General features: G+C 67.2%; 97 protein-coding genes, 1 tRNA gene and 1 pseudogene (2 of these 99 running past the window's edge). 45 read left to right on the plus strand and 54 right to left on the minus strand.

Annotation, left to right across the window (positions count from 1 at the left end):
* Positions 1-6: the beginning of a glutamine--fructose-6-phosphate transaminase (isomerizing) gene (gene glmS, locus ACFQ2S_RS02680; RefSeq protein ID WP_386072505.1), read on the minus strand. 1,812 nt of this gene lie to the left of the window's left edge; the window shows 6 of its 1,818 coding nt (coding positions 1-6); its start codon is at positions 4-6; the stop codon falls past the left edge of the window.
* Entirely contained in the window at positions 6-1,361 is a 1,356-nt protein-coding gene (gene glmU, locus ACFQ2S_RS02685) for a bifunctional UDP-N-acetylglucosamine diphosphorylase/glucosamine-1-phosphate N-acetyltransferase GlmU (RefSeq protein ID WP_386072507.1), read from the minus strand. The genes glmS and glmU overlap by 1 nt, the downstream gene beginning before the upstream one ends.
* A 135-nt stretch (positions 1,362-1,496) precedes the next feature.
* On the opposite strand from glmU, the gene ACFQ2S_RS02690 reads away from it, so the two are divergent.
* Entirely contained in the window at positions 1,497-2,162 is a 666-nt protein-coding gene (locus ACFQ2S_RS02690) for an HAD-IA family hydrolase (protein WP_386072509.1), read from the plus strand.
* 36 nt (positions 2,163-2,198) lie between these two features.
* On the opposite strand, the gene ACFQ2S_RS02695 is transcribed toward ACFQ2S_RS02690, so the two are convergent.
* Both ACFQ2S_RS02695 and ACFQ2S_RS02700 read right to left on the minus strand, forming a co-directional pair.
* On the minus strand, positions 2,199-2,741 hold the full coding sequence (locus ACFQ2S_RS02695) for an RSP_2648 family PIN domain-containing protein (RefSeq protein ID WP_089232973.1): 543 nt from the start codon (positions 2,739-2,741) through the stop codon (positions 2,199-2,201).
* The gene (locus ACFQ2S_RS02700) at positions 2,741-3,943 is read right to left on the minus strand and encodes an RSP_2647 family RNA methyltransferase (protein ID WP_386072511.1); all 1,203 of its coding nucleotides are present in this window, start codon (positions 3,941-3,943) and stop codon (positions 2,741-2,743) included. Before ACFQ2S_RS02700 ends, ACFQ2S_RS02695 begins: the two co-directional genes overlap by 1 nt.
* Before the next feature lie 208 nt (positions 3,944-4,151).
* On the opposite strand from ACFQ2S_RS02700, the gene edd reads away from it, so the two are divergent.
* The gene (edd, locus tag ACFQ2S_RS02705) at positions 4,152-5,957 is read left to right on the plus strand and encodes a phosphogluconate dehydratase (RefSeq protein WP_386072512.1); all 1,806 of its coding nucleotides are present in this window, start codon (positions 4,152-4,154) and stop codon (positions 5,955-5,957) included.
* Between the two features lie 213 nt (positions 5,958-6,170).
* Positions 6,171-6,812, plus strand: a complete 642-nt coding sequence (gene eda / locus ACFQ2S_RS02710) for a bifunctional 4-hydroxy-2-oxoglutarate aldolase/2-dehydro-3-deoxy-phosphogluconate aldolase (RefSeq protein ID WP_089232971.1) — start codon at positions 6,171-6,173, stop codon at positions 6,810-6,812.
* A 19-nt stretch (positions 6,813-6,831) separates the two neighbouring features.
* Here the strand turns inward: eda and ACFQ2S_RS02715 are convergent, their stop codons facing one another.
* Both ACFQ2S_RS02715 and ACFQ2S_RS02720 read right to left on the minus strand, forming a co-directional pair.
* Entirely contained in the window at positions 6,832-7,110 is a 279-nt protein-coding gene (locus ACFQ2S_RS02715; RefSeq protein ID WP_386072514.1) for a hypothetical protein, read from the minus strand.
* Positions 7,107-9,980, minus strand: coding sequence for a [protein-PII] uridylyltransferase family protein (locus tag ACFQ2S_RS02720; protein WP_449369409.1), 2,874 nt, complete (start codon positions 9,978-9,980; stop codon positions 7,107-7,109). Before ACFQ2S_RS02720 ends, ACFQ2S_RS02715 begins: the two co-directional genes overlap by 4 nt.
* Positions 9,981-10,040: 60 nt before the next feature.
* Between ACFQ2S_RS02720 and ACFQ2S_RS02725 the strand changes: the two genes are divergently transcribed.
* Positions 10,041-10,520, plus strand: a complete 480-nt coding sequence (locus ACFQ2S_RS02725; protein WP_386072516.1) for a YbaK/EbsC family protein — start codon at positions 10,041-10,043, stop codon at positions 10,518-10,520.
* A 204-nt stretch (positions 10,521-10,724) separates the two neighbouring features.
* Here ACFQ2S_RS02725 and ACFQ2S_RS02730 read toward each other — a convergent pair whose 3' ends face one another.
* The 5 genes and pseudogenes from ACFQ2S_RS02730 to sciP all read right to left on the minus strand — a co-directional run bounded on the left by ACFQ2S_RS02730 (position 10,725) and on the right by sciP (position 16,861).
* Entirely contained in the window at positions 10,725-10,847 is a 123-nt protein-coding gene (locus ACFQ2S_RS02730) for a hypothetical protein (protein ID WP_089232967.1), read from the minus strand.
* Between the two features lie 192 nt (positions 10,848-11,039).
* A complete protein-coding gene (gene recG, locus ACFQ2S_RS02735) occupies positions 11,040-13,130 on the minus strand; it encodes an ATP-dependent DNA helicase RecG (protein WP_386072517.1) in 2,091 nt (696 codons plus the stop codon).
* Positions 13,127-15,304, minus strand: coding sequence for an NAD-dependent DNA ligase LigA (gene ligA, locus ACFQ2S_RS02740; protein ID WP_386072519.1), 2,178 nt, complete (start codon positions 15,302-15,304; stop codon positions 13,127-13,129). Before ligA ends, recG begins: the two co-directional genes overlap by 4 nt.
* A 432-nt stretch (positions 15,305-15,736) precedes the next feature.
* Positions 15,737-16,450: pseudogene (gene ctrA, locus ACFQ2S_RS02745) on the minus strand (response regulator transcription factor CtrA).
* 126 nt (positions 16,451-16,576) lie between these two features.
* Positions 16,577-16,861 carry a CtrA inhibitor SciP gene (sciP, locus tag ACFQ2S_RS02750; protein WP_386072521.1) on the minus strand — a complete coding sequence of 95 codons (285 nt, stop codon included), beginning with the start codon at positions 16,859-16,861 and terminating at the stop codon, positions 16,577-16,579.
* Positions 16,862-16,991: 130 nt separating this feature from the next.
* Here sciP and mnmA point away from each other — a divergent pair, with 130 nt between their 5' ends.
* Together mnmA and ACFQ2S_RS02760 are read left to right on the plus strand one after the other, a co-directional pair.
* Positions 16,992-18,134 (plus strand): tRNA 2-thiouridine(34) synthase MnmA, encoded by a 1,143-nt coding sequence (gene mnmA, locus ACFQ2S_RS02755; protein WP_386072523.1) that lies wholly within the window; start codon positions 16,992-16,994, stop codon positions 18,132-18,134.
* A gap of 103 nt (positions 18,135-18,237) precedes the next feature.
* Positions 18,238-19,320, plus strand: coding sequence for an NAD(P)/FAD-dependent oxidoreductase (locus ACFQ2S_RS02760; RefSeq protein WP_386072524.1), 1,083 nt, complete (start codon positions 18,238-18,240; stop codon positions 19,318-19,320).
* Positions 19,321-19,397: 77 nt separating this feature from the next.
* Here ACFQ2S_RS02760 and lpxB read toward each other — a convergent pair whose 3' ends face one another.
* From lpxB to frr, 12 genes are all read right to left on the minus strand, one after another.
* Positions 19,398-20,570, minus strand: coding sequence for a lipid-A-disaccharide synthase (lpxB, locus tag ACFQ2S_RS02765; protein ID WP_386072526.1), 1,173 nt, complete (start codon positions 20,568-20,570; stop codon positions 19,398-19,400).
* A complete protein-coding gene (locus ACFQ2S_RS02770; protein ID WP_386072527.1) occupies positions 20,570-21,400 on the minus strand; it encodes an LpxI family protein in 831 nt (276 codons plus the stop codon). The genes lpxB and ACFQ2S_RS02770 overlap by 1 nt, the downstream gene beginning before the upstream one ends.
* Entirely contained in the window at positions 21,397-22,194 is a 798-nt protein-coding gene (gene lpxA, locus ACFQ2S_RS02775) for an acyl-ACP--UDP-N-acetylglucosamine O-acyltransferase (RefSeq protein ID WP_386072529.1), read from the minus strand. Before lpxA ends, ACFQ2S_RS02770 begins: the two co-directional genes overlap by 4 nt.
* A 4-nt stretch (positions 22,195-22,198) precedes the next feature.
* The gene (gene fabZ, locus ACFQ2S_RS02780; RefSeq protein WP_089232958.1) at positions 22,199-22,678 is read right to left on the minus strand and encodes a 3-hydroxyacyl-ACP dehydratase FabZ; all 480 of its coding nucleotides are present in this window, start codon (positions 22,676-22,678) and stop codon (positions 22,199-22,201) included.
* A gap of 227 nt (positions 22,679-22,905) precedes the next feature.
* Positions 22,906-23,535: an OmpH family outer membrane protein gene (locus tag ACFQ2S_RS02785; RefSeq protein ID WP_386072531.1), complete on the minus strand. Its 630-nt coding sequence runs from the start codon at positions 23,533-23,535 to the stop codon at positions 22,906-22,908.
* A 2-nt stretch (positions 23,536-23,537) separates the two neighbouring features.
* Positions 23,538-25,943, minus strand: coding sequence for an outer membrane protein assembly factor BamA (gene bamA, locus ACFQ2S_RS02790; protein ID WP_386072532.1), 2,406 nt, complete (start codon positions 25,941-25,943; stop codon positions 23,538-23,540).
* A gap of 122 nt (positions 25,944-26,065) precedes the next feature.
* A complete protein-coding gene (locus ACFQ2S_RS02795; RefSeq protein WP_281251215.1) occupies positions 26,066-26,197 on the minus strand; it encodes a hypothetical protein in 132 nt (43 codons plus the stop codon).
* A gap of 97 nt (positions 26,198-26,294) precedes the next feature.
* On the minus strand, positions 26,295-27,632 hold the full coding sequence (gene rseP / locus ACFQ2S_RS02800) for an RIP metalloprotease RseP (protein ID WP_386072533.1): 1,338 nt from the start codon (positions 27,630-27,632) through the stop codon (positions 26,295-26,297).
* Between the two features lie 6 nt (positions 27,633-27,638).
* A complete protein-coding gene (gene dxr, locus ACFQ2S_RS02805; RefSeq protein ID WP_386072535.1) occupies positions 27,639-28,817 on the minus strand; it encodes a 1-deoxy-D-xylulose-5-phosphate reductoisomerase in 1,179 nt (392 codons plus the stop codon).
* Entirely contained in the window at positions 28,814-29,629 is an 816-nt protein-coding gene (locus ACFQ2S_RS02810) for a phosphatidate cytidylyltransferase (RefSeq protein WP_386072537.1), read from the minus strand. Before ACFQ2S_RS02810 ends, dxr begins: the two co-directional genes overlap by 4 nt.
* Positions 29,622-30,347 carry a polyprenyl diphosphate synthase gene (gene uppS / locus ACFQ2S_RS02815; RefSeq protein ID WP_089232952.1) on the minus strand — a complete coding sequence of 242 codons (726 nt, stop codon included), beginning with the start codon at positions 30,345-30,347 and terminating at the stop codon, positions 29,622-29,624. The genes ACFQ2S_RS02810 and uppS overlap by 8 nt, the downstream gene beginning before the upstream one ends.
* 54 nt (positions 30,348-30,401) lie before the next feature.
* Positions 30,402-30,968 carry a ribosome recycling factor gene (gene frr / locus ACFQ2S_RS02820; RefSeq protein ID WP_386072539.1) on the minus strand — a complete coding sequence of 189 codons (567 nt, stop codon included), beginning with the start codon at positions 30,966-30,968 and terminating at the stop codon, positions 30,402-30,404.
* A gap of 336 nt (positions 30,969-31,304) precedes the next feature.
* Here frr and ACFQ2S_RS02825 point away from each other — a divergent pair, with 336 nt between their 5' ends.
* Positions 31,305-31,883: a hypothetical protein gene (locus ACFQ2S_RS02825; protein ID WP_386072540.1), complete on the plus strand. Its 579-nt coding sequence runs from the start codon at positions 31,305-31,307 to the stop codon at positions 31,881-31,883.
* Between the two features lie 25 nt (positions 31,884-31,908).
* Here the strand turns inward: ACFQ2S_RS02825 and pyrH are convergent, their stop codons facing one another.
* Positions 31,909-32,646: a UMP kinase gene (gene pyrH, locus ACFQ2S_RS02830; RefSeq protein WP_089232949.1), complete on the minus strand. Its 738-nt coding sequence runs from the start codon at positions 32,644-32,646 to the stop codon at positions 31,909-31,911.
* Positions 32,647-32,725: 79 nt separating this feature from the next.
* On the opposite strand from pyrH, the gene miaA reads away from it, so the two are divergent.
* The 6 genes from miaA to ACFQ2S_RS02860 all read left to right on the plus strand — a co-directional run bounded on the left by miaA (position 32,726) and on the right by ACFQ2S_RS02860 (position 41,077).
* Positions 32,726-33,592, plus strand: a complete 867-nt coding sequence (miaA, locus tag ACFQ2S_RS02835) for a tRNA (adenosine(37)-N6)-dimethylallyltransferase MiaA (protein WP_386072542.1) — start codon at positions 32,726-32,728, stop codon at positions 33,590-33,592.
* 86 nt (positions 33,593-33,678) lie between these two features.
* Positions 33,679-34,485: a helix-turn-helix domain-containing protein gene (locus tag ACFQ2S_RS02840; RefSeq protein ID WP_386072544.1), complete on the plus strand. Its 807-nt coding sequence runs from the start codon at positions 33,679-33,681 to the stop codon at positions 34,483-34,485.
* Positions 34,486-34,762: 277 nt separating this feature from the next.
* A complete protein-coding gene (locus ACFQ2S_RS02845; RefSeq protein WP_386072545.1) occupies positions 34,763-36,427 on the plus strand; it encodes an ABC transporter substrate-binding protein in 1,665 nt (554 codons plus the stop codon).
* A gap of 131 nt (positions 36,428-36,558) precedes the next feature.
* Positions 36,559-37,605: an ABC transporter permease gene (locus ACFQ2S_RS02850; RefSeq protein ID WP_386072546.1), complete on the plus strand. Its 1,047-nt coding sequence runs from the start codon at positions 36,559-36,561 to the stop codon at positions 37,603-37,605.
* 12 nt (positions 37,606-37,617) lie between these two features.
* Positions 37,618-38,778, plus strand: a complete 1,161-nt coding sequence (locus tag ACFQ2S_RS02855) for an ABC transporter permease (protein ID WP_089232944.1) — start codon at positions 37,618-37,620, stop codon at positions 38,776-38,778.
* A gap of 217 nt (positions 38,779-38,995) precedes the next feature.
* Positions 38,996-41,077 carry a dipeptide ABC transporter ATP-binding protein gene (locus ACFQ2S_RS02860; RefSeq protein WP_386072548.1) on the plus strand — a complete coding sequence of 694 codons (2,082 nt, stop codon included), beginning with the start codon at positions 38,996-38,998 and terminating at the stop codon, positions 41,075-41,077.
* 27 nt (positions 41,078-41,104) lie between these two features.
* On the opposite strand, the gene ACFQ2S_RS02865 is transcribed toward ACFQ2S_RS02860, so the two are convergent.
* From ACFQ2S_RS02865 to ACFQ2S_RS02875, 3 genes are all read right to left on the minus strand, one after another.
* A complete protein-coding gene (locus tag ACFQ2S_RS02865; RefSeq protein WP_386072550.1) occupies positions 41,105-41,692 on the minus strand; it encodes a hypothetical protein in 588 nt (195 codons plus the stop codon).
* A 101-nt stretch (positions 41,693-41,793) separates the two neighbouring features.
* Positions 41,794-42,972, minus strand: coding sequence for a cytochrome-c peroxidase (locus ACFQ2S_RS02870; protein WP_386072551.1), 1,179 nt, complete (start codon positions 42,970-42,972; stop codon positions 41,794-41,796).
* Between the two features lie 112 nt (positions 42,973-43,084).
* A complete protein-coding gene (locus ACFQ2S_RS02875) occupies positions 43,085-43,696 on the minus strand; it encodes a lytic transglycosylase domain-containing protein (protein ID WP_386072553.1) in 612 nt (203 codons plus the stop codon).
* A gap of 195 nt (positions 43,697-43,891) precedes the next feature.
* Here ACFQ2S_RS02875 and ssb point away from each other — a divergent pair, with 195 nt between their 5' ends.
* Positions 43,892-44,401, plus strand: a complete 510-nt coding sequence (ssb, locus tag ACFQ2S_RS02880) for a single-stranded DNA-binding protein (RefSeq protein WP_386072555.1) — start codon at positions 43,892-43,894, stop codon at positions 44,399-44,401.
* A 303-nt stretch (positions 44,402-44,704) separates the two neighbouring features.
* Here ssb and aroB read toward each other — a convergent pair whose 3' ends face one another.
* Both aroB and ACFQ2S_RS02890 read right to left on the minus strand, forming a co-directional pair.
* Entirely contained in the window at positions 44,705-45,820 is a 1,116-nt protein-coding gene (gene aroB, locus ACFQ2S_RS02885) for a 3-dehydroquinate synthase (protein ID WP_386072557.1), read from the minus strand.
* A 1-nt stretch (position 45,821) separates the two neighbouring features.
* Entirely contained in the window at positions 45,822-46,367 is a 546-nt protein-coding gene (locus tag ACFQ2S_RS02890; protein ID WP_386072559.1) for a shikimate kinase, read from the minus strand.
* A 133-nt stretch (positions 46,368-46,500) separates the two neighbouring features.
* On the opposite strand from ACFQ2S_RS02890, the gene ACFQ2S_RS02895 reads away from it, so the two are divergent.
* Genes ACFQ2S_RS02895 through ACFQ2S_RS02905 form a run of 3 tightly spaced genes read left to right on the plus strand, consistent with a single transcriptional unit; the run spans position 46,501 to position 49,194 of the window.
* Positions 46,501-46,635, plus strand: coding sequence for a hypothetical protein (locus ACFQ2S_RS02895; protein WP_089232936.1), 135 nt, complete (start codon positions 46,501-46,503; stop codon positions 46,633-46,635).
* 4 nt (positions 46,636-46,639) lie between these two features.
* On the plus strand, positions 46,640-48,193 hold the full coding sequence (locus ACFQ2S_RS02900) for a hypothetical protein (RefSeq protein WP_386072560.1): 1,554 nt from the start codon (positions 46,640-46,642) through the stop codon (positions 48,191-48,193).
* A complete protein-coding gene (locus ACFQ2S_RS02905) occupies positions 48,190-49,194 on the plus strand; it encodes a site-specific tyrosine recombinase XerD (protein WP_386072562.1) in 1,005 nt (334 codons plus the stop codon). Before ACFQ2S_RS02900 ends, ACFQ2S_RS02905 begins: the two co-directional genes overlap by 4 nt.
* 135 nt (positions 49,195-49,329) lie before the next feature.
* Here the strand turns inward: ACFQ2S_RS02905 and ACFQ2S_RS02910 are convergent, their stop codons facing one another.
* Together ACFQ2S_RS02910 and dksA are read right to left on the minus strand one after the other, a co-directional pair.
* Complete coding sequence (locus ACFQ2S_RS02910; protein WP_386072564.1) at positions 49,330-50,499, minus strand: FAD-dependent monooxygenase; 1,170 nt, start codon at positions 50,497-50,499, stop codon at positions 49,330-49,332.
* Between the two features lie 93 nt (positions 50,500-50,592).
* Complete coding sequence (gene dksA / locus ACFQ2S_RS02915; protein ID WP_386072798.1) at positions 50,593-51,015, minus strand: RNA polymerase-binding protein DksA; 423 nt, start codon at positions 51,013-51,015, stop codon at positions 50,593-50,595.
* Between the two features lie 218 nt (positions 51,016-51,233).
* On the opposite strand from dksA, the gene ACFQ2S_RS02920 reads away from it, so the two are divergent.
* The 5 genes from ACFQ2S_RS02920 (at position 51,234) to ACFQ2S_RS02940 (ending at position 55,467) form a co-directional block, all read left to right on the plus strand.
* Positions 51,234-52,073 (plus strand): AAA family ATPase, encoded by an 840-nt coding sequence (locus ACFQ2S_RS02920; protein WP_386072565.1) that lies wholly within the window; start codon positions 51,234-51,236, stop codon positions 52,071-52,073.
* Between the two features lie 82 nt (positions 52,074-52,155).
* The gene (locus tag ACFQ2S_RS02925) at positions 52,156-52,569 is read left to right on the plus strand and encodes a Fur family transcriptional regulator (RefSeq protein WP_386072567.1); all 414 of its coding nucleotides are present in this window, start codon (positions 52,156-52,158) and stop codon (positions 52,567-52,569) included.
* Between the two features lie 187 nt (positions 52,570-52,756).
* The gene (locus ACFQ2S_RS02930) at positions 52,757-53,623 is read left to right on the plus strand and encodes a DMT family transporter (RefSeq protein ID WP_386072569.1); all 867 of its coding nucleotides are present in this window, start codon (positions 52,757-52,759) and stop codon (positions 53,621-53,623) included.
* A gap of 51 nt (positions 53,624-53,674) precedes the next feature.
* A complete protein-coding gene (gene eno / locus ACFQ2S_RS02935; protein WP_386072570.1) occupies positions 53,675-54,949 on the plus strand; it encodes a phosphopyruvate hydratase in 1,275 nt (424 codons plus the stop codon).
* A 98-nt stretch (positions 54,950-55,047) separates the two neighbouring features.
* Positions 55,048-55,467, plus strand: a complete 420-nt coding sequence (locus ACFQ2S_RS02940; RefSeq protein WP_386072571.1) for a cupin domain-containing protein — start codon at positions 55,048-55,050, stop codon at positions 55,465-55,467.
* An 82-nt stretch (positions 55,468-55,549) separates the two neighbouring features.
* On the opposite strand, the gene ACFQ2S_RS02945 is transcribed toward ACFQ2S_RS02940, so the two are convergent.
* A complete protein-coding gene (locus ACFQ2S_RS02945; protein ID WP_386072573.1) occupies positions 55,550-56,656 on the minus strand; it encodes an anhydro-N-acetylmuramic acid kinase in 1,107 nt (368 codons plus the stop codon).
* Between the two features lie 69 nt (positions 56,657-56,725).
* On the opposite strand from ACFQ2S_RS02945, the gene tyrS reads away from it, so the two are divergent.
* The 3 genes from tyrS to ACFQ2S_RS02960 all read left to right on the plus strand — a co-directional run bounded on the left by tyrS (position 56,726) and on the right by ACFQ2S_RS02960 (position 61,207).
* The gene (gene tyrS, locus ACFQ2S_RS02950; protein ID WP_386072575.1) at positions 56,726-57,979 is read left to right on the plus strand and encodes a tyrosine--tRNA ligase; all 1,254 of its coding nucleotides are present in this window, start codon (positions 56,726-56,728) and stop codon (positions 57,977-57,979) included.
* Positions 57,980-58,136: 157 nt separating this feature from the next.
* A complete protein-coding gene (gene typA / locus ACFQ2S_RS02955; protein ID WP_386072577.1) occupies positions 58,137-59,954 on the plus strand; it encodes a translational GTPase TypA in 1,818 nt (605 codons plus the stop codon).
* Between the two features lie 293 nt (positions 59,955-60,247).
* The gene (locus ACFQ2S_RS02960) at positions 60,248-61,207 is read left to right on the plus strand and encodes a hypothetical protein (RefSeq protein WP_386072578.1); all 960 of its coding nucleotides are present in this window, start codon (positions 60,248-60,250) and stop codon (positions 61,205-61,207) included.
* Between the two features lie 33 nt (positions 61,208-61,240).
* On the opposite strand, the gene ACFQ2S_RS02965 is transcribed toward ACFQ2S_RS02960, so the two are convergent.
* From ACFQ2S_RS02965 to recA, 4 genes are all read right to left on the minus strand, one after another.
* Positions 61,241-61,528 (minus strand): DUF1330 domain-containing protein, encoded by a 288-nt coding sequence (locus ACFQ2S_RS02965; RefSeq protein WP_386072580.1) that lies wholly within the window; start codon positions 61,526-61,528, stop codon positions 61,241-61,243.
* 4 nt (positions 61,529-61,532) lie between these two features.
* Positions 61,533-64,193, minus strand: coding sequence for an alanine--tRNA ligase (gene alaS, locus ACFQ2S_RS02970; RefSeq protein WP_386072582.1), 2,661 nt, complete (start codon positions 64,191-64,193; stop codon positions 61,533-61,535).
* A 105-nt stretch (positions 64,194-64,298) separates the two neighbouring features.
* The gene (locus ACFQ2S_RS02975) at positions 64,299-64,658 is read right to left on the minus strand and encodes a nuclear transport factor 2 family protein (protein ID WP_386072584.1); all 360 of its coding nucleotides are present in this window, start codon (positions 64,656-64,658) and stop codon (positions 64,299-64,301) included.
* A gap of 87 nt (positions 64,659-64,745) precedes the next feature.
* Complete coding sequence (gene recA / locus ACFQ2S_RS02980; RefSeq protein ID WP_386072585.1) at positions 64,746-65,822, minus strand: recombinase RecA; 1,077 nt, start codon at positions 65,820-65,822, stop codon at positions 64,746-64,748.
* Between the two features lie 207 nt (positions 65,823-66,029).
* On the opposite strand from recA, the gene ACFQ2S_RS02985 reads away from it, so the two are divergent.
* Positions 66,030-66,656, plus strand: a complete 627-nt coding sequence (locus ACFQ2S_RS02985; RefSeq protein WP_386072587.1) for a gamma-glutamyl kinase — start codon at positions 66,030-66,032, stop codon at positions 66,654-66,656.
* Positions 66,657-66,669: 13 nt separating this feature from the next.
* Here ACFQ2S_RS02985 and ACFQ2S_RS02990 read toward each other — a convergent pair whose 3' ends face one another.
* The 4 genes from ACFQ2S_RS02990 to ACFQ2S_RS03005 all read right to left on the minus strand — a co-directional run bounded on the left by ACFQ2S_RS02990 (position 66,670) and on the right by ACFQ2S_RS03005 (position 73,720).
* Positions 66,670-69,027, minus strand: a complete 2,358-nt coding sequence (locus tag ACFQ2S_RS02990; RefSeq protein WP_386072588.1) for a hybrid sensor histidine kinase/response regulator — start codon at positions 69,025-69,027, stop codon at positions 66,670-66,672.
* 81 nt (positions 69,028-69,108) lie between these two features.
* Positions 69,109-70,275, minus strand: coding sequence for an RsmB/NOP family class I SAM-dependent RNA methyltransferase (locus tag ACFQ2S_RS02995; protein WP_386072590.1), 1,167 nt, complete (start codon positions 70,273-70,275; stop codon positions 69,109-69,111).
* Between the two features lie 154 nt (positions 70,276-70,429).
* A complete protein-coding gene (locus tag ACFQ2S_RS03000) occupies positions 70,430-71,341 on the minus strand; it encodes a transglutaminase family protein (protein ID WP_386072592.1) in 912 nt (303 codons plus the stop codon).
* A gap of 9 nt (positions 71,342-71,350) precedes the next feature.
* The gene (locus tag ACFQ2S_RS03005) at positions 71,351-73,720 is read right to left on the minus strand and encodes a circularly permuted type 2 ATP-grasp protein (RefSeq protein ID WP_386072593.1); all 2,370 of its coding nucleotides are present in this window, start codon (positions 73,718-73,720) and stop codon (positions 71,351-71,353) included.
* A gap of 409 nt (positions 73,721-74,129) precedes the next feature.
* Here ACFQ2S_RS03005 and purU point away from each other — a divergent pair, with 409 nt between their 5' ends.
* Positions 74,130-75,014, plus strand: a complete 885-nt coding sequence (gene purU, locus ACFQ2S_RS03010; RefSeq protein WP_386072595.1) for a formyltetrahydrofolate deformylase — start codon at positions 74,130-74,132, stop codon at positions 75,012-75,014.
* 96 nt (positions 75,015-75,110) lie between these two features.
* Positions 75,111-76,232: an AI-2E family transporter gene (locus ACFQ2S_RS03015; RefSeq protein ID WP_386072597.1), complete on the plus strand. Its 1,122-nt coding sequence runs from the start codon at positions 75,111-75,113 to the stop codon at positions 76,230-76,232.
* Between the two features lie 93 nt (positions 76,233-76,325).
* On the opposite strand, the gene ACFQ2S_RS03020 is transcribed toward ACFQ2S_RS03015, so the two are convergent.
* Entirely contained in the window at positions 76,326-77,564 is a 1,239-nt protein-coding gene (locus ACFQ2S_RS03020) for a DegT/DnrJ/EryC1/StrS family aminotransferase (RefSeq protein ID WP_386072598.1), read from the minus strand.
* A gap of 138 nt (positions 77,565-77,702) precedes the next feature.
* Here ACFQ2S_RS03020 and xth point away from each other — a divergent pair, with 138 nt between their 5' ends.
* Both xth and ACFQ2S_RS03030 read left to right on the plus strand, forming a co-directional pair.
* Entirely contained in the window at positions 77,703-78,485 is a 783-nt protein-coding gene (gene xth, locus ACFQ2S_RS03025) for an exodeoxyribonuclease III (protein WP_386072600.1), read from the plus strand.
* Between the two features lie 72 nt (positions 78,486-78,557).
* Positions 78,558-78,848 (plus strand): Dabb family protein, encoded by a 291-nt coding sequence (locus tag ACFQ2S_RS03030; protein WP_386072602.1) that lies wholly within the window; start codon positions 78,558-78,560, stop codon positions 78,846-78,848.
* Between the two features lie 19 nt (positions 78,849-78,867).
* Here the strand turns inward: ACFQ2S_RS03030 and ACFQ2S_RS03035 are convergent, their stop codons facing one another.
* Complete coding sequence (locus tag ACFQ2S_RS03035) at positions 78,868-79,503, minus strand: J domain-containing protein (protein WP_386072603.1); 636 nt, start codon at positions 79,501-79,503, stop codon at positions 78,868-78,870.
* 539 nt (positions 79,504-80,042) lie between these two features.
* Here ACFQ2S_RS03035 and ACFQ2S_RS03040 point away from each other — a divergent pair.
* Positions 80,043-80,267, plus strand: a complete 225-nt coding sequence (locus ACFQ2S_RS03040; protein WP_386072605.1) for a hypothetical protein — start codon at positions 80,043-80,045, stop codon at positions 80,265-80,267.
* Between the two features lie 322 nt (positions 80,268-80,589).
* Here ACFQ2S_RS03040 and ACFQ2S_RS03045 read toward each other — a convergent pair whose 3' ends face one another.
* From ACFQ2S_RS03045 to ACFQ2S_RS03055, 3 genes are all read right to left on the minus strand, one after another.
* Positions 80,590-80,943: a hypothetical protein gene (locus ACFQ2S_RS03045; RefSeq protein WP_386072606.1), complete on the minus strand. Its 354-nt coding sequence runs from the start codon at positions 80,941-80,943 to the stop codon at positions 80,590-80,592.
* Positions 80,944-80,952: 9 nt separating this feature from the next.
* Complete coding sequence (locus ACFQ2S_RS03050; RefSeq protein WP_386072608.1) at positions 80,953-84,648, minus strand: vitamin B12-dependent ribonucleotide reductase; 3,696 nt, start codon at positions 84,646-84,648, stop codon at positions 80,953-80,955.
* Between the two features lie 654 nt (positions 84,649-85,302).
* A tRNA-Pro gene (locus ACFQ2S_RS03055) sits at positions 85,303-85,379 on the minus strand.
* Positions 85,380-85,659: 280 nt separating this feature from the next.
* On the opposite strand from ACFQ2S_RS03055, the gene ACFQ2S_RS03060 reads away from it, so the two are divergent.
* The 4 genes from ACFQ2S_RS03060 to ACFQ2S_RS03075 all read left to right on the plus strand — a co-directional run bounded on the left by ACFQ2S_RS03060 (position 85,660) and on the right by ACFQ2S_RS03075 (position 90,449).
* Positions 85,660-87,252 carry a GMC oxidoreductase gene (locus tag ACFQ2S_RS03060; protein WP_386072609.1) on the plus strand — a complete coding sequence of 531 codons (1,593 nt, stop codon included), beginning with the start codon at positions 85,660-85,662 and terminating at the stop codon, positions 87,250-87,252.
* Complete coding sequence (locus ACFQ2S_RS03065) at positions 87,249-87,638, plus strand: hypothetical protein (RefSeq protein WP_386072611.1); 390 nt, start codon at positions 87,249-87,251, stop codon at positions 87,636-87,638. The genes ACFQ2S_RS03060 and ACFQ2S_RS03065 overlap by 4 nt, the downstream gene beginning before the upstream one ends.
* Before the next feature lie 253 nt (positions 87,639-87,891).
* Positions 87,892-89,511, plus strand: coding sequence for a VPLPA-CTERM-specific exosortase XrtD (gene xrtD / locus ACFQ2S_RS03070; protein ID WP_386072613.1), 1,620 nt, complete (start codon positions 87,892-87,894; stop codon positions 89,509-89,511).
* Positions 89,508-90,449, plus strand: coding sequence for a sulfotransferase family protein (locus ACFQ2S_RS03075; RefSeq protein ID WP_386072615.1), 942 nt, complete (start codon positions 89,508-89,510; stop codon positions 90,447-90,449). Before xrtD ends, ACFQ2S_RS03075 begins: the two co-directional genes overlap by 4 nt.
* 19 nt (positions 90,450-90,468) lie before the next feature.
* Here ACFQ2S_RS03075 and ACFQ2S_RS03080 read toward each other — a convergent pair whose 3' ends face one another.
* The 3 genes from ACFQ2S_RS03080 to ACFQ2S_RS03090 are packed head-to-tail and all read right to left on the minus strand — an operon-like array spanning position 90,469 to position 95,289.
* Complete coding sequence (locus ACFQ2S_RS03080; protein ID WP_386072617.1) at positions 90,469-92,076, minus strand: hypothetical protein; 1,608 nt, start codon at positions 92,074-92,076, stop codon at positions 90,469-90,471.
* Positions 92,073-94,556: a tetratricopeptide repeat protein gene (locus ACFQ2S_RS03085; RefSeq protein WP_386072618.1), complete on the minus strand. Its 2,484-nt coding sequence runs from the start codon at positions 94,554-94,556 to the stop codon at positions 92,073-92,075. The genes ACFQ2S_RS03080 and ACFQ2S_RS03085 overlap by 4 nt, the downstream gene beginning before the upstream one ends.
* 43 nt (positions 94,557-94,599) lie before the next feature.
* A complete protein-coding gene (locus tag ACFQ2S_RS03090; RefSeq protein ID WP_386072620.1) occupies positions 94,600-95,289 on the minus strand; it encodes a sugar transferase in 690 nt (229 codons plus the stop codon).
* A 314-nt stretch (positions 95,290-95,603) separates the two neighbouring features.
* Between ACFQ2S_RS03090 and ACFQ2S_RS03095 the strand changes: the two genes are divergently transcribed.
* The 4 genes from ACFQ2S_RS03095 to ACFQ2S_RS03110 are packed head-to-tail and all read left to right on the plus strand — an operon-like array spanning position 95,604 to position 100,056.
* Positions 95,604-96,452, plus strand: coding sequence for an ExeA family protein (locus ACFQ2S_RS03095; protein ID WP_089232902.1), 849 nt, complete (start codon positions 95,604-95,606; stop codon positions 96,450-96,452).
* 1 nt (position 96,453) lies between these two features.
* Entirely contained in the window at positions 96,454-98,055 is a 1,602-nt protein-coding gene (locus ACFQ2S_RS03100; RefSeq protein WP_386072622.1) for a GumC family protein, read from the plus strand.
* Positions 98,056-98,087: 32 nt separating this feature from the next.
* Positions 98,088-99,008, plus strand: coding sequence for a CpsD/CapB family tyrosine-protein kinase (locus ACFQ2S_RS03105; protein WP_386072624.1), 921 nt, complete (start codon positions 98,088-98,090; stop codon positions 99,006-99,008).
* 31 nt (positions 99,009-99,039) lie between these two features.
* Complete coding sequence (locus ACFQ2S_RS03110) at positions 99,040-100,056, plus strand: hypothetical protein (protein ID WP_386072626.1); 1,017 nt, start codon at positions 99,040-99,042, stop codon at positions 100,054-100,056.
* 4 nt (positions 100,057-100,060) lie between these two features.
* Here the strand turns inward: ACFQ2S_RS03110 and ACFQ2S_RS03115 are convergent, their stop codons facing one another.
* Together ACFQ2S_RS03115 and ACFQ2S_RS03120 are read right to left on the minus strand one after the other, a co-directional pair.
* Positions 100,061-101,944, minus strand: coding sequence for a PKD domain-containing protein (locus tag ACFQ2S_RS03115; RefSeq protein WP_386072627.1), 1,884 nt, complete (start codon positions 101,942-101,944; stop codon positions 100,061-100,063).
* Between the two features lie 164 nt (positions 101,945-102,108).
* Entirely contained in the window at positions 102,109-105,078 is a 2,970-nt protein-coding gene (locus tag ACFQ2S_RS03120) for a sialate O-acetylesterase (protein WP_386072628.1), read from the minus strand.
* 167 nt (positions 105,079-105,245) lie between these two features.
* Here ACFQ2S_RS03120 and ACFQ2S_RS03125 point away from each other — a divergent pair, with 167 nt between their 5' ends.
* On the plus strand, positions 105,246-106,196 hold the full coding sequence (locus tag ACFQ2S_RS03125) for a glycosyltransferase (protein WP_386072629.1): 951 nt from the start codon (positions 105,246-105,248) through the stop codon (positions 106,194-106,196).
* Here the strand turns inward: ACFQ2S_RS03125 and ACFQ2S_RS03130 are convergent.
* Positions 106,193-106,690 (minus strand): glycosyltransferase, encoded by a 498-nt coding sequence (locus ACFQ2S_RS03130; RefSeq protein ID WP_386072630.1) that lies wholly within the window; start codon positions 106,688-106,690, stop codon positions 106,193-106,195. The genes ACFQ2S_RS03125 and ACFQ2S_RS03130 overlap by 4 nt on opposite strands.
* Complete coding sequence (locus ACFQ2S_RS03135; protein ID WP_386072631.1) at positions 106,687-107,202, minus strand: UDP-N-acetylglucosamine--LPS N-acetylglucosamine transferase; 516 nt, start codon at positions 107,200-107,202, stop codon at positions 106,687-106,689. Before ACFQ2S_RS03135 ends, ACFQ2S_RS03130 begins: the two co-directional genes overlap by 4 nt.
* A gap of 139 nt (positions 107,203-107,341) precedes the next feature.
* Between ACFQ2S_RS03135 and ACFQ2S_RS03140 the strand changes: the two genes are divergently transcribed.
* From ACFQ2S_RS03140 to ACFQ2S_RS03155, 4 genes are read left to right on the plus strand one after another with little or no spacing between them, the layout of a single operon-like run.
* Complete coding sequence (locus tag ACFQ2S_RS03140; protein ID WP_386072633.1) at positions 107,342-108,814, plus strand: hypothetical protein; 1,473 nt, start codon at positions 107,342-107,344, stop codon at positions 108,812-108,814.
* Complete coding sequence (locus tag ACFQ2S_RS03145) at positions 108,815-109,792, plus strand: glycosyltransferase family 2 protein (RefSeq protein ID WP_386072635.1); 978 nt, start codon at positions 108,815-108,817, stop codon at positions 109,790-109,792.
* A 4-nt stretch (positions 109,793-109,796) separates the two neighbouring features.
* Positions 109,797-110,630 carry a sulfotransferase family protein gene (locus ACFQ2S_RS03150; protein WP_386072636.1) on the plus strand — a complete coding sequence of 278 codons (834 nt, stop codon included), beginning with the start codon at positions 109,797-109,799 and terminating at the stop codon, positions 110,628-110,630.
* On the plus strand, positions 110,627-111,586 hold the full coding sequence (locus ACFQ2S_RS03155) for a glycosyltransferase family 2 protein (RefSeq protein WP_386072638.1): 960 nt from the start codon (positions 110,627-110,629) through the stop codon (positions 111,584-111,586). The genes ACFQ2S_RS03150 and ACFQ2S_RS03155 overlap by 4 nt, the downstream gene beginning before the upstream one ends.
* A 6-nt stretch (positions 111,587-111,592) precedes the next feature.
* On the opposite strand, the gene ACFQ2S_RS03160 is transcribed toward ACFQ2S_RS03155, so the two are convergent.
* The gene (locus ACFQ2S_RS03160) at positions 111,593-112,939 is read right to left on the minus strand and encodes an oligosaccharide flippase family protein (protein WP_386072639.1); all 1,347 of its coding nucleotides are present in this window, start codon (positions 112,937-112,939) and stop codon (positions 111,593-111,595) included.
* A gap of 31 nt (positions 112,940-112,970) precedes the next feature.
* The gene (locus tag ACFQ2S_RS03165; protein WP_386072641.1) at positions 112,971-113,795 is read right to left on the minus strand and encodes a sulfotransferase family 2 domain-containing protein; all 825 of its coding nucleotides are present in this window, start codon (positions 113,793-113,795) and stop codon (positions 112,971-112,973) included.
* 258 nt (positions 113,796-114,053) lie between these two features.
* Between ACFQ2S_RS03165 and ACFQ2S_RS03170 the strand changes: the two genes are divergently transcribed.
* Positions 114,054-114,548, plus strand: partial view of a mannose-1-phosphate guanylyltransferase/mannose-6-phosphate isomerase gene (locus ACFQ2S_RS03170; RefSeq protein ID WP_386072643.1) — the start only. The gene runs 927 nt beyond the window's last position; the window shows 495 of its 1,422 coding nt (coding positions 1-495); it begins with the start codon at positions 114,054-114,056; its stop codon lies beyond the right edge, outside the window.

The raw sequence follows: 114,548 nt of genomic DNA on the forward strand, positions 1-114,548 counted from the left end.
GCACATCAGCTCTTGCCCTCGCTCTGATTCCGTTTGGCGTCCCGCAACCGTTCCATCAGCTTGCGGGCAAGATCTGGCTTGTTCTCCTGCCGCGCCCGCCCAAGCGCGAGCGCGTCGGCCGGAACGTCGGAGGTGATTACCGATCCCGAGGCCGTCATCGCCCCGTCTCCGATCTTGACCGGTGCCACCAGCATGGTGTCCGAGCCGATGAAAGCCCCTGCCCCGATTTCGGTATAATGCTTGAAAACCCCGTCGTAATTGCAGGTCACGGTGCCGGCGCCGACATTCGTTCCCGCACCTATGGAGGCGTCGCCGATATAAGTGAGGTGGTTCACCTTGGCGCCGGCGTCGAGGATCCCGTTCTTGATCTCGACGAAATTGCCGACCTTGACGTCCTCCGCCAGTTCGGTCCCCGGGCGCAGCCGCGCATAGGGGCCCACCACGGCGCCACGCGACACATGGCATCCTTCAAGGTGGCTGAAGGCGCGGATGCGAGCGCCTGTCTCGATAGTGACACCGGGGCCGAAGACCACGTTGGGCTCGACCAGCGCATCGCGGCCAATCACGGTGTCAAAAGCGAACCAGACCGTGTCGGGCGCCTGCAGCGTCACGCCCTCCCCCATCGCCTGAGCCCGTGCGCGGCTCTGAAACACCGCCTCGGCTGCGGCGAGATCGGCCCGGGAGTTGACGCCGAGGGTCTCCTGCTCCTCGCAGGCCACCGCCGTCGCCGACAGCCCCCGGCTCCGTGCGATCTCGACGATATCGGTGAGGTAGTATTCGCCCGACGCGTTATCGTTGCCAACGGCCTCGATCAGGTCGAACAACGTTGCGGCATCTACGCAGATCACGCCGGAATTGCAGAGCGTTATGGCGCGTTCCTCGTCCGTCGCGTCCTTGAACTCGACAATCCGTTCCAGCGCGTCGCCATTCATCACCAGCCGCCCGTAGCGGCCGGGATCGGCGGCCTCGAAGCCGAGCACGACGACCGCGTGGTCGGCCCGCGCCTCGACCATCCGTTCCAGGGTCTCCGGCCGCACGAAGGGCGTATCGCCGTAGAGCACGATCACGTCGCCCTCCGCGCCCTCGAGCGCGGTGCGCGCCTGGGCGACAGCATGGGCGGTGCCGAGCCGCTCGGTCTGTTCGGCGAGCAGGACCTGGGGATCGAAATCCTGCGCGGCCGCGGCGACATCTTCGGCGCCATTGCCGGTGACTACGACCACCCGGTCGGGCTGCAGGGTCGCGCCAGCCTGCATCGCATGGTGCAGGAGCGGCGCGCCGGCGACCTCGTGCAGGACTTTCGGAAGGTCGGATTGCATCCGGGTGCCCTGGCCTGCCGCCAGGATGACGAGGTTTGTCGGCATCGCAAATCTCTTTTCTTCAACCGGCTTCCGTAATACGCGAGGCCGGGCGCGCCGCAAGGGGCTTCCCGGTCAAATGCGGTGACACTCTGAAACATGGCTCGGCGGCGGCCCGCCGAAGCGGCCTGGAGGGCACGGATGCGCACGGTGATCTTCGATCTGGACGGAACGCTCGCGGACACCAGCGGCGACCTCATCGCCGCGGCGAACCGGTGCTTCGAGAACCGCGGCCTCGGCGCGCCGCTCGATCCCCGGGCCGACGCCGCCACCGCCTTTCGCGGCGGGCGCGCCATGCTGCGGCTGGGGTTCGAACGGCTGCAGGCAGCGGACACCGAAACCCAGGTCGACCGGGAATATCCCGCCCTTCTCGCCCATTACGGCGCCGCAATCGACGTGCACACGCGCCTCTACCCGGGCGCGATGGAGGCTGTGGAAGCGCTGACCGGGCGTGGCGTGGCCGTGGGGATCTGCACCAACAAGCCCGAGGGCCTGGCCGAGATCCTGCTGCAGCGGCTCGGCGTGCGTGGGGCCTTTGCCTCGCTGATCGGCGCAGACACGCTGCCGGTGCGCAAGCCCGACCCCGCCCCCTATCGCGCGGCGGTGACGCAGGCCGGCGGCGCGGTCGAACGCTCGCTGCTGGTGGGCGACACGGTTACCGACCGGGAGACGGCACGCGCAACCGGCGTTCCTTGCGTGCTGGTGACCTTCGGCCCCGAAGGCCGCGCCGTCGCCGGCATGGAACCCGAGGCGCTGCTCGACCATTTCGACGAGTTGCCGGCACTGGTCGACCGACTGCTCGGCTGACACGGTCCGCGCCAGAGCCTTGGCGAGGTGGAACGCCTAACCTGCTAGCGCCTTTGCAAGACGCGGGAGGCGAGCCTTCTTGAGCAGCGGCCGCATCTCGTGCGGAACGTCGTCCATCTGCCGTGCCTGGCGCAGCACCTGTTCCGCCGCGCGGGCAACCTTTTCGGGGTGATCCTGCCAGAGCCGGTGAAGAAAGCCGTCCGGGTCGGCGCGGTCCAACCCTTCCTCGGAGAGGATATTCCGCGGAAAGTCGCGGATATTCAGGGTCAGGATCAGGTCGGCCGAGCCGGCCACGGCGGCGGCAAGGACATGGATATCGTTCTCGTCGGGCAGCCAGAGCCGCGCAAGATCACCGTCGCGCGGCTGCACGCTGGCTTTGGGCCAGGCCGCGCGGACGAGTGCGATCTCGCCCCGTGCCTGCGCCTCGTCGAGCGGGCCACGGCGGGCGGCGGCGCGGGCCCATTCCTCCAGCAGGCGGTCCGACCAGAGCGGTTCGAACAGCCCCTGCCCAGCGACGCCCAGCACCACCTCCCGCATCACGGTCGGATAGAGCACGCAGGCGTCGATCAGCACCCGCATCAGGGCACGAGCCGGAAGAACAGCGCCTTGAGATAGCCGCTCTCGCCGAGTTGCGGCAGCATCGGGTGGTCCGGGCCGGCGAAACCGGTGTGCAGCAGTTGCGCGCGCCGGCCGCCACGGCCGATGCCGCGAGCCGAAGCGTTGCGGAACTTCGAAAGATCGGCGGCGTGCGAGCAGGAACAGAGCCCCAGGTAGCCTCCCGGCGCCACCAGTGGTGCTGCGAGCCGCGCCACGCGCTCGTAGGCGCGCAGGCCCGCCTCGAGCGCCTGTCGGCTGGGCGCAAAGGCCGGCGGGTCGCAGACCACGAGATCGAAGGTCTGCCCCTCCTCGGCCAGCGCCTCCATCGCCGCGAAGGCATCGCCCTTGCGGGTCTCGAACCGGTCCGCGACGCCGGCCGCCGCAGCCCCGGCCTCGGCCAGCTCCAGCGCCGCGGCTGACCCGTCGACGCTGAGCGCCGATGCCGCGCCGGCCGCCAGAGCCGCGAGGCCGAAGCCTCCCACATGGGAAAACACGTCGAGCACGCGCCCGCCTCCCGCCAGTCGCGCGGCGAAGGCGTGGTTCGGGCGCTGGTCGTAGAACAGGCCGGTCTTCTGACCGCCCATCAGGTCGGCCATATAGGTCGCGCCGTTCATCGGCACCTGCACCGGGCCATCCAGCGCACCTTCGAGCAGCAGAGTCTCCTCCGGCAGCCCTTCCAGCCCGCGGGCACGGCCGGTGCCGTTTTTGACCAGCACCGAGACGCCGGTGACGGCCTTCAGCGCCGCCGCGATCTCGGCGAGCCGCAACTCCGCCCAGGCGGCGTTGGGTTGGATCACCGCCGCGTCGCCGAAGCGGTCGATGACCACGCCGGGAAGACCATCGGCCTCCGCATGGATCAGCCGGTAGAACGGCGCATCGAAGAGCCGTTCGCGCATCGCAAGCGCCCGCGCGATCCGCTCCTCGAACCAGGCGGCATCGATGGACGCCTCCGGATCGCGGTCGAGCATGCGGGCGATGATCTTGGACCGGCCGTTCAGCGCCACGAGGCCAAGCGGCCGCCGCTCGGCATCCTCCAGCAGGGCGATGGTGCCGGCGTCGAGCGCCCGCGTCCGCCGATCGACGACGAGTTCGTCGGCATAGACCCAGGGGAATCCGTGCCGCAGCGCGCGGGCATCGCCCTTGGGGCGCAGACGGACGGTGGGGAGAGGCAGATCTGTTGTCATGCGCGCGGTCTATCCGCTCGCGGCGGCTTGCGAAAGCCCGCCAGTGCGCGAGGGGCGCAGTTCGTCTACACTATGCGGGCCGCCTGTGCCTCGCGCCCTCGCGCGCGGCACAGGCGGCGCATTTGCCGCGATCTTCCCGGTTGGGGAAGGATTTGATCCGTTAGCGCTAACCTGCTAAGTCACCGGCATCAGCAAGGGAGAGAGTTCCATGGACCTCAACGCCACGGTCGCCCGCGTCACCGAACGCATCCGCGAGCGCAGCCATGACAGCCGCCACGCCTATCTGGAACAGATGCAGAAGGCGGCAGAGGCCGGTCCGGCCCGGGCGCATCTGACCTGTGGCAACCAGGCCCATGCCTATGCGGCGATGGGCGAGGACAAGGCGGCACTGGCAGAGGGACGCGCGCCGAATATCGGGATCGTCACCGCCTACAACGACATGCTCTCCGCGCACCAGCCATTCGAACGCTACCCCGACCTGATCCGCCGCGCGGCCCGCGAGGCCGGTGCCACGGCCCAGGTCGCAGGCGGCGTGCCGGCGATGTGCGACGGCGTCACCCAGGGCCAGACCGGGATGGAGCTGTCGCTGTTCTCGCGCGACGTGATCGCCATGGCCTCGGCTGTCGCGCTCAGCCACAACACCTTCGATTCCGCGCTCTTCCTCGGCGTCTGCGACAAGATCGTGCCGGGACTGGTGATGGCGGCGGCGAGTTTCTCGCACCTGCCGGCGGTGTTCCTGCCCGCAGGCCCCATGACGAGTGGCCTGCCGAACGACGAGAAGGCCCGCGTCCGCCAGCAATTCGCCACCGGCGAGGTCGGCCGCGACAAGCTGATGGAAGCCGAGATGGCCTCCTACCACGGCCCCGGCACCTGCACCTTCTACGGCACCGCGAACACCAACCAGATGCTGATGGAGTTCATGGGCCTGCACCTGCCCGGCGCCAGCTTCGTCACTCCGAACACGCCGCTGCGCGAGGCGCTGACCGTCGCAGGCGCCAAGCGCGCAGCCGAGATCACCGCGCTCGGCAACGAATATACGCCGGCCGGCGAAGTGCTCGACGAGCGCGCCTTCGTCAACGGCATGGTCGGGCTGATGGCCACCGGCGGGTCCACCAACCTGATCCTGCACCTGCCGGCGATGGCGCGGGCGGCAGGCATCCGGCTCGGGCTGGAAGACTTCGCGGATCTCTCCGACGTGGTCCCGCTGCTGGCCAAGGTCTATCCCAACGGCCTCGCGGACGTGAACCATTTCCACGCGGCGGGCGGGCTCGGTTTCATGATAGGCGAGCTGCTCAAGGCCGGGCTGCTGCACCCCGACACCCGCACCGTGGCCGGCGACGGGCTCGAACGTTACACCCGCGAGCCGAAGCTCCAGAACGGCGAACTGGTCTGGGTGGAAGGCGCCGGCGAGACCCTCAACGACAAGATCCTGCGCCCCGCCGCCAGCCCGTTCCAGCCCACGGGAGGCCTGAAACAGCTCAAGGGCTCGCTGGGCCACGGGGTGATGAAGGTCTCGGCTGTCGCGCCCGAGCGGCACGTGATCGAGGCCCGCGCTCGCGTTTTCCACGACCAGGAGGCGGTCAAGACCGCCTTCAAGGCCGGCGAGTTCACCGAGGACACCGTCGTCGTCGTCCGCTTCCAGGGCCCCGGCGCCAACGGGATGCCGGAACTGCACAGCCTGACCCCGACCCTTGCCGTCCTGCAGGATCGCGGCCTCAAGGTGGCGCTGGTCACCGACGGGCGGATGTCCGGCGCTTCGGGCAAGGTGCCGGCGGCGATCCACGTCACACCCGAGGCCGCCTCCGGCGGTCCGATCGCCCGACTGCGGGACGGCGACTTGGTCCGCGTCGATGCGGTCGCGGGCACGCTGGACGTTCTCGAAGACGGTTTTGCCGAGCGCGCGCCCGTCCAGGCAGACCTCTCGGCCAATACCCACGGCCTCGGACGCGACCTTTTCGAGACCTTCCGCCGCAATGCCGGCCCCGCCACGGAAGGCGCCTGCGCCGTGCTCTGACCCGTGGCGCGGCAATAGTGCACTTGACTGATATGCTAGCTCAGGGTCTTTCTGCGCGCGTCAGGGTATTTTTGCCAAAGAGACGGAACAGAGGTCCTGCGCGGACAATGATGGGGGGAGCAGACCGGCGGTGGCCGGCCTGTCTTCTTGGCTGAAATACCCAACCCGGCGCCGCGCTGACACGTGCCGTCCGGCCAATCAGAGGAACAGAGAATGACACCACAGGAAGCCAGCCTGAAGACCGCCGAGATCTGCCGCCTGGCGCCGGTCGTCCCCGTCCTGGTGATCGACGACGTCGCCAGCGCCCGGCCGCTCGCCGAGGCGCTCGTGGCCGGCGGCCTGCCGGCGCTCGAGGTGACGCTGCGCACGCCGGTGGCGCTCGACGCGATCCGCGAGATGTCGAAGGTCGAGGGCGGCGTCGTCGGTGCCGGCACCCTGCTCACCCCCGAGGACGTCGCGGCGGCCAAGGCGGCCGGGGCGCGTTTCGGCGTGTCTCCCGGCGCGACCGACCGGCTGCTCGATGCCTGCGAGGCGCAGGACCTGCCGCTGCTGCCCGGCGCGGCAACCGCGAGCGAAGCGATGGCGCTCCTGGAGCGCGGCTACACGACCCTCAAGTTCTTCCCGGCCGAAGCCGCCGGCGGCGCCGCGGCGCTCAAGGGCATCGGCGCGCCGATCCCGCAGATCAAGTTCTGCCCGACCGGCGGCGTCACGCCCCAGAACGCGCCGACCTATCTCGGCCTGTCCAACACGATCTGCGTTGGCGGAAGCTGGGTCGCACCGGCCAAGCTCGTCGCCGCAGGAGACTGGAAGGCAATCGAGGAACTGGCCCGCGAAGCCGCGGCGCTCAGCGCCTGATCTTCGGCAGGGTGCCGCGCTAATCTGCCGGCGGCACCCGCCCCCCACGCCGTCCGCCCCGGCGGCTGGCAGGACGGCCCTCCGCCAGCCCCTCGATCAGGACCCGGCTCATCGGATGCTCGGGCGCCCCGGCGCCATGGCGTGCCAGAAGCGCCTCAAGCGCGCCGCGCTGGTCGGTTTCCTCCGGCAGCGAAAGCGCCCAGTCCATGAAGATCGACCGGCATTCCGGCGCGCCGATCCCATCGATCCGATAGGCCTCGGCGATCAGCGCCTTGGGATCGGCCCAATCCCCCTTCACGCCGCACCCTCGGCCGTATCCGGCGGCAGGCGCTCTAACGCCGCATCGATGATGCTAGCGGCCGCCGAACGCTTCTCGGCGAGCGCAGCGGTCAGCGCCTCCACGCTCTCCAGCCCGGTCTCCCGCAGCAGCACCTCGCAACAGCCTTGGCCGAGCGTCTCTGGATCGAGCGGCCCCTCCACGATGAGCCGGCCCACGCTCTGCACCGAGCGCGCCAGCCTGTAGGCCGTGGCGAGGTGTTCGACCTCTTCGCGGGTCAGCCAGCCAAGCCGTGCCCCTGCCTGAAGCTGCGCCACGGTCCGTCGGGCCCGCGCGCCGGAGAGCAGAGCGCCCGCCTGGGCCACCAGTTCGATGTCCTGCATCCCGCCGGGGCCGGTCTTGACGCCGAGCGGTCCCTGCTGGCCCTTGGCCTCGGCAAGCCTGCGGCGCATGTCGCGCACATCCTCCAGCACCTTGCCCGCATCCCGCTTTGCACCCATTACCGACAGCCGGATGCGCTCCACCTCCTCGCCAACGGCCGCATTGCCCGCCATCGGGCGCGCGCGGGTCAGCGCCAGGTGCTCCCAGGTCCAGGCCTCCTTGTGCTGGTAACTGTCAAAGGCCGAAAGCGAGGTCGCTACCGGCCCCTGCTTGCCCGAGGGCCGGAGCCGCATGTCAACCTCGTAGAGCCGGCCCTCCGCCGTCGGTGCCGTCAGCGCGGTCAGGATCGCCTTGGTCAGCCGTGCGTAATAGGTCGTAGCCGGCAAAGGGCGCGGGCCGTCGGACGTATCGGCCTGCTCGGCGTCGTAGATCATGATTAGGTCGAGATCCGACCGGGCGTTGATCCAGTGCGCGCCGAGCGAACCCATCGCCACCGCCACCCCGCCGCGCCCGGGCGGCCGGCCGTGGCGTCGCGCGAAATTCTCGACGATCCGCGGCATCAGCCCGCAAAGCACGGCCTCGGCGACATCGGCGAACTGACGGCCCGCCTCGGAGGCATCGACGATCCCGCGCAGGTGGTGCACGCCGGCCCGGAAATGCCAGTCCTTCTGCCAGCGCCGGGCCGCATCGAGCTGTTGCTCGTAATCGCCCGCGGCCTCCAGCCGATCGGACAGGGAGCGGGCAAGCTTGGCGCTTCCGGGCCACGGCTCGAAGAAGCTGCCGCCGATGACCGCGTCGAGCACGCCGGAGTTTTTCGACAGGTAGCTCGCCAGCGCCGGCGCGGTCGAGGCAATGTCGACGATAAGCGCGCGCAGGTTGGGATTGGCCTCGAACAGCGAGAAAAGCTGCACGCCCGCCGGCAGCCCCGAGAGGAAGCCGTCAAAGGCGGTCAGCGCCTCGTCGGGCCGGGGCGCCTCGTTCAGGCGGGCCAGAAGATCGGGCTTCAGCCGCTCGAAAATCTCCTGCGCCCGCTCCGAGCGAAGCGCCGGGTAATGCCTCCAGCGCGACACGATCTCGGGCTCCTCGACAGCCGCGCCTTCGCCCTTTGCCCCCTTGAGCCCCGGCGCGAAAAAACTCTCCGCATCGGCACGCACCTCGGCGAGACAGTCCGAGATCTCGCGGCGGAACCGAGCCGTGTCGCCCTCGCCGCACATCCGCGCGATCCGGTCGAACCCCTCGTCGCTGCTCGGCAGGGCGTGTGTACGGGCGTCGGCCACCATCTGGACCCGGTGTTCCAGCTCCCGCAGCGCCCGATAATGGCCGGTGAACCGCTCAGCGAGGTCCGCCGGGATCCAGCCGGTCTCGGCCAGCCTGCGCAGCGCGGGCACAGTAGCCCGGATCCGCAGGCTGGGATCACGCCCGCCGGCGATGATCTGCCGGGTCTGGGTGAAGAACTCGATCTCGCGAATGCCGCCCGGCCCGAGCTTCAGGTTGCGGCCCTCGAGGCAGCCGGTCTCGTGCAGTCCCTTGTGCTCCTTGATCTTGAGCCGCATGTCGTGGGCGTCCTGGATCGCCGCGAAATCGAGGTGCCTGCGCCAGATGAACGGCCGCAACCGCTCGAGGTAAGCCTCGCCGGCCGCGATGTCGCCGCCACAGGGACGCGCCTTGATATGAGCCGCACGTTCCCAGGTGCGCCCGACCGATTCATAGTACCGCTCCGCCGCCTCCATCGACAGGCAGACCGGCGTGACCGACGGGTCCGGCCGCAGCCGCAGGTCGGTGCGCCAGACATAGCCGTCGCCGGTGATTTCGCTCAGCAGCGCCGTCATCCGCCGCGTGGCCTTGATGAATGCCGCGCGCGCCTCCTGGTAGTCGTCGTCCGAAAAGCGAGTGTCGTCGAACAGCATGATCAGGTCGATATCGGAGGAATAGTTCAGCTCCCCCGCACCCATCTTGCCCATCGCCAGCGCCACCATGCCCGCCGCAGTCCCGAGATCCTCCTCGCCCTGTCCGGGAAACTTGCCGCGCCTCAGCTCGCTCGCCATCGAGGCCTTCATGGCGAGGTCGACCGAGAGATCAGCGAAATCCGTGAGCCCGCCGGTGACCTGCTCCAGCGCCCAGACCCCTGCCAGGTCGGCCAGCCCAACATAGAGCGCCACCCGACGCTTTGCCTGCCGCAACGCGCCCTTGAGTGACGTCCACTCGGTCTGCCGGAGCGCCTCGAACTCGCCTTCCAGCACGCTTGCGGGATCGGCGGCGAGCGCGGCCTCCAGCCAGGCGGTTTCCTTCTCCATCAGGCCGCGCAGGAAGCTGCTGCAGCCCGCGGCCCCGGCCAGCACCTCGCGCGTCTCCGCCGGCAGCGCGGCAAACCGGGCCGCGGCATCAGCCCCGGCAGCGGCGTCGAACGGGATGGGCGAGCGGGTGATGGCGCGGGCGAAGCTCATGCAGGAGTGATGGCGCGGCGGCGCGCGCCGGTCAATCCGCTTGACCACCCCCCACCCGCGGCCCATGCACTCTCTGAAAGTGCGCCGCACCGGCCTCACCCACCGTCCGAACGGAGTCGCCGCGAGATGAGCAAGAGCCTGAAACGTGTCATCGCCGCCCTTGACGAGGCCGGCATCCCCTACGATCTGCGAGAGATGCCCGACAGCACCCGCACCGCGCGCGAGGCCGCCGACGCGGTGGGCTGCGCGCTCGACCAAATCGCCAAGTCGATCGTCGTGGAGGGCGAGATCAGCGGCAAGCTGACGCTCTTCGTCACCGCAGGCGGCAACCGGGTCTGCACGGAGACGGTGGCCGAGTTGCTGGGCGAAGGCACCCATCCGGCCAGTGGAACGCGGATCCGCGAGGTCACCGGCTTTGCCATCGGCGGCGTCTCCCCGGTCGGGCACCTCAATCCGATCCGCGCCTATTTCGATCCGCGGCTGACCGATTTCGAGGAGGTCTGGGCCGCCGCCGGCACCCCACGCCACGTCTTCGGCATCGCGCCGGACCGCCTGCGGCGGCTCTGCCGGGGCGAACTGGCCGATTTCGTCGAAACCGACGCCTGAGCCCCGGAGGCCGGCCCCTACAAGAAAAAACCGCCGCTCGTCCGGGCAGGACGGCGGCGGCGAAGTGGCGACTCTGGTGGACCGGGTGGCAGGGTGCAGAGGCAGAGCACCGAGGCCGTTGGGGACAGGCAGAAACCAGGCAGCACATCGGTTTGGGGACGAAGATGCGCGCCGCCGGGCAGCAGGTCGCAGGCAGAAAACGGGTCAGACGAGCCCGGGCAGGTGCAACCCTCCGACAAGGATCACCATGAGCGCCACGACGCCAATGGCATCTTCAAGCAGCGTGGCTTCGGAGCGGGCAAGCAGGGCTTTGATCTCGGCGAGCATGGCGGTGTCCTCGTGTCGATGTTTGCGCGTCTGTTGCCCCTTTGTTCTCACGCAGGAGAACAAAAGTAAAGAACTTTTTAAGAACAAACGTGAACAAGCGGGAACTTGGATGTTCCACCATTGGCGTCAACACCCTTGGTATGCCTTCAAATTCTCCCTGTAATCAGCGCGTTCCAAGGCGAAGGGCGCCCGCTAGCCGACCGAGATCAGCCGGATCGCCTTGTCCTGTTCCATCAGCCAGAGCAGAACACGCACCGCCTGCCCGCGCTCGCCCTGCAGGGTCGGATCGTCGGCCAGCAGCCGTCGTGCGTCCTGCTGCGCCATCTGCATCAGTCCCGTCTGCCGCTCCATGTCGGCGATTCGGAATTTCGGCAGGCCGGATTGCGCGGTGCCGATCAGATCGCCCGCGCCGCGCATCGCGAGGTCTTCCTCGGCGATGCGGAAGCCATCCTCGGTCTCGCGCAGGATCTCCAACCGCCGCCGCGCCGTCTCGCCCAGCGGCCCCTGGTAGAGCAGCAGGCAGGTCGACGCCGCCGCGCCGCGCCCGACGCGGCCGCGCAGCTGATGCAACTGCGCCAGGCCGAAACTCTCCGCCTGCTCAATCACCATGATCGAGGCGTTGGGCACGTTGACCCCGACCTCGATCACCGTGGTCGCGACCAACACCGAGGTCTCGCCCTCCACGAAACGCGCCATCGCGGCATCCTTCTCCGCCGGTGGCATCTGGCCGTGCACCAGCCCCACCCTGCCCTCGCCGAGCGTCGCGCGCAGGTGACGGAACCGGTCCTCGGCGGCCGTCATCTCGACCGTCTCGCTTTCCTCGACCAGTGGGCAGACCCAATAGGCCTGCTTGCCCCCTGCCACCGCACGCCGCAGGTGATCCACCACCTCGTCGATACGGTCGGTGGAGACCAGCGCCGTCTTGACCGGCGTCCGCCCCGGCGGTTTCTCGTCCAACACCGAGAGGTCCATGTCGCCATATTGCGCCAGGGCCAGGCTGCGCGGGATCGGCGTGGCAGTCATCACCAGAACGTCCACCGCATGGCCCTTGGCGCCCAGTTCCATCCGCTGCGCGACACCGAAGCGGTGCTGCTCGTCGATCACGGCGAGCCGGAGATCCTTGAACTCAACGTCCTTCTGGAACACAGCGTGGGTGCCCACGAGGATCTGGATGTCGCCCCGCGCCAACGCCGCCAGCTTGGCCTGCCGCTCCGCCCCCTTGTCGCGCCCGGTCAGGATCTCGAGCACCACGCCGGCGCTCTCGGCGAGCGGCCGGATCGAGTCGAGATGCTGGCGGGCGAGGATCTCAGTCGGGGCCATCATCACGCCCTGCCCGCCGGCCTCCACCGCCACCAGGAGCGCCATCACCGCAACCAGCGTCTTGCCCGCGCCGACATCGCCCTGCAGCAGCCGTGCCATCCGCTTGGGCCCGCCCATATCCTCCGAGATCTCGCGCACCGCGCGCTCCTGCGCTCCCGTCGGATGATAGGGAAGCGCCGCCAGCACCTTGCCCTGCAGCCGCCCCGTCGCCACCGAGGCCCGTCCCTTGCCGCGCCGCTCGACGCTCCGCGCGAGGGCCAGCGTCACCTGGTGCGCGAACAGCTCGTCATAGGCCAGCCGGCGCCGCGTCGGTGCGTCGGGCGACAGGTCGCGCACGACCTTCGGCGCATGGGCCCCGGTCACCGCTGCGTGCCAGTCCGGCCAGCCCTCGCGCGCCACCAGCGCCGGGTCGATCCATTCCGCCAGCTCCGGTGCCCGCGCCAGCGCCGAGCGTGCCGCCTTCGTCATCGTCTTCAGCGTGACCCCGGAGGTGAGCGGGTAGACCGGCTCGTAATCCGGGATCTCGCCGGCCTGTTCGGGGCGCAGGATGTGGTCGGGATGGACCATCTGGGCCACGCCGTCGAAGAGCTCGATCTTGCCCGACACGATCCGCCGTTGGCCGGTGGGAAGTTGCCGTTGCAGGTATTCGCCATTGGCATGGAAGAACACGAGCTGAAAACTCGTCTCGGCATCCTCCACATCCACTCGGTAGGGTCGTCCGCGGGACGCGGGCTGCCGGTGACGGCCGATCTCGACCTCGACCGTCCCGGTTCCCGGCAGGGTCAACGCCCGCAAAGACGGGACAAGCCGCCGGTCGACTCCCGTGTGCGGCAGCGTGAACAGCAGATCGCGCGGCCGCTCGATGTCGATCTGCGCGAGGTGCTTGGCCGTCTTCGGCCCGACGCCCTCCAGCGTCTCCAGCTCCGCGAAAAGCGGGAACAGGATCGACGGGCGGCCGCTCATGCCTGCCCGATCAGGGTCAGCCAGCCATCCTCGTCGAGTGTCTCGATCCCCAGCTCGGCGGCCTTCTTGGCCTTGGAACCGGCCCCTGGCCCGGCAACCAGCAGATCCGTCTTGGAAGAGACCGAACCGGAGACCTTCGCGCCAAGCGCTTCCGCCCGTGCCTTGGCCTCGGCCCGGGTCATCTTCTCCAGCGTGCCGGTAAAGACCACGGTCTTGCCCGCCACGGGGGAATCGGCCGTTGCCGGGGCCGCCACGTCCTCGATCTCGAGCTGCGCCACCAGACGGTCGATGACCGCCCGCTCCGCCGGCTGGCGCATGGCCGCGACCAGCGCCTGCACCAGCGCGTCGCCGATCCCGTCGACCGAGATCAGCTCCGACCATGCCGGGCTCTCGGCCAGCGAGGCGCGGCGCGCCTTGGTGTCCATCGCCTCCACCGCCTCGGCCGCTGGCTCCTCGCTGGCCCGGACCACGGTGTCGCGCAGCGTCTCCCAGCTTCCGAAATGGCGGGCCAGGGTCTTGGCGGCGACCTCGCCCAGGTGACGAATGCCGAGCGCGAACAGGAAGCGGTTCAGCGGGATGCGCCGGCGCTCCTCGATCGCGGCGAAAAGGTTGGTGGCGGATTTCTCGCCCCAGCCTTCGCGGTTCTTCAACTGCTGCATCCCGCTGCCATAGCGCTCCTGCAGCGTGAAGATGTCGGCAGGCTCGACGATCCAGCCGTCGGCGTGGAACTGCTCCACCTGCTTGGCGCCCAGACCTTCGATGTCGAAGGCGGCGCGCGAGACGAAATGCTTCAGCTTTTCGACGAGTTGCGCGGCACAGATCATGCCTCCGCTGCAACGGCGCACGGAATCGCCCTCCTCGCGGATCGCCTCCGAGCCGCAGATCGGGCAATGCGTCGGGAATTCGTAAGGCACAGACCCGTCGGGTCGCGCCGAGATATCCACATCTGCGATCTTGGGGATCACGTCCCCCGCGCGATAGACCTGCACCCTGTCGCCCACACGGATGTCGCGGCCCTCCCGGATCGGCGCGCCGGAGCTGTCGCGGCCGGCGATGTAGTCCTCGTTGTGCAGCGTCGCGTTGGAGACCACCACACCGCCCACCGTCACCGGCGTCAGCCGCGCCACCGGGCTCAGCGCGCCGGTGCGACCCACCTGGATATCGATCCCCTCGAGCCGGGTCCAGGCAAGCTCGGCCGGGAACTTGTGGGCGATGGCCCAGCGGGGCGTGGTCGAGCGAAATCCGAGGCGGCGCTGGAAGCCGAGATCGTCCACCTTGTAGACAACCCCGTCGATGTCATAGCCGAGCGCAGCCCGCCGGGCCTCGATGTCGTGGTAATGCGCCAGCATCTCCTCGGCGGAGGTGCAGAGCCGGGTCAGCGGGTTGGTGACGAAACCGAGCGTGGCCAGCCGCTCGATGGCGGCCATCTGACTCTCTGCCAGTGGCTCGGAGGTCTCGCCCCAGGCATAGGCGAAGAAGCGCAAAGGGCGCGCTCGGGTGATCTGGGCGTCGAGCTGGCGCAGCGAGCCGGCGGCGGCGTTGCGTGGGTTGGCGAAGGTCTTGCCACCCGCCTCCGCCTGGCGTTCGTTCAGAGCCGAGAAATCGGCGTGGGTCATGTAGACCTCGCCGCGCACTTCCAGCACCTCGGGCGCGCCGTCGATCTGCTGCGGAATATCATCCACGGTGCGGGCATTGGAGGTCACGTTCTCGCCGGTCGCCCCGTCGCCCCGGGTCGCCGCCTGCACCAGGCGTCCGTGCTCGTAGCGCAGCGACAGCGATAGCCCGTCGATCTTGGGCTCGGCCGTGTAGGCGAGCGGCGCATCGGGCGCGAGGCCGAGGAAACTGCGCACCGAACGGTCGAACTCCGCGACATCCTCGTCCTCGAAAGCGTTGCCGAGCGACAGCATGGGGACCGCGTGGGTCACCTTTGCGAATCCCTCCGCCGGGGCCGCGCCGACCTGAGCCGACGGGCTGTCGGAGCGAATCAGGTTCGGAAAGCGCGCTTCGATCTCCGCGTTGCGCCGGCGCAGGGCATCGAACTCCGCGTCGGTCATCACCGGCGCATCCTCGGCGTGATAGGCCCGGTTCGCCTCGCCCAGCACGTCTGCCAGGCGCGCCAGTTCCGCGCGGGCCTCCGCCTTGGTCAGCGTCTCGACGCTTTTCGTATCGCTCATGATCCCTCCGCCTGATGCGCGCCCCAGAGATAGGCGGAGCGGTCGAAGGCGTCCAGTTCGAGTAGCGCCGGTCGGCATGCGCCAGTGGGCGGCCGGCGCGTCGGCGTATCACGCTGCTTCGTCCTCAGCGTCGACTGGGTCCGGCGCGCTCGACGCCCCTCTGCGTTGCACCTGTTCGAAAGTGACAGCTGTTCGCGCACCGCCTCTGTCTCCAGAGCGCCCGGCTCACGCCGCCGCATGTCGCGCTGCACCGCCACATCCGAGGTCATTCCCCAATAAAAAAACGGGCATGCCATGTCGCCATGAGCATGCCCAGAGATACATTGGAGTGGAATTTCCTGTTCTTTTTCCCGCGGAGAGGCCGCGCGGTGTCGTCTCGTGAGTGGTGCTGTCGTGAGTGGTGGTTCTTGCGGGCTGCGAGCCCCGGCGCGCTCAGGCGCCGACGGCGTATTTCGCCCCCATTTCCATTGGCTCCGGGTCGCGCAGCACGTAGCCGCGGCCCCAGACTGTCTCGATATAGTTCTCGCCTCCGGTCGCCTGGCTGAGCTTCTTGCGCAACTTGCAGATGAACACGTCGATGATCTTGAGCTCGGGCTCGTCCATGCCGCCATAGAGATGGTTGAGGAACATCTCCTTGGTGAGAGTCGTGCCCTTCCGCAGGCTCAGAAGCTCCAGCATCTGCTATTCCTTGCCGGTCAGGTGCACGCCCTTTCCGTCGACATCCACCGTCTTCGCGTCGAGGTTGACCGTCACCTTGCCGGTGCGGATGACCGATTGCGCGTGGCCCTTGGAGCGCCGGATGATCGCGTGGATCCGGGCCACCAGCTCTTCACGGTGGAACGGCTTGGTCAAGTAGTCATCAGCCCCGAAACCGAAGCCTTTCACCTTGTTATCCGTATCGTCGGCGCCCGAAAGGATCAGCGTCGGCGTCTCGACCCGGGCGAGGCGCAACTGGCGCAGAACCTCGTGCCCCGTCATGTCCGGAAGCCCGAGATCGAGCAGGATCAGATCGTAGTCGTAGAGTTTCGCGAGATCGATCGCCTCTTCACCAAGATCGGTGCAATAGACGTTCAGGTTCGCATGGGTGAGCATCATTTCGATGCTCTTGGCGGTCGCCGGGTCATCTTCGACGAGCAGGATGCGCATAATTGTTACTCCGCTTCGGTCCCTCTACTCGCGACCATGGCCCGAATTGGTTAATCCCCGATTACCGCTTCCGCACCCGATCACTCTCAACTGAAAGTTGCATTTTTCGGCGCATGGTTAACCTCGCTATTTCTGGGGACCTCGGAACTGCTGAAGGCACGTCGTTTTCAGGGCCGCCTCGCCAAACCGCGCGACCGCGCTCTGCCAGCTCTCATATTCCTCGTCGGAAAGCCCGTAGCGCGACTTTGCCTCTTCGACCGAGATCAGCCCGCCGCATACCGCCTTGACGACCGCCGCCTTGCGGCTTGCGACCCATCTCCGGGTGTCGCTCGGCGGCAGGTCGGCGCGGGTCATGATCGTGCCGTCGGGCAAGGTGACGGCTCGCGGGCCGTCTATCTTCTTGATAAACATGAGTTGCACTCCCATCTCACCACTCGACAGCAGCCTGTCGCCATCGCGCTTAAGGACAGGTGAAACGCCGCCTTGAGAGTGTCTCGAATTTTCCTATAAGGTCGCGCACTCTGGTTAATGGAGCCCCGACATGCCGCTCGACAGCGACACGCCCTTGAATTCACTCGGCTTTGCCAAGCCCCCGTCGCAGACGCGGGTCGTCGTGGCGATGTCGGGCGGAGTCGATTCTTCCGTCGTCGCGGCAGAACTCGCCCGCGAGGGCTATGACGTTGTGGGGGTGACCCTCCAGCTCTACGACCACGGAGCGGCGCTCGCCAAGAAAGGCGCCTGCTGCGCCGGAATCGACATCCACGATGCCCGCCGGGTGGCCGAGGACATGGGCTTCCCGCATTACGTGCTGGATTACGAGAACATCTTCCGCGACGCCGTGATCGACGAATTCGCCGACAGCTACCTTGCCGGCGCCACCCCGGTGCCCTGCATCCGCTGCAACGAGCGGGTGAAGTTCAAGGACCTGCTGCAGACCGCGCGCGACCTAGATGCAGACTGCATGGCGACCGGCCACTACATCCAGCGCAAGATCGGCGACAACGGCCCGGAACTGCACATGGCGGGCGACCCACGGCGCGACCAGTCCTATTTCCTGTTCTCGACCACGCCGGAGCAACTGGCCTTTCTGCGTTTCCCGCTCGGCCACCTCACCAGCAAGGCCGAGACCCGTGCGCTCGCGGCCAAGCACGGCCTGCCGGTGGCCGACAAGCCCGACAGCCAGGACATCTGCTTCGTCCCCGACGGCAATTATGCCTCGGTGATCGAGAAGTTGCGCCCGGGCGCCGGCGAGCCGGGTGAGATCGTCGACATCGAAGGCCGCGTCCTTGGACAGCACGAGGGCGTCATCCACTATACGATCGGCCAGCGCCGCGGGCTCGGCATCGGCGGGCTGGCAGACCCGCTCTACGTCGTGAAGCTCGATCCGGATGCGCGGCAGGTCATAGTCGGCCCGAAATCCGAGCTTTCGACGCGGATCGTGCCGGTGCGCGAGATCAACTGGCTCGGCGACGAACCGATGGACTCGCGCGCCGAATGGCCGCTGTCGGTCAAAGTCCGCTCCACCCGCCCGCCGCGCGAGGCGATCCTGCGCCCCACCGGCCTCGACACCGCCGAGGTGGAACTGCTGACGCCCGAGGAAGGCGTCTCGCCCGGACAGGCCTGCGTCTTCTACGAAACCGAGGGCACCCGTATCTTCGGAGGCGGCTGGATCTGGCGCGGCTGATTGCCCGGCAGGGCGCGACCGGATCGGCGCGCCCCGGCCTTGACCTCGGCCCTCAAGCGAAACACGGCGGGCAGACCCCCATCAGCAGGCAAGGAGCATGCGCATGTCAGGACAGGTGATCATCGTCGGCGGAGGCTATGTCGGCTACGCGCTCGCCCGCGAACTCGACAACGCGGCCGATGTCACCCTGATCGAGCCTCGCAGCCATTTCGTCCACGCCGCGGCGATGATCCGCGGGGTGGTGCAGCCGGATATCGTCGAGCGCGCGCTGATGCCTTACGACGGCCTGCTGAAACGGGGCACGGTGTTGCAGGCCCGGGTCGAGTCGGTCTCCGGCACCGGGGTCACCCTGACGGACGGGAGCCACCTTGCCGCCGACGTGATCGTGGTGGCGACCGGCTCCGGCTATGCCGCGCCCTTCAAGCCAGCCGGCGACGACATCGAGGCTTTCCGCGCGGCCCAGTCCGAAACCCATTCATCGCTGCGACGGGCCGGGTCCGTCGCCATTATCGGCGCCGGGGCGGTGGGCATCGAACTCGCGGGCGAGATCAAGGCCGCGATGCCCGCCTGCGAGGTCACGCTCGTCTCCGATACGCCGGCGCTTCTGCCGACCTATCCGTCGCGCCTCGGCGCCGAGCTCCGGAAGAGACTGGATCTCCTCGGTGTTTCCCTGCGGCTCGGGCACAGTGCCGTCTCGCTGGCCAGCACCTCCGCGCCCTTCACCGGGCCGATCACCCTCGACACCGGCGAGGAGATCGCCGCCGACCTGGTCTTCCCCGTGATCGGCGCGCGGCCCCGGACGGAGCTGCTGACGCCTCTGCCCGGCGCGAAAACCGGCCCCGACGGCCGCGTCATCGCCGACCGCTGGATGCGCCCCTCCGACCTGCCCAATGTGCTTGCCGCCGGTGACGCGGTGGACCTGGGCGACGCCATGACAATTGTCGGCACGATGCGGCAGGTGCCCTGGCTCGCCCGCGCCGTCCGTACCCTGCTGCGCGGACAGGATCTCGGGCGCAGCTTCGCCTATGGCGCCTGGCCCAACCCGCCGATCCTTCTGCCGCTCGGGCCGAGGCTCGGCGCGAGCTACCTTCCGGTCGTGGGAGTGCGCGGCAACGGCACGACCCGCCTGATCAAGGGCAAGACGCTGTTCCTGCCCAAGCACCGCGGGCATTTCGGGCTGAGCTGAGGCTCACCCGCCGTCTTCTGTCCGAGAAACCATCCGGGAAAGCGACCCGCCGACACACGGAAGGCCGTCAGCCTTCCTCAGCGCCCGAGCGCGTCCAAGCCGTCGAGCACCGCCCGCGCGGCCCGCAGGCCCGGCGCTTCCTGCCCCAGGCCGAGCCGCTCCATCGTCAGCCGCATCGCCGCGTGCTGCGCCCCGCCGTTCTCCAGCACCTCCAGCAGAGCCGGGGCAATCGTCTCCGCCCGGCACGCCTTGCCGATGAACTCGGGAACGGCCCGCGTCTCCGACACCAGGTTGACCAACGTCACCGTATCCACCAGCAGCAGCCGCGTGACGTAGACCCGGCTCAGCCACGGCCCGTCATACCCGATCACCATCGGCGTATCGGCCGCCGCCAGTTCCAGCGACACCGTGCCCGAGGCCGCCAGCGCCGCATCCGCCGCGGTAAAGGCTGCGCGCTTCTCGGCCAGCGCCTCGCCCGCATCGCGCCCGCGCGGATCGAGCAGGATCGGCGCGCCGGGCCAGTCGGCAATCATTTCCGCGGCCAGTTCCGCCCGCGCCTCCACCGTCGGCACCACGACCCGGACCTCCGGGCGCCGCTTGATGACGCGAGCCAGCGCCTCGCCGAAGATCGGCGCAAGCTTGGTGATCTCGCCCCGGCGCGAACCCGGCAGCGCCAGCACCAGCGGCGCGTCCGGCGCAATCCCGTGCGCCGCCCGGAACTCCGCCGCCGCGTCGGCATCGGCCCGCGGCTCGGCAACGACCGGGTGCCCGACGAAATCGCAGCGCATGCCCGCAGCTTCCATGTGGGGCGGCTCGAAAGGCAGCAACGCCAGCACCTGGTCGATGTCCGGCGCCATCTTCTGCGCCCGCTTTGGCCGCCAGGCCCAGACCGTCGGCGCGACGTAGTGGACGGTATGCTGGGCGGGCGACAGCTTGCGCACCCCCCGTGCGACCCGCAGGCCAAATTCGGGCGAATCGATCGTGATCAGCGCATCAGGTGCCAGGTCCACCGCCGCCGCCACCGTCTCGTCGAGCCGCCGCTTCAGCTTGAAATACTTCGGCAGGATCTCCGCCAGCCCGACCACCGAAAGCTCGGCCATCGGGAACAGGCTCTGCATCCCCTCCGCCTCCATCAGCGGACCGCCGACGCCGTGGAACTCCACGCCCGGAGCCAACTGCTTCAGACCCGCCATCAGCGCGGCCCCAAGCTTGTCGCCAGAGGGCTCGCCGGCCACCAGGAAAATCCGCATCACCCCAACTCCCCGGTCGGCCGCACCCACAGAAAAAGCCCCGCCTCGTCCGCCGCCTGGATCGTTGCCGGACGGTCGAGGATCATCACCCCGCCCTCGGCCAGCGCCACGCCCGTCAGCCCCGCCGCCTGCGCCGCGCGGATCGTGTCCGGCCCGATGGTCGGAAGATCCACCCGACGATCCTGCACCGGCTTTGGCGCCTTGTAGAGCACGCCGCCCGCGGGCAGGCCTTCGGGTCGGTCCCGCAGCGTCGCCAGCATCCAGTCGGTGCCGGGCATCGCCTCGATGGCCAGCGCCTGACGCCGCGCCACGACGCACCCCTGCCCCACGTCCGCGCGCCCGAGCGCCGAGACGATCTCCGCCGCGCGCGCCGCGTCCGCCCTGGCGTCCTCGTCCGGCGTCACCCGTCCCAGAACGCCCGCTGGCGGCAGCAGGTCCGGCAGGATCTCGTGCGCCGCGCGCACGGTCATGCCGCGCTCCTCGAAGAGCCCCAGCACCACCCGCAAGGCGCCATCGTCGCCCTTGCCGAGCGCCGAGGCGAAACGGCCCAGCAAGGGAACGGTGGCAAGGTCCAGCGCCCGCGGGTCGAGTTTCGGCCGGCGGATACCGCCCGCGAAACAGGCCTCCGTCGCGCCGCGCTTGCCGAGTGCCCTGAGCAGCGAGCCCATGGTCTCGAGCCGAAAGGTCAGGTCGGGCGTCACGGCGCCCGGCGCCGCGTCGTGATAGGCGCAGTAGATCACCTCGCGCCCCTCGGCCCTGAGCCGCTCGGCCAGGACCTCGGGCAGCCGCCCCTGCCCCGCGATCAGCGCCAGCGGCGGCACGCGGCTCACTCCGGTGTCAGGAAGCTGCGGTCGGAATCGCCCTGGATGAAATCGACGATCGCCTTGACGTATTCGCTCTCGGTCCGGGCCCCGAGCGCTTTCGCCCGCTCCCGGAACGTCCCTTCCTCGGCGGCCAGCGCCCGGTAGGCGTCGCGCAGGGCGTTGATGTCCTCGCGCTCCAGCCCTCGCCGCTTCAGCCCCACGAGGTTGAGCCCGACAAGCTCGCCGGCCGCGCCCTGGACCATGCCATAGGGGATCACGTCCTTCTCGACCTTCGACATGCCGCCGATAATCGCGCCCTTGCCGATGCGAACCCACTGGTGAACGCCAGAGATGCCGCCGACGATCACGTCGTCGTCGACCTGGACATGGCCCGCAAGCCCGACGTTGTTAACCAGAATTACCCGGTTGCCGACCCGGCAGTCATGGGCGACGTGCACGCCCGCCATCAGCAGGCAATCGTCGCCGATGCTGGTGATCCCGCCACCGCCCTCGGTGCCCGGGTTGATGGTCACATGCTCCCGGATCCGGTTGCGGGCGCCAATGACGAGCTTGGTGTCCTCGCCATGGAATTTCAGGTCCTGCGGGATCTCGCCGATCACCGAGAACGGAAACAGCACGGTCTCCGCCCCGATCTCCGTGTGACCGGTGATCACGACATGGGATTTGATCTCCACGCCAGCGGCCAGCGACACCTTGGGGCCGATCACGCAGAACGGCCCGATCGAGACACCGGGACCGATCTCTGCGCCCTCGTCGATCACCGCGGTGGGATGAATGCGTGCCGTCGTATCGATGGTCATGGGCTCAGCCCTCCACTTCCGCCTCTTTCGGCAGTTGGACCATGGCAGAGAACTCAGCCTCCGCCGCCAACTCGCCGTTCACCATCGCGCGCCCCTCAAACCGGCCGATGCGCGAGCCGGCCCGCTTGACCGTCACATGCAGCTCCAGCACATCGCCGGGCACCACGGGACGGCGGAACTTCGCCTTGTCGACCGTGGTGAAGTAGATCATCAGCTCCTCGGTGATGCCGCGCGACGCGCCGATTAGCACCGCCGAGGTCTGCGCCATCGCCTCGATCACCAGCACGCCGGGCATCACCGGATGGCCCGGGAAATGGCCCTGGAAATGCGGCTCGTTGAAGGTGACGTTCTTGATCCCGACAGCGCTCTTTCCGGCGTCGATGTCGCGCACGTGGTCGATCATCAGGAACGGGTAGCGGTGCGGCAGGATCTTCAGGATGGTCGCGTGATCCGCCTCGAGCAGCGGGCTCTTTTCATCGGTCATGGGTCAGTGCCTTGTCTTTGTCGTCACGGGTCGCGGCCGCGCCCGCCGTTGCCTCGCTCCTACACGTCAACTCCCGCAACGGCAAGCGACGCGGCGGCGGCAACGGCTCCGAAACCGCCCAACCACAGGCACTTGCGCGAAACCTCGCCACCCGGCTCAAGCGCCCGAAGGGTGCCACGCCCAACACGTCCCGACCGCCGACAGGCGGTCCGGACGTGGCGGGAGCCCTAGTTCTCGGTCGCGGGCGCGCCCCCCTCCTCTGCGGGCACCGCGCCCGTTCCATCCGACACCGGGGCAAGGTCGCCGCCGTCGCCGACAAGGCTGTCGATCCGCGCGATCGCGCTTTCGGTCACGTCGATCTGATCGGCCGAGAGGATCACCGCACGCTCGTCGAGGATCGCCACGGCGCCAACCTCCCGCACCAGCTCGGACAGGACCGGGATGACCCGCTGCATGAAGACGCGCCGCTCCAGTTCGCGCCGGCGCTGCAGGTCCCGGATGCGGGCGTCCTGCTCGTCGCGCAGTTGCACGACCTTGGCATCGAAGGCATCCGCCAGCGGCCGGAACTGCTCCGGGCTCATCGTCTGGCGCTGTTCGGTCAGCCGCTGTTCCTCGGCGGTGAGCTGGGCGCTGATCTCGCGGTTCAACTCCGCGAGTTCGGACGACACCTGCTCCAGCTCCGCCAGGACCCGCTTGCCGTACAGAGTATCGGAAAAAAGCCGGTCCTGATCGAGCGTCAGGACCGGCGTTTCAAAGATATCCGCCGCCTGCTGTGCAATGGCCAGCTGCCCGCACAGGCTCAGCACCGTTGCAGCGACAAGCGCGCGGCCGGCCCGGAGAAATCCGCGCCGCCCCATGATCAGAAGCGCGTGGAGACTGTGAACTCGAAGTTCTGCTCCTCGTCGTAGTCTTCCTTGATCAGGGGACGCGAGAAGTTGAACCGGAGCGGACCGATCGCCGTATCCCAGAACAGGGACACGCCTGCTGCCGAACGAAGCGCGAAATCGTCGTCGACCTCATCGTCGCCGTCGGGTCCGCCGGCGGTGTCGTCGAGGCCCCAGACCGAACCGACATCCCAGAACACGCCGCCGTTAAGGCCGTATTCCTCGGGCAGGCCCAGCGGGAAATCCGCCTCGAAGCGCGCAACCGCATAGTAGTTGCCGCCCAGCACGTCCTCATTCTCCACGTTCAGGTCGCGCGGACCCACGCCGTTGGCCTCGAAGCCCCGGATCTTGTTCGAGAGCGAGTAGCGCTCGGTGATCCGGCTGTTGCCACCCGAGAACACCACGCCACCGGCCTCGAGTTCGGCCCGGAGCGTCACCTCCTCGTTCCAGATCGCCTTGCGCGCGCGCAGGGTCGCTTCGGTCCGGACGTAACTGGCCTCGTCCTCGCGGTAGCCGAAGTCCTGGCTGAAGAACAGCCCGACGCCAGCCGTCGGGTCGAGCCCGTCGTCGAGCGTGCTGTAGGAGATCGTGTAGCCGGCCGAGAGCGAACTCAGACCGCCCATCTCCTCTTCGCGCTGAAGCACGTAGGAGGAGCCGCTTTCGTATTCGTCCTCGTCGGTGTCCGGGTCGTCCGCGGTGCCGGTATCGACATTGTCGATGCGGCTGTAATCGTAGGCGAAGCGCACCCCGAAACGCGCGAGCTCGTTGAGCGGGAAGGTGAAGCTCGGCCGGAATAGTCCGGTGGCGGTATCGTAATCCGAGTTATCCTGCTCCGTCTCGCGATAGTATGAGGAGATTCCGAAGGCGACGTCACGTCCGAGGAAGGCCGGCTCGACGAAATTGAAGCCGAAGACCTGGCTGGAATCCGTGAAGCCCAGGCTTGCGCTCAGCGACTGGCCCCGTCCGAGGAAATTGCTCTCCGAGAAGCTGAAGTTCACGCCGACACCGGAGTCGGTCGAGTAGCCCAGACCGAAGCCGAGCGAACCGGTCGGTTGCTCCTCGACGTTGACGTCGATGATCACCTGGTCCGGACGGGTGCCTTCGCGCGGCACCACCTCGGAATCCGCGAAGAAGCCAAGCGCACGGATCCGCTCCGCCCCTTCCCGCACTTCGCGCGGGTTGAAGGGGTCGCCTTCGACAGTGTCGAACTGGCGACGGATCACCTTGTCGAGCGTCGCGGTGTTGCCCTCGATGTCGATACGTTCCACGAAGACCCGCGGCCCGCGGCTGATCACGTATTCCACGTCGATGGTAAGGTTGCGGTCGTTGCGGTTCAGCCGCGGCTCGATGCGGATGAAGTTCAGGCTCTGGTCCACCGCCAGACGCTCCAGGCGGGCAATGTCGGTATCGATCGGAACCGGCGAGTACACGCCGCCGGACCGCAGACGGGTCGCCTTCAGATAGGCATCCATGTCGATGCCGGGCACTTCGGAGCTGACGCTGACGTTGCCGATCCGGTACCGCTGGCCCTCGCGAACATTGAACGTCAGCAGGTAGCCCTTGCGGTTGCGGTCGAGCTCGGAGGTCACGCTGAGCACTTGGAAATCGATAAAGCCGCGCGAACGGTAGAAGTCGGTCAGCAGTTGCTTGTCGAACTCGATCCGGTCCGCGACGAAGGTGTCGCGGTTGATTACCTGGCGGATCAGGCCGGCCTGCTTGGTGGCCAGCACGCGGCGCAGGCGGCTGTCGGAATAGGTGCCGTTACCGACGAAGGAAAGACGCTCGATCTCGCTGACCCGTCCTTCCTGGATCTCGAAGACGAGGTCGACGCGGTTGTCGGAGCGGCGGATGATCTTGGGGGAAACGGCGGCGGCCAGACGGCCGCTTTCGCGGTAGGCATCGGCAATGGCAGCAGCATCGGCCTCGGCGGTCGAGGGGGAGTAGACCCGGCGCGATTGAGACTGGACGATCTGCGTCAGAACCTCGTCATTCAGACGCTTGTTGCCCTCGAAGGCCACCACGTTGATGGTCGGGAACTCTGTGACCTTGATCACCAGGGTGTTGCCAGAGGGCACCAGCTCGACCTTTTCGAACAGGCCGGAGGCTGCGATATTCTGGTAGGCGTCGTTCAGCTCGGCCGCGCTGACCGCATCGCCGGGTCCGATTCCGGCGTAGGTCACGATCGTGGCCGGGTCCACCCGCTGGTTGCCCTGAATGTCCACATTGCTGAAACGATAGCTCTGTGCCGATGTGGCAACCGGGAAAATCCCCGTCATTACAGGAAACAAACTGACGATGGCGAGTGTCCTGGCCGGCGTCAGGCCGCTTTTCCGGTTCCGCCGGGCGTGCCTGCTCGCGCCGCCCGTATCTTTCTTGTGCATGCCGACGTCCCCCGACGCATGATGTAGATTATTATGTCTTTGCTAGCGTCCCTTGCCCCGCTTGTCAAAACGACAAAGGGCGACGCGCGAGCGTCGCCCTCTTGAGTCCATTTCGGCAACACTCAGCCGATGGCCGAGCCAAGCGCGGCAGCGCCGAACAGCGCGCCGATGATGGCGGCAGCAAAGAACAGGCGGTCCCAGTTCAACTGCACCAGAAGGCTCAGGCTCTGATATCCGGCGTTCATCGTTTGCATTGGTCGGTCCTGTCGGTTCGCCCTTGTTTCACTGACCCCAATTTAAGCCCGGATTGTGACCACATTGGGGCGCGAAATCTGACGTTTTCGCCGCTTTTCAGGGACAGAACAGGTCGTTCGTGAGGGCGAAGGCCATCAGCGCGAGCATCAAGGAAAGGCCCACGCCCATCAGCAGCCGCAGCGCCTTGTCGCTGGGAGGGCGACCGGCCAGCGCCTCGTAGGCGTGGAACACCAGGTGGCCACCGTCGAGCACCGGGATCGGGAACAGGTTGAGCATCCCCACCGCAGTGCTGAGCACGGCGATGAACCAGATGAAGCTGTCCACACCCTGGCTTGCTGCCGCGCCGCTGGTCTCGGCAATGCCGATCGGGCCGCGCAGGTTGCAGGCCGAAATCGCTCCGGTCACCATGTGCCACAGCCCCGACAGCGAACTCTGGATGATGAAGCCGGTCTGGTCCACACCGTATTGCAGCGACTCCATCACGCCCGGCGTCTCGGTGGCCGGAGTGAACATCAACCCGCCCGTCATCCCGATCAGCCAGCGCGTCTCGAACCCGCCATCGGCCGTCGGAAGGTCCACCCGCCGCGGCGCCAGGACGAACTCTAGCGTTTCGCCATCGCGCCAGACGTCGAGCGCCAGCGGCTTGCCGTCGGATTCGCCGACCGCTTCCTGGAGCTGCTTGAAGGCGATCAGCGGCGTGCCGTCGATCGCGGTGATCACATCGCCGGTCTCGATGCCCACGTCCATCGCGGCCGAACCGGCCTGGAGCCCTTCGACCATCGGGGGGAACGGATAGGGCCCCTCGACCGCCACCTGCTCCCCTGCCCGATCGATATCGTAGCGAACGCTTTCGGTGACCGGCATCTCGCGCACGACGTCGAAGAAGCCTTGGTAATCAGGCGTTTCGGTGCCGCTGACGGCAAGGATCGTGTCGCCCGGCAACAGCCCCTGCGCCGCCTCCGGCATGGGTTTCAGCGTCCCGACCTGAACGGGCTCCCGCGGGGTGCCCTGCCACAACAGGATCGCGGCGAAGACCAGAATGGACAGGATAAAGTTGAAGACAGGCCCGGCCGCCACCGTCGCCGCCCGCGCCCAGAGCGGCGCGCCGTGCATGGTGTGGCGCTTGGTATCCTCGTCGAGCTGGTCGTAGGTGTCCGATGCCTTGTCGCTGGCCGCGCTGGCATCGCCCAGGAACTTGACGTAGCCGCCAAACGGCAGCGCCGCCACCTGCCATTGCGTGCCGCGCCTGTCCGTCCGCTTGAGCAGAACCGGACCGAAACCGATAGAGAACACCTCGGCCCGGATGCCCGACCAGCGCCCAACGATGTAATGGCCGTACTCGTGCACGAAAACGATCACGCTGAGCGCCACGACAAAGGCGGCAAAGGTCCAGAGGGCGCCCCCGAACTGGGGGATCAACGTGGCAATATCCATGGGACCTCAGGCTTCCGTTGCGATCAGTTCGGCGACTTCCGCCGCCCGCTTCCGAGCGAGATGATCCGTTTCCATGACATGATCAAGGCGCATCCGGTCACATTTCAGGGCGCCGTCGCGTTCCATCGTCTCCAGCACCTCCTCGACGACCGCCGCCATGTCGGTGAATCGGATCTGCCGCGCAAGGAAGGCATCGAGCGCCACTTCCTTGGCCGCGTTGAAGGCCGCGCCCGACACGCCGCCGCTCCGCATTACCTCGCGCGCCAGCCTCAGCGCCGGCCAGCGGCGCTCGCAGGGCTCGCGGAAATCGAGCCGGCCGATCTTTACCAGGTCGAGCCGTTCCACAGGCAGGTGACGCCGATCGGGGTAATGCAGCGCATAGCCGATGGCATGCCGCATGTCGGGCGGACCGACATGGGCCATCAGGGCGCCGTCGTTGAAGCCAACCAGTGCATGGATCAGCGATTGCGGGTGGACGACGACTTCGATCCGGCTCGGATCAAACCCGAAAAACTCTCGTGTCTCAATGAGTTCAAGAGACTTGTTGAACATCGACGCCGAGTCGACCGTGATCCGCAGGCCCATGTCCCAATTGGGATGCTTGGCCGCCTGTTCCGGCGTCGCCTTGGGCAGGTCCTCCAGCGGCCAGTCCCGGAAGGCACCGCCAGAGGCCGTGATGATCACCCGTTCGACGGCGGAAATATCTTCTCCAACAAGCGCTTGCGCGACGGCGCTGTGCTCGCTGTCAACCGGCAGAACCTGTGCTCCGTGGGCCCGCGCCGTCTCCATCAGCAGCGCGCCGGCGCAGACCAGCGACTCCTTGTTGGCCAGCGCCAGGGTCGCGCCCTGCTCCAACGCCGCCAGACCGGGTGCCAGCCCGGCCGCCCCGACGATCGCGGACATGACCCAGTCCGCGGGTCGCTCCGCCGCTTCGGCAATCGCGTCCGGCCCGGCACCGACGTCAATGCCGGTGCCTGAAAGGCGCGCCGCAAGCTCCTGTTTGCACTCGGAATAGCAGGTGACTGCAATCTCGGCATTGAGCGCGATCGCCTGCTCCGCCAGCCGGGCCACATTGCGCCCGCCTGACAGCGCGACGACCTGGTATTCCTCCGGCGCGCGGGAAATCAGGTCGACCGTGTTCTCGCCGATCGAGCCGGTGGCGCCGAAGATCGACACCCGCCTCATATCCGCACCTCGGGCACATCGACGATCAGCGCCAGCAATAGCATGAAGAGCGACGCGCCGAGCAACCCGTCGAACCGGTCGAACAGGCCGCCGTGGCCCGGGATCAGGGCCGAGCTGTCCTTGACCCCCACCCGACGCTTCAACGCGCTCTCGGCGATATCGCCCATCTGCGAGGCCATCGACAGGATCATAGAGATCCAGATCAGGTCGCGCCCGGAATCGGTGAACGTCAGGAACAGCGCGCCGACGAGCGCCGCGCCGATCCAGCCGGCAATCGTTCCGGACCATGTCTTCTTGGGGCTGATCCGCGGCCAGAACTTCGGCCCGCCGAACTTTCTTCCCGCGAAATAGCCGGCGACATCGGTCACGACCACAACAATGACCATCCAGAACAGCCAGGTGCCGCCATAGGTCTCCCGCGCGATAATCAGCCCCCAGCCCGCCACGGTGATGCCCAGCGCGAAAAGGAAAAACGTGCGCCGCTCACGCTGCATCGCGAGCGTGCCGACAGCCGCCGGAACAAGAAGAAGCACAAGGTGCCAGTCCGGTTTCTCAGACAACAGGCCGGAGATGACCGAGGCGGAGAAGGCGGCAAGGAGCATCGCGCCCACGTCGAGGCCCGGGCGGACCATGCGGGCCAGTTCCCAGATCATTACCGAGGTTACGAAGACCACGAGCATCTGGAACCAGACACCGCCAAGCCGGATTGCCACGACGCCTACCAGCACCATGGCCAGTCCCGTCCAGGTGCGGGCGTTCAGATCGTCCCAGCGGGTCGCCCCGCCGGGCGCGGATTTCTTCTCGTCAGCCAATGACCGCTCCGAAGCGCCGTTCCCGCTTGCCGAAACGCGCGAGGATCTCGGCGAACTTGTCCGCGGTGAAGTCCGGCCAGAGCGTGTCCACGAACTCGTATTCCGCATAGGCCGATTGCCAGAGCAGGAAATTGGAGATCCGTGCCTCGCCGCTGGTGCGGATCACAAGGTCGGGGTCGGGCAGAGTGTGTGTGTCGAGGAAGCGACCGAGAGTCTCGGCGGTGACGGAATCCGGATCGATCCGCCCTTCGGCCACTTCGCGGGCCAGACGCCGGGTTGCGCGCGTCACCTCGTCCCGGCCGCCGTAGTTCAGTGCAATCGTCAGGTGGACGTGATCGTTGGCCTCGGTGAGCGCCTCCAGATCGTCCATCAGCCGCACCAGCTTGGGATCGAGCCGGTCACGGTCGCCGATGAAGCGCACGCGCACCCGCTTGTTCAGCAGCCGCTGCGCCTCCTTCAGAATATAGCGCCGGAACAGGGTCATCAGCCCCGAAACCTCGGCTTGGGTGCGCTTCCAGTTCTCTGTCGAGAAGGCGAATATGGTCAGGTAGCGAACCCCGAGCTCGGGACAGGCCTCCACGATCTCGCTGACCCTGCGAGCGCCTGCCTGGTGACCGAAGAGCCGGGGGCGTCCCCGCGCGGTTGCCCAGCGACCATTGCCATCCATGATGATGGCCACGTGGTCCGGGGCCTTTGCGCGAGGGTCGTTGGCGGGCATGAATGGCCCCTTTCCTGGGCTGAAATAGGCATAAGCGGATCCGAGCCCGGAGGCTCAGACCTGCATGATCTCTTCCTGTTTGTGAGCCAGAGCGTCGTCGACCTGCTTGATGTGCTTGTCGGTCAGCTCCTGGATCTCGTCGTGCCAGATCCGCTCGTCGTCCTCGGGCATGCCGTCGGACTTGGCCTTCTTCAGCTGGTGCATGCCGTCCTGGCGCACGTTGCGGATAGCGATCCGGGCATTCTCGGCATAGGTCGCGGCGACCTTGGTCAGCTCGCGGCGGCGCTCCTCGTTGAGCTCCGGTATCGGCAGCCGGATGATCGTGCCGTCGACCACCGGGTTGATCCCCAGCCCGCTCTCGCGGAGGGCCTTCTCCGCCTTGGACACCATCGTCTTGTCCCAGATGTTGAGCGTGATCATCCGCGGCTCGGGCACGTTGACCGTCCCGATCTGGTTCAGCGGCGTCATCGAGCCGTAGGCCTCGACCTGGATCGGGTCCAGCATCGACGCGGACGCGCGCCCCGTACGCAACGACAGGAATTCAGTTTTCAACGCCCGCAGCGCACCGTCCATGCGGTGCTTGAGGTCGTCCATATCGGGATCTTCGTAGTCTGCTGACATGTGCCTGTTCCCTTGCAAGCATCTCGTTCGTTCGGAAAACTTCTAACGCCGGGGAGTCTGAATGTATAGGTTGCATAATCGACCGCAACAGCCTGAATGCGGCGGTCCCGAGGCAAGTTGCTGTCCTTTGCCCGTGCCATTTGCACCGCCCGGCCCTGCACATCGACACCGCCGCCGCGGTTCGCCAAAGGCGCTGTGATCGGCGGAGAACCGCCCCGGAGCGATCCGCCCTGCAAGATTCGCGTCGTCAATTGCCAGCGTTCGGCTACTGATGGGGCGTCCGGTTCTGCCGGCTCGCTCGACGCCCGCTGGGCATAGATGAAACCCGGAGGACATTTGCCCGTCAGAACACCTGCCCTGATGGCCTTCCTGGCCAGCACCTGCACCGCCGCCGCCACCTGGGGCGACCAGGCGGCCATCGCCGTATGCACCGATTACGTGATGCAGATCTGCGGCCCCGATACGCCGCCGGGCATGACCCTTCTCGGCGCCTTCGGACTTGGCGCGGCGACGCGGGTATCGCTGCGCGATGGCGCCGGCGAGATCTGGCAATGCAGCGGGCAGGCCAACGGGCTGGTCGACGATGTCGAGATGGCCGAGTTCCCGGAACCGCGCCCCGTGCGGCTTGCGGCCGGCGCTCCCTCGGCTGTCCTGCAAGACACGATCGCCGCGTCGGAGGCCACGCAATACGTCGTGCCGCTTGTCGCGGGTCAGCTACTGTTTGCCCGCGTGGTCGAGCTGTCCCCCGGCCTGATCCTCGAAGTCCGCGACCCGGACGGGCAGCCGCTGGCGCTCCGGACCGTGACCGATCGCGTCTTTCTGGATCGTGCCGAGCGGTCGGGCGACTACGCCGTCCGCCTGATCAATCACGGCACGGCAAGCGCCTCGCCGCTCTCGATCATCGCCGTCTATTGAGACGGCATGCCAGCGTCGGAGCGGGTCAGCCGTGGACGCGGGTATAGGTACCCTCGCCCGCCAGGATGCCGCGGAACCCGCCCGGTTCGTCCAGCGAGAAGACGATGATCGGCAGGTTGTTGTCGCGGGCAAGCGCGATGGCCGAGGCGTCCATGACCTTCAGGTGCTTGGCCAGGCAATCGTCATAAGTCACGGTGTCGTAGCGGACCGCGTCCGGAAACTTCACCGGGTCCTTGTCGTAGACACCGTCGACCTTGGTGCCCTTGAAGATCGCCTCGCAGGCCATCTCGTTGGCGCGCAGCGTCGCTGCGGTGTCGGTGGTGAAATATGGGTTGCCGGTGCCGGCGGCGAAGATGCAGACCCGTTTCTTCTCGAGGTGCCGCACGGCGCGACGGCGGATGTAGGGCTCGCAGACCTCGTCCATCCGGATCGCCGAGATCACCCGGGTGTAGACCCCGAGCCCCTCGAGCGCCGATTGCATCGCCAGCGCGTTCATTACCGTGGCGAGCATGCCCATGTAGTCGGCGGTGGTCCGCTCCATCCCCTGCGCCGAGCCCGAAAGCCCGCGGAAGATGTTGCCGCCGCCGATCACCATGCAGATCTCGACGCCGAGCTCCTGGACCGACTTAACCTCGCGGGCGATCCGCTCCACGGTGGGCGGGTGCAGGCCGAAGCCCTGGTCGCCCATCAGCGCCTCGCCGGATATCTTCAGAAGGACCCGCTTGTAGGCCGGTGCCGGTTGATCCTCGGTTGCGTCCAACATATCACGATCCCCCTGATCTGCTCCGGCGCCTTCCTGTCTGAAATCCGCGCCGGCATCAACAGCCAAGACGGATGTAACGGTGATTGACCTCTCCGAGATCGACGACGAGCGCCCGGTCCTGATTGCCGGCCCCACCGCGAGCGGCAAGTCGGCGCTGGCGCTGGAGATTGCTGGGGCCGGCGGCGGCATCATCGTGAATGCCGACGCTCTGCAGGTCTTCGGCAACTGGCGGGTGCTGACGGCCCGCCCCTCGGTGGCCGAGGAAACGCAGGCGCCGCACCGGCTCTATGGTCATGTCGGACGCTACGCGCCCTATTCGGTGGGGCACTGGCTGCGGGAGGTCTCCGCCCTTCTGGCGGGGCCGGAACGGCTTATCGTGGTCGGCGGCACCGGGCTTTATTTCACCGCCCTCACCGAGGGGCTGGTCGAGATACCGCCGATTCCGGCGGAGATCCGCCGGATGGCCGACGCGATGGATCACGCCGCCCGCCTGGCCGAGATCGACGCCGAGACGGCCTCCCGGATCGACACCGCCAACCCTGCCCGCGTGCAGCGCGCCTGGGAGGTGCTGAAGGCGACCGGCCGCCCGCTCGCCGCCTGGCAGGACGAAACGCCCGCGCCGCTTCTGCCGCTCGCGCAGGCCCAGGCACTGGTCGTGGATGCACCCAAAGAGTGGCTCACATCCCGGATCGAGCGCCGGTTCGACCAGATGCTGGCGCAGGGCGCGTTGGAGGAGGCGCGGGCAAACCTTGCCGACTGGGATCCTGCCCTGCCCTCCTCCCGCGCCATCGGCGCGCCGGAACTGATCGCGCATCTGCGTGGCGAACTTTCGCTCAACGAGGCCCGCGAGGCCGCGCAGGTCGCGACACGCCAATACGCCAAGCGCCAGAGGACGTGGTTCCGCGCCCGTATGAAGGACTGGCGGCCGGTTTCGCTGGCCGGCTGAGGACACCGCCGCCCACCCGCTTGATTAACCATTTGCGGCGGTGCAGTGTCGCCCTTGTCGGGCCGGCGCCCGACCGGGGGTTCGCGATGTCCATTCTGCCTGCCGTCTCCACCGGGCCGCTTCGGCTGGTGCCCGTCCAGCGCCTGGCGCAGGGCGGCCGGTGGCGCACCGAGGCGATGCGCAGCTACCGGATGCCGCTCCTGCTGTGGTTCACTCGCGGCCAGGGTCGGATTACCGTTGCGGGGCTGACACGCGGCTACGGCGCTCACAATGCCGTGTTCGTGCCAGGCGCGACGATGCATGGCTTCGATGTCTCCGGAAAGGTCTTCGGCACCGCGATCTTCTTCAACGAAAACGAGGGGCTCGACCTGCCCACCGAGCCCTGCCACCTGCGGGTACGCGACGCACGTCACCAGGCCGAGCTGACAAGCCTTCTTGAGGCGCTGCAACGAGAGACCGACACAAACCTCCCGCTTCGCGACCGTGCGATCGCCTTTCACGCCGGGCTGCTGTCGGTCTGGATCGCGAGACAGCGCGCGGAGTACGAAGACCGCCCCGGCGAGACAGCCGCGCGCGACCTCGTGCGGCGCTACACGCGGGCGATCGAGGAACAGCTCTATACCGGGCAATCGGTTGGCGACTATGCCGAATCCCTCGGCGTCACGCCTACCCACCTGAGCCGGGTCTGCAACCAGACCTGCGGCCGCCCGGCCTCGGAACTGCTCGCCGACCGGCTCACCTTCGAGGCGCGCCGATTGCTGCTCGACACCGCGCTGCCGGTGAAACGCGTGGCCGAAATCCTGGGATACGGCTCGGCGGCCTATTTCACCCGCACGTTCCACAACCGCACCGGCCAGACCCCGACGGATTTCCGCGAGAGACACACATCATGATCTGCCGTTAAATCCGGCTGCCGTTGGGGAAGTCGTCCCGGTTTTTGGTTGCCTCCAACAGACTTGTCGTTTTTGATCCCCCGCGATGTCGCTATCAGACCTCGATGATCGCAAGCGATTGTTGACGCACGGCAAGTTCTCGTGCCGAATGCCGGGGTCGACAGGAAGACGGCGTGGCGTTTGACGGAATCCGCTACGGAATTTCGGATCGTGGGAAACCGCGGCCTGCCGTCTCAGAAAAACAAAATGAACGCTCGTGTGTCACAGGGAGACAAGAATGACGCATCCCACCCTCAACGGCCGCGCGGTGCATCCGGCAGCCCGAATGTATGCGGAAGAATGCAAGGCCGGGAAACTGAGCCGGCGCGAGTTCATGGCCCGTGCAACCGCGCTCGGCGTCACCGCCGCCGGTGCCTATGGCCTGATCGGTGTTCGGCAGCCGGCCGTCGCACAGCCCGCCATCGCCGAGGGCGGTGACATGAAGATGCAGATGGACGTTCTGCCCATCAAGGACCCGCGGATTTCCGACTTCTCGCAGATCGCCAATGCGGCGCGCGGCACGCTGGAATACCTCGTCGAATACAACAACGACGGCTCGATCCGCGGTATGTTGCTGGAAAGCTGGGAGATCAGCGAGGACGCCAAGACCTACACCCTCAAGGTCCGCCCGAACGCCAAGTGGAACAACGGCGAGCCTTTCACCGCTGCCGACGTGGCCCGCAACATCGAGCGCTGGTGCGAAGCCGAGGTACCGGCCAACTCGATGGCCAGCCGCATGGCCAGCCTCGTGGATCCGGACACCAAGATGGCCGGCGCGGGCGTGATCGAGGTTGTCGACGACATGACCGTCAAGCTCAACCTGCCCAAGCCCGACATCACCATCATCCCCGGCATGGCCGACTACCCGGCCGCCATCGTGCACTCGACCTACGACGAGGCACTCGGCAAGGACAATGTAGGCACCGGCCCGTTCCTGATCGAGAGCCACGAGGTCGGCGTGCAATGCACCATCGTGCGCAACACCGAACATGAATGGTGGGGAACCGAGGTCTATGGCGGCCCCTATCTCGACAGCCTCCAGTTCGTCGACTACGGCACCGACCCCGCGGCCTGGCTGGCGGCGCTCGAGTCCGAGGAGGTCGACGCCAACTACGAATCCGTCGGCGAATACATCGACCTGCTGACCGACCTCGGCTTCGTGAAATCCGAAGCCGTCACCACCCACACCATCGTCATCCGGCCCAACCAGCTGGCCGAGGTGGACGGCAAGAAGCCCTACGAGGACGTGCGCGTCCGCAAGGCGCTGGCGATGGCCGTCGACAACGCGGTCTGCCTCGAGCTCGGCTATTCCGACCGCGGCACCACGGCCAACAACGACCACGTCTCGCCGCTGCACCCCGAATATGCCGATATCGGCCCGGTGGAGCGCGACGTCGAGGGCGCCCTGGCGCTGCTCGAAGAGGCCGGGATGCTCGATTTCGAGCACGAGCTCATGTCGATCGATGACGACTGGCGCCGCAACACCACCGACGCCGTCGCCGCCCAGCTGCGCGACGCCGGCATCAACGTGAAGCGGACGATTCTGCCCGGCTCGACCTTCTGGAACGACTGGACCAAGTATCCCTTCAGCTCGACCAACTGGAACGGCCGGCCGCTCGGCGTGCAGATCTACGCCCTAGCCTATCGCTCGGGCGAGGCCTGGAACGAGTTCGGCTGGGCCAATGCCGAGTTCGACGCGCTTCTCGACGAGGCGCTGGCAATCGCCGACGCGGACAAGCGCCGCGAGGTCTCGGCCAAGATGCAGCAGCTCGTGCGCGACGAGGGCGTGACGATCCAGCCCTACTGGCGCACCGTCTACCGTCATACCCGCGAAGGCGTCGTCGGGGCCGAACGGCACATCTCCGACGAGATCCACGCCTACAAGTACGGTTTCGCCGCCTGATCGCGCCGATCCCGTGACATCGGTCCCGGCCGTCTCGCGGCCGGGTGCCTGCCGGGGCCCGCCGCCAGCCACCCCGGCCTCGACCCACAGCCCGAGGCGCGCATCCAGCCCGTCCGCCAACAGGAATTAAGATGGGATTGTTCATACTCCGCCGGATCGGGATCATGATCCTTACGGCGCTCTGCCTCACCTTCATCGTCTTCGTCCTGACGAACCTCCAGCCGAACCTCGAGAAGCTGGCCAAGACGCAGGGCAACGTTCGGATGACCGACGAGCAGGTCGCCACCTGGCTGGAGATGAACGGGTACACGGACCCGATGCTCTCGCGCTATGGTCAATGGCTGGGCCTTCTGCCGGGCTGGACCCGTGAGGACGCCGAGGGCAATGTCACCGGCCGTTGCATCAGCCGCGACGTGCCCGCCGACGTGGCGCCGGAGCGCTGCGGCGTGCTGCAGGGCGACTGGGGCTGGTCGACCGTGCTGCGCGACGAGGTGAGCGCGATCATCGGCACGCGGCTGGGGCTGACCGGCATCCTGATGTTCTGGGTCATGCTGCTGATGGTGCCGATGGCGCTGATCATGGGCGTCCTGGCCGGAATGCGCGAAGGCTCGCGCCTCGACCGGTCGCTCTCCACCGTCTCGATCGCCTCCACCGCGACCCCCGAATATGTCTCCGGCGTCATCCTGATCGCCGTCTTTGCCTCCTCCGCCGTCGGGCTGAAATGGTTCAAGGGCACTGCGACCAGCGCCATGGATGGCATCACCTTCGAGAACTTCACCCTGCCGGTCGTGACCATCGCGCTCTACGGCATGGGCTATATCGCCCGGATGACTCGGGCCTCGATGACCGAGGTGATGACCGCGCAATATATCCGCACCGCCCGCCTCAAGGGCGTGAGCTTCCCGAACATCGTCCTGAAACACGCGCTGCGCAACGCGCTGATCGCGCCTTTCACCGTGATCATGTTGCAGATCCCCTGGCTGCTGAACGGCGTGGTGATCGTTGAGACGCTCTTCAACTACAAGGGGTTCGGCTGGACGCTGGTGCAGGCGGCCTCCAACAACGACATCGAGCTGCTGCTGGGCTGCTCGGTCGTCGCAGTGGTCGTGGTTCTCGTCACCCAGCTCATATCGGATGTGGGGTATATCTTCCTGAACCCGCGCATCCGGATTTCGTGAGGGGACGTAGCAATGGAACCGTTGTCCTGGGGCGCCATCCTCGTCGAGATCCTGATCCGCTTCACCCCGGTCTGGATCGGCATGGCCGCGATCTTCGCGCTCTCGCTCACCTTCAAGCGCCGGCTGGGGCTCTACGGCAAGCTCTTCGACTCCACCATCGGCATGATCGGCTTCGCGATCGTGCTGTTCTGGGTGCTGACCGCGCTCTTCTCCAACATGATCATCACCCACGACCCGCTGGTGCAGGTCTCGGGCATGAAGAACAAGCTGCCCGGCACGCCGGTGCCGGAGGGCACCGAGGGGCTGGGGTACTACCTGCTCGGCGGCGACAACCTCGCCCGCGACGTGTTCAGCCGGATGGTAGCCGGCTCGACCATCGTGATGCAGATCGCGCCCGTCGCGACGCTCTTCGCCTTCATGGTCGGCATCACCCTCGGCCTGCCGGCGGCTTATTACGGCGGCGCGCTGGACACCTTCCTGTCGTTCCTCGCCAACCTGATCCTCGCCTTCCCGGTGATCCTGCTGTTCTACCTGCTGGTGACGCCCGAGATCGTGGCGACCGGGCTGCCAACCTACATGGCCGCGGTCCTGTTCCTGTTCCCGATCCTGTTCCTGGTGGTGCTCTGGAACTCCCGGTTCTTCACCCAGGCCGGCAAGCGCGCGGCCTATATCTCGGTGACGCTGGTGCTTGGGCTATGGGTCTACCTAGGAGTGGCCTGGAACGCCGATCCGCTGGGCATCATCTCGGTCCCGCCCAACATCCTGATCGTCTTCGTCTCGGTGGTCTTCGTGAACGCGCCCACGGTCTTCCGTATCGTCCGCGGCATCGCGCTCGACATCAAGACGCGGGATTACGTCGCCGCCGCCCAGACCCGCGGCGAGGGTCCGTGGTATACGATGCTTTGGGAGATCCTGCCGAATGCCCGCGGTCCGCTGATCGTCGATTTCTGCCTGCGGATCGGATACACGACGATCCTGCTCGGAACACTCGGGTTCTTCGGCCTCGGCCTTGCTCCGGAAAGCCCGGACTGGGGCAGTACGATCAACGACGGCCGCAAGCTGCTGTCGATCTATCCGCACCCCGCGCTCGCGCCTGCCCTGGCGTTGATGAGCCTGGTGCTCGGCCTGAACCTGCTGGCCGACGGGCTGCGCGAAGAGAGCCTGAAAGATTGAGCGGCCGGTGCGGAACAGGCCGGCCCCTGCGCCGGCGGAGAGCGCGGACCGGGGGCCAGCCCCCGGACCCCCGGGATATCTTTGGACAGAAGACGTGGGGTCTGCGTCGCGTGCGAAGCACGCGCCCGGCCCAACGCTCTTTCCGAGCCCGCAAGGGCGAGGTGGAGCGGCGGGAGCCCTGCGCCCCGCGAGCGCTGCGGAATGAAGGGAGCGCGAGATGACCAAGTGGGATTATGACGGCCCGATTCTCGAGATCGACAAGCTCTCGATCTCCTTCTTCACCCGACTGCGGGAGATTCCGGCGGTGATGGATTTCTCCGTTACCGTGCAGCCCGGCGAGGCAATGGGGCTGGTGGGGGAATCCGGGTGCGGAAAATCCACCGTTGCGCTCGGCGTCATGCAGGATCTGGGTGTGAACGGGCGGATCGTCGGCGGATCGATCAAGTTCAAGGGGCGCGACCTGGGCGAGATGAGCGCCGAGGAGTTGCGGCACATCCGCGGTTCCGAGATCGCGATGATCTATCAGGAGCCGATGGCTTCGCTGAACCCGGCAATGAAGATCGGCAAGCAATTGATGGAAGTGCCGATGATCCACGAGGGGATCTCGCAGAAGGAGGCCCTGGACCGCGCGCTGGAGGTGGTTACCGATGTGCGTCTGCCGGATCCCAAACGGATCCTGAACTCCTATCCGCACCAGCTCTCCGGAGGGCAGCAGCAGCGGATCGTCATCGCCATGGCGCTGATGTCGAAGCCCAGCCTGCTGATCCTCGACGAGCCGACCACCGCGCTCGACGTGACGGTGGAGGCTGCCGTGGTCGAGCTGGTGAAGGAGCTGGGCAAGAAATACGGCACCTCGATGCTGTTCATCTCGCACAACCTCGGCCTCATCCTCGAGACCTGCGACAGGCTCTGCGTGATGTATTCCGGCGAGGCGGTGGAGCGCGGCTCGATCGAGGACGTTTTCGACGAGATGCAGCACCCCTACACGCAGGCGCTCTTCCGCTCGATCCCGCTGCCGGGGGCGGACAAGAACGCCCGCCCGCTGGTCGCCATTCCGGGCAACTTCCCCCTGCCCCACGAGCGCCCGCCGGGCTGCAATTTCGGCCCGCGCTGCGACTATTTCGAAGCCGGGCGCTGCGACGCCGGCGACATTCCGATGTACCCCGTGCCCGGCAACGACCGGCACGCCACCCGCTGCCTGAAGTTCCAGGAGATCGACTGGAACGCGCCACTGGCGAAAGCGGTCGAGAGCAAGGCTGCGGAGATCGGGCGCACCGTGCTGAAGGTCGACAAGCTCAAGAAATACTATGAGGTCGCCGCCAACGCGCTGTTCAGCGGACACCGCAAGGTGGTGAAGGCCAACGAGGAGCTGAGTTTCGAGGCCCGCGAGGGCGAGACGCTGGCCATCGTCGGCGAATCCGGCTGCGGCAAGTCGACCTTTGCCAAGGTCCTGATGGGGCTGGAGACAGCGACCGAGGGAACGATCACGCTCGACAACAGGTCCATCGAACAGATTCCGATCGACAAGCGGGATACCGCGACCGTGTCTTCTGTACAGATGGTCTTCCAGAACCCGTTCGACACGCTCAACCCCTCGATGACCGTCGGACGGCAGATCATCCGGGCGCTGGAGATCTTCCGGTTCGGCAATAGCGAGGCGGAGCGGCGCGCGCGGATGCTGGAACTGCTGGACCTCGTGAAACTGCCCCGCGCCTTTGCCGAGCGGATGCCCCGGCAGCTCTCGGGCGGGCAGAAGCAGCGCGTGGGCATTGCCCGGGCCTTTGCCGGCGGTGCTCGGATCGTGGTCGCCGACGAGCCGGTCTCGGCGCTCGACGTCTCGGTCCAGGCCGCGGTGACCGACCTGTTGATGGAGATCCAGCGGGAGGAGAAGACGACCTTGCTCTTCATCTCCCACGACCTGTCGATCGTGCGCTATCTCTCGGACCGGGTCCTGGTGATGTACCTCGGCCATGTGGTCGAGATGGGCACCACCGACCAGGTCTTCTCGCCGCCCTATCATCCCTACACCGAGGCGCTTCTGTCGGCGGTTCCGATTGCCGACACGAGCATCGCCAAGAAGCACATCGTTCTGGACGGCGACATCCCCTCGGCCATGAACCCGCCGCCGGGCTGTCCGTTCCAGACGCGCTGCCGCTGGAAGTCGGAGGTTCCGGGCAATCTCTGCGAGACGCAGGTGCCGCCGATCCGTGACCTCGGAGACGGCCACCAGGTCAAGTGCCACCTTGCCGACGACTTGCTCGCCCGGATGGAGCCGGTGATCACCCTCGCCGCGGAATAGACGCCGGCGCGGGCCGCGTCTGGCGGGTCAGTCGCAGTGATTGTGATGGCGCCACATCTGCGGGTCGTGCCCTTCCGGCACGGCATCGCAGGGATCTGCGGCGTAGCCGCGAAGCTCCCGGTAGCGCGCAATCTGCGCCTCCGTCAGGATTGTCGGCGTCTCGAGGTGCCGCGACAGGTGGACGTAGCGCAGAGCGCCGCGGGCCTCTGCCGCCTCCGACACGCGTTGCGCCAAGATCTCCGACGTCAGGCCGCCCGAGGCGAAGGCCGCATCGAGCGCTGCCTCGGCCGCGATGAATCGGGCACCGGCCGCGATGGCCTCCTGCTGCATCTCCTCGAACAGCGCCTCAATCTGCGCGACCTGCTCCGGGTCGAGCCCCAACTGCTCCTTCAATTCCAGCAGGTGCGCCGGCCCGGGGAGCCCGTTCAACTCGGCCGGGAGCGCCAGCCCCCAGCCCTGGCCCGCGCGGATCTGCGCGACGTCGTCCTCCGACAGGCTCTTGATCTCCCGCGCATCCAGCCCGGCGTAGGGCGCGGCTGCATGGTCCTGCGCCGCGACCGCCCACGCGGCCATCAGCAGGATCGGAAGGGCAAGGGCGTGAAGGGCATGGCGCATGGGCTTTGGTCCTGTCTCGATCGGGTTTCCCGAATCATGGCATCCCGTGACCCGGAGGCGAAGACGCGTTCCCGTGATCGGGCTGTTCTGGTACCCGCGCCCTACTCCTCGAGCAGATGCTCGTAACGCGCGTCGGTCAGAGTCTTGAGAAAGGCGACGATGGCGTCGACCCGCTGGTCGTCCAGCGCCGGGCCGGTCTCCAGATCCACCAGCGACAGCGTTCCGTCCACTTCCGGCGGCCCCCAGGGCTGGCCTGTCTCCGGGTTGATCTGCCGTTCGGGCGCTCTCGAATTATACTTGTCGTAGAACAGAACCACGGTGCGCAGATCCTCGAAGACCCCGTTGTGCATGTAGGGACCGGTGACGGCGACGTTGCGCAGGGTCGGCACCTTGAACTTCCCGGCCTGCGCCGGATCGTCGACGCCCGGATTCTGCAACAGGCCGGTGTCGACATGGTCCGCAGTCGACCCGTTGGCGCCGCGCAGCGCCACGTTCGCCGGCACGCCGATGTTGTGGAACTCGTAGTTGGTGAAGGTCTCCTGCGGGTCGATCTCGCTGCGGCCGAGCTGGTGGCAGATGTTGCAGTTGGTGAACTGCTGCGAGAAGAACAGCACCCGCCCCAGTTCCTCCTGATCGGTCAGGGTGTATTCGCCGCGCAGCGAGCGGTCGTACTTGCTGTCGAACGGGGCGAATTCCGGCGTCCGCTCGAAGGCGGCGATGGCGCGGGTCATCGCGCCGTAAGCCGCGTCCGGATCCTCGAACAGGCCCTCGCCGAAAAGCCAGGTCATCGCCTCGACGTAATCGGGATTCTCCTCCAGCCGGGCGGCGACGCTGGCCCTGTCCGGCATCCCCATCTCGATCGGGTCGAGCGGCGGCCCGCCCGCCTGCCCCTCCAGCCCGGCCTCGCGGCCATCGTGGAACTGCCCGCCCTTCCAGACACCGGCGACCTCGTCGAAATGGAACTCCGGCGAGAACATCGCGTAGGCGGCCGTGGGCGCGTTGCGGTCTCCCAGGGACATCCCGTCGTCACCGAGCGACGCGGCGCGACCGACCTTGCTCTCGCGCGGATCGGTAAAGGCGGCGGCCGGATCGTGGCAGGTTGCGCAGGCCTGGCTGCGGTTGAGCGACAGGTTCGGATCGAAGAACAGCGCCTCGCCCAGTTGCTCGAGATTGGTGAACAGGGGCTCGGTCGCGACCTGCGGGGCACTGGCGAGGTAGAGCCCGGCAACGACCGCGCCTGTCGCGGCAGGTAAGGCAATCGGTTTCAGGAGACCGGCCATGGATGCGTCCTTGGGTATCTGGCAACTTTGGCCACAGCAGATACACTGGTTCCGGATCGGTGCAAATTGATCCGGAACAAATTCCGAGTGAATTAATCGGGAAACCGGAGCCTCAGCTGCCCCAGATCTTGCGGACGTAGTTCGTCGTCTCGCGATAGGGCGGGACGCCGCCGTATTTGTCGACCGCGCCCGGGCCGGCATTGTAGGCCGCCAGCGCGAGGCGCCAGTTGCCATAGCGGTCGTACATCATCCGCAGGTAGCGCGCGCCGCCTTCGAGATTCTGGGTAGGATCATGCGGATTGACACCAAGCTTGGCCGCAGTGCCAGGCATCAGCTGCGCCAGCCCGATCGCGCCCTTGTGGGATTTCGCGCTGACCCGCCAGTTGCTCTCCTGCTGCACAAGACGCAGGAACAGGTCCTCCGGCACACCATGCTTGCGCGCAGCGCTCTTGGCGACCGAGAGGTACTCGCCCCGGTAGTTGCCGCGATAGTTCGGCACGGAGGCGATGGACACGGACGCCTTGGAGGACGGCGGCTGAAGCCGGACCGAATTCTCGTATTGTTTGGAGGCGCGGTTGTCGAGGAGACGGGTTTGTGAGGCGAACAGCCGGGCCCGCGATTTGGATGATACGGAAGTTTCCGCTGAAACGGGCTCTGGAGCCCATGTCACGACACTTGCGACCACCATGGCCGCGATGCCACCAGCACCTGCGAGCTTCACCATTCGGCTTTGCCTTGTCCCTCGTCCTACAGGTGCGGGAGTATATGGAAATGAGGTGGTTGCGCCAGTGCAAGCGGGTCACGCCGGCGGATTTATGCGGTTTTTAACCTCGATCATGTGGTGTAGCGTCTGGCTCCGAAGCGGAATCGATGCCTCGGAGCAACAGGCAAGAGACTCGAAAGCACAAAGGAGCAGCGCATGGCGGGGTCGGTGAACAAGGTGATCCTGGTGGGCAATCTGGGCCGGGACCCGGAAGTGCGCACCTTCCAGAACGGTGGCAAGGTCTGCAACCTGCGAATCGCCACGTCCGAGAACTGGAAGGACCGCAACACCGGCGAGCGCCGGGAGCGGACCGAATGGCATTCGGTGGCCATCTTCTCGGAACCGCTGGCGCGGATCGCCGAGCAATACCTGCGCAAGGGCTCCAAGGTCTATATCGAGGGCCAGCTCGAAACCCGCAAATGGCAGGACCAGTCCGGCCAGGACCGCTATACGACCGAAATCGTGCTGCGCCCTTATCGCGGCGAGCTGACACTGCTCGATAGCCGAGGCGGAGAAGGCAGTGGCGGCGGCGGGTATGACGACCGCGGCAGCTATGGTGGCGGCGGCGGCGGATACGATGACCGCGGAGGGTCGCAGGGCGGCGGCTATGGCGATGGCGCGCCGGGCGGCGGCGGCAGCGATCTGGACGACGAAATCCCGTTCTGAGGCGGCGACCGGCGGCCCGGCCCCGACCCGTTCCGGATCAAGGTCCGGGGCGTCGACTTCTATGCCTGATCCGTGGCATCGGGGCGACCACGCGCTGCTCCGGGTGTTTCCGCGGCCTGCCGCGACCTTTTCGGACGGGTGAGACCCGGGGCGCAGTTGGCCGCGATCGAGGGCTTCCGAATCGTGCAGGCAGGACGAGACAGCCAGCCGCGAACAGCGCCCGGACTCAGGCAGCGGCCATGAGCGGACCTCGTTGTCGCGGATCTCTTCGCTGCGCAGGCACGTCGGCATCGCCTGCCGGTGTCAGCCGGCGCGCCCGAGTTCGTCTTCCAGAAGGTCCAGCACCTTGTCCCGCGGCACCTCCGAGGTGACGAAGGCACGGCCGATGCCGCGGGTCAGGATGAAGCGCGGCACCCCGGCGACGACCTTCTTGTCCTGCGCCATCAGGTCCATCAGCGCTTCGGCAGAAGGCAGATCACCCGGAATGTCGCTCAGATCGACCCGCATCCCCATCTCGCGCAGATGCGCCCGGACCCGGCTCGGATCCTCCTGCGCGCAGAGCCCGAGCTGCGCCGACAACTCAACCGCCAGCGCGCAGCCGATGGCCACGCCCTCGCCGTGTAGCAACCGGTCGGAATAGCCAGTGGCCGCCTCCAGCGCATGGCCGAAGGTATGGCCCAGGTTCAGCAGTGCCCGGTCGCCTTGCTCGGTCTCATCACGGGTGACGATGTCGGATTTCATCTGGCAGGACCAGGTCACCGCCGCGATCCGCGCGCCGGTATCGCCCGCCTTGAGGGTGGGTCCGTTGGTTTCCAGCCATTCGAAGAACGAGTCGTCGCCCAGAAGGCCGTATTTGACGACCTCTCCATAGCCGGCGAGGAAATCCCGCTCCGACAGGGTTCCGAGCACCTCGACATCGGCCAGCACGAGGCTTGGCTGATGGAATGCGCCGATCAGGTTCTTGCCGGAGGGGGAGTTGATGCCCGTCTTGCCGCCGACGGAGCTGTCGACCTGCGCCAGCAGGGTCGTCGGCACCTGCACGAAGCGCACGCCCCGGCGCAGGATCGCCGCGGCAAAGCCCACGAGGTCGCCGATCACCCCGCCGCCAAGCGCGACCACCACGTCGCCGCGCTCGATCCGCTGCTCGAGCAGCCACTCGACGGTCTGCGTTAGGTAAGGCCAGGATTTCGTGGCCTCTCCGGGCGGAAGGATGTGCACGGCGCTGTCGATGCCCTCCGCCGTCAGCGAGGCCCGAAGCCCGTCCAGGTGCAGCCCCGCGACCGTCGTCTCGGTCACGATCGCCACCCGTGGCCGGTTCAGCAACGGCGCGATGCGATAGCCGGCGCGGGCGAGGATACCGGACCCGATCAGGATATCGTAGGCGCGGTCTCCCAGCGGGACGTGCACGCTTTCAATCACTTCAGCCTTCCTCCAGAACGTCGGGTCGGCTGCGCAGCACCTCGACCACCTTCTCGACCATCTCGGGGATGGAATAATCGCCACGTGCCTTCACCGAAAGGTCCGCCAAGCCATAGACCGGCGCACGAACGGCGTAAATTTCCTCAAGCGTCGCACGCGGGTCGGCGGTGCGCAACAAGGGCCGCGTGTTCTTGTGCTTCACCCGGCTCCACAGCAGATCGACGTCGGCGTCGAGCAGAACCGAGACCCCGCGATCATGGATCATCCGCCGGTTGCGCTCCGCCAGAAAGGCGCCACCGCCGGTCGACAGGATGCCCGGGGTGCCGTCGAGCAGCCGGCCGATCACCTCGGTTTCGCGGTCGCGGAAGAACGCCTCGCCGTCGCGTTCGAAGATCTCGGCGATGCTCATGGCGGCGGCAGATTCGATCTCGGCGTCGCTGTCGAGGAACGGCACAGCGAGGCGCTTGGCGAGCCCGGTGCCGATGGCGGTCTTGCCGGCACCCATCATGCCGACCAGCACCACCGTCTTCCTCAAAATCGCCGCCACCGCGGTCCCCTCCCCGGCATCAAGCCGCCGACAGAAAATTTCCTGTCTGAATGGCGTGAAATCGTCCGGGATGCCATGTATAAATCGAATGGACCGCACGTTCGAATGCGGCAGACAAGAAAGACGGGCAGCCATGCGTCGACTCCTCAAGTTTTTGCTCTTCCTCGTGGTTCTCGGGGCAGTGGCCCTCGTGGGCTTTGCATATCTGGGCGATCTGACCCCCACCCAAGTGCGGGTCAGCGACCCGGTGATGCTCGACGTGGATTAGGACAATGATCCGAACTGCGCTCACAGCGAGCCTGTGCCTTTTTACCGCCGTGGGCGGCGCCAACGCCCAGCAGACCGCCGCGGTCGCCGCGTCGGACGGGCCGATCTCGGCGATCGACTGGCTGTCACACAGCCTTGCCCAGCCCCGCGAACTGCCCTCGACCGAGGCGCCGATTACCAACGGGATCGTCACGGAGAACATCTCCGTGCAGCCGCTTGACGATCCGTCGCCGGACGGCGTCGGACTGCTGCCGGTCAGCGTCACCGGGTTGCCGCCCGATCTCTGGGGCGTCTCGGAGGTCGCGACGCTTGCCCCGATGATCGCCGCCTTCCCGGCCGAACCGTTGCCCGCGGTCCAGGACCAGTTCCGCCAGCTGATGCTCGCCGAGTTGAACCCGCCCAAGGGCTCGGCACCGGCCGGCCCGATGCTGCAGGCGCGCGTCGACGCCCTGCTCGCCCGCGGCGCCGTCGAGGAAGCCGAGGCGCTGCTGGAACGTGCCGGTTCCGATGATCCGCAACTCTTCCGCCGGACCTTCGACGTGGCGCTGCTCACCGGGAGGGAACAGGCAGCCTGCGCCCGGATGCGCGCAGTGCCCGGAATCACTCCGTCCTTCCCCGTCCGGATTTTCTGCCTTGCCCGGACCGGTGACTGGAACGCCGCGGCACTGACGCTGGAATCGGCCAAGGCGCTTGGCCAGCTCAGCCCGGAAGAGGACGCGCTGTTGGCGCAGTTTCTCGACCCGGAATTGTCGGAGTTTCTGCCCCCGATCGATCCCCCCGCCCGGCCGAGCCCACTGAGTTTCCGGATGCTGGAGGCCATCGGCACGCCACTGCCCACGGCGCCGCTGCCGCTGGCCTTCGCCCATTCGGACCTGCGCCATACCGCCGGCTGGAAGGCCCGGATCGAGGCCGCGGAGCGGCTGGCACGGGCCGGTGTGCTGAGCCCAGCGGTCCTCCTCGCCATCTACGGAGAACGGCAGCCGGCGGCTTCCGGCGGCGTCTGGGATCGCGCGGATCTGGTCCAGGAAGTGCAGAAAGACCTCGCGGCTCGCGATGTGAACGCCCTCGAAACCAGCCTGCCGCGCGCCTGGAAGGCCATGACGGCGGCCGGGCTGGGCGTGCCCTTCGCGCGAGCGATCGGCTCCTCCCTCGACGAGCTGGAACTGACCGGCGAGGCAGCGGCGATCGCCCCGCAAATCGGACTGCTGTCGGATGATTACGAAGCGGCCGCGCTCGAGATGGAGCCCTCCGATCCCAAGCTCGCCTTCGCCGCCTCCATCGCGCGCGGCCTGCCCGGCACCCCGCCGCCGGACCTTCTCTCGGAAGCAATTGCCACCGGTTTCTCCGGACAGCCCTCCGAGACCGGCGACATGGCCGCCCGCGCCGCCGAGAACCGGCTGGGCGAGGCGCTGTTGCTGGCGCTCGATACGCTGGCCGGCGGGGCGGAAGCCGACCCGGCGGACCTGAGCGCAGCGCTGGCCTTCCTGCGGTCGAACGGGCTGGAGGACACCGCCCGCCGCGCCGCCCTGCAGATCCTGCTCGAGGACCGGCAGGCATGAGCGGCGCCGGGCCGACCGCCGCGGACAGCTGGATTTCGACCTTCCTCGAAGCCCAGGCGGCGGAGCTGGCGGCAGCGCGCAACACCCTGCTCGCCTATGGCCGCGACCTGAAGGACTTCGCCCAGTGGCTGGAGCACCGCGGCGGCAGCTTCGCGCGCGCCGGGCGAGACGACGTGGAGCGCTACCTGATCCATTGCGACGCCGAGGGCCTCTCTCAGGCCACCCGGGCCCGCCGTCTCTCCTCGATCCGCCAGCTTTACCGGTTTGCCTTCGAGGAAGGCTGGCGCGACGACAATCCGGCGATCCAGATCAAGGGGCCGGGCCGCCACAAGGCGCTGCCGAAAACGCTGGAACTGAGCGAGGTCGACGGGCTGCTCGAGGCCTCCCGCACGATGGGCCGCACCGAAAGCGACCGTCTTCGCAATGCCTGCCTGATGCAGCTGCTCTATGCCACCGGGATGCGGGTGAGCGAACTGGTCTCGCTGCCGGTGGCCGCCGCGCGCGGCTCGCCCCAGATGCTGCTGGTCCGCGGCAAGGGCGGCAAGGAGCGCATGGTGCCGCTGTCGGCGCCGGCCCGGGAGGCGCTCGACGCCTGGCTGGCCGCACGGGACGAGGCGGAGGAAGCCGCCCGGGTCCGCGGCGTGCCGCCGTCGCGGTTCCTGTTCCCCTCCTCCGGCCAGGCCGGGCACCTGACGCGGCACCGCTTCTACGCGCTGATCAAGGATCTTGCCGTCGCGGCCGGGATCTCGCCGGCCAAGGTCACGCCGCACGTGCTGCGCCATGCCTTCGCGACACATCTCCTGGCCGGCGGCGCCGACCTGCGGGTGATCCAGACCCTGCTCGGCCACGCCGACATCTCGACCACCGAGATCTACACCCACGTCCTCGACGACCGCCTCCGCGACCTCGTGCTGGATCACCATCCACTCGCCGCCGCGGCCCCCTCTCCCCAACCGGAGCGCGAACCGAAAGCGAGCCCTCCCGCCCGCGCGCGACGCTGACGCGTCTTGCCCGGTTGGGCGTGGCACCTGCGGTGCGCCGCCCGGGCCCGCGGCCGCGCAAGCGGCCGCGCCACGCCCAAGGTTTCCGGCTGCCCGCAAGGGCGGCTGGAAAGCGCGGGAGCCCTTCCGGACGGGTCAGCCCCGTGTCACGTCGTGGGAATAGAGCCAGTCGAACCGGTCGGGCATGAACCCCGGCGCCAGTGCGCCCAGAATCCGCAGGCCGGTGTGGGCGATGCCACGCACCGGGCCGACGCGCAGGTGATAATTCCGCGCGTTGGCCGTGGCCGCATCCACGATCCGCCGGCAGCGTGGCTTGCGCACCGACTCGAAGTGATCGAGCGCCGCGTTGGCGCGGTCGTGCCGGACCAGCGATTCCGCCAGCACCCAGGCATCCTCAAGCGCCATGCAGGCGCCCTGCGCCAGGAAGGGCAGCGTCGGGTGGGCGGCATCTCCGATCATCACTGCATTCGATGCGCTCCACTGAGGCGCCACGCCGTGGCGGAACAGCCCCCAGACCATGACCTCCTCCAGCCGCTCGAGCCAGCCGCGCACCGGACCGCAGAACTCGCTGAAAAGCGAGCGGAACCGGGCCGGATCGCCCGGGTGATTCCACCCCTCTTCGGTCCATTCCGGCGTCTCCACGACGCCGACGATGTTCAGAAGCGTCCCCCCCCGGAGCGGATAGGCCACAAGGTGCCGTCCACGCCCCATGAAGACCTGCGCCTCCGCGGGAACCTCGCCCGGTTCGATCGGCAGCAGGGCGCGCCAGGCGACCTGCCCTGTGAATTGCGGCTGACCCTCGCCCAGAAGCGCGGCCCGCAGCCGTGAATGCAGCCCGTCGGCGGCGACCAGGAGCGCCTCGCGCTCCGCGTCGGCATTGTCGATGAACAGCACCGGACGCCGGCCGTTCAGGTGCACCGATGCGACATGGGTGTCGAGCTGGATCTCGACGCCAACCTCGCGGGCGCCGCGCTCCAGCAGCGCGATCAGGTCCGCCCGGTGCACCAGCCCGAATCGGCCGAAACGGGTCAGGTCGAGTCGCAGCACCTCTGCCCCGCGCGCGTAATCCCGCAGGACGGCGCCGCGGGATTCCAACGAGATCTCCTCGAATTCCCGGCCCAGGCCGAGCGCCTCGAGCACGACCGCGCCATTCGGCGAGATCTGCAGTCCGGCGCCGACCTCGGCGATCTCGGGGGCCTGCTCGAACACCTTCACCTGCGCGCCGCGCATGGCGAGGGCCCGGGCCGCTGCCAGCCCGGCTATGCCCGCCCCGAGGACGGTGACCTCCTGTCCGATCAGGTTCATGGATTCTCCAGAAAGACAAAACGCCGGAACCAATGGTCCGGCGTTTCTGGCAAAAGCCTCGGCTTTCGGCAAGCGGCGCGTGCGCCGATGCCCTCAGTCGTCGCGATGGACCTTCTCGCGGCGCTCGTGGCGCTCCTGCGCCTCCAGGCTGAGCGTCGCGATCGGCCGAGCGTCGAGCCGCTTGAGCGAGATCGGCTCGCCGGTGGCCTCGCAATAGCCGTACTCGCCGTGCTCGATCCGCCGCAGCGCCGCGTCGATCTTGCCGACCAGCTTGCGCTGGCGGTCCCGCGTGCGCAGTTCCAGCGCTCGGTCAGTCTCCTCGCTCGCGCGGTCGGCGACATCGGGGATGTTGCGGGTGCTGTCCTGCAGGCCCTCGATGGTATCGCGGCTGTCCGCCAGAAGATCTTCCTTCCATGCCAGAAGCTTGCGCCGGAAATACTCCAGGTGCCGCTCGTTCATGAAAGGTTCGTCTTCGGCTGGGCGATAGTCATCCGGCAGAAAGACTTCCTGTTTCATTCCTGCTCCCTCTCGCATTTCTTCCGGCGTCAGGTGGGTGTCGCCGTTGTCCGGCTTGGTGTGGCTCGCGCTATCGTCTGTCACAGGCATCCTGGCTCCCTTGGCGGGTCATTACTCCATGCTGCATGGGTTGTCACTGCCAAAAAGCACGTGCAGGGTGGCGTGGATACGGGATTGACCAGCCGTGAAGGACGCAACCCAAGGGGCCGAAAAGTCAGATGAAATTCAACGGGACAGATTCGTACGTGGCAACCGACGACCTGAAGGTCGCAGTGAATGCCGCAGTGACCCTGGAGCGCCCGCTTCTGGTCAAGGGCGAACCGGGCACCGGCAAGACGGAATTGGCCCGCCAGGTATCCGGCGCGCTCGGCCTTCCGATGATCGAATGGCACATCAAGTCGACCACCCGCGCCCAGCAGGGGCTCTATGAATACGACGCGGTGAGCCGCCTGCGCGACAGCCAACTCGGCGACGAGCGCGTCCACGACGTGGCGAACTACATCAAGCGTGGCAAACTCTGGGAGGCCTTCGCCGCGCCTGGCAAGGTGGTGCTGTTGATCGACGAGATCGACAAGGCCGATATCGAGTTTCCCAACGACCTTCTGCAGGAACTCGACCGGATGGAGTTCCACGTCTACGAGACCGGCGAGACGGTGCGGGCCGTGAACCGCCCCATTGTCATCATAACCTCGAACAACGAGAAGGAACTGCCCGACGCCTTCCTGCGACGCTGCTTCTTTCACTACATCCGCTTTCCGGACATGGACACGATGCAACAGATCGTCGAGGTCCATTTTCCAGGCATCAAGCAGTCGCTGCTGACCACGGCACTGACCCAGTTCTACGAGATCCGCGACCAGCAGGGGCTCAAGAAGCGGCCGTCGACGTCGGAGGTGCTGGACTGGCTCAAGCTGCTCCTGGCCGAGGATCTCGACGCCGACGATCTGCGCCGTGACAGCGCCGCCTCCCTGCCCCGCCTGCACGGCGCCCTGCTGAAGAACGAGCAGGATGTGCACCTGTTCGAGCGCCTCGCTTTCTTGGCGCGCCGCCAGCGATGAGGCCGTCCGAAGACGCGGTCCAACGGCTTTTCCTTCGGGAGACGATCCGGTAACCTGCGCGCCCGAGGCCAAGGACAGATCCATGAGCAACAGCATTCTCGAAAGACTGGAGGCCAAGGGCCTGCGGATGACCGGGCAGCGTCGTGTGATCGCCGAGGTCCTGAGTGGGGCCGACGACCATCCCGACGTGGAGGAACTCTACAACCGTGCCTCGGCCCAAGACCCCAAGATCTCCATTGCCACCGTCTACCGGACGGTCAAGCTGTTCGAGGAGGCGGGGATCATCGACCGGCTCGAGTTCGGCGACGGCCGCGCCCGCTACGAGGACGCCGACCGGGAACACCACGACCACCTGATCGACCTCAATTCCGGCGAGGTGATCGAGTTCTGCGACCCCGAGATCGAGGCCCTTCAGGAGCGCATCGCCCAGCGGCTCGGCTACCGGCTCAAGGGCCACAAGCTGGAGCTTTACGGCGTGCCGGCCAAGAAGGGCTGAACCCTGCCCCGACGGCCGCCCCGTGGGGCGGTCGGATCTGACATTTCCGCCGCACCGACGGGCCGAGCCTTGCAGTCAATGCAGCGCGGCTTTTCGGGAAATCGGCGCTATTATCCTTTGTTATCGCCCCAAACAGGGCTAGAGCGAGGCCGAAACCGGCCACGACGGCCCGGATCCCGGAAAGCTGATGCACAACCTTCGCGGCGCCATTCTGATGATTCTGTCGATGGGCTTCTTTGCTCTGGAGGACATGTTCATCAAGCGCACGACCGAGACGCTGCCGATCGGCCAGATCATGATGGTCTCCGGACTCTGCGGCTTCGCCCTGTTCAGCATCGTGGTAGCGCTGCTGCGCCAGAGCCTGTTTCCGGCCGAACTCCTCGCTCCGGCGGTGATGCTGCGCAATGGCAGCGAGCTCCTGGCCGCGCTCAGCTTCTTCACCGCCCTCTCGATCATCCCGCTCTCCTCGGCTGCGGCGATCCTGCAGGCCGCCCCGCTCGCAGTGACTTTGCTGGCCGCCGTCGCACTCGGCGAAACGGTCGGGCCGCGGCGCTGGATGGCGGTCGGGATCGGCTTCGTCGGCGTGCTGATGATCGTCCGGCCCGGCACCGGGGCGTTCGAGCCGGCCGCGCTTCTTGCCGTGTTCTCCGTCCTCGCGCTGGCCGTGCGCGATGTGGCCACACGCGTAGTCCCGGCGTCATTGAGTTCGATGCAGATCACGCAGTGGAGTTTCGGCATCTTTGTGCCCGCAGGCGCCATCCTCCTGCTCTTCGGTCCCGGCCTGCAGCCGATGGACGCAGCGACCAGCCTGACCTTCGTCTGGATCGTCGGCTGCGGCGCCGTCGGCTATTATGCGATGGTCATGGCATTGCGCATGGCAAGCCTCTCGGTCATCGCGCCTTTTCGCTATTCCCGGCTGCTTTTCGCCCTGGCCATCGGCATGGCCGTTCTGGGAGAGCGCCCCGACACCCTCACCCTGGCCGGCGCATGCCTGATCATCGCGTCCGGTCTCTACACCCTTGCGCGGGAACGCGCACTTTTCTCGGAGGCCTGACAAGGGTATGACGGCCCCGAGTTTCATGACCGCACGGAAAGGACCGTCGCAATGAGCACCATCATCGACATTCACGGACGCGAAATCCTGGACAGCCGGGGCAACCCGACCGTCGAGGTCGACGTCACCCTCGAAGACGGCACGATGGGCCGCGCCGCCGTTCCCTCCGGCGCCTCGACCGGCGTGCACGAGGCCGTCGAAAAGCGTGATGGCGACAAGGGCCGCTTCATGGGCAAGGGCGTCCAGCAGGCCGTGGCCGCGGTCAATGGCGAGCTGGCCGAGAACCTCGTCGGCTTCGACGCCACTGACCAGGTCGGCATCGACACCACGATGATCGAACTCGACGGCACCGAGAACAAGGGCCGCCTCGGCGCCAACGCCATCCTCGGCGTATCGCTTGCCGTCGCCAAGGCCGCGGCCGACTACACCGCCCAGCCGCTCTTCCGCTACGTCGGGGGCACCTCCGCCCGCGTCCTGCCGGTGCCGATGATGAACATCATCAACGGCGGCGAACATGCCGACAACCCGATCGACGTGCAGGAGTTCATGATCATGCCCGTCTCGGCGACCTCGATCGCCGACGCCGTGCGGATGGGCTCCGAAATCTTCCACACGCTCAAGAAAGAGCTCTCCGGCGCTGGTTACGCGACCGGCATCGGTGACGAGGGCGGCTTTGCCCCGGCCCTGAGCTCCACCCGCGACGCGCTTGATTTCGTTCTGAAATCCATCGAGACCGCCGGCTACAAGCCGGGCGACGACATCGTTCTCGCACTCGACGCCGCTTCCACCGAGTACTTCAAGGATGGCAAGTACGAGATGAAGGGCGAAGGCCTGTCGCTCTCGTCGGAAGAGAACGTCAAGTACCTCGAGGCGCTCTGCAACGATTACCCGATCTTCTCGATCGAAGACGGCTGCGCCGAGGACGACTGGGAAGGCTGGAAGCTGCTGACCGACACGCTGGGCGACCGCGTGCAGTTGGTGGGCGACGACCTCTTCGTGACCAACCCGGCCCGCCTGGCCATGGGCATCGAGAAGGGCGTGGCGAACTCCATGCTCGTGAAGGTGAACCAGATCGGCTCGCTGACCGAGACCCTGGCCGCCGTCGACATGGCCCACCGCGCCCGCTACACCAACGTGATGTCGCACCGCTCGGGCGAGACCGAGGACGCCACCATCGCCGACCTCGCCGTCGCCACCAACTGCGGCCAGATCAAGACCGGCTCGATGTCGCGCTCGGACCGTCTCGCCAAGTACAACCAACTGATCCGTATCGAGGAACTGCTGGGCGAGACCGCGCTCTTCGCAGGCAAGTCGATCCTCAAATGACGCGGGCCTGACCGCCGCCTTCCGGGGCCGTCCGCCATGCGCGGGCGGCCCCTCTTCTTTCCGCCCGACGCTTGCCGACCAGACAGGAGGGCCCGCCCATGACCCCGGACGAGATCATCGCCCACCTCCGCCTCGCTCCGCATCTCGAGGGCGGCTGGTATCGCCAGACCTGGATCGACAGCACGGCCAGCGGCCGCCCGTCCGGCACGGCGATCTACTTCCTGCTCGAAGACGGCCAGACCAGCCACTGGCACCGGGTCGACGCCACCGAGATCTGGCATTTCTACGCCGGCGCGTCCCTGACCCTGCGGCTGAGCGAGACCGAAACCGGCCCCACGACCCGGCATCGCCTCGGCCCCGACCTCGCCGCGGGCGAGTTGCCGCAACTGATCGTGCCGAACAACCATTGGCAAAACGCCTCCGCCACCGAAGGCTGGGCGCTGGTCGGCTGCACCGTGTCGCCCGGCTTCACCTTCGAAGGCTTCACCCTCGCGCCCCGGGATTTCGACATCCCCTGAACCGGACAGCAGCCTCCCATAATCTGTTCGCAAACATCCCCGCAGGAGACACGATCCTTCGTCCGATGGATCGCCGCCCGGCTCAGCCGGTCTCCCCGGGATAGGAGATCTCGCCGCCGCCGACCGCCGCCCCGACCCCGGTTGTCGAAGGAAAGCTCGTCGGCAATCCGCGCGCGACCCGGACGGCCAGATAGGCGAAGGCCTGCGCCTCCAGCATGTCGCCGTCGAGCCCCACCTCTTCCACAGCGTCCACCGGGCAGCTCATCCCTTCGGCGATCATCGCCATCATCACCGGGTTCTTCCGTCCGCCCCCGGTGACCAGCAGGCGCTCCACCGGCGCCGGGAAATGCTCTGCACCTCGCATCACCGCCACCGCCACGGCCGCCGTGAGGGTTGCCGCGGCATCAGCGTCCGACAGCTCGGCGACCGCCGCCTCCAGATCCGAAAAGTCATTCCTGTCCAGAGACTTCGGAGGCATCTTGAAAAAGTAGCGATGCTCGGCAAAGCGTTCGATCACCGCCTCCGACACCTCGCCCGTCGCCGCCAGCACGCCGCCCTCGTCGAAGCCGGCGCCGCGTCGCGCCTGCATCAGGTCGTCGAGGGGCGCATTCGCGGGGCCGGTGTCGAACGCCAGCAGCGCCCCCTCCGCCTCGGGCCCGGGCTTGCGCGGGTCGACCCACGTCAGGTTCCCCACGCCGCCGAGATTGAGAAAGGCCACCGGTGCCTCGACGCCGATCCACTTCGCCAGTGCGAAATGGTAGGCCGGCGCCAGCGGCGCCCCCTGCCCGCCAAGCGCCACGTCGGCGCTGCGGAAATCCCAGACCACGGGCAGCCCGAGCGCTTCGGCCAGAACCGCGCCGTTGCCCGCCTGGTGGGTGCCGCGACCCTGCGGGTCATGGGCCAGCGTCTGGCCGTGAAACCCTGCCAGCGCCACATCGGAAAACCCCGCCATCAGCTCGGCATGTGCTTCCTCGACCATCGCCGCGGCCTCGGCCACCCCCGGCTCGTCCGGCCAGCGCCCGAGCGCCGCGCGCAGAACCGCGCGTTCCTCCGCCGAGTATCGGCGGTAGCCGCTGTCGCCAAATGCCTTGATGGTCACGCCGTCGGTCTCGATGACCGCCGCGTCCACCCCGTCGAGCGATGTGCCGGACATGGTCCCCAGCACCCGCACCGCCCCCGATTTCAACATGCACTTTCCCTCGGCACGCCTCGCCGCTAGAAGAGCGGCACTCGCCGCCGACAATGGACCGAAAGACGCATGACCTACCACCCGAAATCCGACTTCATCCGCGTGATGATGGAACGTGGGTTCCTTGCCGACTGCACCGACATGCAGGGCCTCGACGACGCCATGAGCAAGGGAGTCGTGCCCACCTATATCGGGTATGACGCCACGGCGGCCTCTCTTCACGTCGGGCACCTGCTCAACATCATGATGCTGCGCTGGCTTCAGAAGACCGGGCACCAGCCGATCACCCTGATGGGCGGCGGCACGACCAAGGTTGGCGACCCGTCTTTCCGCTCGGAAGAACGTCCGCTGCTCGGCCCCGAGCAGATCGACGCGAACATTGGCGGCATGCAGAAGGTCTTCTCCCGGTACCTGCGCTATGACGACAGCCCCGACGGCGCGTTGATGCTCAACAACGCCGAATGGCTGGACGAGCTCAACTACCTGGATTTCCTGCGCGATATCGGCCGCCACTTCTCGGTCAACCGGATGCTGTCCTTCGAGAGCGTCAAGTCCCGGCTCGACCGGGAGCAGTCGCTGAGCTTCCTCGAATTCAACTACATGATCCTGCAGGCCTACGACTTCCTGGAGCTCAACCGCCGCTATGGCTGCCTGTTGCAGATGGGCGGCTCGGACCAGTGGGGCAACATCATCAACGGGATCGACCTGACCCGTCGCGTGCTGGACCACGAGATCTATGGGCTCACCTCGCCGCTGCTGACCACCTCGGACGGCAAGAAGATGGGCAAGTCCCAGGGCGGCGCCGTCTGGCTCAACGGCGACATGCTCAGCCCCTACGAGTTCTGGCAGTTCTGGCGCAATACGACCGACGCCGATGTCGGCCGTTTCCTGAAGCTCTACACCGAGCTGCCGGTCGAAGAATGCGAACGCCTCGGCGCGCTCGACGGCTCCGAGATCAACGACGCCAAGATCCGCCTCGCCAACGAGGTCACCACCCTGCTGCACGGCGCGGACGCTGCCGCCGCGGCGGAGGCGACCGCGCGCGAGGTCTTCGAGAAGGGCGGCATCGGCGACGACCTGCCCACGCTCGCGCTCTCGCCGGACGAGATCGGCGACGGCATCTCCATCGTCCAGCTGATCGTCCGTTCCGGCCTCGCCAAGTCGGGCAAGGAGGCCAAGCGCCTGATCGCCGACAACGGCGCCCGCATCGACGACGCGCCGCTGACCGATGCCGGCCTGATGCTCGACGCGGCCGCCTTCGCCTCGCCGGTCAAGCTTTCGGCCGGCAAGAAGCGGCACGCGCTGGTCACGCTCGCCTCCTGAGCCAGCGACAGCGGCGGTGCGCGCCCGAAGGCGCGAACCGCTTTGACGGAGCGCGCCGCAGGCGCACAATTGATCAAGCGGCACATCGGCCCGATTTCCCGCTGGCCTTTTCTGCGCCTGCACGCTACCTCGCGCCCAAACCACGAAGGACGCCCGAATGGATCTGCGCAACATCGCCATCATCGCCCACGTCGACCACGGCAAGACAACGCTTGTGGACGAGCTGCTCAAGCAGTCGGGCGCCTTCCGCGAGAACCAGGCCGTCGCCGAACGCGCGATGGACAGCAACGACCTGGAGCGGGAGCGTGGCATCACTATCCTCGCCAAGGCCACCTCCGTCGAATGGCATGGCACCCGGATCAATATCGTCGACACGCCAGGCCACGCCGATTTCGGCGGCGAGGTGGAGCGGATCCTCTCCATGGTCGATGGCGTCGTGCTGCTGGTCGACGCCGCGGAAGGTCCGATGCCGCAGACCAAGTTCGTCACCTCCAAGGCGCTCGCTCTTGGCCTGCGCCCGATCGTGGTGCTCAACAAGGTCGACAAGCCCGATGCCGAGCCCGACCGGGCGCTTGACGAGGTTTTCGACCTCTTCTCCTCGCTCGACGCCGACGAGGACCAGCTCGACTTCCCGCATCTCTACGCCTCCGGCCGCTCCGGCTGGGCCGATTCAGATCTGAAAGGACCGCGCAAGAACCTCGATGCACTGTTCCAGCTCGTCATCAACCACGTGCCCAAGCCCCGCCAGATCAAGCGCCAGGGCGAGGATTTCCGGATGCTGGCGACCACGCTTGGTGCCGATCCGTTTATCGGCCGCACACTGACCGGCCGCGTCGAGAGCGGCAAGCTCAAGGTCGGCGCGACGGTGCAGGCGCTTTCGCGCATCGGCCAGAAGATCGAGCAGTTCCGCGTCTCCAAGATCCAGGCCTTCCGCGGACTGGGAATGCAGGAGATCGACGAAGCCGTTGCCGGCGACATCGTCACCATCGCAGGGATGTCGAAGGCCACGGTTGCCGACACCATCTGTGCGCTGGCCGTCGCGGAATCGCTGCCCGCCCAGCCGATCGATCCCCCCACGATCTCCGTCACCTTCGGGATCAACGACAGCCCCCTGGCCGGCCGTGACGGCAAGAAGGTGCAGTCTCGCGTGATCCGCGACCGGCTGATGAAGGAGGCCGAGACCAACGTCGCCATCCGCGTCACTGACACACCCAGCGGCGAAGCCTTCGAGGTCGCCGGCCGCGGCGAACTGCAGATGGGCGTGCTGATCGAGAACATGCGCCGCGAGGGCTTCGAGCTCTCGATCTCCCGCCCGCAGGTCCTCCTGCGCGAGGAGAACGGCGTCAAGATGGAGCCGATCGAGGAAGTCACAATCGACGTCGATGATGAATACTCCGGTGCCGTCATCGAGAAGCTGACCGGCCCTCGCAAGGGCGAGATGGTCGACATGCGCCAGTCGAACGGCAAGACGCGGATCATCGCCCACGTCCCGTCGCGCGGACTCATCGGCTATCACGGCGAGTTCCTCACCGACACCCGCGGAACCGGCGTTCTGAACCGCGTGTTCTTTACCTGGGCGCCGCACAAGGGCGCGATTCCCGGCCGCCGCGCGGGCGTGCTGATCTCGATGGAACAGGGCGAGGCCGTGGCCTACGCGCTGTGGAACCTCGAAGAGCGCGGCAAGATGTTCGTCGGGCCGCAGGCAAAGGTCTACCAGGGCATGATCATCGGCGAGCACAGCCGCGACAACGACCTGGATGTGAACCCGCTCAAGGGCAAGAAGCTGACCAACGTGCGCGCCAGCGGCACCGACGACGCCGTGCGCCTGACCCCGCATGTCCAGTTCAGCCTCGAAGAGGCTATCGCCTATATCGACGACGACGAGCTGGTGGAAGTCACGCCCAACGCGATCCGGTTGCGCAAGAGTTTCCTCGACCCTCACGAGCGCAAGCGGCAGGCCAAGGCCGCCAACTAGCCCGATCTCCCGCAAGACATGCACACCGCTTGCCAGGTCGCCGCACCTGGCAGGCGGTTCCATGTCGTGACCTGCGGTGAAAGAACCGGCACTCCGCTTCATCGGGGTGCTCTCCTCACGCGCGCGATCGGCGGAAAAACGTCGCGAAACCGATAAATCCGACTTTTTGGGCACCGATAACGACGACTTTTCACCCGGCGGTCACTTGCCAGCCTGTAAATCGCCCTTTTATCCTGCTAGGCAGGAGCCTGTTCCGCGGGAGGGACAGCGGCATCCGGAGCCTTCTTTAAACCATGAGTGCGCTCGAAGAAGACCAGTTTCAACGTCTCGTGCAACTCGCGGGCTCTGCCGCGCTGGACCAGCGAAAGTGGCGCTGGTTCCTTGAGGAGTTGCACCGCCTGTCCGGTGGCGTCCGTGTGCAACTCTTCGGACACGACTCGCGCGTATCGACGCCGCTCGGCGTTCACGAATACGGCTATGATCCCGATTACTTCCGCAGCTACGAGGCCTATTACGGGGCGATGAACCCCTGGGCCCCGGTATTTGCGAAGGCCCAGGTCGGCAAGGTTCTGCAGAGCGAAACTATCCTGCCGTTGAACAGGCTCGAAGCCACGGAGTTCTACAACGACTGGGTCCGCCCGCAGGAAGATATCGTCGGGGGAGCCGGCACGGTGCTCGAGCGAACGGCGGATCGCGCCACCATGATCGGTGGCAACATCGCACGCCGCGACCGGGACAGGCTGGAAGTGCCCTTCGCCCAGTTGCTCCAACGGATCGTGCCGTTTCTCCAGCAATCCGTGGAGGTCTCGCGGATGCTCGGCGGTTTGACCCTGGATAACCGTTTGCTGCGCGAGGGAATGGAGCCCGGAATCACCGCGATCTTCGCGCTGGATCTGCATGGCCGCGTCCGTTTCACCAACAAGCAGGCGGATCAGATGGCTGGAACGGGAGACCTCGTCCGGATCGACGCAACCGGGCAGCTGCGTTTCACCGAGGCGCAGCCGATGGTGGCGCTGCGTCGGGCCCTGCACGATCACATCATGCCGGAAGCCTCCATCAGCCTGCCCTTCTTTACCGGCGCCAACGGCAAACGGCACTACATGTGCCGCACCACCGCGCTATCCGACCGCGAAGGGCCGCTTCCGTGGCTGTCCGCCTTCGGCGGCGCCTCGTCCAGCAGTTTCGTGCTGCTCCTGATGTGCCCGGTGGCTCCGCGGGCCAGTCTCAAGTCGCGCCAGCCCACCATCGGTTGAGATCGACCGGACGCAAATCGGGCGGGCCGTGGCCTATTCCGTCGTCTCGACGATCAGCAGATCCCGCTCCGACGCGTTACGTGCATGGCTCAGTGCTTCCTGGTAGCGCTCCGAGCGATAGCAGGTCTCCGCCGCCTCCACGCTCGGGAAGCGTGCGACAACGTTTCGGGGCCGGTCCCGGCCTTCGAGCTGCACATAGCGTCCGCCGCGGGCGATGAAGACACCGCCATGCTCGGCGATGGCCTCCGTCGCGATGGCAGCATATTTGCCGTAGGCTTCCTCGTCGGTCACCGTCACGTGGGCAATCCAGAGTGCGGGCATGGTCTTATCCTCCGATCACGGCTTCCGCCGCCTTGATGGCCGCATCGGCGTTCTCGGCATCCTTGCCGCCGCCCTGCGCCATGTCCGGCCGGCCGCCGCCGCCGACGCCGCCAAGCTCGGCCACTGCCGCCTTGACGAGATCGATGGCCGAGACCTTCTCCACGAGGTCCGAGGTCACGCCCGCCGCCACGGCCGCCTTGCCGTCTCCATCCGCGATCAGCAGGATCGCACCGGAGCCGAGGCGTGTCTTGTGCTCGTCGATCAGGCCGCGCAGGTCCTTGCCGTTCACGCCCTTCAGAACCTGAGCGAGGAAGGGCACCCCGGCAATCTCGCGGACCTCGGGGCCGCTGGACGCGCCGCCGCCCCCGGCCATGGCGAGGTCGCGGCGAAGCTGGGCGATCTCCGCCTGCATCGCCTTGCGTTCCTCGACCAGGCTGCGGACGCGCTCCACCACCTCGGCCTGCGGGGCCTTGACCGCGCCGGCCACCTCGGCAAGCCGCCGGTCCTGCCCGGCCAAGTATTGCCGCGCCGCTTCGCCGGTCAGCGCCTCGAACCGGCGTACGCCGGCGCTGGACGCGGTGTCGCCGAGCGCCACGAAGAGCCCGATATCCCCGGTCTGGCGCACATGGGTGCCGCCGCAGAGCTCGATCGACCAGGTCTGTCCGTCCGCGCCCTTGCCCGTGCTCTTGCGGCCCATCGAAACCACGCGGACCTCATCGCCGTATTTCTCGCCAAAGAGCGCCTGGGCGCCGATGGCCCGGGCGTCGTCGGGCGTCATGATCCGCGTCTCGACCGGCGAGTTCTGCCGGATGAAGGCATTGACCTCGGCAGAGATCGCCTCGAGATCCTCCGCGCTCAGCGCCGCGCCATGCGAGAAGTCGAAGCGCAGCCGGTCCGGCGCATTGAGAGACCCGCGCTGCGCGACATGATCGCCCAACCGCTCCCGCAGCGCCTCGTGCAGCAGGTGCGTCGCCGAGTGGTTGGCGCGGATCGCGCCGCGGCGGGCATGATCGACCTCGAGCTCGGCCCCGGCGCCCGGCAGGATCTCTCCCTCGGTCACCGTCGCGAAATGGATGAAGACGCCCGAGACCTTCCGGGTGTCCGTGATTTCGGCCTTGCCGGTCTCGGTCCGGAGCCAGCCGGTATCGCCGACCTGTCCGCCGGATTCCGCATAGAACGGCGTCTGGTTCAGGACGACCTGCACGCTCTCGCCCTTGGCCGCGCGCTCGATGGCGGCACCATCCTTGACGACGGCCAAAATCTGGCCCTCGGCGGTTTCGGTGTCGTAACCGAGGAAATCGGTCGCCCCGTGCTTGTCGGCCAGGTCGAACCAGATCGTGGCGTCCTGGGTTTCCCCCGAGCCCGCCCAGGCAGCGCGCGCCTTGGCCTTCTGTTCGGCCATCGCGGCGTCGAAGCCGGCGATGTCGACCGTCCGGTCCTTCTCCCGCAGCGCATCCTGCGTCAAGTCCAGCGGGAAGCCGTAGGTGTCATAGAGCTTGAAGGCCGCCGCTCCGGGCAGTTCCGCCCCGTCGGGCAGTTGGGCCAGTTCGTCGTCCAGCAGCCGCAAGCCGCGCTCGAGGGTCTGCAGGAACCGGGTTTCCTCGGTCCTGAGCGTCTCGGCGATCAGCGCCTGCGCGCGGCCAAGCTCCGGATACGCGCCGCCCATCTGGCGCACCAGTTCCGGCACTAGACGGTGCATCAGCGGGTCCTTGGCGCCCAGAAGGTGTGCATGCCGCATGGCCCGCCGCATGATGCGGCGCAGCACGTAGCCCCGGCCCTCGTTCGACGGCATCACCCCGTCGGCGATCAGGAAAGAGGTCGAGCGCAGGTGGTCGGCAATCACCCGGTGATGCGTCCGGCCAGGACCGTCGGGGTCGGTCGAGGTCTGGTTGGCGCTGGCCTCGATCAGGGCGCGCATGAGGTCGGTGGCGTAGTTGTCGTTGGTGCCCTGCAGCAGCGCCGCCACCCGCTCGATGCCCATGCCGGTATCGATCGACTGGTTCGGCAGCTCCTTGCGGGTGCCGTCCTCGAACTGCTCGTATTGCATGAACACGAGGTTCCAGATCTCGACGAACCGGTCGCCATCCTCTTCCGGACTGCCCGGAGGGCCACCCCAGATATGGTCGCCGTGATCGTAGAAGATCTCCGAACACGGGCCACATGGCCCGGTAGGGCCCATCATCCAGAAGTTGTCGTTGGTCGGGATGCGGATGATCTTCTCTTCCGGCAGGCCGGCCACCTTCTTCCACAGATCGGCCGCCTCATCGTCGGTGTGGTAGACCGTGACCAGCAGCCGGCTGGCGTCGATCCCCAGTTCCTTTGTCACCATTTCCCAGGCATAGGGGATCGCCTGCTCCTTGAAGTAGTCGCCAAAGGAGAAGTTGCCCATCATCTCGAAGAAGGTGTGGTGCCGGTTGGTATAGCCCACGTTGTCGAGATCGTTGTGCTTGCCGCCGGCCCGCACGCATTTCTGCGCCGTGGTCGCCCGCTTGTAGTCGCGATGTTCGATCCCGGTGAACAGGTTCTTGAACTGAACCATACCGGAGTTTGCGAACATCAGCGTCGGGTCGTTCCGCGGCACCAGCGGAGAGCTGTCCACCACCTCGTGGCCCTGACGGCGGAAGTAGTCGAGGAAGGTCGTGCGAATGTCGTTGAGGCTGGGCATCGGGCGATGGTCTCGGCGGGGAAAGGGAAGGTTCCAGCGTGTTATCGCCTGCCGTTCGCGATGTCCATATTCCAGACCGTCCACCAACCGCGATGGACATCTGAGTCAGGGGAGATGCAGGAACGCCTTGGCCACGATCTGCCAGCGACCGTCGTGCCGCAGCAAGGTGAGCGTGTCGCGGAAGTCAAGATTGGCCCAGACGTTTACGACCCGAACAATCGCCGTGTCGCCGGCCACGGAGATCGATTCAATCTCGTGAGGCGGCAACGGAGCGTCCGCCGGGATTGCCTCGGCCACGCAGGCCGCGACGAACTCGTCGACGCTCGCCCACTCGAGGTCGCCCTCGAAATGGCCTATGGACGACGCCCTTGGGTGGAAGGCGCGACCAAGCGCCTCCGCGTCGCCGCGCGCCATTCCGGCGACGTAAAGTCCCACAACCTGTCCGATCTCCTCGAGGACGTCCATGTCAGGTTTGCGCTCCCGAAAATGGAAAACGCGGCCTGCGCGGCCGCGTCTTGATATAGCATCGATTTTCTGATCCGCGAACCGGGATCAGGCCTCGACCACGTCGCCGCCACCGTCGTCGCTGTCGCTCATGTGGAAATCCAACCCGTGCGCGGCTCGGATCTTGTCCTCGATCTCAAGCGCGACCGGCTGATTCTCCTTGAGAAACGTCTTTGCGTTTTCCCGGCCCTGCCCGATCCGCTCGTCGCCATAGGAATACCAGGAGCCGGATTTCTCGACGACACCGGCCTTCACGCCTAGGTCGAGCAATTCGCCGGTCTTGGAGATTCCCTCGCCATACATGATGTCGAATTCAACCTGCTTGAACGGCGGCGCGACCTTGTTCTTCACCACTTTCACACGGGTCGCATTGCCGACAACCTCGTCGCGGTCCTTGATTGCACCGATACGGCGAATGTCGAGCCGCACGGAGGAGTAGAACTTCAGCGCATTGCCGCCCGTCGTCGTTTCCGGGCTGCCAAACATCACGCCGATCTTCATCCGGATCTGGTTGATGAAGATGACCATGCATTTCGAGCGGGCGATCGAGCCGGTCAGCTTGCGCATTGCCTGGCTCATCAGGCGCGCATGAACGCCGACCGAGCTGTCGCCCATGTCGCCCTCGAGTTCGGACTTGGGCGTCAGGGCAGCCACCGAATCGACGACGACCATGCTCACCGCGCCGGACCGCACCAGCGTGTCGGTGATTTCCAGCGCCTGCTCGCCGGTATCGGGCTGCGAGATCAGCAGTTCGTCGAGGTCCACCCCCAGCTTGCGGGCATATTGCGGATCCAGCGCGTGTTCAGCGTCGACGAATGCGCAGACCCCGCCCTTCTTCTGTTCTTCCGCGACGCAATGCAGCGTCAGTGTCGTCTTGCCCGAGCTTTCCGGGCCGTAGATCTCGATGATCCGCCCCTTGGGAAGCCCACCGATGCCAAGCGCGATGTCGAGACCGAGCGAACCCGTCGAGGTGGACTCGATCTCCGCAACCGGGTTGTCACCGCCCAGTTTCATAATCGAGCCCTTGCCGAACTGCCGTTCGATCTGAGCCAGGGCGCTGTCGAGCGCCTTCTGCTTATCCGAATTCCGCTTGTCTGCCATGTCGAGAAGGTTCGCCGTCGCCATCATTTTCGTCCTTATTTCATACGCCGCGCCCGGCGGCAATGACTGCCCATGTTCACCTCTTGTTCCGACTCTTATCAGATCAAAACGGGAACATTTCAAGTCAATTCTTCTGCTTTCCATCCTGCAACGACAGGGGTTAAGGAGTTCTGAAGGTCTCCTCGCTCAATGACGAGCGGAGGGGTTGCAGCACATGGAATCGTTCGCGCCATGATGATCTTTTGGGAAGCCAGACTTGTTCTTCTCGCCGTTCCCAAGACCGGCACACAGGCGCTTCAGGCTGCGCTCGGCGCCGAGGCGGACGTGATCATCCGCAACCCGCCCCTGCAGAAACACATGCCACTGCGTTGGTATCAACGGTCAGTCCTTCCGTTGTTCAGCGCCGAGGAAGGCATGCAGCTCGAAACCGTGGCTGTGATACGCGAACCTCTGGATTGGCTGGGGAGTTGGTACCGGTATCGTCGTCGGGAATCCCTGAGCGGGCGTCCGAACAGCACCGCGGACCTCTCATTCCAGGAATTCGTTGCAGCCTATCTGCAGCCCAGCCAACCTCCCTATGCAGAGGTCGGGCGCCAGTCCCGTTTCGTGAGCGCACCGGGCAAGGCGGTCGCCGTCGATCACCTGTTCGCCTACGAGCACTTTCCGACGCTTTTGCGCTTTCTCGAAGGCCGACTTGGTCACCGTATTCGGTTGGGGCGGACAAATGTCTCGCCGGCAGGAGAACTGGATCTTCCAGACAGCATGGCCCAGCTGGCCGCGCGCAAGCTGAAGGATGAGTTCTCACTTCACAAGATCGCCGTGGCGGCATCCGTGGGCCAACGCGACGCGCAAGTCTGAACGATGCAGCAGCCTACTGAATCTGCTCTCGAACTGTCGCGGTCAGTTCGTTGAGCGAGAAGGGTTTCGGCAGAAAGACAGAGTTCGGAATTCGCGATTGTTCGTCGGAAAGGCTTTCCTCAGCGTAACCGGATACGAAGACCACACGCACTCCCGGCCGCTGGACCAGCGCCTTTCGCACCCAACTCGGCCCGTCCATTCCCGGCATTACGACGTCTGTCACGAAGACATCCACCTTCAGATCCGGATCTTCCAAGGTCTCCAGCGCGTCCTCTGCGTTTTCCGCCTCGATTACGGTATAGCCCCGCATACGCAGCGCCCGGGAGGCGAAGGCGCGGACCGGGGCTTCGTCCTCGACGAGCAGCACCACTCCATCCGCTGGCTGCTGTGACGTCGATGGGCCAACGGCCCGTGCCGGCGTCGCGTCCACCGCCGGGCGGTCAAATGCGGGAAAGTACAGCGAGAAGGTCGTGCCGGAGGCAACAACGGAGTCGACAAAGATGTATCCGCCGGTCTGTTTCACGATGCCATAAGCGGTCGACAGACCGAGCCCCGTGCCCTCCCCTGTCCGCTTGGTCGTGAAGAAGGGCTCGAAGATCTTCTGAAGCTTGTCGGGCGGGATGCCAACACCCTCGTCGGTGACACGAACCACCACGTAATCCCCGGGAGCGACGACCGCCCGGTCGCGCGCCATGGGGGCGGCGATATGGCGGCTCTCGGTCTCGATGCGCACCTCTCCTCCCTCGGGCATCGCGTCGCGCGCGTTGACCACGAGGTTCATGATCACCTGCTCGAGTTGCCGCTTGTCTGCCCGGATCAGGCGGAGGCCGGGGTCATGCGACAGCGACAGCGTGACCTTTTCACCGACCAGCCGATTAAGCAGGTGGGTCAGGTCGGACAGCGTATCGCGAAGATCCATAACTTCGGGCTTTAGGTTCTGCTTGCGGGAGAAGGCCAGCAACTGCCCGACCAGGCTTGCCGCGCGGTTCGCGTTCTGGTTGATCTGGACCAGATCGCCGTAATCCGGATCGCCCTGGTCGTGCCGCAGGAGCAGGAGATCGCAATGCCCCGATATCGCAGTCAGCAGGTTGTTGAAATCATGGGCCACGCCACCGGCGAGCTGGCCGATCGCCTGCATCTTCTGACTCTGCACGAACTGCGCTTCGAGCGTCTTGAGTTCCGTCGCATCGTTCAGGACGGCTACCAGCAGCACTTCCTCGTGCTCCACGATCCGCCCGAGCGTGATCTGCAGGTATAGTTCCTTGTCCGGCATGCTTGCACGGACGAATTCCGGGCGCCCAAGGCCGCGCCCCTTGGACGCCTCCTCCAGCCAGTCCCGGACCGACCGGCCCAGCCCCTCGACCAGCTTCTGGAGTTCCGCGCCCGGAGAGGCAGCGTCGCCGAGCAGATGTCGGGCGCTGGCATTTGCAGCCCGGATCTCGCCCGAACTGTTGAGTTTGAGGACAGCGACCGGGAGCCCATCCATCCCGCTGACGTCATGGTCGGCGTGGTCATCGAGCGTTTCATGGCCCGCCAGCGGCACGAGGAATATTTCATGTCTCGCCCCGGTGCCCTCGATATCGATCACCCGCACTCGCACGGGACCGTCCGCACCGTTGATCTCCTGAATGCTGTTGGACACCAGAGGCAGCTGCGTGAAGACACGGTCCAGCGTCTTGACCCGCCCACCGAGAATACGCCGTAGCGCATCGTTCATGAACAGGATCGTGCCATTCCGGCTTGCGGTCATCATGGGCAGGCTAAGGGCCTCCGCGCCGCGTCCGGCGGCGCCACGCTCCACCAGATCCTCGAGTCGCCAGAGAAACCTGTCCTCACCGACCTGATGCACGGCGATCCGGACGTGGCCGCGTCGGGTCACGAGATCCTCTCGCGCGGAGCCGCGCGCCTCCGCCCTGTTCTGCAGCCGAAGCAGCACCGAAGCAGGGTTTGCGAACAGGTCGCGCAGGCAGCGGACCAGCGTCTCATCGATTTCCACGCCCTCCACAAACCGGTCGCGCGCGGATCGGTTGCGGTGAAGGACCACACCGTCGATATCGGTCATGAAGCTCGGAGAGCCGTCGTTCTCGATGAAACCTGCAAGCGCAATGCCCAGATCGTCACGCGCCGAACGATGGCGCGCCGAGAACAGACCGATCAAAAGCGCCATAGCCGCAAGTGTGCCGCCGGAAGCCAGCAGCGACAGGGCAACCGCCTGCCCGGGAACGAAAAACGCCGCCCCCAGAAACACGAGTGCAAACACCACCAGGAATGGAATACGGCCGGAGAGTGCCGCAGCGCTGCGCGTCAGAGGGCTGGGGGCGAGAGCCGGGTGGGTCAATGCCTCTCTCCGTTTCGAATCTGGCCCCTTCATTTCCGACATAATTCGTTAAGTCCGGCTTAAGGCCAACTCGGGCCCGCCGCGAAGCGTGCAATTCGCTCCGCCGACCATCGCTCAATCCCCATTGCGGAGGACGGCGATGAAGAAGCCATCGCCGCCGGATACGGGGGAAAGACGGTCCATGCGCTCGCAGGTCCAGTCATTGTTGCCTGTCAGAAACGCGGCAATCTGATCTTCATTCTCTGCCCGCAGGATCGAACAGGTCAAATAGGCGATCGCGCCGCCGGGCGCAGCCAGGTCGGCGACGTGCCGAAGAATACCAGCCTGTGTTTCGCACAGCTGTTCGAGGCCCGCGCGATCGAGGCGCCATTTTGCCTCGGGCTGGCGCCTCCAAGCGCCGCTTCCGGAGCAGGGAACATCCGCGACCACCAGATCAAATGGCGCGCGACCTTCGACATCGGCGCTTGCGACGGTTTGAATGCGAGCGCCCGCTCGCGCCGCGCGAGCGGGGATGTCGCGCATCCTTTCGGGCGACGCATCGTGGGCGAGGATCTGGCCCGAGAACCGCGCGGCAAGTGCCAGGGATTTGCCGCCGCCACCTGAGCAATAATCGAGGATCCTCCCGTCATCGGGGAGCGGGATGAGGTCGGACACGGCCTGCGATGCGGCGTCCTGCAACTCGACCAGGCCCTCCTGGTAGCTGCGGGAGAGATGGACGCGCCGGGCGCCGTCCGTCACACGAAGCGCGGTCGGCGAGAGGGGATGCGGTTCGCAGTCTATACCCTCCTCACGCAGTGCCGCGCGGGCGGATTCGCGGTCCGAACGTGCAGCATTGACCCGCAGGAACACGCCAGCCCTCGACCGCAAGGCGCTGAGAGCCTGTTCGAAATCCGCCCCGAGGCTGGCTCGCAGATCCTCTTCAAGCCATTCGGGGCAATCCAGCCGCTCGGTCTCGGTCAAGGTGGCCAAATGGCTCCGCTCGGCCTCGCTCATGGGCGCCAGGGCGTAGCCCTGTCCAGTCAGCACGCTATCGGGATCGGTGCCCGCAAGCCGCAGCAGACCGATCACGAGGCCGCGGCCGGTTTCCGCCCCGCCGAGGGCTGCCGCGGAACGGCGTTGGCGGATTGCGTCGAACACGTGATCCCTTACCGCCGCCCGGTCGCGCGAGCCAGCGAACCGGCTGCGCCGCGCCCAGTTCGTCAGGACGCGCTCGGCCGGGTCTCCGGCGAGGTAGCTGTCGAGAATGTCTGCCGCGGCGGCATATCTTGCGTCCGGGGTCACACGTCCCTGCCTTTCCGGAACGGCCCGCGTCCCTCGCCTGCCCGTTGCATTCCAGCCTCCGCGCCTGCTGTCTCCGCGATCCCGCCTCGGTGCGGTCGCAGCACCTGTCTACGCCCCCGGTTCCGGTTGTGAAAGGTCCCGCAGCGGCAGCCTGCTAGCCCGCTTCCGGGTGGTCGGCCGCGGCGACCTCGCCGAGCGGGATTACATCGACCGACTGGGTAGTGCTGTGTTCTCCGGCCAGCCGCATGACGCCCTTGACCGGCGCGACATCGCCGTAGTCGCGGCCATGGGCGATCACCACGTGGTCGCGGCTCACCGCAATCGCATTGGTCGGATCGTATTCGACCCAGCCCATCTGGTGCCCGCACCATGCCCGGACCCAGGCATGCATCGCATCCGCGCCCTCCAGCCGCTCCTGCCCCTTGGGCGGGACGGTCCGCAGGAAGCCGCTGACATATCCCGCCGGTACGCCGATCCCGCGCAAGCAGGTAATCATCACGTGGCTGAAGTCCTGGCAGACCCCGTGGCGCCGCTCGAAGGCGGTGAGCGCGGGGGTGTCGACCTCGGTGGCCTCCGGATCGAACTCGAACTCGGAGTGGATGCGATTGCCCAGCTTGCGGACAAGGTCGAGCACGGTGGCAGAGTTGTCCGCGACCTCCATCGCGTAGGAGGTCATCTCCGGGTGGGTCATGATCCACGGCGACGGCCCGGTGAAATGGTGCGGCGCGTCGGCGTCTAGCCCCCGGTGCGCGGCGATGTCCCTCGGCAGGTCGGCCAATCGCGGCGAGACGTCAAGCAGTCTCCCCGGTCCGACGCGTTCGACAAGGGCCGACATTTCGAACCGGCTTTCCGCGTGGGGCTGGTCGATCGCCACCTCCACGGTCCGGTTGCCAAAGAAATCGGCCCCCTCCAGCCACTCCACCGGTTCCGGCAGAACCCGAAGCATGGGCTCGCGCACCTCCTGCAACCCGGGGATCTCGGCGGGCAGCAGGCGCAGAAGGTGCCGGCCGGAACTGGCAGCCGCCGGATAGTCATACGTGATCGACATGCGGATTTCGTACTGCATCGCCGGCCCCTATTTCAGATAGGCCAGCGTGAGCTGGTCCGACATGTCGGCGATCTCTGTCCGCAGCCGCTCGAGCGCGGTCGTGTCGAGCGTCTCGGGCTCGTGCAGCGCCAGATCCGTGCGCGCCCTGAGGACCGAGCGCGCGAAGGGCGTCATCTGGCGGTGATCTCCTGCCCCCGGAAGATGCGCCAGGTGCCCCTCGACGTCGTTGAGCTGGCACAGGATCGAGCGAGGGTTCAGCGCGTCCAGCCCCAGCAGGTCGATCACTGTCGCGCGGTTCATCGCGACCGTGTAGCGGCGGTGATGGGTCATCACGCTGTCGGCGATCTCGATCGCGATGTCCAGGCTGCCCGGCGGCGACACGGGATCGGCAAAGGCCATGAGGCAGCCCGCGGTGTTGGAGGCGCGCTCGAATGCGCGGCCGAGCGACAGGAAGCGCCAGCCGGTAAAGCGGTACATGTTGTCATGGACCAGCCCAGAGAAGCCGTTGAGCTTGCGTAGCAGCACGCTCATCGCCCGGGCCGCGTCATCGCCCGCCATCACCTTGCGCGCGAAACCCGACGCCGTACGTTCGAGATCGGCCAGCGCCAGCGTGCCGTCGACGGAGAAGCGGTCCCCCACATGCCCCGCGCTGAGGTAGGCCGAATGGATCGCGCTCTCGAGCGCCTTCGGCACCGGTTCCGAGGCATCGCAATCGTAGCCTTCCAGATGCGCCGCCGCGAGCCGCAGAAGCTGGCTGTCCGGGGTATCGGTTTCGGCAAGGCGCGAATGGTAGGCGCGCAGCAGGCGGACGAGGTATTCCGAGCGCTCGACATAGCGGCCGAGCCAGAACAGGTTGTCCGCCGACCGGCTGGGCAGCGCGCCCGGCGGGGTCCGGGCCACACGTTCTCCGGCGGGCTGGGCGATCGAGACGACCTCGGCCTCCTCCTTGCCCACCACCCAGACATCCGCGACCCGGCCGCCGCGCTGCATCGCCAGCACGTTGGACGCGGCCGACCGCCCGATCCGGGCAAACCCGCCCGGCATCACCTGCCAGCCGTCGGTGGTGCGCGCGAGGAAGACCCGCAGGCTCATCGGCCGTGGCTGCAATGTGCCGTCGACCAGTGCCGGCGCCGTCGAAAGCCGCACCCGTTCCTGCCCGACCAGCGCGCCGCCCCGGCGCTCGATCCAGTCGCTGAACCCAGTGGCAGGCGGCGTCACGTCGCCGGTTTCATAGGCCAGCCCGGTCGAGAAGGCGTCGCCCAGCGTCATTCGCTCGGCATTCTCGCGCACGTAGGCGCGCTCGCTCTCCTGCCCGCACCACCAGGTGGCGATATTGGGCATCCGCAGCGGGCGGCCGTTCAGCACCTGGCTCAGGCGCGGCAGGAAGGCCATCAGCGCCCGGGTTTCCAGCACGCCGGCGCCGAGCGCGTTGAGCATCGTGAGGTTGCCCTCCCGCACCGCCCGGAGCAGGCCCGGCGTTCCGAGCTGGGAGCCGCCGTTGAGTTCCAGCGGATCGGCCCAGGCCGCATCAAGCCGCCGCCACAGCACCGAGATCGGCTGCAGCCCGTCGACGGTCCGGATCATCAGCCGGCCCTTGCGCACGGCAAGGTCCTCGCCCTCCAGCAGCGTCAGGCCGAGGTAGCGCGCGATGAAGGCGTGCTCGAAATAGGTCTCGTTCATCGGGCCCGGCGTGAGAATGCCGACCCGGCTGTCGCCGTTCTCGCGCATCGAGCTCAACTGGTCGCGGAAGGCGCGGAAGAAGCCGGCCAGCCGGGTCACGTTGGCGCTGGCGAAGATGTCGGAGTAGACGCGCGTGGTCGCCATCCGGTTTTCGAGCGCGAAGCCGGCGCCGGAAGGGGCCTGCGTCCGGTCGCCCAGCACCCACCACTCGCCCCCCGGCCCACGTCCGATGTCGAAGGCGACGAAATGCAGGAAATGCCCCGAGCGCGGGCGCACGCCGACGAGCGGGCGCAGCCATTCGGCATTCTGCGCCACCAGCGCCGCCGGCAGGTGGCCCTGCTGCACCAGCCGGTTCTCGCCGTAGAGATCGGCGACGATCTTTTCCAAGAGGTCGGCGCGTTCGATCAGTCCGGCGCAGATCCCGCTCCAGTCTGTCTCGGAGATCAGCAGCGGGATGTGGCTGAGCGGCCAGTCCCGCCGACCGGTGTCCTGGGGACCGTAACGACGGAAATAAACGCCCGCATCGCGCAGGTAGCGGTCGCCATGCGCAATCCGCCCGGCCAGCTTTTCGGGCGTCATGGATGCAAGGCGGGCGATGAACGCCTCCCAGACCGGCCGAACGGCCCCGTCCGGGCCGATCAGCTCGTCGGGCACGCCCTCGAGGGCCGCATAGCCCGAGAGAAACCGCTGCACCGCATCGGCCGAATTGCCGTCCATTGGCCCTCCATCGACCGTAAGAAACCCTGCGCCCGTCGCAGATCGGGCGTCAATAGAAACTCCCTATGGGGCAATGCCGCAGGGGGCAAGTGGCACTGGCCCAATGCACATACGCCCTGAGCCGTGAAAGACGCAGGGTTTCGACCGCGTTTTCCGTGGGCCGGGATAAGGCACGCGGACTGCCCGATGCAGCGCGCTTCCCCAGCAGACAATCGCGTCTGCCCCGGCCAATGCATCACAGGGAGACAAACGCGCAGGAAGCGGGCATCGCTTCGCCAATCGGAAACACGCGCCCGGAATCGCCGTGGCCCATGTCGCATTTCGCCGATAAACGCGCGTTTTTCTGGTTTCAGGCGGCGGCATCGCGCTGCAGGGTCTGCCGAAGCACGAACACCGGATGGAAAGACCCATGAGCCGATTTGCCCTGACCGTGAAATGCCCCACCCGACGCGGCATCGTCGCGGCCGTCTCGACCTATCTCGCCGACGCCGATTGCAATATCACAGACAGCCAGCAGTTCGACGACCTCGAGACGGCGAACTTCTTCATGCGCATCTCCTTTACCAGCGAGGGCGGCAAGGACATGGCCGAGCTCGCCGCGGCCTTCCTGCCCATCGCCGAGCAGTTCGAGATGGAGCACGCCTTCCACGACGCCGATGCCAAGATGAAGGTAATCATCATGGTGTCGCGCTTCGGCCATTGCCTGAACGACCTCCTGTATCGCTCGAAGATCGGCGCTCTTCCAATTGATATCGTTGGAGTTATTTCCAATCACATGGACTACCAGAAGGTGGTGGTGAACCATGACATCCCGTTCCATTGCATCAAGGTCACCAAGGCCAACAAGCCGCAGGCCGAGGCGCGTCAGATGGAGATCGTGGAGGAAACCGGCGCGGAACTGATCGTGCTGGCCCGCTACATGCAGGTGCTCTCGGATGACATGTGCCAGAAGATGTCGGGCCGGATCATCAACATCCACCACTCCTTCCTGCCCAGCTTCAAGGGGGCCAACCCCTACAAGCAGGCCTTCGAGCGGGGCGTGAAGCTGATCGGGGCCACGTCGCACTACGTAACCGCCGATCTCGACGAGGGCCCGATCATCGAGCAGGACATCGTGCGCGTGACCCATGCCCAATCGGCGGCGGATTACGTCTCGCTCGGACGGGACGTGGAGAGCCTGGTGCTGAGCCGTGCGATCCACGCCCATATCCACCACCGCGTGTTCCTGAACGGCAACAAGACCGTGGTGTTCCCCGCGAGCCCGGGTGGCTACGCCTCCGAACGGATGGGCTGAACCCGGCCCTGCCCCGACACCGTCGGGACGGCGTGCTTTTTCCCTTCTGCCGCCGGGTGTTGGCCGATAGACTTCGGCCGACCGCCCGGAGCCCCCATGCCAGACAGCCCGACCAAGCCGCCGCTCATCAGCCCGGACGTGATCCGGATCTCGGCGCTCGTGCTCGCGACGGCGCTGATCACGCTGATCTTCTTCGGGATGATCCGGGGTTTCCTGATCTCGCTGCTGATGGCGGCGATCGTGGCAGAGATGTCGCGCCCACTCTACCGGCGGATCCAGAGGATGGTCGGCGGGCGGCGCAATCCCGCGGCGGCGATCACCCTGACGCTGATTATCGTGCTCGGGATCGTGCCGATCTTCTTCATCGCAACGGTCGCCGCAGAACAGGCGCTCGGCCTGCCGCGGACGGTGGTGCGCGTGCTTGACGGCCTCGCCGAGCGGAGCGCCACCTGGGAATGGCCGGACTGGCTGCCCTACGAGGAGGACATGGACCAGATCGGCCCGGAGGTGATCGCCAAGATCGGCGATCTTGTCAGCGCCACCGCCCGCTACATGGTGGGCACGATGTCGGCGGTCACCCGGGGCACGGCGCTGCTCTTTCTCGACACCTTCATCTTTCTCTACGCCCTGTTCTTCTTCCTGAAGATGGAGACACCGGTGATGAAGCAGATCCTGCGCTTCACCGGGCTGGCGCCGGAAACCCAGCACAAGCTTGCCGACCGCGCGGTCTCGGTCAGCCGGGCCACCATCAAGGGCGTGCTGGTGATCGGCGTGGTGCAGGGCCTGCTGGGGGGGCTGGGGTTCTGGGCGGCCGGGATCGAGGGCGCGACCTTCTGGGGCGTCGTCATGGCGATCGTGTCGATCATCCCCGGCGTCGGGCCGAGCCTCGTGCTGGCGGTCGGCGTGCTGTTCCTGTTCGCGGCGGGCGACACGACGGCGGCGATCGGGCTGGCACTCTGGGCCGGGCTGGTGGTGACCACGATCGACAACATCCTGCGCCCGATCCTGGTGGGACGGGACACGCAGATGCACGACATCCTGATCCTGGTCTCCACCTTCGGCGGCCTGGGGATGTTCGGCGCGGTGGGACTGATCCTCGGGCCAGTGGTCGCCGGTGTCTTCGTCACGATCTGGGCGACGCTGGCCGAGGCGGTGATGGAGCAGTCGGAACACCCCGAGGAAGCGCCCTCCGACGGGTCAGCCGCACAGTCGGGATAGGCCGCGCCCTGCCCCGGCGGCTCGTTGCGGGCAGTGCGGAACCGGGGCGCTGCCCCGGCCCCCGGGATATTTCCGGACAGGTGAAAGGGCCGGTCAGCCCGGCTGCGGGGCCGGATCGGTGGCGGGTAGCGCGGCGCTCTCCTGAAGGGACAGGACCTCGCTGCGGATGATCCGCGAGATCAGCGCGCAATCCTCGAGCGAGAAGGTCAGCGGCAGGCGCATGTCGATCAGCCCGGCCAGCACTCGGTCGGTCTGCGGCAGGGGCGCGGGCGCGGCGTAGCGCCAGTGATCGTAGCGCGAGGTGAAGGCGACAGGACGGTCGGCGCCGAACCATTTGAGATCCACCCCGCGGGCGGCACAGTTTTGGATGAGCGCGCCGATCGCCTGCGCGTTCCAGCCCGGCAGCAGGAACTGGAAGGAGGAGCCGACGTAGGCCTCCGCCTCCGGACGCGCGATGAGGCTCAGACCGGGCAGATCGCGCAGCCCTGCCTCGACGCAGCGGTAGCGCGCGTTCCACGCGTCGCAGCGCGCCCCGAGCCCGGCGAGCTGCGGACGCAGGATCGCGGCGCGCAGATTGTCCATCCGCGCCGACATGTTCGGCACGTCGAGCCGGAGCGGCTCGAAGGCCTCAGCCGGCGGCGCGGCACGGTGGCGCTCGTAAAGCATGTAGCTGCCGGACATCAGCACGGCCCGGGCCATCGCCTCGGCATCGTCGGAGACCAGCAGGCCGCCCTCGCCGGAATTCATGTGCTTGTACGTCTGGGTCGAATAGCAGCCCATCAGCCCGTGCCGGCCGGAGGGCGTGCCGTTCCACGCCGCTCCCATGGTGTGGGCGCAATCCTCGATCACGGTGAGCCCGGCGTCGCGGCAAAGTTCCATCAGCCGATCCATGTCGCAGATGTGGCCACGCATGTGCGACAGAAGCAGAACCCGTGCCTCCGGCGTCGCGCGGGCGCATTCTGCGAGGTGGTCGAGATCGATGGTGAGCGCCGGGGTGGTCTCGATCAGCACCGGCCGTCCGCCGACCGCGGCGATGGCGCCGGGCACCGGCGCCAGGGTGAAGGCATTGGTCAGCACCGGATCCCCGGGCTTCACGCCGGCCGCGCGCAGGGCGATGGTGATCGCCTGCCCGCCCGAGGCCACCGCGAGGCAGTAGCGCGCGCCCGTGGCGGCGGCGAATTCCTCCTCCAGCAGGGCCGTCTCGCCGGCCTCGCCCGGCACGGTGTTGTAGCGGTGCAGGCGGCCGTGGCGCAGCACGTCGAGCGCTGCGGCGATGCCCTCTTCGGGGATCGGCTCCTGCTGGGTGAAGCTGCCATCGAAACGTTCGGTCATGGCGCAAAGCTATGGGGGGAGGCGCGGGCGTCGTCAATCGCCGGGATACCCTCGCGCCGCGGTTTTGCTCTCCGCTTGCCCCTGCCCGGCGAGTCGAAGAAACTGCGCCGAACGGACCCCATTCGGAAAGAGCGCAGCATGAAGATCGCCAGTTTCAACATCAACGGGATCAAGGCACGCCACCCCGCGCTCTGCGACTGGCTGGACGAGGCGCAGCCCGACGTGGCGCTTCTGCAGGAGATCAAGTCCGTCGACGAAGGCTTCCCGCGCGAGATGTTCGAGGAGCGCGGCTACAACGTCGAGACCCATGGTCAGAAAGGGTTCAACGGGGTCGCGATCCTGTCGAAGCTGCCGCTGGAGGACGTGACCCGCGGCCTGCCGGGCGACGATTCGGACGAGCAGGCGCGCTGGATCGAGGCGACCGTCGTGGGAGACCGGACGGCGGTGCGTCTCTGCGGGCTCTACCTGCCCAACGGAAACCCGGCGCCGGGGCCGAAGTTCGACTACAAGCTTGGCTGGATGGAGCGCCTAAAGGCGCGCGCAAGGGACCTGCTGGCGCAGGAGGAACCGGCCTTGATGGCGGGCGACTACAACGTGATACCGCAGGACGAGGACGCTGCCCGGCCGGAGGCCTGGCGCGAGGACGCGCTGGCCCGTCCGGAAAGCCGCCGCGCCTTTCGCGAGATCCTGAACCTCGGCTTCACTGAGGCCTTCCGCGCCCGCACACCGGGCCCCGGGCACTACACCTTCTGGGATTACCAGGCCGGCGCCTGGGACAGGAACGACGGCATCCGGATCGACCACCTGCTGCTGACCCCGCAGGCGGCGGACCTGCTGACGAACTGCCGGATCGACAAGGACATCCGCAATCGCCCGAAACCATCCGACCACGTGCCGATCTGGGTGGAACTCGACGCCTGAGCCTCCGCCCGGCTTGACCGGGCGGCGTGGCACCGCATGCTGGCCTCAGAAGCCAGCGGAACGGAGGCACCGATGCTCAGACATATCGTCCTGGTGACGTTCAAACCCGAGGCGACGGCAGAGGAACGCGCCGCGCTGCGCGCCGCCGTCGAGGGGTTTCGAGACAACGTGCCTGAAGTCCGGGCGCTGGAATGCGGCGAGAATGTCGGCAAGGGGCCGAACCATCACGACTTTGCGGTGGTGGCGGATTTCGACGACATGGCTGCCTTCCGTCGCTACATCGACAGCGATTTGCATAGGGCCTATGTGGCGGGGCCCGCCAAGGCCGTGGCGCGGCTCGCCGCGATCCAGCACGAAATCTGAGGTCGGTTCCCGGCGCGGGTCAGGCGGCCTCGAAGCTGATCCGGATGCTGCGCGCGCCGGGGAACCGCTGCCGAAGGATTGCCTCGGGAACCTCGATCTCCCCTGCCCCGGCCTGCTGCGAAGCGAATTGCAGGATCGCCGGAGCCGCCCGACCGTGCCCTGTGAGAAGCGACGTGGGCAACGCCACCCGGTTGACGCCGGCAACGAGCGGCGTCGCGATCCGGTAGGTGATCTCTCGCCCCTTGCGGGAGACCGAATGCGGCACATGGTTGCCGGCACGCCTGCCCTCGGAAGAAACCTCCGCCGCGCCGTGCAGCTTCAGTTTCGCTTCGCATTCCTCCTGGATCTCTCGGGCGAGCGGGCTGACGCGGGCGGACATTTGCGGCCTGCGGACCGCAGCATTGCGCGCGGGCGCGGCACGGGATGCGCGGGCGAAGGCCGCGAGATCGGGATCTGCGGTCTCGTTGTTGCTGAGCAGGTCGTAGGCCGCCTTGGCCTGAGCAAACCGCCGTGTATCTCCGCCGTCCTGATCGGGGTGGAGAACCTTCGCAGCGCGGCGCCACGCGGAGCGCAGTTCCTCCAAGCTCGCATGACTGCTCACACCGAGGATCTCCGACGCCGCCGCCTTTGCCCGCACCCGTTCGATAGGACTCATGATACCGTCACCCGCTCACTCATAAACCAATGGTAGGATTGTGACGGACCTGCCCCATTTTAGTCAAATTTCCCGAAGCAATGAACGCAGAGGCGGGACAGTCTCATCGGATTCCCCGGATTGAGCGCGAAATGCTGACATGCAGAGCGAAATCGCCGCGAAAGATCGCCCCCGAAGCCCCAGTTTCGCCACAAAGCCTGGAGGGTTCGGGCGCGACGGCAAGGTCGGAAGGAATCGTTCCTGGCGGCCGTGAGGCCGCAGAGGCTCCCGCCAGCGCGGGCGGATTCCATGGGCGGATTCTGGAACGGTCACATGCCGCCTTTGCAGAACAGGCGGACAGCGCCGACGCGGAGGCCTCACCCGAAGGTGATCGCTTCCTGCGCGCGAGCCCCGGGGCAATCTGGCCTTTGCTGCCGTCGGGGCGCACAGCAGGCGGATTCTGCTCTCCGGTCGACACTCTGGTTTTGGTGACCGTCGGGGTCTGGTATGGAACGGCATTCGCGGGAATGCGCGCGAGATCAGTGGATAGGAGAGCGTCAATGATCCGGAAATCGTTCGGTGTGGCCGGGTTGATGGCAGTGCTGGCCGGCTGCGGCCCCCAGTACACGCCCCCGTCGTCCGAAAGGGACGTTGCCGCGTCGCCCGTCTCCGTCTCCGGCACGGCTGTCATGGGGGTAGCGGGCGGTTCCGGGCAACCCACCCGTCCGGTCTCCGGGTTCAAGGACCTGGAGGTCTCTGTCGGGACCGTGGTGAACGGCTACTGATCGGACCACGCGGCGCTCGGCGACCCCAATGTCGCCCTGCCTGTTCTCGCTGCCGCATTGCGACCCGCTGGCGTTCCACAAGGCGATCGGGCGAGGCGTTGGAGCGTCGGTGCACGCGGACCGCTTCTTGCGCATCCCCGAGATGCCCCCTCCCCACCAAAAGAAATCGGGGCGCCGCAAGGGCGCCCCAGTCTGGCTTATCAGGCTCACTTGTTTATACCGCCCGGTTTTCTGCCTGCGGCCTGATCCGCCCGGGGCACGAGCACACGCCCCCGAGATGCGCCTGCCTTCCTGGGGACGACCGGCGCGAACACGTCACCATTTACTGTCGGAACCCAGGTTGGGGGTGGGCCCCAGGGTCCCTTGCACCAGCCCCGCAATCGGGGCGTCCGAATACCAGCTCCCATGGCACCAGGAACCGCAGTCCCAGCACCGGGGTCAGACCACAGGCCCGCGCTTCGATCGTTCCGTCCTCCGACGTGAACAGGAAACGCTCCTGCCAGGTCTCCGGGTAGCGCAGGTCCGGGACGGGAGCCCCGGGGCGCAACTCCGGCCAGCCATGAGCCATGGCATGGGCGCCGGCAGGCCGAAAATCGAGTGACATGGGCATCCGGCGGATCCGCACGAGGCGGTCGATCACGGTGCCGGTCACACGCTTCTCGGCCAGGTCCCTCATTGCTCCTCCTCAGCTGCACCCGCTCGTGGCGCCGCAGGTGTTGCATTTCATGCAGGTGCCGTTGCGCACCAGCGTGTAGTTGCCGCAATCGCCGCAGGCCTCTCCCTCGTAACCCTGCATCCGGGCCTTGGCGCGGTCGTCCATCGAGGTGATGGCGCCCACCGAGGTGGTCGAGGCAGCAGCGCTGCCGGTCTCGGGCACCAGCGTTTGGAGCGTGGCGAGCGGGTCGAGCGCGCTGTCGAGCGCCATGCCACCGGCCATGCCCTCTGCCCCGCCGCGCAGGACAACCAGTTCCTGCGGCAGCCGCTTGCGCAGGTAGCCCGTCGAGGAGATCTGCTTGAGCACCTGAAGCGACTTGCTGGCCGCGGTGTCGCTCAGCTCGGCGATGTTGTTCACGCCTTCGTTCTGATCTCCCCTGCCGAGATCGTCGAAGGTATGCCCCGCCGGCTTCACATGGGCCAGATCGGTCCGGTCGAGATAGCTCACCGCCAGTTCGCGGAAGATGTAATCGAGGATCGAGGTGGCGTTCTTGATCGTCTCGTTGCCCTGAACGATGCCCGCAGGCTCGAACTTGGTGAAGGTGAAGGCGTCGACGAATTCCTCAAGCGGAACACCGTATTGCAGGCCGACGCTCACAGCGATCGCGAAGTTGTTCATCATCGCCCGGAAGCCCGCGCCTTCCTTGTGCATGTCGATGAAGATCTCGCCGAGCGAGCCGTCGGCATATTCGCCGGTGCGCAGGTAGACCTTGTGTCCGCCGACCATCGCCTTCTGGGTGTAGCCCTTCCGGCGCTCCGGCATCTTCTCGCGGTGCGAGCGGACGATCTCCTTGACGATCACCTTCTCGATGATCTTCTCGGCGAGCACTTCCGCCTTCTGCTGCGGGGTGCCGCTTTCCAGGATGTCCTGGGCGTCCTCGTCGTCCTCGACCAGCGCCGAAGCCAGCGGCTGGCTCAGCTTGGAGCCGTCGCGGTAGAGCGCGTTGGCCTTGGTGCCGAGCGACCAGCTGAGTTCGTAGGCCTTCTGGCAGTCCTCGATCGTGGCATCGTTGGGCATGTTGATCGTTTTGGAGATCGCGCCCGAGATGAAGCTCTGCGCCGCGGCCATCATGCGGATGTGGCTGTCGACGTTGAGGAAACGCTTTCCCTTCTTGCCGCAGGGGTTGGCGCAGTCGAAGATGCTGTAGTGCTCTTCCTTGAGGTGCGGCGCACCTTCGAGGGTCATCGTCCCGCAGACGTGGTCGTTGGCCGCTTCGACCTGCTTTCTCGTGAAACCAAGGTCGCTCAGCAGGTCGTAGGTCGGGTCGTTCAACTTTTCGGCCGGGATGCCGAGCACGTCGGTGCAGAATTCCTGCCCCAGCGTCCACTGGTTGAAAACGAAGCGGATGTCGAAGGCCGAGGGCAGCGCCGCTTCGATCTTGTCGATCTCCTTCTGCGAGAAGCCGTTGCCGGCCAGCGTGGTGTGGTTGATGCCGGGCGCGTTGCCGAGCGTGCCGTGGCCGACCGCATAGGCGACGATCTCGTCGATCTGGGACGAGGTGTAACCCTGCTTTTCCAGCGCGGCGGGAACCGAGCGGTTGATGATCTTGAAGTAGCCGCCGCCGGCCAGCTTCTTGAACTTCACCAGCGCGAAGTCGGGCTCGATGCCGGTGGTGTCGCAATCCATCACAAGGCCGATCGTGCCGGTGGGGGCGATCACTGTGGCCTGCGCGTTGCGGTAGCCGTTCAGCTCACCGAGACGCAGCGCCTCGTCCCAGGCGTTCTTGGCCAGCTCGTTCAGCCGCTTGTCCGGGTTCGACGCGAGGTCGAGCGCGACCGGCTTCACTTCGAGCCCTTCGTAGCCCGTGGTGTTGCCGTAGGCGGCGTTGCGGTGGTTGCGGATCACGCGCAGCATATGCTTGGCGTTGCGCTCATAGCCAGCGAACGGGCCCAACTCGCCCGCGATCTCGGCCGAGGTGGCATAGGCCACGCCAGTCATGATCGCCGTCAGAGCCCCGCAGAGCGCACGGCCCTCGTGGCTGTCATAGCTATAGCCCATGTTCATCAGCAGGCCGCCGATATTGGCGTAGCCGAGGCCGAGGGTGCGGAAGTCGTAGGAGAGCTGCGCGATTTCCTTGGACGGGAACTGCGCCATGGTCACCGAGATCTCCAGCGTCAGCGTCCAGAGCCGGGTGGCATGCATGTAGTCCTCGGCCTGGAACTCGCCGTCCTTGAGGAAGGTCAGCAGGTTCATCGAGGCCAGGTTACAGGCCGTATCGTCTAGGAACATGTATTCCGAGCACGGGTTGGAGCCCCGGATCTCGCCGTCTTCCGGGCAGGTATGCCAGGCGTTGACGGTGTCGTGGAACTGGATGCCCGGATCGGCGCAGGCCCAGGCGGCGTGGCCGATCTGCTCCCAGAGGTCGCGCGCCTTGATGGTCTTGGCGACCTTGCCGTCGGTGCGGCGCAGCAACTCCCAGTCCGCATCTTCCCGCACCGCCTTCAGGAAGGCGTCGGTGACGCGGACGGAGTTGTTGGAATTCTGCCCCGAGACCGTGTTGTAGGCTTCGCTGTCCCAATCGGTGTCATAGGTGGCGAACTCGATGGAGGCGTAGCCCTGACGCGCGTACTGGAGAACGCGGTTGATATAGGTCTCGGGGATGGCGACTTTCTTGGCCGCTCTGATTGCGCCCTTGAGAGCGTCGTTCTTCTTCGGGTCCGTCGCATCCTCGATCGCGCCGTCCCACTGCCCGATAGCCGCGAAGATCTCGTTGAGTTTCGACTCGTGCATCTTGGAGCCCGCGACGATACTGGCGACCTTCTGCTCTTCCTTCACCTTCCAGTTGATAAATTCCTCGATATCCGGGTGATCGGCGTCGCAGATCACCATCTTGGCGGCGCGGCGGGTTGTGCCGCCGGACTTGATCGCGCCCGCGGCGCGGTCGCCGATGCGCAGGAAGCCCATCAGGCCGGACGATTTGCCGCCGCCCGACAGGGCTTCACCCTCAGCCCGCAAGGAGGAGAAGTTGGTCCCGGTGCCGGAGCCGTACTTGAAGAGCCGCGCCTCGCGGACCCAGAGGTCCATGATGCCGCCGTCACCCACCAGATCGTCGGCAACCGACTGGATGAAGCAGGCGTGCGGCTGCGGATGCTCGTAGGCACTGGTCGAGCGGGTCAACTTGCCGGTCTTGTGGTCGATGTAATAGTGGCCCTGGGAGGGGCCGTCGATGCCGTAGGCCCAGTGCAGGCCGGTGTTGAACCATTGCGGCGAGTTCGGCGCGGCGCGCTGGCTGGCCAGCATGTGGCGCATCTCGTCGTAATAGGCGCGGGCGTCCTCCTCGGTGGTGAAGTAGCCGCCCTTCCACCCCCAGTAGGCCCAGGCGCCGGCCAGGCGGTCGAAGACCTGGCGTGCCGAGGTCTCGCCGCCGAATCGCTCGTCTTCGGGCAGCTCGGCCAGTACCGCCTCGTCAGGCACAGAACGCCACAAGAATTCCGGAACACCCTTTTCCTTCACCGGGCGCAGGCGCGCGGCGACGCCGGCCTTGCGGAAGTACTTCTGCGCGATGACGTCGCTGGCGACCTGGCTCCAGCCGGCCGGCACATCGATGCCTTCAAGGCTGAACACGACCGTCCCGTCGGGATTGCGAATCTCGGAGGTCGTGGTGGTGAAGGCCAGCCCCGCGTAGGCGTCGTCTCCGGCGGTGGTGAATTTTCTGTCGATCTTCATCTTTTGGTGCCCCGTGCGCCTTGTCCGCCCCTGCCGGCGGTGGTTTCGTCTTTGTTGGTTCGCCCCGGACCGGCCATCCCAGCCAACCCCACGGGCGATCGCTTGCCTTGAGACACAAGAGGGATCCCGGCACGCCGGCTGCCCGACGCACGCGACCGAGCGGCCCGCGCTCCGTCATGATCCTGAGATTCTGGTCCCTCTCGCGTCCCGTCGACACTATATGTTGTGTCGTTATCGGTTCGCTCATACAAACTGACGTAGGATGGCACGACTGGTCAACGGAAAAATGTGACCCCGAGGGGAAAACTTTCACTTGACCGGGCGAGCCGAACAAGGGCCGGGATGCCCGTTGCGATTCACATGCCGCATACCATTCATCGTGGCTCCGCCCTAAGCACAAACAAAATATAGGCTTGCGCCACGGCGTTCAGAGTCCGGCTGAGAATTAACGAAAGCAAACCCGCGCATCGGGTGCGACCGCACACCGCGACTGCTTGGCCACAATCAAGAGCCACTACATGTAGCCCATGCATGCCTAGATTGCACCAAACGCAGCCCGTGCAGGTGCAGCAAGACGGGCGACCGCGCGATAGGGCCCATCTCCGCCCTGAACCGCCAGGCACAAGACCCGGGCCCTGCTCTGACCTTGAAAAATGGTCGGGACGGCAAGATTCGAACTTGCGACCTACGGTACCCAAAACCGTCGCGCTACCAGACTGCGCTACGCCCCGATCCACATTCAGGGCTGCGACACCAACGGGAGGGCCGCACGCCCTGCGCGCCGAATAGGGAGCATCCTGCCCTTCGTTCGGCGCGACCCCCGCCCTCTAAGCGGATTTGCTCGGGAATGCAAAAAAAACTTCAGCCCGCCCCGACAGATTCTCGAGACCCGATCTGCAGCCCGGCGATCGCGTCCGGTGGACCGCCCGAGCTGGCTGCGATAAGGGGAGGAAACGGGCGTTTCGAGAGCGATCCGGCAACCATTCTGCAGCAGCGAGGTCGGCACCGCCCATGATACGGGATGGCCGCAACGGAACCTTCCCGGAGGCGTTCGATTACGATCTGGTCATCGTGGGCGCCGGCCCTGCCGGAATCACGATGGCGCTCGAACTGGAAGGTACCGGCCTGCGCATCGCCCTTCTGGAGAGCGGCGGCGAGGAGTACGACGACGCCACACAGGACCTGTACGACGGTCGCATCACCGGGCTCGACCGCACCGACCTGCTGACCAGCCGCCTGCGCTTTCTCGGCGGCACTTCGAACCACTGGGGCGGCCATTGCCTGCCGCTCGATCCTATCGATTTCGAACGCGGCCCGCTCAACGGCATGTCCGGCTGGCCCTTCCCCCGAACCGCGCTGGAAGACGCCTACCGCCGCGCCCACACCTACTGCGACCTCGGCGATTTCGACTACGATCCGGCGAGTTCCATCTCTACAGGACCCGACGATTTCCTGCTGACCGAAAGCGAAACAGTCCACACAGCCGTCGTGCAGCAGAGCGCCCCCACCCGCTTCGGCTCGAAATACGCGGCGGCCCTGCGACGCTCCGACACCATCGACCTCTGGCTCTGGACCAACGTGGTGGACATCGAGATCACCGCCGACGGCGAGGCGCGGAGCGTCGACACCCGCACCCTGACGGGCATGCCGCGCCGCTTCGCCGCCCGCCAGCTCGTACTGGCCTGCGGCGGCATCGAGACCACCCGGCTGATGATGGTCAACAACCGCCGCAACGGCCAGTCCTTCGGCGAGGCGGGCGGCCTGCTCGGCCGCTGCTTCATGGACCACGTCGAAGGTGGCGCCGCCTTTCTCTGGCTCGACCGTCCGACGCCGCAGAAAGCCTATTGGCGCGATGACATCGCCGGTCCGGACGGGGTGACCCGGAGTTTCGTCTGGCGGATCTCGGAAGACGTGCTGCGCCGCGACGGGCTGGCCAACGCGCAGTTCTACCTCATCCCCTTCGCGGACCCAGCAGCGCGCGCCCGCGAACGGGAGGCCAATCGCGGCTGGCGCGGCCTCAAGGACATGGCGAAATGGGTGCTGGGCCGGTCCGACTACGATTTCTCCTTCTCCGACTCCTACTGCCAGGCCGTCACCCATGCCGATGCCGTGGCGCTCGACGCGCTCGGCCTGATCGACCGCTCCGAGACCGCGACCCGCCTGCTGCTGCGCTACGAGGCCGAGCAGCAACCGGAGCGCGGCAGCTATGTCGGGTTGACCGACGATCTCGATGCGCTCGGCATGCCGCGCAGCCACCTGCACTGGTCCCCCGGCGCGGCGGACCGCGACAGCATCATCGCCGCCGCGCGGCTGATCGGCATCGAGGCGGGAGCGGCCGACCTCGGCCGGCTCGAACTGGAAGATCATTTCGACCAGCCCTACTGGGACGCCAACACCGCCTGGCATCACCTCGGCTCCACCCGCATGGCGGCCTCGCCCACCAGCGGCGTCGTCGATCCGGACTGCCTGGTGCATGGCACCCAAAACCTCTTCATCGCCAGCGGCAGCGTCATGCCCTCGATCGGCCGCGCCAACCCGACCCTGACCATCGTCGCGCTGAGCATCCGCCTGGCCGACCATCTCAAGGCCCTGAACGCGATATGAGCCCCCGCCGCGCTTTCCTCGTTTACCTCGCCGGGCTTTGCGGCCTCGGTGTCGCTGGCGCGCTCGGCAGCCTGCGCTACTGCGCCCGCCGCAGCACCGCGACCGCCGCGCGCCTCGAAAGGCTCGACGTCGCGCTCGCGCGAATCCATGCGCCCCGGACCATCGGGCGCGCCTATCGGTCAGGCATGGACGAGCCGTCGCTGCTCGCCCAACTCGCGGAAAAGCCCGGCCTTGCCTCCGCCATGGAGATCGACTGCCCCGCAACGCGCGCCGTCGCGATCGCCGAGCAGATCCGAAACGACTTCCGGGACGGAGACGTGAGGATCGAAGGACGGTGGGTCGTCTCGCGCAGTGAATGCATCATCGCGGCCCTGCGCAGCGCCTGACCTCCGACGGGGACGCGGGATCGCCGCGTCGGATCGGGTATTTTCGCCAAGAAGAAACAGGGACGCGCGCGCCCATCTTCTTGGCACAAATACCCAAAATCCCACCTTCCGACCCCACGCATGCGCCGGGACGGCCAGGCGCCGGTCACAGCTGCGACAGATCCCGCCGAAACGGGCGCCGGATTGTGGCCAACCCGCCGGTGCGATGGTATCGAGATGGAAACCTGCAGCATTTCGAGACCGGGCAGACTTCATGAGCTTCGACAGTGTTTCGATTTCCCGGCCCACGGGCCTCGGGGGCTGGCTGACCGGCGGCACCGTGGTCTTTGCGTTGGCGGTGATGGCGGCGGGCTGGTTCTTTGCGCCCGGCCTCGAGACCCTTTTCGAGGCATGGCAGACGCCGGAATACAGCCACGGGCCGCTGATCCCGGTGATCTCGGCCCTGCTCTTCCTTCGCCACCTGCGGGTAGTGCCCGTCCGCCCCGGCGCGATCCCGGGCCGCTGGCCAGGCGCTGTCGTGGTGGCCTTCGCGGTCCTGTTCGCCGCGGCGGGCCGGCTGGCCGGGATCGGAGAGATCGTCGCCTATTCGCTGATCCTCTGGGTCGCCGGGATCCTGCTGATCAGCTTCGGCTGGCGGCGCGGGGTGGAGTTCTGGCCCTCGGTCCTGCACCTCGTCTACATGCTGCCGCTGCCTGGCGTGCTCTATTACAAGCTCTCGGCCTTCCTGCAGCTGATCTCCTCCGAGATCGGCGTCGACATCCTGCGGTTCCTGGGCGTCAGCGTCTTTCTGGAAGGCAACATCATCGATCTCGGCACGCTGCAGCTCCATGTCGCCGAGGCTTGCTCCGGGCTGCGCTACCTGTTCCCGATCCTGTCCTTCTCCTACGTCTTCGCGATCCTCTACACCGGGCCGAAATGGCACAAGGCGGTGCTGCTGCTGGCCGCCGCGCCGATCACCATGCTGATGAACTCGGTGCGGATCGCGGTGGCCGGGCTGATCGTGCAGCACTGGGGGCCGAGCCACCTCGAGGGTTTCTCTCATTTCTTCGAAGGCTGGGTGATCTTCGTCATTTCGGTCGCGCTGCTGTTCCTTCTGGCGCGGATGCTGATGCTGCTGTCGTTCCAAGGCGCGGGCGCGCGTCGCGAGGCGCTCGACCTGGACCTCGCCAACATCTGGCCGCAGGTCAACCGGCTGAAGCTGATCATGCCCTCGCCCTCCATGATCGCGGCCTTCCTGCTGCCGCTCGCCGGCGCGCTGACCTTTAAGTCCCTGCCCGAGCGCGGCGTGGGCGAGATCGAGCGGACGCCCTTCGCCCTGTTCCCGACCGAGCTCGGCGCCTGGCAATCCGGGCCGTCGATCGCGCTCGACGCACCGGTGGCGCGCAGGCTGGCGGCCGACGATTACCACTCGGTGAACCTTTACGGCGCGGACAGCCCGGCGGCGGTAAACTTCTTCTCCGCCTGGTATGCTGACCAGTCCAAGGGCGGCGTGCATTCGCCCGAGATCTGCCTGCCTGGATCGGGCTGGGAGATCGCCAGCCTGGAGCGGGTCGACATCGCACCTGAACTCGGCTGGGACGGCAGGTTCAACATCAACCGCGCGGTGATCCAGAAGGGCATGGTGCGGCAGGTCGTCTATTACTGGTTCGAGCAGCGCGGCCGGAAGGTCGCCTGGGATTTCGCGGCCAAGGCCTGGCTCGTGGTCGATGGCGTGCAGACGGGCCGCACCGACGGCGCGCTGGTGCGGCTGACGACGCCGGTGGTGCCGGGAGAGAGCGAAGCGACGGCCGAGGCGCGGCTGCGCTCGGTCACGCAAGAGCTGCTGCCCCTGTTGCCGATCTACCTGCCGGGGGATGCAGGCGCGCCGCGATGACCCAGCTCTGCCTGCTCTACGGGGCGCTGCGGTCGGGCACCACGATGCTGCGGCTGATGCTCGACGGCCATCCCCGCCTGATCTGCCCGGGCGAAACGGATTTCCTGACCGATCACCTGCGCCCTGCCCCCGGCACGCCGAGCGGCTGGCGCTATGACCTCGAGGCGCTCGCCGCCGACCGGATCTTTCGCGCCTCTCCCGCAAACCTGCCCGATACCGACGAGGCCGAGGCCGCCTTTGCCGACATGTTCGCCGATCTGGCCGAAAGCGCCGGCGAGGACAGCACGCTGGTGCTCGTCGCCCATCGCGGGCTGGACCGGCTGCTCGACCTGCGGCCGCGGATGCCGGTGCTGCACCTGCTGCGCGATCCCCGCGACGTGGCGCGCTCCGCCGTTGGCATGGGCTGGGCCGGCAACAGCTATTACGGCGCCGAGACCTGGCTGAAGACCGAGGCCGCCTGGGAGGCGAGCCGGCAGCGACTTGCCTTGGGGCAGGTCCACACGCTGCGCTACGAGTCGCTGGTACACCAGCCGGAGGCGGAGCTTAGCCGGGTGATGGACTTCCTCGGACTGGACTATGACACCGGCCTTTTGACCTATGCCGAACATTCCACCTATAACCCGCCCGCCCCGGACCTGGCGGAGCAATGGCGGCAGCACCAGGACCAACGCGAACTCGGCCTGCTCGAGCCGCGTCTGGGGCGGCTGATGGAGGCGCGGGGCTATGCCGCCAGCGGCGCCCCCGCGATCACGCCAGGGCCGGGCCGACGGCTCGGGCTCTGGCTGCAGAACAAGCGCGGGGTCTGGGGCCACCGGATCGGCCGCTACGGCGTGATCGACCCGCTGCTGTTGGCCGCCGGTACGCGGCTGCACCTGGCTCCGTTGGCGCGAGGCGCGCAGGCCCGTATCGACCGCAAGAAGATCGCGCGGCTGAAATAGGCGCTGAGCTGTCGGCCTGTTACGGCAGGCGCGGCTCCCTGCGGCGCATCACCGAGAGGTTCGCCTCCCGGTCCCGCAGCACCAGCTCGAAGGCCTCGGCAAAGCCGCCCGCGGCTTCAGGCCGGTCCACCCAGCCGCCGACGCCCTGCCAGTCGACGATAAAGTCGATCTCGCTCTCCACGACGTAGTTCAGCACATGGCCCTCGCGCTTGCGGGCCTCCAGCGCGGCGGGGTTCACCTTGCCGTCGAGGTTGATCGTGCGGTCGTGCCAATAGCCCAGCGTGCCGGTCTGCACCGCGCCGACCCAGGCCTGCTCCGGCACGTTCTCCGCGACCCAGTCAACCACCTGCTGGTGCCCCTCGCCGGGCGGGCGCGGCAAGAACGCGAGCCCCAGAAGCATGACGCAGAGCCCCAGCCCGCCCCCGGCGAGCAGCTGTCCCGGACGCGCCGGGCGGCGCAGAACGCGGCCAAGCTCGAGAGCGGCGGCCAGCGATGCGGCGATGAGCAGCGGGGCAAGCGGCGCGAGGTAGCGGCTCAGGAAATGCGGCGCACCGAACCAGAGCCCGTAATAGACGCAGAGCGCCGCGCCATAGGCGAGGCAGACCAGCGCGGCGATACGGGCGGGCGGGGTCATGTGGCGCAACATCCGCCAGAGGAAGGCAGCCAGAACCGCGGCCATCGCGATTGCGAAGAGCGGCAGGGTCAGCGCGGTGGCTTCCAACGACAAGGGCACCGGGAGCATCGGGAAGGCGTGCTCGAAAAGCTTTGCGGGCAGCAGACCGGCGTTCTGGCCGAACTCGGCAGAGAGACGCTGCGCGGTGCCGCTGATCGGCACCAGCGCCCCGAAGCGGACAAGGTTGTTGAGGAGCCAGGGCGCGGCGACGGCCAGCGTCATCAGGCCGGCGGGCAGGATGCGGCGCGCGGTGACCTTCAGGCCGGTGGGCTGGCGGAACAGGCCGTCGGCAGCCCATGCGAGGTAGAGCGGGACGATCAGGAAGGCCGTGTCGTTCCGGGCTAGGAAGGTGAGGCCGCAGAGCGCCCCGAGCCCCAGCCGCGCCGCCGCGCCAGCCGAGGCGCCGCGCTCCAGCACCCGGAGGAACAGGAGCAGAGTGAGCAGCACCATCAGGGTGACGAGCCCGGTCTCCAGCCCGTTCATCGAATGCCGCACCAGCAGCGGACCGAGGAACCACAGCAGCGCCACGGCCCAGGGCCAGACCGGCGCCGCATCGCGCGGGGCCAGAAGGCGGGCGGCGAACGCGCGGCTGGCGAAGGCCCCTGCGAAAGCGATTGCAGCATGCAGCAGGTGGATGCCTGTCAGCGCGGCGACCTTGTCGCCCCCTGTCAGCCGGAACGGGATCGCCGACAGGAAGGTCTGAAGCGGCTGCACCCCGTTGGTCGGGATCGTGCCCTCGGCCACGCTCATCCCCAGCCCGAGCGCGATGTTCCGCGCCACGGTCAGCATCAGGTAGCCGTCCTCGGTCATGAAGAACGCGGTGAGCGCCGGGGGGCCGGCGAGCACGGGGCAGAGCCGATAGAGCGTGCCGAGCGCCAGCAAAAGCCCGACCGCAAGGATCAGGCCGTCGCCCGGCCGGGTCGCGGCGGTGCCTCCCGCCCCGGGCTGGCTCATTGCGGGCTGGGCGCGAGCGGCTCCCCGGCCTCGATCCGCGCGATCTCGGAGGCGAGCGTCTCGCGGTCGGCCTCGGACAGCATGCTAATGTCCAGCGCCTCGACGGCCCGGAAGCGCTCCAGCGCCTCGGAATCGCGGCCGATCCGGGCCAGCACGTAGGCGTAATGGAACTGGACCACCGGGTGCCGGGGCATTCCCTCGGCGGCATAGGCAAGGTGGCGTTCGGCCTCCTCGTAGCGGCCGAGTCGGGCCGCGATCCACCCGTAGGTGTCGCGCAGCGGCGGCGCCTCGGCGTCCTGAAGGCGGCGGCTGATGCGATAGGCGCGTTCCAAAGTCGCCTGGTCGTCGCGATAGATCGACAGCAGGCTGGCAAGGTTGTTGGCGACGAAGGCGGCGTTGCTGTTGCGGGCATAGAGCGTCTCGTAGATCGCGATTGCGCCGTCGATATCGCCCTCGGCCTCGAGCCGTCCGGCCTTGGTGAACAGCAGGTTCGCCCCCTCCGGCACCGCTTCGAGCCCGCGGTCGAGCACCTCGGCAGCGGCTTCCCGGTCGCCCTGCAGCAGTTCCAGCCGCATCCGGGCGAGCCAGAGCGTCTCCGATTGCGGGGCCTCGGCGAGCATCGCGTCGAGCGCCGCGGCGGCGGCGGCGTGATCGCCCTCGGCGGAGGTAACGGCCACGTCGAGCAGCCGCAGAATGGGAAGATCCGGGGCCTTCTCTTGCGCTTCCGTCAACCGCGCCCGCGCGCCTTCGAGGTCGCCCTGATCGACCAGCCCGCGGATGATCGCGATGTCGGCTGCGATGCCGGCATCCTCGGCGCGGGACAGACCGTCGAGGAAGGCAAAGAGATCCTCCTCGCGATCCTGCGCCGAGAGGATCTGCGCGCGGAGCGTGTTCATCGCCGGTGCGGCGGTCGGGTCCTGCCCAACGGCGGCGAGTTCCTCCAGCTTGGTCGCGACCTGCTCGGCCCGGCCCCAATCGTCGCGCAGCACCATCAGCCGGCCCAGCTCGGAATAGAGCGCCACGTTCTCCCGGTGCAGCCGCAGCGCATCCATCAGCACTTCCTCGGCCGGGTTGTAGCGCCCGTCGGCGATCAGCATCCCGGCATAGCGCAGGGTCTCGGCCGGGGCGCTGCCGGAGAGCTCCACCGCCTTGGCAAGCATCTCGCGCTTGAGGTCGGTCTCGCCGGCCCGTTCGTGGGCGGCGGCCATCAGGGTCATGATCGCCGGGTCCTGCGGGCTTTCGCGCAGCGCGGTCCGCAGGTCGACGATCGCGTCCTCGACGCGGTCCTCGTCGATGAACCAGGTCGCCCGCATCTTGAGCGCCTCGGTCCGGGTGGGGTCGTCGCGCAGCGCCGCCTCGACGAGCTCCCGGGCGGCATCCGACTCGCCCTGCTCCAGCAGCATCCGCGCCAGATCCACCCGGATGCTGGCGACTTCCTGCGGCTTCTGCTCTTCCTTCGGCAGGGCGGCGGCCTCGTCGAGCAGCGCCCGCATGTCGGCAATCGCGTCGGCCTGACGCTCGGTCTGGTACTTCAGCGTGGCCAGCATCGCCCGGTAAGACAGGTTGTTCGCGTCCCCCTGCCCGGCCAGCCGCTCCAGCTCCGCCTCGGCGGCGGCGGCGCCCTGGTGTTCGCGCAGGAACGCCACGAGGGTTCGCTGGGTTTCCAGGTCCTCGGGCGCCTCCGCGGCCTCGACACGCAGCAGCGCCTCGGCCGAGGCGATATCGCCCTCCAGAACGTACCATTGTGCCAGCATCTGGGGCAGCGCCTCCTCCTCGGGGAAGCGCGCAACCATGTCCTCCAGAAGCGCCGTGACCTCCGGGTTGCGTCCGACCTGTTCGAGCGCGCGCAGGCGGATGTCGTAGAACTCGTACTTCTCGGGCGCATTGGCGATGCCGGCATCGGCAAGCGCGATCACCTCGTTCCAGGCCTCGCGCTGCACGGCGTCGAACACCGCGATGCGGCGGGCATGGACCAGCCCGGGGTTCTCCTCCACCAGCCGGCGCGCCTTGCCAGCGGCGGCGTCGCGACCGACCCGGTCGGAGGATTGGAGGGCATCCCGATAGGCCAGCGAGGCCGAAACGGCCTCGGTCCTGGGCGAGGCGGCTCCCAGTTCGATCGCCTTGTCCACGCTGCGCCGCGCGGTCGCGATGTCGCCCGAGTCGAGCGCCAGTTCCGCCAGCCGGATCCGCCCCTCGGCGAAGTCGGGATCGTATTCCACCATGCGCAGGTAATAGCTCGCCGCGCGGTCGAACCGGTCCTGGTCGGCCAGCAATTCGGCAAAGGCGATTCCGGCGCCGCGGTGATCGGGCACGAGTTGCAGCGCATTGCGGAATTCCAGCGAGGCACGCTGGTCGTCCCCCTCTTCGAGAAAGGCAATCCCGGCCTCGTAATGCGCCTCTGCCCGTTCCTCGGCGCTGTCACAGGCGGATAGAAGCAGGGTGGCCGCGAGAATGGCTGCGGTCGTCAAGCGATGTTTCACGAAATCCCCCGGTGTTTTCGAGCCCTGCGCATCGCGCGGCAGGTTATACACCCGTGCCGCGCAACACCACACCAACGGTCCGCATCAGCAACCGCAGATCGTTCTTCAGGCCGAGCGAAAGTTCGTAGCTGGCGTCGTAGCCGGCACGGTCGGCAAAGGTGCTGCCGTGGCGGTCGGCGACCTGCCAAGGCCCGGTGATGCCGGGCCGCATGCGGAAATAGGCGGTGCCGGGATAGATCGGCGCCTGCTCCACCATCATCGGGCGCGGGCCGACCAGCGCCATGTCCCCGCGCAGCACGTTCCAGAGCTGCGGCAGCTCGTCGAGCGAGCAGCGGCGCAGGATACGGCCGATACGGGTCACCCGAGGGTCGTCGATCAGCTTCTGGGACCGGTCCCACTGCAGCCGGGCCGCAGGGTTGGCCGCGAGATGGGCCTCGAGAATCGCATCGGCATCCACGACCATCGTGCGCAGCTTGAGCATGCGGAAGGCCGAACCGTCGCGCGCCACCCGCTCCTGCCAGTAGAAAGCAGGTCCGTGGGAGAATACGCGGACGAGGATTGCCAGAAGCCCGACAAGGGACAGGACAAGGGGGGCGCTCAGAAGGACCAGAGCCAGATCGACAGACCGCTTTCCGTAGCGCCTGTAGAATCTGTGGTGCCACCGCGATGAGGTCAGAACGGACAGGCTGTCTGCGGGAACCTGATCGATAAACCTGCGCGAAACAAATGACATCACAAAATACCTGCTCTCATGGAGAGTATCCCTCTTCTTGTTGGGACCATAGACAGTTGAAACGCGATGAACCAGTCAATTTCGCAAGAGTATTAAGCTTCTGCCGGGCAGGGTACCGCCACGATACCGAGATAGGCGTTAACACTGGTGCCAGCGCAGGGATTGTGCGAGGTTCCGGCGCCGGGACCATGGATCATCCGTTTTGTGTCGGCGGTCGAATCGAAGTACGCAGATATTACCGCCCTGTGTGATCTCAGCGCCGGGCAGCACCAGGTCGCGCAAGCAAGACGCGACGCGATGGAGGCACGTCGACAATGTCGCAGGACATGTATGCAGGCTTCTTCGGGCTCGCGCGGCGCCCCTTCACGCTGGTGCCCGATCCGGAGTTCCTGTTCTGGTCAGCGCAACATCGCCGCGCCTTTGCCGTGCTGGAATTCGGCGTCCTCTCGCGAGCCCCCATCACACTGATCACGGGCGACGTGGGCGCCGGCAAGACAACGCTCCTGCATGCGCTGATGGGACGGCTGACCGGCGAGCTGCGGGTCGGCATGGTCTCGAACGCCCAGGGCGACCGGGGCGAGCTGCTGCAATGGTCGATGAATGCCCTCGGCATGGAGATCGACCGGAACGAGACCTATGTGCAGATGTTCCGCCGCCTGCAGGACATGCTGGTGGCCGATTACGCCGCCGGCCGGCGCGTGGTGCTGATCTTCGACGAGGCGCAGAACCTCAGCAAGAAGGGGCTCGAGGAACTCCGGATGCTGACCAACATCAATTCCAACAAGGACGAGCTGCTCCAGCTCATCCTGGTCGGCCAGCCGGAACTGCGCGAGGTCGTGCTATCGCCCGACATGCAGCAGATGGCGCAGCGCGTCGCGGCGAGCTTCCACCTGGAGAGGCTGGACGCCGAGGCCACCACCCAGTTCATCGGCCACCGCCTGCGCACCGCGGGCGGCACCGGCGCGGAGATTTCCGAGGCCGCGACCGGCCTTGTCCACGAGGCGACGGACGGCATTCCGCGGCTGATCAACCAGCTTTGCGACCTCTGCATGCTTTATGCCTGGAGCGACGGGTTGAAGGTGGTGGACGAAGACGTCGTGTTGCGGGTGATCGAGGACGGCGTCTTCTTTGGCGGCGGCACCCTGGAGCGCAAGAGGGCCTGAGATGTCGGACGTCCGGTTCTATTTTTCCCGTTTCATCCGACGCTTGCACTGGTTTCTTCTGGTCGCTGTCACGATCTCTGCAGCCTCGGTCATTGTCGCGCTGACCCTGCCACCCTCTTACGAAAGCGACCTGCGGCTGATCGTCGAGTCGAAACAGATCCCTGACAACCTCGCCGAATCGACTGTCTCCACGCCGGCGCTGGAGCAGCTCCAGATCGTGCAGCAGCGGCTGCTGACCCGCGAGAACCTGCTCGACATCGCCAACGACATCACCGCCGTCCACAACCAGTCCCTGCTCAATCCCGACGAGATCGTGCGCGCCATGAGGGCGCAGACCCGGGTGCGCAGCACCTCGGGCCGGGATGCGGCAACGCTGATGGACATCTCCTTCGAGGCCCCCTCGCCCCAGGCCGCCGCCGGGGTGCTCAACGCCTACCTGACGCTGATTCTCGAGGAAGACGCCGAGTTCCGCACCGCGCGGGCCGTCACCACGATGGAGTTCTTCGAACAGCAGGTGGAGCGCCTTGGGGAGGATCTCGATGCCAAGAGCCGCGAGATCCTGGAGTTCAAGAACGGCAATGCCGATGCCTTGCCGGAGACGCTGAACTACCGGATGGCCGAGCTGTCGCGACTTGAGGAACGGCTCACAACCATCGATGCCGACATCGAGAACTTCCAGGGACAGGCGGAGCAGCTGCTGCGCCTCGCGGAAACCCAGAACCAGCTTTCCGGGCTCAACGCCACCGCCGCCGGCGGCACGCTCACCCCGCGCCAGCAGCGGCTTCTGCAACTGGAGCGCGAGTTGGAGGAGATGCGCGGCGTCTATTCCGAGACCAACCCCCGGGTCGTCCAGCAACTCGCCCGGATCGAGCAGCTCCGCGAGGCGATCGCGGCGGAACTCGGCATCGGCACCGCGCCCGAGGGGGAGGCCACCGCCGACGACGGCACTGCCGAGAACGGAATTGCGAACCTCGCCCAGACCGACAATCCCATGCTGAACCTGCAGCTCGAAGGGATCGGGATGCGCGTCGCCACGCTTGCCAGCCAGCGCGACGAGACGCTGCGGCGGGTCGAGGAACTGCGCGGCTCCATCGCGCGCACGCCGGCCAACGCTCTGCAGCTCGAGGCGCTGGAACGCGACTACATGAACACCCAGAAACAATACAACGCCGCCTCGGACCGGCTGAGCAGCGCCTCTACCGGGGAGCGGATCGAGCTGCTGTCTCGCGGCCAGCGGATCACCGTGATCGAGCCGCCCGCCGTGCCGAGCGCACCGACCCGCCCGAACCGCATCAAGCTCGCAGGGGCCGGCATCGCGACCGGCATCCTCGCGGGGCTCGGCCTCGTCTTCCTGCTGGAATTCCTGAACCGCTCGGTGCGGCGCGCCGACGACATAGTGGCCCATTTCGAGGTCATGCCGATCGCTACCATCCCCTACGTGCGCTCCAGCCGGCAGCAGATGATCGACCGGGGCTTGAAGCTGGCGCTGATCCTCGCGATTCTGGTCGGGGGACCGGCGTTGATCTATGCCGTGCATGAATTCTACATGCCGCTGGATCTGGTCGCCGAAGACACGATGAACCGCCTGGGCGTACGCTGGTAGGCCCGGACGGCGACGGAGAGAAGAGGCGACCCATGGACAGATTGCACGCTGCCATCGAGAAGGCCCGCGCCGAACGCGAGAAGGCGCTGGCGGGCCAGCCCTCCCGCCCGCTGTCGCCGCCGCCCCTGCCCGCAGGCGCGGCCCAGGACCCGCTTCTGGGCCCGGCAGCCGCACCGCAGGTGCCGTTCCCTGTCTCGCCGCCGACCGATCCCGCCCCGACCGTCGGGCGGGGCCGTCCGCAGGTCTGGCAGTCGCTGCGCCCGTTCGACCGAGAGGCCAAGGAACTCAAGCGCAACCGCCTGCTGGCGTTGCGTGGTGGCAAGGAAGCGGTGCCCTTCGACCTGCTCCGCACCCGGATGCTGCATCAGCTCAAGCAGAACGGCTGGCGCCGGGTCGGGATCGTCTCGCCCACTCCCGAATGCGGCAAGACCACGGTCGCGGCCAACCTCGCCTTCGCCTTCAGCCGCCAGCCGGATGTGACCGCGCTGCTGCTCGATTTCGACCTGCGCCGGCCGCGGCTTGCCAAGATGCTCGGGCAAAACGTCGAACACGGTATGGCCGACGTGCTGCGCGGCTCCGTCAGCTTCGCCGAGCACGCGCTGAAGTTGAGCGAAAACGTCGCCATCGGGATGAATGTGGAACCCGCCACAGCCCCGTCGGAACTGCTCCAGAGCGAGCGCACGGTGTCCGCGCTGGCCCGGATCGAGGCGGAATTCGCCCCCGATGTCGTGCTTTTCGACCTGCCGCCGATGCTCTCGACCGACGACAATTATGGCTTCCTGCAACGGGTCGATTGCGTGCTGCTTCTGGCCGCCGCCGAGCAAACCACGATCGACCAGATCGACGTCAGCCTGCGCCAGTTGAACGACCTGACGACGGTGCTCGGCGTGGTGCTGAACAAAAACCGTTTCTCTTCGTCCACTTACGGGTACAATTCAGACTACTACTACTGAACGCCCCTCTGCGGACAAGGAAGCGGACGCGATGGCCATCCAGCTGATCGCCAACATGACGCCGGTCGTCGGCTGGTCTCCGGTGCTGCACATGATCGGGCTGATGGCGCGATGCATGGGCGCGCGGCTTCACCAGCCGAGTGTGGCCCGGTATTCCGTGGCCGGCCGCAACCTGTTGCCGTTGTTGATGCCGCCCCGGCACGGTGACGGCGACATCGCGATCTTCATCGCGCGAACCCCGGCCGAGACCCTCTCGCTGCTGACCCCGCGCCACCGGCTCGCCTCCTATCGCCTGCGCGTGCTCTGGCTGATCGACAGTTTCTGGGTCGACCGCCTGCCCCCCACCGACAAGCTCGACGCATATGACGTGATCTGCTTCACCCGCGGAGGCGACCGGGACTTCTACGAAAGGGAGTTCGGCAAACGGGCGCTCTGGCTCGGCTGGGGCAGCGACGTGCTGGACCTGGGCTCCGCCAATGCCGAGCGCCCGGTCGATGTGCTACGGGTCGGACGCCAGCCACCCGACTGGGACAACGACGTCGCGAGCGCCGCGGCCTGCGCCGCCGCCGGGTTGCGCTTTGCCGGCCGGCCGCCCTTCGGCGAAACGCCGGAGGCTCAGCAGGCGCAGATCATGTCCGCCTATTCCGACGCGAAGTTCGTGATCGCGCATTCCAATCTCGCCGCGCCCGCGCCCTACGTGCACCCGAGCGTCGAATACATCACCGCGCGCTGGACCGATGCGCTGGCCTGCGGCGCGGTGGTGGCGGGAAGCCAGCCGCAGGGCGACCTCGAGCTGGTCGACTGGCCCGGCGCCTTGCTGGACTTCCCGCGGATCGACCGGGCTGAGAACGTGGCGCGGCTTGCCGAGGCAGCGGCGGCATGGACCCCGGAGACCGCCCGCCGCAATCACCTCGAGGCGCTGAAGCGGCTGGACTGGCGTTGGCGCTTCGAGACACTTGCCCAACGGATGGGGATGTATCCGCCGGCGCTCGCCTCCGAGATGACCCGACTGCACGCCGCCATCGCCGCCGCCGAGTCTGGCTGCTAGCGCCCTATTCCGGCTCCAGCGCGCCCCGGCTCGGGGATTGCCCCCGGAGCGCACCGGTCAGATCGTCGAGCGCCACCGGCCCCTGCCCCGCATCCCCGATCGCCGCGCTGCCGGACTGCGGCCTGTAGAGTGCGATGAAACCCTCCGGACTCGCGAAGGCGGGGTCGAGCGGCCAGGTCTGCGTATCGACCAGCCCGGGATAATAAGCTTCAAACAGCGGCGTGGCGTCGAGCGGCGCATCGGCCGTCGTCCCGCCGCCGACATTGGGGGTCAGAACGACGTTGTTGGCGACCACGACATCGGTGAAGTCGCGCCGGCTCGCCTCCTCCATCCGGCTCGGGCTGTCGCTGTTGGCGTCGCTGCGCAAATCGACCACGGTGTTGTTGTAAACCCGGATCGGCCCGGCGTTGTTCTCGGCATCGGTGAATCGCGTATCGACCGCCCACCGAACCACCGCCGACGGGCCCCGGTTGGTCTCCTTCGGAACATCCGGAAAGACGAACACTGAATTGCGCAGGCTCACCCCGGAATGACCGACAAAAACGCCGCCCTGGGTATTTGCGGTGCCGATGAAGAGCGATTTCTCCAGGATCACCTCGCCTAACCGGTCCTTGGCCGTCGAGGTGTTGCCGTGCAGGTCGACAAAGGACCAGCCGCCCTCGCCCACGATCCGCTGGGCGTTGAGGCGCGGGCCGCGGGTGCCGGTGACGTTCCACCGGATCAGCGCCTGGTGCGCCTGCCGGCCGCCCGCGGTGGACCAGCCGTTGCGCGAAAAGAGCTGCACCTTGTCCAGCACGTGATAGCCCGACAGCAGCGGCGCGCTGAAGCGGACCGGCCCATGATCGTTGTGCCTGCCCCCCTTCGGACCGCCGCCGAGCGCCATCGGATCCTGCTCGATCCGGCAGCCGGTGATACCGACGAAGGTCGATTGCTTGGCCAGCAGGCCGTATCCCTGCCAGCGCTCGATCACGCAATCGGAGAGCGCCATCGACCCCGGTTCCTTGCTCGACATGTGTACAGCGATCGAGAGGCCGGTGAAATGCATGTCGTACACCGTCCACTGGCCGGATTGCGTCATCAGGAGCCCCGGGCTGGGTCGGCCGGTCTCGGTCACCGGATCCCAGCCGCCGCGGATCTCCAGCCCCCAGATCTGCACGGGGAACATCGCTTTCGGCCCCCGGTGCATCGCCGGTCGCGGATTCGCGGAGGTGTCGAGCAGGGGACGCGCGCCCTGCCCCCAGGCCCCGATGTAGAAGTTCTTGCGGGCCTTGTCGTCGCGGATATCGATGGCGTCGCGCAGCGCGTAGGTCTCGCCCCGCTTGAGCAGCAACCGCCCCCGCGCCACGCCAAGCCTGGCATAGGCGTGGAGCGCGGTATCGAGGCGGGTGTGACGTGCGCCCGGCGGCGCGCCGGTGAAATCGCCGTCCTGCGCGACGACGATGGTGCCCGCGGGGCCAAAAGCGCGCTCCGGGTCCTCCACCACCACGGTCGCGGTGGCCGTGATGGTTGTCGTGCCGTCCGTCACTTCGCAGGTCACGGTGTAGCTGCCGGGCGTCGCAAAGACGTGCATGGCCGTCGGCCCGAAGGCATCGCCGAGCGACGTCCCCCAGATGGCCGCGACCCGCGGCAGCGCGACCCGCGCCGCGCGGTTCTCGCCAAACTCCCAGCGATAGCGCAGCTCGTGCGCCGGACGTTCGCCCCAGTCTTCGACGGCAGCGCGGAAGAACACACCATGCGGGGCGATCCCGTTCGGCGCTTCGGCGCGGATGGTCACCGAGGGCGCGGCCTGAACCTCGCCTGCCTGTATCAGCAGTCCGGCAAGCAGAATGAGCGGCGTCAGTGAGCGCAGCCCTCGGATCGGCATGGAGAGAAATCGGAACCTGCGCACATCGTCTCCTGTCGGTCGGGCATCGCTGCTGGCAGCGTGCGGCCATGATCGGAAGGTGACCGATGCGGCGCGGCATTTCCACCCGCAATGCGAACGGGGCGACAGGAGAAGCGCCGCCCCGCAAAGCGCCCCGGGTGAACGGTGATGGCGCGCACGCGCCCGCGTCAGAACCCCAGCCGCAGGATCGCCTGCTCCGCGGCGCGGCGGCCGGCAATCCGCTGCCCCTCGGCATCCGAATGGGTGCCGTCGACCTCCACATGGCCGGCATCGCGCGCGACGTAGATGCAGTCGGGCTGCGCCTCCGGCCCGCCGGAGTCCATGTCCATCGCCGCCTGCACCCGCAGGAACTCCGCCTGGTGCGTGTTGGTGCCGTCCGGCAGCGGGCCGAGGATGATCCACGGCGCCCCGGAGGCTCCGGTCGCCGCCCCAAAGGCCGTTCGCATCGCCGCGAAAGTGGTGGGATAAGAGGACATGTCGGCCGTCACATCGGCCTCGCCCTGCCCCCAGAGCACCGCCCGCACCGCACTGCCCGCGGGCGCCGCCGCACGGCAGGCGTTGGTCCGCGCGACGGCATAGGCGTAGGCGTAAGGATCGGTACCCGCCGGGTTCCAGGCGCCGCCTGCCCCCTCCAGCGTTGTCGCGGGCCAGGCCGCGCAGACCAGCACGACACAGCGCTCCGGCTTCCGGCCGACGATCGACTGGCCGAAAGCGAGGCCCGGAGAAAGACCGCGTGTCAGCGAGGACATCTGCAGCGGCGCATAGGCGGCATGGACGGTGTCGATGACCGTGCCATAGCTCGACTCCTGCGAAGAGCCCGGCCACTGGAGCAGCCTCGGATCGCTCCAACCGTCCTGCGCCGCATCGAGCCCGAGCGAGGTCGTAGCCCCGGCGGCCATGTTCGACTGGCCCGCGAGCACGTAAATGTCCCAGGGCAGCGCCAGGACATCGTCCATCTTCACGACGTCGAAATGCTCCAGATGCTCGCCCGACCATGCGGACCCCGCGAGGAACTGCGCCTGCATGTTGGATGCCGCCTCGAAGGGCCAGACCTGGTGCAGGCCGCGGTTGCGCGCCGAGGGCATCATCGTGGGCGACAGCAGCCGCGCCCGGTAGGAGGAGCCGGGAAGCTCTTCCCGCAGGACGGAATGGGCCCAGTAGGTTCCCTCCAGCGTGAGGCCCGCGGCCGTGACAGTCTCCAGCGAGCCGAGCGCGACCGCACCGGCCTCGGCCGTTCCTGTCACCGTGACATGGCTCTGGTCGTCGAGTGCCGCCTGCGCAGCGGTGAAAGGCGACGGGCGCGGCTGCGTGGCCCCGGTTGCCGCGCTCGCTCCACGCAGGGCGCCAAAGAAATCGTCGAGCGCCACCAGCCCGCCCGCGGCCCCGTCGGCAGCGCTGCCGAACAGCGGTTGGTAAAGCGCGATGAAGTCCGCCGGGCTGGCATAGGCGGCATCGAGCGGCGTGTTCTCGAAATCGTGGAGTCCCGGATAAAGCGCCTGGAACAGCACCGTGTCGTCAAGCGGGGCCGCGCCGGTGTCGCCGCCGGTCACATTGGGGTGGAACACCAGGTTGTTGGCCGCCTCGACCCCGGTGAAGGCCGCCGGAGGCGTCTCCACCGCGACCGTCGCGCCAAGGGTGTTGGCGTCATCGCGCAGGTCGATCACGGTGTTGCTGTAGATCCGGAAGGCACCGGCATCGTTCTCTGCGGTAGAGCTGTCCACGTCCCATTTGAACGCCGCCGATGGGCCGAAATTGGTCTCTGCCGGCACGTTCGGGAAGATCATCACGTTGTTGCGGGCTGTGAAGCCGGAATGGCCGAGCCGGAAGGCGCCGTGACTGTTTGCTGTGCCGATCAGCAGGGATTTCTCGAAGATCACCTCGCCCGGGACTTCCGGAGACGTGGAGGTGTTGCCGAAGCTGTCGATGACCGTCCAGCCACCCTCGGCCACGATGCGCTGCACGTTGATCCGCGCGCCCTCGATGCCCGAGACGTTCCAGCGGATGCAGGCCTGGTGCGCGATCCGCCCGCCGGCATAGCTCCAGCCGTTCCGCGAGAAGAACTGGCACTGGTCGACCACGTTGAACCCGTCCGCCGAAGGGCTGCCGAAGCGGAGCGGTCCGTGCACGCAATGGCCGCTGCCGTCCTTCGGACCACCGCCGAGCCCGGCCGGGTCCTGCTCGATCCGGCAGCCGGTCAGGCCGACGTATTGCGAGTTCTGGGCGAGGATGCCGTAGCCCTGCCAGCCCTGCATCGAACAGCCCAGCATGGAAAGCGCGCCGGTCGTGTGCTGGAAGTTGATCGCGATCCCGAAGTTGCGGAAATTGCAGCCCTGAAAGGTCAGGTTCCCGTCATAGGTCAGCAGGAAGATCTCCTGAGAGGTGCCGGTCTCGGTGGTCGGGTCGAAGGCGCCCAGGAAATCGATGTCGATGAACTGGATGTCCGAGCAATTGCCTCGCACGAAGGTGTCGTAGGCCGAGCCGCTGCTGTCGATCACCGGGTTGGCCCCGCTGCCCCAGGTGCCGACGGTGTAGTTGTCGCGCGCGCCCCAGGAGCGGACCTCGTACTGCGCCGTGATCGGATAGCTCTCGCCACGCTTGAGCAACAGCCGGGTCGGCGCGCTCTTTGTCCGGTAGGCCGTAAGCGCCGCGCCCAGGTCGGTGTATTGCACCGCCCCCGCCGGCGCACCGGTGAAATCGCCATCCGCCGCCACCACCCAGGTCGCGCTGCCGGTATAGATCTCGTCCGGATCGGCAATGGCGATCTCGGTCGTCCCGGTCAGCGTGCGGCTGCCGTCGGTCACTTCGCAGGTCACGGTGAAGGTGCCGGGCCGGGCGAAGACATGGCTCGCGGTCGGACCATAGGCCTCTGACAGCGTGTTGCCCCAGATCGCCGCGTTGCGCGGCAGGTCGAGCGGGTTGTCGGCCACCTCGCCGAAACACCACTTGAAGCGCAGCTCGTGGTTGGGAGCCTCGCCTCCGATGCCCGTGACCTCGGCCTCGAAAAACACCCCCGCCGGCGCGATGGATTGCGGCTGGTGGGTGATGATGGAGAGCGTGGCGCTCGGCGTGCTCGTGGGAGTGCTCCCGCTCGAGATCTTGCGCGAGAAGGGTTGGACGAGCGAGCGGACGGTCTGCATGAGGTTTGCTCCGATATGTCTGGCGGCCGGTTGCGGCAGACTATGTGAAGAGAGAGTTAACGCCGCCCGATCCCACCGTTCGCTGCCCCCCTCGGCACGCCATGGCAATGCGGGCTCCGCTGGCGTAGAAGCCACGGGCAAACCCGCCAATTCCGACGCCACGCCCGATGCCAGACACCGCCCCGCCCGCCTCCCGCCGCTACCTGCTCGTCTCGCCCTGCCGGAACGAGGCGGCCTACCTGCGCCGGACACTCGACGCCGTGGTCGCCCAGACCGAGCGGCCGGAGCTCTGGATCGTGGTCGACGACGGCTCGACAGACGAAACACCCGCGATTCTCGCGGATTACGCGGCGAGGCATGAGTGGATCCGGGTCGTTCCCAAACCCGACCGCGGCCACCGTGCCGTCGGGCCCGGGGTGATCGAGGCCTTCGAGGCCGGGCTCGCTGCCGCGCCGCCGCTCGACGGGTTCGACTACCTGTGCAAGCTCGACCTCGACCTCGATCTGCCGCCCGCCTATTTCGCCACGCTGATGGACCGGCTGGAAGCCGACCCGCGCCTCGGCACCTGCTCCGGCAAGCCCTGGTACCGCACCGCCTCCGGCGCCTGGATCAGCGAGAAATGCGGCGACGAGGCCTCGGTCGGCATGACCAAGTTTTACCGCACCTCCTGTTTCCGGGAGATCGGCGGGTTCGTCCGCGAGGTGAACTGGGACTCGATCGACTGCCACAAGGCGCGGCAGCTCGGCTGGACGGCGCGCAGTTGGGACGACCCGGAAATCCGGATCGAGCACCTTCGCCCGATGGGGTCGAGCCAGCGCGGCATCGTCAGTGGCCGGCGGCGGGCGGGATACGCCCAGTATTTCATGGGCACCGATCCGCTCTATTTCACCGCGACCGCGCTCTATCGCATGACCCGCCCGCCCTATGTGATCGGCGGCCTCGCGATGCTCTGGGGCTATGGCGAATCCTGGCTCGCGGGCAAGCCCCGCCAGAAGGACGCCGCGCTCATCGCCTTCATCCGCCGCTATCAACGCCGGGCGCTCACGGTCGGCAAGCGGCGGGCGCTGGAGGAGGTCGAAGCCCGGCAGGCCGGCCTGCAAGGCCCCGGCACGCCCTAGCGGCGGCCGCGGAAAATCTCCGCCCTGATTCGCGCGATCAGATCCGGGTCGGCTTCCGGCTTCATCTCAGGGCTCGGCGCACCCTCGGCCAGTGCTGCCTCAAGGGCGTCGGGCAGGTCTGCGGTCGTCATCGCCACGAAGATCCCCGGCCGGCCGCCCAGATGCGCCACGGTGTCGAGCTGGTGATCGTTGCGCACCTCGCCGGTTCCGGACCGGCGCGGCAGCACCACGAGCGGCACCCGATGTGTCATCGCGGCGATCATCACGCCCGTGCCGGCATGGCTGACGATGCAGCGCGCGGCAGCACAGCGGCTGGCAAATTCCGCCGGTGCAAGGCTCCGCACGGTCCGGAAGTGTTGGGGACGGAAGCCCGACTGCCCGTCGGTCAGGATCTGGCCGAAGACCTCGGTGTCGGGATGCGCCGCCACCCAGCGGTCCATCGCCCCCACCAGCCGGTCAAAGGGCAACTGCGAGCCCACCGTCACGAAGATCACAGCACGCTCCCCGAATACTCAGGCCCTTCCGAAGCACCCGTCGCCTCGCGGCCGAGATGCGGCCATTGGGTCAGCCAGAGATCGCAATGCGGACCGGCCATCCGCCCCGACATCGAAAGCGCACCCGCGTTGGCCACGCTGTCGACCCAGATCCCCCGCGCTCCGACAAGCCGCCCGAGCCTGAGCGCGACGTAGCCCGGCGCGGCCCCGGTGGAGACGATCACGTCAGGCCGCAAGCGCACCATCTGCCAGGCAAGGTGCGCCACCAGCCGCACGAGTCGCCAGCGGCTCCAGCGGCTCGCGTCGGGAATGGCCACGAAGCGCGCGGCACCGTGCCCGGCCATATCCGCCTCCAGCGCAGGGTCGGTGGTTGCATAGACCAGTTCGCAGCCCTCCCAGGCCGGCGTGAGCCGCAACAGCTCGGCCCAGTGCCCGCCGGAAGAGGCGACCGCCAGCACGCGGGGCGGCCGCTTCGCATGGGCGCTCTTGCGCCGTTTCGTGGTGTCGTCCATCGCTCGATCCCTGCCGACCGCAGAGGCCGCCTTCGGCCCCGTTCTAGGCTCGCGCCCGGGCCGAGGAAAGGGGGCGCTGGCGGGTTCTCAATCGCTCGGGCCGGGTCTATGTTGCCCGCGGATCCTTCAGAGGGGGGCCATGCCCAACACCTTCGCCCTTGTCGTGCTCTGGGCCTGGCCCGTGTTCTGCGTGCTCGCGTTTCGCAGGCTGCCGCTGGCCACCGGGCTGTCGCTGGCAATGATCGGCGGCTATCTCCTTGTGCCGCCCGCGATCTCGGTGAACCTGCCACTGCTGCCGCCCTACGAAAAACGCCTGGCTTCCGCCGTTGCCGGCCTCCTGCTGGTGCTCATGGCTCCGCGCCCGACGCCCGCATTGGCACGGGTCACGCCGCCCACGCACCTTCCGGGCTGGCTTCCCGCAAGCATCGCCCTCCGGCTCTGCCTGCTTCTGCTGGTCATGGGCGCGCTCGGCACGACGCTCACCAACAGCGAACCGCTCCGCCTTGCCGACCGGTCCCTGCCGGGAATGACCCTCAAGGACGCGATGGCGATGATCCTCGGCAGCTTCGGCACGATCCTGCCCTTCCTGCTCGCCCGGAAATACATCGCCGCGACCGAGGACCAGGAGCGCATGATCCGCGTGCTCGTCTTCGCCGCGCTCGCCTACACGCTGCTGGCGCTGTTCGAAGTGCGCATGTCGCCGCAACTCAACCGCATGGTCTACGGCTTCTTCCCGCATTCCTGGCTGCAGCACATCCGGGGCGACGGCTACCGGCCGGTGGTGTTCCTGCAGCACGGCCTTTGGCTTGCGATCTTCTTCACCAGCGCGCTGGTAGCCACGCTTGGCTATGCCCGGATCAGCGTGGGCGGCCAGAAGGTCCGGCTTCTGGCCGCCGCGGCGTGGATCTTTGCCACGCAGGCCGTCTCCAAGTCGCTCGGCGCGCTGGTCCTGTCGATCCTTTTCGCCCCGATCGCGCTGTTCTTTGGCCGTCGCGTGCAGCTTGTCTTTGTCGCGGCGATCACGCTCGCGGTGCTTGGCTACCCGATGCTGCGCGGATCGGGTCTGGTGGCGGTGGACCAGATCGCTGCCGTTACCGAACAGATCGACGCCGACAGGGCCAAGTCCTTCAATGGCCGGCTGCGGAACGAGAACATGCTGCTCGAGCGGGTCTCCGAGAAGCCGCTCTTCGGCTGGGGGGAATGGGGGCGCTGGCGGGTTTATGACGAGCGCGGGATCGACCGTACCACCAGCGACGGCTTCTGGATCATCACGCTCTCTCAGGGCGGTTGGGCCCGCTACCTCGCCATGTTCGGGCTCTTGTGCCTGCCGGTATTGCAATTGGCGTTCCGGCGACGGCACCTCGACGACCCCAAGGCGCAGGGGCTGGCCATCGCGCTTGCCCTGGCGCTCACCGCCAACCTGATCGACCTGCTTCCCAATGCCGGGATCACGCCGCTCACCTGGATGCTCGCGGGCGCCCTTGCCGGGCGGATGGAACTGCAACCCGCCGCTGCCGTGCAGCCGGCACCTGGGACACCCGCGGCGCCACACTCACCCTATACGCCGGTGCGAAAGACGACCTCGGCCTGGCAACCGCAGCGAAAGACCTGAATGCGCGCCTACGTCACGATTTCCATCATCAACTATCGCACCGCCGAGCTGACCCTGGCCTGCCTCCGCTCCGTCCTCGCCGATCTCGCAGGCGACGCGGACCGCCCGGCGACGGACGGCCGCATCATCATCGTCGACAATGCCTCCGGCGACGGATCGGCCGAAGCGATCGCCGACTGGATCGCGGCGAATCCGGACGCGCCGGTCGAACTCGTCCGATCGACCGAAAACACCGGCTTTTCGGGCGGCCACAACCTTGGCATGGCGGCCTGCGAGAGCGAATTCACCCTCGTGCTCAATTCCGACGCCGAGCTGCGCCCGGGCTGTCTCGCCGCCCTGCTCGCCGCCGCCGAAGCCCACCCCGAGGCCGGCCTCTTCGCCCCGCGGCTGGTGGGCGAGGACGGCACGGTGCAGACCTCCAGCTTCCGCTTCCCCGGCGCGGCGAGCGAGTTGATCCGCGGCGCGGGCTCCGGACCGGTCACGGCCCTCCTGAAATCCCACGAGGTCGCCATCGGCCCCGCCCCCGCGCCGGCGGAAATCCAGTGGGCGAGCTTTGCCTGCATCCTGCTGCGCCGCGCCATGTTCGAGGCGATCGGCCCGATGGACGAGGGCTATTTCCTCTATTTCGAGGATGCCGAGTATTGCCACCGCGCCCGGCGGGCCGGCTGGGCGCTGGTGCACGTCCCGGAGGCGCGCTGCGTCCATCATCGAGGTGGCAGCGGACCGGTCAAGACGCTGATCTCGCAAAAGAAACGCCTACCAGCCTATTTTTACGCCTCGCGCACGCGGTTCCTCTACCAGACCGGCGGCTGGACCGGGATGATCTCCGCCAATCTCGCCTGGCTGCTGGGGCGGCTGCTGGCGCAGGGGCGCGTCCTCTTCGGCAAGCCGCGGCATCGCGCCGCCGAGGCCGAGGCGCGCGACATCTGGATCAACGCCACCCGCCCGCTCGGGCCACGGCATGCACCGGGCGAGTGATCCAATGGCGGCCCCCGACTTCCTGATCATCGGCGCGATGAAATGCGGGACCTCGACCCTGCAGGCGCAGCTCGCCGCGCAGCCCGGCATCTTCATGACAACGCCGAAGGAACCGAACTACTTTTCCGACGACGCGATCTTTGCCCGCGGCGAGGCCTGGTATTCCGGCCTCTTCGACGGCGCCGCCCCTGGCGACCTGACAGGCGAGGCCTCGACCCATTACACCAAGCTGCCGACCTATCCCGACACCCTCGACCGCATGGCGGCGCGCCTCGACCGGCCCCGGTTCATCTACCTGATGCGCGACCCGCTGGAGCGGGCGATCTCGCACTACATCCACGACTGGTCGCAGGGTCTGCTGCCCGACGATCCGGTCGCGGCCTTCGAGAGCACGCCGGAGCTTGCCGCCTACAGCCGCTACGGAATGCAGCTCGCCCCCTTCGTGTCCCGCTACGGACGCGACTCGATCCTGCTTTTGCGGCTGGAGTGGATGCAGGCCGACCCGCAGGGAACGCTCTCCCGCGTCGGCGATTTCCTCGGGAAGCCGAACCTGCGCTGGAACGCCGAGCTTGGGGCGCAGAACGTCTCCGCAGAGCGCGTCCGGCGGCTGCCGATGCACGGCCTGATCGTCGACAACCCGGTGGCAAAGGCGCTGCGCAGGAGCCTCGTGCCAAAGGCCGTCCGCACCCGGATCCGCGAGGGCCGGCAGATGCGAGGCCGACCCGACCTGCCGGAGCGCCTGCGCGCGCGTCTTGAAGGCATCTTCGCCGAGGATCGGGCGCACCTGGCCGAGCTGTTCCCCGGCGATCCGGCGGTCGATTTCGAGGCCGCACCATGAGCGCGCCCGAGGTCGCCGCCGTGGTCATCGGCCGCAACGAGGGCGCGCACCTCAAAGCCTGCCTCGCCTCGCTCGACGGAGAGGTCGGGCGGGTGGTCTATGTCGACTCCGGCTCGACGGACGACTCCGTCGCGGTTGGGCTGGCTGCGGGAGCCGAGGTGGTGGAACTCGACCCCGCCCTGCCCTTCACCGCCGCCCGTGCCCGCAACGCCGGCGTCGACGCCCTCGGGGAGATCGGCCTGCCCGAGCTGATCCAGTTCATCGACGGCGATTGCACGTTGGTGCCGAGCTGGATCGCCACCGCCCGCGCCGCCTTCGCCACCGAGCCGAAGCTTGCCGTAGCCTGCGGGCGACGGCGGGAGCGGCATCCGGATGCGTCTGTCTACACACGTATGATCGACCGGGAGTGGGACACGCCGGTCGGCCTTGCGCGGGCCTGCGGGGGCGATTCCATGATGCGCAGCGCGGCGTTCCGGCAGGTCGGCGGGTTCGATCCGGCGCTGATCGCCGGCGAGGAACCCGATCTCTGCATCCGCCTGCGCGCAGCGGGCTGGAAGGTCCGGCGGCTCGACGCGGAGATGACACGCCACGACGCCGGCATCACCCGGTTCACGCAGTTCTGGCAGCGCGCGCGCCGCGCGGGTCACGCCTATGCCGAGGGCGCGGCACGCCATGGCGCACCACCGGAACAGCACTACGCACCCCAGCTCCGCCGCTGCCTCCTTTGGGGCGCGGCGCTGCCGCTGGCGACCCTGGTGCTGACACTCGCCATCTCGCCCTGGTTCCTGCTCCTCGCCCTGGCTTATCCGCTCCAGATCCTGCGACTCGCGCGGTCTCGTGGCCTCGCCGAAGCCGCGCTGCTGACCGTCGGCAAGATCGCCGAGGCGCAGGGCGCCCTTGGCTACCGGCTCCGCCGTCTCGGCGGGCGGCGCAGCTCTCTGGTGGAATACAAGTGACCGGCTTCAGGGGAGGAGCGGCGCGATCCGGTCCCAGTTGATCGCCACGCCGGCGGCGCAGATCGCCAGCCCCGCGAGGGTCATCCAGACATCCTGCACCGGGTCCCAGGCATTGTACCGACGGGCATAGGCCACCCGCATCGGCAGCGTCAGCAACACCGCCAGCCCGATCGCCGCGATCGCGCCGACCACGCCCGCAAGAGCGATGCCCGCGAACATCAGCCCCGTCTGCAGCGCCGCGGTAATGATCTGCAACACAGCGTTCCGGGCCGAATCGCCCTCCGCCAAAAGCAGCGATCCGACCGAGTTCAGCGCCAGCGGCGGCACCAGCGTCAGGGCATAGAGGCTCAGCATCGGGCCCGCATCGGCAAAGCGGGGATCGTAGAGCAAATCGACGATCAGCGGCCCGCCGAAGGCCATCACCGCCGTCGCCACCAACGCGGCAGCGGTCAGCATCCGCCGCGCCCGAAAGATCGCGGCCCGTCCGGAGGCATCGCCGGACATCGGCCGCACCCGATAGAGCGGCAGAACGATCTTGCTGCTGACGGCACGGGTCAGCAGAAGCGGCACGCTGGCGAGGAAGAAGGCCACGTTGTAGACACCGAGCTCCCCGAGGCTCAGGTGCGCGCCAAGGATCGCCCGGTCGCCCTGGGCGATGACGAACCCGGCAGCCGTGCCGATGAAGATGTAGCGCCCGAAGCCGAAGGCGTTGCCGAGGGCCGCGCGCTCCAGCCGGAAACGGTTCTTCGCATCGGGCAGAAAGATCCACCAGGCGAGCGTCCGGATCACCTCGCCGATCAGCGTGCCGATCACCAGCGCCCAGACCGACCGCAGGGTTACTGCGAGAACCGCCATGATGACGAGCGTCAAGGCCTGGCAGCCAAGCTGGATCGCCGTCACCTGCCCCAGCCGCAGATGCCGATGCGCGGTGTGCAGCGCCGTCGGCACGAAGCCGTTCACCAGAAGCGCCAGTCCGGAGACCGGCAGGATCAGCGCAAGATCCGGCGCCTCGTAGAGCGCCGCGGCCGGCGCCGCGATCGCCAGCGTCAAGAGCCAGAGCAGAAGTCCGCGCGCCATCTGCACCGTCCAGATCGTGTTGAGAAAGTCCGGATCGTCGCCCCTCCCGCTCTGCACGATCAGCGGGCGCACCCCGGTGTCGGAAAACAGGTTCAGCCCATTGAGGAAGACCTGCACCAGCGCCATCAGGCCGAATGCCTCCGGGAAGAGCAGCCGCGTCAGAAGGAGGTTGGAGGCGAGACGCAGCGCCTGCGCGCCGCCGAACTGCACGAAGACAAGCAGGGTGCCGCGCCAGGCCCGCGCCCGGATGCTCTCGCCGATCCCGAGGTCGCTCACGCCACTCCTCCGCATCGCGGGATCGCAGCCATCACGAGGCACCGCCGTCGAAGCTGTAGCCGAAAAGCTCCACGTCCCGGGCATAGGCGCGGGCGACGATCTCGGCGGTCGCGTCGCTGTAGGCGCGGCGGTAGTCGCCCTCGCTTCCGCCGGTCGGGTTCATCCGTGCCAGTGGCGCCTCCACCCCGAGCCTGGCGCAGACATGGCGGTAGTCGTCGTCCAGCCGCTCGTAGCGGCCGACGAAATCGACCGCGGGCGCGGACCGCCCGGTCATGCAGACAAAGGCATACTGCGGACGGAAATGCAGCGCGCTCCAGATGTCGCCGCCGTCGATGAAGCCGCGCACGAAGGCATCGAAATCCGGATAGGGCGCGATGCTTCGCTCCGCCCGCGCCGCATCCTCGGGCACCAGTCCGCCGGCCCTGAGAAACCGATAGGCCGAATGAACCCTGTCCCATGGATTGCGCACGAAGGTGAACTTGAAGAACTCCCGGTATTCCCGGCCCGTCAGGGCCAGCCGGTAGGCAGTGATCGGCAGATGACCGCCTCCGCGGCAGCCGAAAAGTGCATTGGTCACCGAAAGGCCGGCGCATTTTGGAATGTGCACGAAGACGGCGCGCCGCGCGATCATCGGCGCAAGGGTGACAGGGTAGTCCGGCGAGATCTTCCGCGTGCGCAGGCTCTGGAGTTTCCCGTAATATCCGGGGTCGCGAAGCCGGTAGTAGGCCCGGTGAATCTCCGGAGGCAGCGCGGCCATCAGGCGGCGCGGCATCCCGTTCATCCGGGCCGCGTGCCGCCCGTCCTCACTGCCCTGTCCGACCCCGCGGGCCGCTGCCATTGCGTCGCTGCCGTCCATCGCCTGCCGTGTTCTGCCTGCGTCCCGCGGCCCGGCCGTTGCGCCCGGACCAGAGCCCCGTCACCGCCTCGCGGCGATGCGCCCCCTGCCCGACCGCTACCACGATGGCGGAACCATCACACCTCGAAAATTGTGGCCCGCAATCCGGCCGGACCGGTAGCGGACGCGGGCAAGCTGCGGTTAACCCTGTGCCAGCGCGGGCAAGGCAAGCGCCCACGCAGGAAATTGATTTGAAAGTACAGGCAAGAGGATTTCGCCATGATCCATCCCGTCATTCTCTGTGGTGGCTCCGGCACCCGGCTTTGGCCCTCCTCGCGCAAGGGCTACCCCAAGCAATTCGCGCCGCTCCTCGGAGAGGACAGTCTTTACCAGGCAACCTTGCGCCGGCTTACCGGTCCGCGTTTTACCCGCCCGCTTGTGATGACCAACGAGGAGTTCCGCTTCCTCGCCTCGCAACAGGCCGCGGGGATCGGGCTCTCGGACGCGCAGGTGGTGGTCGAGCCCTGCTTGCGGGACACCGCTCCGGCCATCCTCGTCGCGGCCCTCATCGTGGCGCAGGACGACGGCGACGACGGGCTGATGCTGGTTGCCCCGTCCGACCACGTGATCGCCGACCTGCCCGGTTTCCTGCATGCGGTGGACCGCGGCGCCGAAGCCGCCTGCAGCGGCGCGCTGGTCACTTTTGGGGTGACGCCGGACCGGCCGGAAACCGGCTATGGCTATCTCGAGATCGCCCGCAAGCCCGACGGGACC

Origin of the sequence: Tropicimonas aquimaris (assembly GCF_042676185.1) — a bacterium.
Classification (GTDB): domain Bacteria; phylum Pseudomonadota; class Alphaproteobacteria; order Rhodobacterales; family Rhodobacteraceae; genus Tropicimonas; species Tropicimonas aquimaris.

Bases quoted from the DNA above. Each gene is read 5' to 3' on its own strand.
- ACFQ2S_RS03100 (WP_386072622.1), top strand. From the start codon at position 96,454: ATGTCGGACGTCCGGTTCTATTTTTCCCGTTTCATCCGACGCTTGCAC.
- ligA (WP_386072519.1), bottom strand. From the start codon at position 15,304: ATGAGCGATACGAAAAGCGTCGAGACGCTGACCAAGGCGGAGGCCCGC.
- ACFQ2S_RS03135 (WP_386072631.1), bottom strand. From the start codon at position 107,202: ATGGACGACACCACGAAACGGCGCAAGAGCGCCCATGCGAAGCGGCCG.
- ACFQ2S_RS03120 (WP_386072628.1), bottom strand. From the start codon at position 105,078: ATGCAGACCGTCCGCTCGCTCGTCCAACCCTTCTCGCGCAAGATCTCG.
- ACFQ2S_RS03015 (WP_386072597.1), top strand. From the start codon at position 75,111: ATGCCAGACAGCCCGACCAAGCCGCCGCTCATCAGCCCGGACGTGATC.
- ACFQ2S_RS02945 (WP_386072573.1), bottom strand. From the start codon at position 56,656: ATGTTGAAATCGGGGGCGGTGCGGGTGCTGGGGACCATGTCCGGCACA.
- ACFQ2S_RS02905 (WP_386072562.1), top strand. From the start codon at position 48,190: ATGAGCGGCGCCGGGCCGACCGCCGCGGACAGCTGGATTTCGACCTTC.
- ACFQ2S_RS03125 (WP_386072629.1), top strand. From the start codon at position 105,246: ATGCCAGACACCGCCCCGCCCGCCTCCCGCCGCTACCTGCTCGTCTCG.
- ACFQ2S_RS03005 (WP_386072593.1), bottom strand. From the start codon at position 73,720: ATGGACGGCAATTCGGCCGATGCGGTGCAGCGGTTTCTCTCGGGCTAT.
- ACFQ2S_RS02990 (WP_386072588.1), bottom strand. From the start codon at position 69,027: ATGAAGGGGCCAGATTCGAAACGGAGAGAGGCATTGACCCACCCGGCT.
- ACFQ2S_RS02840 (WP_386072544.1), top strand. From the start codon at position 33,679: ATGTCCATTCTGCCTGCCGTCTCCACCGGGCCGCTTCGGCTGGTGCCC.
- purU (WP_386072595.1), top strand. From the start codon at position 74,130: ATGAGCCGATTTGCCCTGACCGTGAAATGCCCCACCCGACGCGGCATC.
- ACFQ2S_RS03060 (WP_386072609.1), top strand. From the start codon at position 85,660: ATGATACGGGATGGCCGCAACGGAACCTTCCCGGAGGCGTTCGATTAC.
- ACFQ2S_RS03080 (WP_386072617.1), bottom strand. From the start codon at position 92,076: ATGAGCCAGCCCGGGGCGGGAGGCACCGCCGCGACCCGGCCGGGCGAC.
- ACFQ2S_RS02725 (WP_386072516.1), top strand. From the start codon at position 10,041: ATGAGCAAGAGCCTGAAACGTGTCATCGCCGCCCTTGACGAGGCCGGC.
- ACFQ2S_RS02895 (WP_089232936.1), top strand. From the start codon at position 46,501: ATGCGTCGACTCCTCAAGTTTTTGCTCTTCCTCGTGGTTCTCGGGGCA.
- ACFQ2S_RS03155 (WP_386072638.1), top strand. From the start codon at position 110,627: ATGAGCGCGCCCGAGGTCGCCGCCGTGGTCATCGGCCGCAACGAGGGC.
- mnmA (WP_386072523.1), top strand. From the start codon at position 16,992: ATGCCGCTCGACAGCGACACGCCCTTGAATTCACTCGGCTTTGCCAAG.
- ACFQ2S_RS03095 (WP_089232902.1), top strand. From the start codon at position 95,604: ATGTCGCAGGACATGTATGCAGGCTTCTTCGGGCTCGCGCGGCGCCCC.
- sciP (WP_386072521.1), bottom strand. From the start codon at position 16,861: ATGTTTATCAAGAAGATAGACGGCCCGCGAGCCGTCACCTTGCCCGAC.
- ACFQ2S_RS03140 (WP_386072633.1), top strand. From the start codon at position 107,342: ATGCCCAACACCTTCGCCCTTGTCGTGCTCTGGGCCTGGCCCGTGTTC.
- rseP (WP_386072533.1), bottom strand. From the start codon at position 27,632: ATGGATATTGCCACGTTGATCCCCCAGTTCGGGGGCGCCCTCTGGACC.
- frr (WP_386072539.1), bottom strand. From the start codon at position 30,968: ATGTCAGCAGACTACGAAGATCCCGATATGGACGACCTCAAGCACCGC.
- ACFQ2S_RS02900 (WP_386072560.1), top strand. From the start codon at position 46,640: ATGATCCGAACTGCGCTCACAGCGAGCCTGTGCCTTTTTACCGCCGTG.
- uppS (WP_089232952.1), bottom strand. From the start codon at position 30,347: ATGCCCGCCAACGACCCTCGCGCAAAGGCCCCGGACCACGTGGCCATC.
- dksA (WP_386072798.1), bottom strand. From the start codon at position 51,015: ATGAAACAGGAAGTCTTTCTGCCGGATGACTATCGCCCAGCCGAAGAC.
- eda (WP_089232971.1), top strand. From the start codon at position 6,171: ATGACACCACAGGAAGCCAGCCTGAAGACCGCCGAGATCTGCCGCCTG.
- recG (WP_386072517.1), bottom strand. From the start codon at position 13,130: ATGAGCGGCCGCCCGTCGATCCTGTTCCCGCTTTTCGCGGAGCTGGAG.
- xrtD (WP_386072613.1), top strand. From the start codon at position 87,892: ATGAGCTTCGACAGTGTTTCGATTTCCCGGCCCACGGGCCTCGGGGGC.
- ACFQ2S_RS02855 (WP_089232944.1), top strand. From the start codon at position 37,618: ATGGAACCGTTGTCCTGGGGCGCCATCCTCGTCGAGATCCTGATCCGC.
- ACFQ2S_RS02870 (WP_386072551.1), bottom strand. From the start codon at position 42,972: ATGGCCGGTCTCCTGAAACCGATTGCCTTACCTGCCGCGACAGGCGCG.
- lpxA (WP_386072529.1), bottom strand. From the start codon at position 22,194: ATGACCATCGATACGACGGCACGCATTCATCCCACCGCGGTGATCGAC.
- ACFQ2S_RS02795 (WP_281251215.1), bottom strand. From the start codon at position 26,197: ATGCAAACGATGAACGCCGGATATCAGAGCCTGAGCCTTCTGGTGCAG.
- ACFQ2S_RS02700 (WP_386072511.1), bottom strand. From the start codon at position 3,943: ATGACAACAGATCTGCCTCTCCCCACCGTCCGTCTGCGCCCCAAGGGC.
- ACFQ2S_RS03165 (WP_386072641.1), bottom strand. From the start codon at position 113,795: ATGGACGGCAGCGACGCAATGGCAGCGGCCCGCGGGGTCGGACAGGGC.
- ACFQ2S_RS02760 (WP_386072524.1), top strand. From the start codon at position 18,238: ATGTCAGGACAGGTGATCATCGTCGGCGGAGGCTATGTCGGCTACGCG.
- ACFQ2S_RS03045 (WP_386072606.1), bottom strand. From the start codon at position 80,943: ATGAGGGACCTGGCCGAGAAGCGTGTGACCGGCACCGTGATCGACCGC.
- ACFQ2S_RS02690 (WP_386072509.1), top strand. From the start codon at position 1,497: ATGCGCACGGTGATCTTCGATCTGGACGGAACGCTCGCGGACACCAGC.
- ACFQ2S_RS03145 (WP_386072635.1), top strand. From the start codon at position 108,815: ATGCGCGCCTACGTCACGATTTCCATCATCAACTATCGCACCGCCGAG.
- ACFQ2S_RS02930 (WP_386072569.1), top strand. From the start codon at position 52,757: ATGCACAACCTTCGCGGCGCCATTCTGATGATTCTGTCGATGGGCTTC.
- ACFQ2S_RS03050 (WP_386072608.1), bottom strand. From the start codon at position 84,648: ATGAAGATCGACAGAAAATTCACCACCGCCGGAGACGACGCCTACGCG.
- ACFQ2S_RS02965 (WP_386072580.1), bottom strand. From the start codon at position 61,528: ATGCCCGCACTCTGGATTGCCCACGTGACGGTGACCGACGAGGAAGCC.
- ACFQ2S_RS03075 (WP_386072615.1), top strand. From the start codon at position 89,508: ATGACCCAGCTCTGCCTGCTCTACGGGGCGCTGCGGTCGGGCACCACG.
- pyrH (WP_089232949.1), bottom strand. From the start codon at position 32,646: ATGTTGGACGCAACCGAGGATCAACCGGCACCGGCCTACAAGCGGGTC.
- ACFQ2S_RS03110 (WP_386072626.1), top strand. From the start codon at position 99,040: ATGGCCATCCAGCTGATCGCCAACATGACGCCGGTCGTCGGCTGGTCT.
- ACFQ2S_RS02985 (WP_386072587.1), top strand. From the start codon at position 66,030: ATGATGATCTTTTGGGAAGCCAGACTTGTTCTTCTCGCCGTTCCCAAG.
- ACFQ2S_RS03090 (WP_386072620.1), bottom strand. From the start codon at position 95,289: ATGTCATTTGTTTCGCGCAGGTTTATCGATCAGGTTCCCGCAGACAGC.
- ACFQ2S_RS02695 (WP_089232973.1), bottom strand. From the start codon at position 2,741: ATGCGGGTGCTGATCGACGCCTGCGTGCTCTATCCGACCGTGATGCGG.
- dxr (WP_386072535.1), bottom strand. From the start codon at position 28,817: ATGAGGCGGGTGTCGATCTTCGGCGCCACCGGCTCGATCGGCGAGAAC.
- ACFQ2S_RS02730 (WP_089232967.1), bottom strand. From the start codon at position 10,847: ATGCTCGCCGAGATCAAAGCCCTGCTTGCCCGCTCCGAAGCCACGCTG.
- ACFQ2S_RS03000 (WP_386072592.1), bottom strand. From the start codon at position 71,341: ATGCAGTACGAAATCCGCATGTCGATCACGTATGACTATCCGGCGGCT.
- ACFQ2S_RS03150 (WP_386072636.1), top strand. From the start codon at position 109,797: ATGGCGGCCCCCGACTTCCTGATCATCGGCGCGATGAAATGCGGGACC.
- xth (WP_386072600.1), top strand. From the start codon at position 77,703: ATGAAGATCGCCAGTTTCAACATCAACGGGATCAAGGCACGCCACCCC.
- ACFQ2S_RS03040 (WP_386072605.1), top strand. From the start codon at position 80,043: ATGATCCGGAAATCGTTCGGTGTGGCCGGGTTGATGGCAGTGCTGGCC.
- ACFQ2S_RS03020 (WP_386072598.1), bottom strand. From the start codon at position 77,564: ATGACCGAACGTTTCGATGGCAGCTTCACCCAGCAGGAGCCGATCCCC.
- ACFQ2S_RS02920 (WP_386072565.1), top strand. From the start codon at position 51,234: ATGAAATTCAACGGGACAGATTCGTACGTGGCAACCGACGACCTGAAG.
- ACFQ2S_RS02850 (WP_386072546.1), top strand. From the start codon at position 36,559: ATGGGATTGTTCATACTCCGCCGGATCGGGATCATGATCCTTACGGCG.
- tyrS (WP_386072575.1), top strand. From the start codon at position 56,726: ATGACCTACCACCCGAAATCCGACTTCATCCGCGTGATGATGGAACGT.
- ACFQ2S_RS03065 (WP_386072611.1), top strand. From the start codon at position 87,249: ATGAGCCCCCGCCGCGCTTTCCTCGTTTACCTCGCCGGGCTTTGCGGC.
- bamA (WP_386072532.1), bottom strand. From the start codon at position 25,943: ATGCACAAGAAAGATACGGGCGGCGCGAGCAGGCACGCCCGGCGGAAC.
- alaS (WP_386072582.1), bottom strand. From the start codon at position 64,193: ATGCCCAGCCTCAACGACATTCGCACGACCTTCCTCGACTACTTCCGC.
- lpxB (WP_386072526.1), bottom strand. From the start codon at position 20,570: ATGCGGATTTTCCTGGTGGCCGGCGAGCCCTCTGGCGACAAGCTTGGG.
- ACFQ2S_RS02940 (WP_386072571.1), top strand. From the start codon at position 55,048: ATGACCCCGGACGAGATCATCGCCCACCTCCGCCTCGCTCCGCATCTC.
- eno (WP_386072570.1), top strand. From the start codon at position 53,675: ATGAGCACCATCATCGACATTCACGGACGCGAAATCCTGGACAGCCGG.
- recA (WP_386072585.1), bottom strand. From the start codon at position 65,822: ATGGCGACGGCGAACCTTCTCGACATGGCAGACAAGCGGAATTCGGAT.
- ACFQ2S_RS02975 (WP_386072584.1), bottom strand. From the start codon at position 64,658: ATGGACGTCCTCGAGGAGATCGGACAGGTTGTGGGACTTTACGTCGCC.
- ACFQ2S_RS02960 (WP_386072578.1), top strand. From the start codon at position 60,248: ATGAGTGCGCTCGAAGAAGACCAGTTTCAACGTCTCGTGCAACTCGCG.
- ACFQ2S_RS02910 (WP_386072564.1), bottom strand. From the start codon at position 50,499: ATGAACCTGATCGGACAGGAGGTCACCGTCCTCGGGGCGGGCATAGCC.
- glmU (WP_386072507.1), bottom strand. From the start codon at position 1,361: ATGCCGACAAACCTCGTCATCCTGGCGGCAGGCCAGGGCACCCGGATG.
- ACFQ2S_RS02720 (WP_449369409.1), bottom strand. From the start codon at position 9,980: ATGGGCCGCGGGTGGGGGGTGGTCAAGCGGATTGACCGGCGCGCGCCG.
- ACFQ2S_RS03030 (WP_386072602.1), top strand. From the start codon at position 78,558: ATGCTCAGACATATCGTCCTGGTGACGTTCAAACCCGAGGCGACGGCA.
- ssb (WP_386072555.1), top strand. From the start codon at position 43,892: ATGGCGGGGTCGGTGAACAAGGTGATCCTGGTGGGCAATCTGGGCCGG.
- ACFQ2S_RS02875 (WP_386072553.1), bottom strand. From the start codon at position 43,696: ATGGTGAAGCTCGCAGGTGCTGGTGGCATCGCGGCCATGGTGGTCGCA.
- ACFQ2S_RS02860 (WP_386072548.1), top strand. From the start codon at position 38,996: ATGACCAAGTGGGATTATGACGGCCCGATTCTCGAGATCGACAAGCTC.
- ACFQ2S_RS03035 (WP_386072603.1), bottom strand. From the start codon at position 79,503: ATGAGTCCTATCGAACGGGTGCGGGCAAAGGCGGCGGCGTCGGAGATC.
- edd (WP_386072512.1), top strand. From the start codon at position 4,152: ATGGACCTCAACGCCACGGTCGCCCGCGTCACCGAACGCATCCGCGAG.
- ACFQ2S_RS02845 (WP_386072545.1), top strand. From the start codon at position 34,763: ATGACGCATCCCACCCTCAACGGCCGCGCGGTGCATCCGGCAGCCCGA.
- ACFQ2S_RS02925 (WP_386072567.1), top strand. From the start codon at position 52,156: ATGAGCAACAGCATTCTCGAAAGACTGGAGGCCAAGGGCCTGCGGATG.
- ACFQ2S_RS02865 (WP_386072550.1), bottom strand. From the start codon at position 41,692: ATGCGCCATGCCCTTCACGCCCTTGCCCTTCCGATCCTGCTGATGGCC.
- ACFQ2S_RS02785 (WP_386072531.1), bottom strand. From the start codon at position 23,535: ATGGGGCGGCGCGGATTTCTCCGGGCCGGCCGCGCGCTTGTCGCTGCA.
- typA (WP_386072577.1), top strand. From the start codon at position 58,137: ATGGATCTGCGCAACATCGCCATCATCGCCCACGTCGACCACGGCAAG.
- fabZ (WP_089232958.1), bottom strand. From the start codon at position 22,678: ATGACCGATGAAAAGAGCCCGCTGCTCGAGGCGGATCACGCGACCATC.
- ACFQ2S_RS03105 (WP_386072624.1), top strand. From the start codon at position 98,088: ATGGACAGATTGCACGCTGCCATCGAGAAGGCCCGCGCCGAACGCGAG.